This is a genomic window from Siphonobacter aquaeclarae, from assembly GCF_900103285.1.
In the GTDB taxonomy this organism is placed as follows: Bacteria; Bacteroidota; Bacteroidia; order Cytophagales; family Spirosomataceae; genus Siphonobacter; species Siphonobacter aquaeclarae.
On sequence record NZ_FNGS01000001.1, the window covers coordinates 230,687 to 346,029 of the forward strand.

Annotated in this window: 89 protein-coding genes (1 of these 89 cut by a window edge); 62 read left to right on the forward strand and 27 right to left on the reverse strand. The window is 55.0% G+C overall.

Translation table 11 applies throughout. The features are described from left to right. The 5 genes from BLR09_RS00885 to BLR09_RS00905 all read left to right on the forward strand — a co-directional run. Positions 1-417: the 3' portion of a tetratricopeptide repeat-containing sensor histidine kinase gene (locus tag BLR09_RS00885; RefSeq protein ID WP_093196579.1), read on the forward strand. 1,617 nt of this gene lie to the left of the window's left edge; only the last 417 of its 2,034 coding nucleotides appear in the window; the start codon falls outside the window, past its left edge; its stop codon occupies positions 415-417. Positions 418-594: 177 nt separating this feature from the next. After that, positions 595-1,245 (forward strand): LuxR C-terminal-related transcriptional regulator, encoded by a 651-nt coding sequence (locus BLR09_RS00890; protein WP_176785394.1) that lies wholly within the window; start codon positions 595-597, stop codon positions 1,243-1,245. 65 nt (positions 1,246-1,310) lie between these two features. Beyond that, positions 1,311-1,694, forward strand: a complete 384-nt coding sequence (locus tag BLR09_RS00895) for a hypothetical protein (RefSeq protein ID WP_093196583.1) — start codon at positions 1,311-1,313, stop codon at positions 1,692-1,694. A 91-nt stretch (positions 1,695-1,785) separates the two neighbouring features. Beyond that, positions 1,786-6,048 carry a CusA/CzcA family heavy metal efflux RND transporter gene (locus BLR09_RS00900; protein WP_093196584.1) on the forward strand — a complete coding sequence of 1,421 codons (4,263 nt, stop codon included), beginning with the start codon at positions 1,786-1,788 and terminating at the stop codon, positions 6,046-6,048. Positions 6,049-6,055: 7 nt separating this feature from the next. Continuing rightward, the gene (locus BLR09_RS00905) at positions 6,056-7,198 is read left to right on the forward strand and encodes an efflux RND transporter periplasmic adaptor subunit (RefSeq protein WP_093196585.1); all 1,143 of its coding nucleotides are present in this window, start codon (positions 6,056-6,058) and stop codon (positions 7,196-7,198) included. 33 nt (positions 7,199-7,231) lie between these two features. Here BLR09_RS00905 and BLR09_RS00910 read toward each other — a convergent pair whose 3' ends face one another. The 5 genes from BLR09_RS00910 to BLR09_RS00930 are packed head-to-tail and all read right to left on the reverse strand — an operon-like array spanning position 7,232 to position 11,681. Further along, the gene (locus BLR09_RS00910; RefSeq protein WP_093196586.1) at positions 7,232-8,905 is read right to left on the reverse strand and encodes a CocE/NonD family hydrolase; all 1,674 of its coding nucleotides are present in this window, start codon (positions 8,903-8,905) and stop codon (positions 7,232-7,234) included. A 58-nt stretch (positions 8,906-8,963) separates the two neighbouring features. Continuing rightward, positions 8,964-9,665: a LytR/AlgR family response regulator transcription factor gene (locus BLR09_RS00915; RefSeq protein ID WP_093196587.1), complete on the reverse strand. Its 702-nt coding sequence runs from the start codon at positions 9,663-9,665 to the stop codon at positions 8,964-8,966. Position 9,666: 1 nt separating this feature from the next. Next, positions 9,667-10,158: a copper resistance protein NlpE N-terminal domain-containing protein gene (locus BLR09_RS00920; RefSeq protein ID WP_093196588.1), complete on the reverse strand. Its 492-nt coding sequence runs from the start codon at positions 10,156-10,158 to the stop codon at positions 9,667-9,669. Then, on the reverse strand, positions 10,155-10,604 hold the full coding sequence (locus tag BLR09_RS00925; RefSeq protein WP_093196589.1) for a hypothetical protein: 450 nt from the start codon (positions 10,602-10,604) through the stop codon (positions 10,155-10,157). Before BLR09_RS00925 ends, BLR09_RS00920 begins: the two co-directional genes overlap by 4 nt. A 12-nt stretch (positions 10,605-10,616) precedes the next feature. Further along, the gene (locus BLR09_RS00930; protein WP_218126559.1) at positions 10,617-11,681 is read right to left on the reverse strand and encodes a sensor histidine kinase; all 1,065 of its coding nucleotides are present in this window, start codon (positions 11,679-11,681) and stop codon (positions 10,617-10,619) included. A 208-nt stretch (positions 11,682-11,889) separates the two neighbouring features. Between BLR09_RS00930 and BLR09_RS00935 the strand changes: the two genes are divergently transcribed. The 12 genes from BLR09_RS00935 (at position 11,890) to BLR09_RS00995 (ending at position 29,665) form a co-directional block, all read left to right on the forward strand. Then, positions 11,890-12,516, forward strand: coding sequence for a dioxygenase family protein (locus BLR09_RS00935; RefSeq protein ID WP_093196590.1), 627 nt, complete (start codon positions 11,890-11,892; stop codon positions 12,514-12,516). A 5-nt stretch (positions 12,517-12,521) separates the two neighbouring features. Continuing rightward, positions 12,522-12,839, forward strand: coding sequence for a hypothetical protein (locus BLR09_RS00940; protein WP_093196591.1), 318 nt, complete (start codon positions 12,522-12,524; stop codon positions 12,837-12,839). Then, positions 12,836-14,797, forward strand: a complete 1,962-nt coding sequence (locus tag BLR09_RS00945) for a TonB-dependent receptor domain-containing protein (protein WP_093196592.1) — start codon at positions 12,836-12,838, stop codon at positions 14,795-14,797. Before BLR09_RS00940 ends, BLR09_RS00945 begins: the two co-directional genes overlap by 4 nt. Before the next feature lie 210 nt (positions 14,798-15,007). After that, positions 15,008-15,628: a sigma-70 family RNA polymerase sigma factor gene (locus BLR09_RS00950; protein WP_093196593.1), complete on the forward strand. Its 621-nt coding sequence runs from the start codon at positions 15,008-15,010 to the stop codon at positions 15,626-15,628. Between the two features lie 37 nt (positions 15,629-15,665). Further along, positions 15,666-16,655 carry a FecR family protein gene (locus BLR09_RS00955; protein WP_093196594.1) on the forward strand — a complete coding sequence of 330 codons (990 nt, stop codon included), beginning with the start codon at positions 15,666-15,668 and terminating at the stop codon, positions 16,653-16,655. Positions 16,656-16,657: 2 nt separating this feature from the next. After that, positions 16,658-20,335, forward strand: a complete 3,678-nt coding sequence (locus BLR09_RS00960; protein ID WP_218126560.1) for a SusC/RagA family TonB-linked outer membrane protein — start codon at positions 16,658-16,660, stop codon at positions 20,333-20,335. A gap of 24 nt (positions 20,336-20,359) precedes the next feature. Then, positions 20,360-22,045 (forward strand): SusD/RagB family nutrient-binding outer membrane lipoprotein, encoded by a 1,686-nt coding sequence (locus BLR09_RS00965; RefSeq protein WP_093196595.1) that lies wholly within the window; start codon positions 20,360-20,362, stop codon positions 22,043-22,045. A gap of 52 nt (positions 22,046-22,097) precedes the next feature. Further along, on the forward strand, positions 22,098-22,631 hold the full coding sequence (locus BLR09_RS00970) for a redoxin domain-containing protein (RefSeq protein WP_218126561.1): 534 nt from the start codon (positions 22,098-22,100) through the stop codon (positions 22,629-22,631). Continuing rightward, positions 22,628-23,917: a c-type cytochrome gene (locus BLR09_RS00975; RefSeq protein ID WP_093196597.1), complete on the forward strand. Its 1,290-nt coding sequence runs from the start codon at positions 22,628-22,630 to the stop codon at positions 23,915-23,917. The genes BLR09_RS00970 and BLR09_RS00975 overlap by 4 nt, the downstream gene beginning before the upstream one ends. A 9-nt stretch (positions 23,918-23,926) precedes the next feature. Next, positions 23,927-26,380, forward strand: a complete 2,454-nt coding sequence (locus BLR09_RS00980) for a carboxylesterase family protein (RefSeq protein WP_093196598.1) — start codon at positions 23,927-23,929, stop codon at positions 26,378-26,380. Positions 26,381-26,564: 184 nt separating this feature from the next. After that, the gene (locus tag BLR09_RS00985; protein ID WP_093196599.1) at positions 26,565-27,209 is read left to right on the forward strand and encodes a LuxR C-terminal-related transcriptional regulator; all 645 of its coding nucleotides are present in this window, start codon (positions 26,565-26,567) and stop codon (positions 27,207-27,209) included. Positions 27,210-27,775: 566 nt separating this feature from the next. After that, positions 27,776-29,665 carry a T9SS type A sorting domain-containing protein gene (locus tag BLR09_RS00995; RefSeq protein WP_176785395.1) on the forward strand — a complete coding sequence of 630 codons (1,890 nt, stop codon included), beginning with the start codon at positions 27,776-27,778 and terminating at the stop codon, positions 29,663-29,665. A 72-nt stretch (positions 29,666-29,737) separates the two neighbouring features. Here the strand turns inward: BLR09_RS00995 and BLR09_RS01000 are convergent, their stop codons facing one another. After that, complete coding sequence (locus tag BLR09_RS01000; protein WP_093196605.1) at positions 29,738-30,628, reverse strand: glycerophosphodiester phosphodiesterase family protein; 891 nt, start codon at positions 30,626-30,628, stop codon at positions 29,738-29,740. A 183-nt stretch (positions 30,629-30,811) separates the two neighbouring features. On the opposite strand from BLR09_RS01000, the gene BLR09_RS01005 reads away from it, so the two are divergent. The 17 genes from BLR09_RS01005 (at position 30,812) to BLR09_RS01085 (ending at position 54,315) form a co-directional block, all read left to right on the forward strand. Next, the gene (locus tag BLR09_RS01005; RefSeq protein WP_176785396.1) at positions 30,812-31,828 is read left to right on the forward strand and encodes a sensor histidine kinase; all 1,017 of its coding nucleotides are present in this window, start codon (positions 30,812-30,814) and stop codon (positions 31,826-31,828) included. A 13-nt stretch (positions 31,829-31,841) separates the two neighbouring features. Next, a complete protein-coding gene (locus tag BLR09_RS01010) occupies positions 31,842-33,296 on the forward strand; it encodes a TlpA family protein disulfide reductase (RefSeq protein WP_093196609.1) in 1,455 nt (484 codons plus the stop codon). Next, positions 33,293-33,955 carry a LytR/AlgR family response regulator transcription factor gene (locus BLR09_RS01015; protein WP_093196611.1) on the forward strand — a complete coding sequence of 221 codons (663 nt, stop codon included), beginning with the start codon at positions 33,293-33,295 and terminating at the stop codon, positions 33,953-33,955. The genes BLR09_RS01010 and BLR09_RS01015 overlap by 4 nt, the downstream gene beginning before the upstream one ends. A 62-nt stretch (positions 33,956-34,017) precedes the next feature. Next, entirely contained in the window at positions 34,018-35,694 is a 1,677-nt protein-coding gene (locus BLR09_RS01020; protein ID WP_093196613.1) for a GH39 family glycosyl hydrolase, read from the forward strand. 91 nt (positions 35,695-35,785) lie between these two features. After that, positions 35,786-36,142, forward strand: a complete 357-nt coding sequence (locus BLR09_RS01025; RefSeq protein WP_093196615.1) for a hypothetical protein — start codon at positions 35,786-35,788, stop codon at positions 36,140-36,142. 74 nt (positions 36,143-36,216) lie between these two features. Continuing rightward, entirely contained in the window at positions 36,217-36,738 is a 522-nt protein-coding gene (locus BLR09_RS01030) for a sigma-70 family RNA polymerase sigma factor (protein ID WP_245689846.1), read from the forward strand. Between the two features lie 64 nt (positions 36,739-36,802). After that, on the forward strand, positions 36,803-37,417 hold the full coding sequence (locus BLR09_RS01035) for a hypothetical protein (protein WP_093196619.1): 615 nt from the start codon (positions 36,803-36,805) through the stop codon (positions 37,415-37,417). Further along, positions 37,407-38,576 carry a Kelch repeat-containing protein gene (locus BLR09_RS01040; protein ID WP_093196621.1) on the forward strand — a complete coding sequence of 390 codons (1,170 nt, stop codon included), beginning with the start codon at positions 37,407-37,409 and terminating at the stop codon, positions 38,574-38,576. The genes BLR09_RS01035 and BLR09_RS01040 overlap by 11 nt, the downstream gene beginning before the upstream one ends. Positions 38,577-38,760: 184 nt before the next feature. After that, the gene (locus tag BLR09_RS01045; RefSeq protein ID WP_093196623.1) at positions 38,761-41,136 is read left to right on the forward strand and encodes a TonB-dependent receptor; all 2,376 of its coding nucleotides are present in this window, start codon (positions 38,761-38,763) and stop codon (positions 41,134-41,136) included. Positions 41,137-41,160: 24 nt separating this feature from the next. Further along, complete coding sequence (locus tag BLR09_RS01050; protein WP_093196625.1) at positions 41,161-42,372, forward strand: DUF4374 domain-containing protein; 1,212 nt, start codon at positions 41,161-41,163, stop codon at positions 42,370-42,372. Between the two features lie 17 nt (positions 42,373-42,389). After that, positions 42,390-43,598 (forward strand): DUF4374 domain-containing protein, encoded by a 1,209-nt coding sequence (locus tag BLR09_RS01055; protein WP_093196627.1) that lies wholly within the window; start codon positions 42,390-42,392, stop codon positions 43,596-43,598. Positions 43,599-43,638: 40 nt separating this feature from the next. Next, positions 43,639-44,889 (forward strand): PepSY-associated TM helix domain-containing protein, encoded by a 1,251-nt coding sequence (locus tag BLR09_RS01060; RefSeq protein WP_245689847.1) that lies wholly within the window; start codon positions 43,639-43,641, stop codon positions 44,887-44,889. Between the two features lie 29 nt (positions 44,890-44,918). Next, the gene (locus tag BLR09_RS01065; protein ID WP_093196631.1) at positions 44,919-47,348 is read left to right on the forward strand and encodes a TonB-dependent receptor domain-containing protein; all 2,430 of its coding nucleotides are present in this window, start codon (positions 44,919-44,921) and stop codon (positions 47,346-47,348) included. 439 nt (positions 47,349-47,787) lie between these two features. Beyond that, positions 47,788-50,181 (forward strand): T9SS type A sorting domain-containing protein, encoded by a 2,394-nt coding sequence (locus BLR09_RS01070; RefSeq protein WP_176785397.1) that lies wholly within the window; start codon positions 47,788-47,790, stop codon positions 50,179-50,181. 201 nt (positions 50,182-50,382) lie between these two features. Beyond that, entirely contained in the window at positions 50,383-50,733 is a 351-nt protein-coding gene (locus BLR09_RS01075; protein WP_093196635.1) for a PadR family transcriptional regulator, read from the forward strand. Further along, positions 50,730-53,357: an ABC transporter permease gene (locus BLR09_RS01080; protein ID WP_245689848.1), complete on the forward strand. Its 2,628-nt coding sequence runs from the start codon at positions 50,730-50,732 to the stop codon at positions 53,355-53,357. Before BLR09_RS01075 ends, BLR09_RS01080 begins: the two co-directional genes overlap by 4 nt. Positions 53,358-53,415: 58 nt before the next feature. After that, entirely contained in the window at positions 53,416-54,315 is a 900-nt protein-coding gene (locus BLR09_RS01085) for an alpha/beta hydrolase (protein WP_093196637.1), read from the forward strand. 35 nt (positions 54,316-54,350) lie between these two features. On the opposite strand, the gene BLR09_RS01090 is transcribed toward BLR09_RS01085, so the two are convergent. The 5 genes from BLR09_RS01090 to BLR09_RS01110 form a co-directional block, all read right to left on the reverse strand. Beyond that, positions 54,351-56,417 (reverse strand): beta-N-acetylhexosaminidase, encoded by a 2,067-nt coding sequence (locus tag BLR09_RS01090; protein WP_093196639.1) that lies wholly within the window; start codon positions 56,415-56,417, stop codon positions 54,351-54,353. 6 nt (positions 56,418-56,423) lie between these two features. Further along, positions 56,424-57,032, reverse strand: coding sequence for a TetR/AcrR family transcriptional regulator (locus tag BLR09_RS01095; RefSeq protein WP_093196641.1), 609 nt, complete (start codon positions 57,030-57,032; stop codon positions 56,424-56,426). A 162-nt stretch (positions 57,033-57,194) separates the two neighbouring features. Further along, positions 57,195-60,164 (reverse strand): glycosyltransferase family 117 protein, encoded by a 2,970-nt coding sequence (locus tag BLR09_RS01100; protein ID WP_093196643.1) that lies wholly within the window; start codon positions 60,162-60,164, stop codon positions 57,195-57,197. Positions 60,165-60,356: 192 nt separating this feature from the next. Beyond that, positions 60,357-61,226, reverse strand: coding sequence for a hypothetical protein (locus BLR09_RS01105; protein WP_143010978.1), 870 nt, complete (start codon positions 61,224-61,226; stop codon positions 60,357-60,359). 6 nt (positions 61,227-61,232) lie between these two features. Continuing rightward, positions 61,233-62,060, reverse strand: a complete 828-nt coding sequence (locus BLR09_RS01110; RefSeq protein WP_093196647.1) for a HipA family kinase — start codon at positions 62,058-62,060, stop codon at positions 61,233-61,235. Positions 62,061-62,283: 223 nt separating this feature from the next. On the opposite strand from BLR09_RS01110, the gene BLR09_RS01115 reads away from it, so the two are divergent. The 6 genes from BLR09_RS01115 to BLR09_RS01140 all read left to right on the forward strand — a co-directional run bounded on the left by BLR09_RS01115 (position 62,284) and on the right by BLR09_RS01140 (position 72,967). After that, entirely contained in the window at positions 62,284-64,092 is a 1,809-nt protein-coding gene (locus BLR09_RS01115; protein ID WP_093196649.1) for a right-handed parallel beta-helix repeat-containing protein, read from the forward strand. A 39-nt stretch (positions 64,093-64,131) separates the two neighbouring features. Beyond that, positions 64,132-67,470: a DEAD/DEAH box helicase gene (locus BLR09_RS01120; RefSeq protein ID WP_093196651.1), complete on the forward strand. Its 3,339-nt coding sequence runs from the start codon at positions 64,132-64,134 to the stop codon at positions 67,468-67,470. 60 nt (positions 67,471-67,530) lie between these two features. Continuing rightward, positions 67,531-68,454 (forward strand): carbon-nitrogen hydrolase family protein, encoded by a 924-nt coding sequence (locus BLR09_RS01125; RefSeq protein ID WP_093196653.1) that lies wholly within the window; start codon positions 67,531-67,533, stop codon positions 68,452-68,454. Between the two features lie 72 nt (positions 68,455-68,526). Then, positions 68,527-68,907 (forward strand): hypothetical protein, encoded by a 381-nt coding sequence (locus BLR09_RS01130; protein ID WP_317039183.1) that lies wholly within the window; start codon positions 68,527-68,529, stop codon positions 68,905-68,907. Positions 68,908-69,050: 143 nt separating this feature from the next. Then, positions 69,051-71,390 carry a TonB-dependent receptor gene (locus tag BLR09_RS01135; RefSeq protein WP_093196655.1) on the forward strand — a complete coding sequence of 780 codons (2,340 nt, stop codon included), beginning with the start codon at positions 69,051-69,053 and terminating at the stop codon, positions 71,388-71,390. Continuing rightward, entirely contained in the window at positions 71,390-72,967 is a 1,578-nt protein-coding gene (locus tag BLR09_RS01140; protein ID WP_093196657.1) for a PepSY domain-containing protein, read from the forward strand. The genes BLR09_RS01135 and BLR09_RS01140 overlap by 1 nt, the downstream gene beginning before the upstream one ends. 38 nt (positions 72,968-73,005) lie before the next feature. Here the strand turns inward: BLR09_RS01140 and mgtA are convergent, their stop codons facing one another. The 4 genes from mgtA to BLR09_RS01160 all read right to left on the reverse strand — a co-directional run bounded on the left by mgtA (position 73,006) and on the right by BLR09_RS01160 (position 79,039). Next, positions 73,006-75,513 carry a magnesium-translocating P-type ATPase gene (gene mgtA / locus BLR09_RS01145; RefSeq protein WP_093196659.1) on the reverse strand — a complete coding sequence of 836 codons (2,508 nt, stop codon included), beginning with the start codon at positions 75,511-75,513 and terminating at the stop codon, positions 73,006-73,008. 155 nt (positions 75,514-75,668) lie between these two features. After that, positions 75,669-77,123, reverse strand: coding sequence for a choice-of-anchor E domain-containing protein (locus tag BLR09_RS01150; RefSeq protein ID WP_176785398.1), 1,455 nt, complete (start codon positions 77,121-77,123; stop codon positions 75,669-75,671). A gap of 159 nt (positions 77,124-77,282) precedes the next feature. Then, the gene (locus BLR09_RS01155) at positions 77,283-78,038 is read right to left on the reverse strand and encodes a LytR/AlgR family response regulator transcription factor (protein ID WP_093196663.1); all 756 of its coding nucleotides are present in this window, start codon (positions 78,036-78,038) and stop codon (positions 77,283-77,285) included. Further along, complete coding sequence (locus BLR09_RS01160; protein WP_093196665.1) at positions 78,035-79,039, reverse strand: sensor histidine kinase; 1,005 nt, start codon at positions 79,037-79,039, stop codon at positions 78,035-78,037. Before BLR09_RS01160 ends, BLR09_RS01155 begins: the two co-directional genes overlap by 4 nt. Before the next feature lie 376 nt (positions 79,040-79,415). Between BLR09_RS01160 and BLR09_RS01165 the strand changes: the two genes are divergently transcribed. Genes BLR09_RS01165 through BLR09_RS25835 form a run of 3 tightly spaced genes read left to right on the forward strand, consistent with a single transcriptional unit; the run spans position 79,416 to position 81,139 of the window. Then, positions 79,416-79,853, forward strand: a complete 438-nt coding sequence (locus BLR09_RS01165; RefSeq protein ID WP_093196667.1) for a VOC family protein — start codon at positions 79,416-79,418, stop codon at positions 79,851-79,853. Between the two features lie 6 nt (positions 79,854-79,859). Beyond that, a complete protein-coding gene (locus BLR09_RS25830; RefSeq protein ID WP_218126562.1) occupies positions 79,860-80,681 on the forward strand; it encodes a cation:proton antiporter in 822 nt (273 codons plus the stop codon). Further along, a complete protein-coding gene (locus BLR09_RS25835) occupies positions 80,657-81,139 on the forward strand; it encodes a cation:proton antiporter domain-containing protein (protein WP_218126563.1) in 483 nt (160 codons plus the stop codon). Before BLR09_RS25830 ends, BLR09_RS25835 begins: the two co-directional genes overlap by 25 nt. A 28-nt stretch (positions 81,140-81,167) precedes the next feature. Here BLR09_RS25835 and BLR09_RS01175 read toward each other — a convergent pair whose 3' ends face one another. Together BLR09_RS01175 and BLR09_RS01180 are read right to left on the reverse strand one after the other, a co-directional pair. After that, a complete protein-coding gene (locus tag BLR09_RS01175; protein WP_093196669.1) occupies positions 81,168-81,941 on the reverse strand; it encodes an MBL fold metallo-hydrolase in 774 nt (257 codons plus the stop codon). A gap of 78 nt (positions 81,942-82,019) precedes the next feature. Further along, positions 82,020-82,910 carry a helix-turn-helix domain-containing protein gene (locus tag BLR09_RS01180; RefSeq protein ID WP_093196671.1) on the reverse strand — a complete coding sequence of 297 codons (891 nt, stop codon included), beginning with the start codon at positions 82,908-82,910 and terminating at the stop codon, positions 82,020-82,022. A 29-nt stretch (positions 82,911-82,939) separates the two neighbouring features. Between BLR09_RS01180 and BLR09_RS01185 the strand changes: the two genes are divergently transcribed. The 4 genes from BLR09_RS01185 to BLR09_RS01200 all read left to right on the forward strand — a co-directional run bounded on the left by BLR09_RS01185 (position 82,940) and on the right by BLR09_RS01200 (position 88,384). Beyond that, positions 82,940-83,530: a GNAT family N-acetyltransferase gene (locus BLR09_RS01185; RefSeq protein ID WP_093196673.1), complete on the forward strand. Its 591-nt coding sequence runs from the start codon at positions 82,940-82,942 to the stop codon at positions 83,528-83,530. Positions 83,531-83,601: 71 nt separating this feature from the next. Beyond that, positions 83,602-83,991, forward strand: a complete 390-nt coding sequence (locus BLR09_RS01190; protein ID WP_093196675.1) for a hypothetical protein — start codon at positions 83,602-83,604, stop codon at positions 83,989-83,991. 113 nt (positions 83,992-84,104) lie between these two features. Beyond that, positions 84,105-87,230 (forward strand): efflux RND transporter permease subunit, encoded by a 3,126-nt coding sequence (locus BLR09_RS01195; protein ID WP_093196677.1) that lies wholly within the window; start codon positions 84,105-84,107, stop codon positions 87,228-87,230. Further along, positions 87,227-88,384: an efflux RND transporter periplasmic adaptor subunit gene (locus BLR09_RS01200; protein ID WP_093196679.1), complete on the forward strand. Its 1,158-nt coding sequence runs from the start codon at positions 87,227-87,229 to the stop codon at positions 88,382-88,384. Before BLR09_RS01195 ends, BLR09_RS01200 begins: the two co-directional genes overlap by 4 nt. Before the next feature lie 2 nt (positions 88,385-88,386). Here the strand turns inward: BLR09_RS01200 and BLR09_RS01205 are convergent, their stop codons facing one another. After that, the gene (locus tag BLR09_RS01205) at positions 88,387-89,367 is read right to left on the reverse strand and encodes a GlxA family transcriptional regulator (RefSeq protein ID WP_093196681.1); all 981 of its coding nucleotides are present in this window, start codon (positions 89,365-89,367) and stop codon (positions 88,387-88,389) included. A gap of 114 nt (positions 89,368-89,481) precedes the next feature. Between BLR09_RS01205 and BLR09_RS01210 the strand changes: the two genes are divergently transcribed. From BLR09_RS01210 to BLR09_RS01245, 6 genes are all read left to right on the forward strand, one after another. Next, on the forward strand, positions 89,482-89,880 hold the full coding sequence (locus tag BLR09_RS01210) for a VOC family protein (RefSeq protein WP_093196683.1): 399 nt from the start codon (positions 89,482-89,484) through the stop codon (positions 89,878-89,880). A gap of 5 nt (positions 89,881-89,885) precedes the next feature. Beyond that, positions 89,886-90,305, forward strand: a complete 420-nt coding sequence (locus tag BLR09_RS01215; RefSeq protein ID WP_093196685.1) for a VOC family protein — start codon at positions 89,886-89,888, stop codon at positions 90,303-90,305. A 711-nt stretch (positions 90,306-91,016) separates the two neighbouring features. Next, entirely contained in the window at positions 91,017-94,844 is a 3,828-nt protein-coding gene (locus tag BLR09_RS25240; protein ID WP_143010979.1) for a choice-of-anchor Q domain-containing protein, read from the forward strand. A 76-nt stretch (positions 94,845-94,920) separates the two neighbouring features. Continuing rightward, the gene (locus tag BLR09_RS01235; RefSeq protein WP_143010980.1) at positions 94,921-95,607 is read left to right on the forward strand and encodes a DUF4279 domain-containing protein; all 687 of its coding nucleotides are present in this window, start codon (positions 94,921-94,923) and stop codon (positions 95,605-95,607) included. A gap of 90 nt (positions 95,608-95,697) precedes the next feature. Beyond that, positions 95,698-96,249, forward strand: coding sequence for a hypothetical protein (locus BLR09_RS01240; RefSeq protein WP_093196696.1), 552 nt, complete (start codon positions 95,698-95,700; stop codon positions 96,247-96,249). 263 nt (positions 96,250-96,512) lie between these two features. Then, complete coding sequence (locus BLR09_RS01245; protein WP_143010981.1) at positions 96,513-97,019, forward strand: hypothetical protein; 507 nt, start codon at positions 96,513-96,515, stop codon at positions 97,017-97,019. Positions 97,020-97,068: 49 nt separating this feature from the next. On the opposite strand, the gene BLR09_RS01250 is transcribed toward BLR09_RS01245, so the two are convergent. Then, complete coding sequence (locus BLR09_RS01250) at positions 97,069-97,563, reverse strand: DinB family protein (protein WP_093196700.1); 495 nt, start codon at positions 97,561-97,563, stop codon at positions 97,069-97,071. Between the two features lie 171 nt (positions 97,564-97,734). Here BLR09_RS01250 and BLR09_RS01255 point away from each other — a divergent pair, with 171 nt between their 5' ends. Next, positions 97,735-98,772: an aldo/keto reductase gene (locus tag BLR09_RS01255; RefSeq protein WP_093196702.1), complete on the forward strand. Its 1,038-nt coding sequence runs from the start codon at positions 97,735-97,737 to the stop codon at positions 98,770-98,772. Positions 98,773-98,804: 32 nt separating this feature from the next. Here the strand turns inward: BLR09_RS01255 and BLR09_RS01260 are convergent, their stop codons facing one another. The 4 genes from BLR09_RS01260 to BLR09_RS01275 all read right to left on the reverse strand — a co-directional run bounded on the left by BLR09_RS01260 (position 98,805) and on the right by BLR09_RS01275 (position 103,257). Continuing rightward, positions 98,805-99,563, reverse strand: coding sequence for a hypothetical protein (locus BLR09_RS01260; RefSeq protein WP_093196704.1), 759 nt, complete (start codon positions 99,561-99,563; stop codon positions 98,805-98,807). After that, positions 99,560-100,510 carry a hypothetical protein gene (locus BLR09_RS01265; RefSeq protein WP_093196706.1) on the reverse strand — a complete coding sequence of 317 codons (951 nt, stop codon included), beginning with the start codon at positions 100,508-100,510 and terminating at the stop codon, positions 99,560-99,562. Before BLR09_RS01265 ends, BLR09_RS01260 begins: the two co-directional genes overlap by 4 nt. Positions 100,511-100,520: 10 nt before the next feature. Next, positions 100,521-102,173, reverse strand: a complete 1,653-nt coding sequence (locus BLR09_RS01270) for an amidohydrolase family protein (RefSeq protein WP_093196708.1) — start codon at positions 102,171-102,173, stop codon at positions 100,521-100,523. Between the two features lie 148 nt (positions 102,174-102,321). Further along, positions 102,322-103,257 (reverse strand): LysR family transcriptional regulator, encoded by a 936-nt coding sequence (locus BLR09_RS01275; protein WP_093196710.1) that lies wholly within the window; start codon positions 103,255-103,257, stop codon positions 102,322-102,324. 103 nt (positions 103,258-103,360) lie between these two features. Between BLR09_RS01275 and BLR09_RS01280 the strand changes: the two genes are divergently transcribed. Genes BLR09_RS01280 through BLR09_RS01290 form a run of 3 tightly spaced genes read left to right on the forward strand, consistent with a single transcriptional unit; the run spans position 103,361 to position 105,310 of the window. Continuing rightward, positions 103,361-104,356, forward strand: coding sequence for an aldo/keto reductase (locus BLR09_RS01280; RefSeq protein WP_093196712.1), 996 nt, complete (start codon positions 103,361-103,363; stop codon positions 104,354-104,356). A gap of 49 nt (positions 104,357-104,405) precedes the next feature. Then, positions 104,406-105,026, forward strand: a complete 621-nt coding sequence (locus BLR09_RS01285) for an NAD(P)H-dependent oxidoreductase (protein WP_093196714.1) — start codon at positions 104,406-104,408, stop codon at positions 105,024-105,026. Continuing rightward, positions 105,017-105,310 carry a putative quinol monooxygenase gene (locus BLR09_RS01290; RefSeq protein ID WP_093196715.1) on the forward strand — a complete coding sequence of 98 codons (294 nt, stop codon included), beginning with the start codon at positions 105,017-105,019 and terminating at the stop codon, positions 105,308-105,310. Before BLR09_RS01285 ends, BLR09_RS01290 begins: the two co-directional genes overlap by 10 nt. Before the next feature lie 34 nt (positions 105,311-105,344). On the opposite strand, the gene BLR09_RS01295 is transcribed toward BLR09_RS01290, so the two are convergent. Together BLR09_RS01295 and BLR09_RS01300 are read right to left on the reverse strand one after the other, a co-directional pair. Further along, complete coding sequence (locus BLR09_RS01295; protein WP_093197797.1) at positions 105,345-106,061, reverse strand: 3-ketoacyl-ACP reductase; 717 nt, start codon at positions 106,059-106,061, stop codon at positions 105,345-105,347. A gap of 79 nt (positions 106,062-106,140) precedes the next feature. Beyond that, complete coding sequence (locus tag BLR09_RS01300) at positions 106,141-107,010, reverse strand: AraC family transcriptional regulator (RefSeq protein ID WP_093196717.1); 870 nt, start codon at positions 107,008-107,010, stop codon at positions 106,141-106,143. A 184-nt stretch (positions 107,011-107,194) separates the two neighbouring features. On the opposite strand from BLR09_RS01300, the gene BLR09_RS01305 reads away from it, so the two are divergent. Together BLR09_RS01305 and BLR09_RS01310 are read left to right on the forward strand one after the other, a co-directional pair. Then, positions 107,195-109,630, forward strand: coding sequence for a glycoside hydrolase family 95 protein (locus BLR09_RS01305; protein WP_093196718.1), 2,436 nt, complete (start codon positions 107,195-107,197; stop codon positions 109,628-109,630). After that, positions 109,627-110,838 (forward strand): alpha/beta hydrolase family protein, encoded by a 1,212-nt coding sequence (locus BLR09_RS01310; RefSeq protein WP_093196720.1) that lies wholly within the window; start codon positions 109,627-109,629, stop codon positions 110,836-110,838. Before BLR09_RS01305 ends, BLR09_RS01310 begins: the two co-directional genes overlap by 4 nt. 54 nt (positions 110,839-110,892) lie before the next feature. Here BLR09_RS01310 and BLR09_RS01315 read toward each other — a convergent pair whose 3' ends face one another. Both BLR09_RS01315 and BLR09_RS01320 read right to left on the reverse strand, forming a co-directional pair. Then, positions 110,893-111,429: a YceI family protein gene (locus BLR09_RS01315; RefSeq protein WP_093196722.1), complete on the reverse strand. Its 537-nt coding sequence runs from the start codon at positions 111,427-111,429 to the stop codon at positions 110,893-110,895. A 62-nt stretch (positions 111,430-111,491) separates the two neighbouring features. Further along, positions 111,492-112,088 (reverse strand): TetR/AcrR family transcriptional regulator, encoded by a 597-nt coding sequence (locus BLR09_RS01320; RefSeq protein ID WP_093196724.1) that lies wholly within the window; start codon positions 112,086-112,088, stop codon positions 111,492-111,494. A 280-nt stretch (positions 112,089-112,368) separates the two neighbouring features. Between BLR09_RS01320 and BLR09_RS01325 the strand changes: the two genes are divergently transcribed. From BLR09_RS01325 to BLR09_RS01335, 3 genes are read left to right on the forward strand one after another with little or no spacing between them, the layout of a single operon-like run. Further along, positions 112,369-113,367 carry a sensor histidine kinase gene (locus BLR09_RS01325; protein ID WP_176785400.1) on the forward strand — a complete coding sequence of 333 codons (999 nt, stop codon included), beginning with the start codon at positions 112,369-112,371 and terminating at the stop codon, positions 113,365-113,367. Then, the gene (locus BLR09_RS01330) at positions 113,364-114,440 is read left to right on the forward strand and encodes a sensor histidine kinase (RefSeq protein ID WP_093196728.1); all 1,077 of its coding nucleotides are present in this window, start codon (positions 113,364-113,366) and stop codon (positions 114,438-114,440) included. Before BLR09_RS01325 ends, BLR09_RS01330 begins: the two co-directional genes overlap by 4 nt. Beyond that, positions 114,437-115,219 carry a LytR/AlgR family response regulator transcription factor gene (locus BLR09_RS01335; protein WP_093196730.1) on the forward strand — a complete coding sequence of 261 codons (783 nt, stop codon included), beginning with the start codon at positions 114,437-114,439 and terminating at the stop codon, positions 115,217-115,219. Before BLR09_RS01330 ends, BLR09_RS01335 begins: the two co-directional genes overlap by 4 nt. The last annotated feature ends 124 nt before the right edge of the window (positions 115,220-115,343 follow it).

The window sequence follows — 115,343 nt, forward strand, 5'->3', positions numbered from 1 at the left end:
GCAGAGGCGGAGAGGAAAAATCAGCGGATCGTTTTTTCGGGCGATCACCCGGCCTGGTGCTATGCCAACGCCGACAGCATCTGGCGCGTGATGCTGAACCTGCTCGGGAATGCCATCAAATTCAGCTATTCCGGTGCTGAAATCCGCGTGAGGCTTGCCAGCCAGCAGGATAGCATTCTTCTCAGCGTAGAGGACGATGGTATCGGAATTCCTCCCGACCGGCTTGACGAAGTATTCGATTTTCGCACCCGTATTGCCCGGGCGGGTACCGCGGGTGAAATGCCGACGGGAATGGGTCTTTCGATCTGCCAGCGGATTATTGCTTTTCACGAAGGAGATATCTGGGCGGAAAGTGAACCCGGTCAGGGAACAGTTTTCTTTTTTACGCTGCCCAAACCCGCCGGAAAACGGACCTGAAAAGAGTTTCCGGCCGGGCTGAAGATGAGTAGAAAGCCGGGCAGGGTCCTGATTGCAGGCCTATAAATACCGCCAGAAATATCGTACATGGAAAGGAGTCGAATTCCCCTGATCGGGCTATTTACCGAAGGGTCGTTTCGCCCCTACATTTGTTCTGACAAGCCAAGTCGACACCAGATGGATAAACAGTACCCGAAAGTTGACCTTCCTCCCGTAAAGATTCTGTTGGTAGATGACCACGTCCTGCTGAACCTTGGCATGTACGAATTGCTGAAAAAACTGCTGCCGGAGGCGAAAATAGCTTTCGAGACGACAACGGAGGCTGCCCGGAAACGCTTGCAGGAAACAGACTATACCTTTCTGTTAACCGATTACCATATTCCCGGTGAAAACGTCGACGAATTTATCCGCGATTGCCGGAAAACGTGGCCATCGCTCCTGATACTGGTCGTCAGCGGGCTGAGCGACCTGACCGTTGTCAAACGCTGCCTGCAACTGAAAGCCAACGGTTTCGTGAGCAAATCGGTCAACGACTACGAGCTGAAAATGGCCCTCGAACGCATCTACCGCGGGGAAGTATACATCAGCAGCGACCTGACAGGACGGCTCGCCGCGAGTTTTCTCAACAGCGAAACCTCTGAACTGACGCGGAAAGAAATGGATGTGCTGCTGCTCGTCGCCAAAGGAAAAAACGTAAAAGCCATCGCCGAGGAGTTGTTCATCAGTCCGTCGACGGTGATGAGCCACCGGTCGAGCATCATGCGGAAGCTGAATGTGCGGTCGGCCGCCGAACTGGTCCGGTATGCCTACGAGAATAACCTGATTTGAGCCAGCGCCGGAAGAATCCGGTGATTTCTTTCCGAAACAGGCCGGTAGCCGTATCTTTACGCCCGATGAAACGCTGTACGGCCTTCTTTCTGAGTTTCCTGATGTTTGCAGGAAGTCTGTTTCCCCAGACAGACATTGAAGAGGTGTACAAAATTCCGGGGCTTTTTACCCATTTTCAGGAACACCGGGCCAAGGCGGATCTTTCGTTCTGGCAGTTTCTGGAGATGCATTACAGTCCGCTTTCCAGGCACGCCCGGACGCCGCATCCGCACACCAAGATTCCGTTTTACAATCACATGTCGGCCGGTTTTCTGTTCGTTCTGACGGAACAGGGAACATCGCTGGACCCGCCTTCTGTTTCTTACTTTTCGTTTTCCCACCATTTCCAATACGCCGTATCGTACGTTTTTCAAACGTTCGGCTCCTTGTTGCGACCTCCGCAGGCATAAAGACAGCTCCGCCCGCTTAGCCGGGTGATGTGTTTTCCGGCGAACCGGCCTGACCGGTCCGCCGGCATCTGTCATTTTATCCTTTGCCGGCATGATACAGTCGCTGATCGGATTCAGTATCCGAAACAAACTCATCGTGGCCTCCGGCGTCGTGGCCCTGGTGGCCTGGGGAATCTATGCATTCTTCCGGCTGCCGATCGACGCCAACCCAGACATTACCAATAACCAGGTGCAGGTCATTACCCAGGCGCCTTCCCTCGCTGCCCAGGAAGTGGAGCAGTTCATAACCTTCCCGCTCGAAACGGGCCTGCGCAATGTTGCAGGAGTCACCGAAATACGCTCCGTTTCCCGCTTTGGTCTGTCAGTGATTACGGTGGTATTCGACGACGACGTCGACACCCACCTGGCCCGCCAGCTCGTCGGCGAAAAACTGCGGGAATCGGATTTCCTCGCCGGCGTCACCCCGCAGATGGCGCCGATTACGACCGGACTGGGTGAAATATACCAGTACGTACTTCGCCCGGCGCCCGGGTACGAAGACCGCTATACGCCTGCCGAACTCCGGACCATCCAGGACTGGATCGTGAAGCGGCAGCTTGCCGGTGTACCCGGCGTTGTCGACATCAGCAGTATCGGCGGCTACCTCCGGCAATACGAGGTCAGTATCGACCCCGACCGGCTCAAGGCGCTCAATACCACTGTTTCGGAAGTATTTGCCGCCCTGGCGACCAACAACGAAAACACCGGCGGCAGCTACATCGAAAAAGGCCCGGAAGTATTCTTTATCCGGGGCGAAGGGATGGTACGGACCGAAGCGGAAATCGGGCAGGTAGTCGTCAAAACAATCAACCAGACGCCGTTGCTGATCCGGGATGTAGCAGATGTACGTATAGGTCATGCCGTTCGATACGGTGCGATGACCCGGAACGGAGAAGGAGAGGTAGTCGGCGGTATTGTCCTGATGCTCAAAGGCGCCAGTTCGGAGAAAACCATCCAGGCCGTGAAAGAGCGCGTCGTGCAGATCCGGAAAACCCTGCCGAAGGGATTGGTACTGGAGCCGTTTCTCGACCGGACCGTCCTGATCGACAAGGCAATCCGGACTGTTGCCCAGAACCTCCTCGAAGGCGGGGTCATCGTAATCCTCGTGCTGCTGGTACTGCTGGGAAATATCCGGGCGGGTCTTATCGTCGCTTCCGTCATTCCGCTGTGCCTCCTGTTTGCGCTGGGGCTGATGCATACGTTCGGCGTTTCGGCCAACCTGATGAGCCTGGGGGCGATTGATTTCGGATTGCTCGTCGACGGCGCTGTGATCATCGTCGAAGGGACCATCTTCTACCTCGCGCACCGGACTACCGCTGCCCCGATGGACGAAGTAGCCGGGGAATCCGCCGGGCGGATGATGAAATCCGCACTTTTCGGTCAGCTGATTATCCTGATCGTGTATTTCCCGATTCTGTCGCTGACCGGTATTGAAGGAAAAATGTTCCGGCCGATGGCGCTGACAGTCGGCTTTGCCCTGATCGGCGCGATGCTGCTCTGCGTGACGTACGTACCGGCGGTGACAGCCGCCTTTCTCCGTCCCGATACCCGGGAGAGCGCTTTTGCCGAGCGGCTTATGCACGGGTTGCAGCGTGCCTACAGGCCGCTGATCCGCTTCGCGCTGCGCCGGCGGGCAGTAGTACTTGCCGTGTCAGTGATGTTATTGATTGTCAGTGGAATAGCATTTTCGAGAATGGGTGGTGAGTTCATTCCCAACCTCGACGAAGGGGATATGGCCATCAGCCTTACGCTCAAACCGGGTACCTCCCTCAGCCAGACGATTGAAACGACAGGCCAAATCGAGCGGATTCTGAAAACGTCTTTCCCCGAAGTAAAGGAAGTCGTCTCCAAAATCGGTACCGCCGAGATACCGACCGACCCGATGCCCATCGAAGCCGCCGATATCATCGTATTGCTCAAAGAGCCTTCGGAATGGGTCACCGCTCACGACAAACCCGCGCTTCTGGCGCGGATGAAACGGGCGCTGGAGACATTGCCGGGTGTCAATCTCGAATTTACCCAGCCTATTCAGTTGCGGTTTAATGAGTTGATGACAGGAGTTAAATCGGATATCGCCGTCAAAATCTACGGAGAAGAACTGGATACCCTCTACCGCCGGGCCAACGAAGTAGCCGGGCACCTGCGTGCTATCCCGGGCGCCGCGGATATCAAGGTGGAACAGATCGTCGGATTACCGCAGATGCTGGTCTCCTACAACCGTGCGCGCATTGCGGAATACGGTATGAACGTAGCTGCCCTGAACCGCATTCTGAAAACGGCTTTTGCCGGTGAGGTCGCAGGCAGCGTTTACGAGGGGGAAAAGCGGTTTGACCTGGTCGTCCGTCTCGACAGCGCCCGGCGCCGGGATATTACCGACATCCGGCAAATGTTTGTGGACCTGCCTTCCGGTAATCAGGTACCGCTCGAAGAACTCGCAACAATCCGGTACAGCAAGGCGCCTATGCAAATCTCGCGGGACAATGCCCGGCGGCGTATTACCATCGGTATAAACGCCCGGGGCCGGGACGTAGAAAGCCTCGTGCGGGAGATACAGGCGACGGTAGGGGCGAAGGTCCGCCTGCCGCCCAACTACTACATCACGTATGGCGGCCAGTTCGAAAACCTGGTCAAAGCCAAATCGCGGCTGATGGTAGCCGTGCCGGTTTCCCTGCTGTTGATTTTCGTGCTGCTGTTTTTTACGTTCCGGTCAGTCCGCCAGGCATTGATGGTTTTTTCAGCGATTCCGTTTTCCGCCATCGGCGGGATATGGGCGTTGTGGCTGCGGGGATTGCCGTTCAGCATTTCAGCGGGCGTCGGGTTCATTGCGCTGTTCGGGATTGCTGTGCTGAACGGAATCGTACTGGTCAGTTACTTCAACCAACTGAAAGAGGAAGGGTATACGCACCTGATCCGCCGCATTCTGACAGGTACTTCTGTTCGATTCCGGCCCGTGGTAATGACGGCCGCCGTGGCTTCGCTCGGGTTCCTGCCAATGGCGATTTCGTCCTCTGCCGGGGCGGAAGTACAACGCCCGCTGGCGACCGTCGTCATCGGCGGACTGGTCTCCGCGACGCTGCTGACGCTGGTCGTTTTGCCGGTGCTGTATAGTCTTTTCGGGGAAAGAAAGCTCCGGAGAGTACCGGTTGCAGTGATGCTATTGATCGGCGCGGGGCTTTCTCTGTCTGCCGAAGCGCAGGTAGTACCGCTGCCGGAGGCTATCCGTGAGGCGAAGGAGCGGAACGGGCATCTGCTGTCGGCCGGTATGACGCTTCGCGCGCAGGAGCAATTGAAAGGAGCGGCGGTGGATATTCCGAAGACGACGGTCGACTACCAACGCGGACAAATACAGGGCTCTCCGAACGACTATGCGCTGACGGTTGGCCAATCGGTATCCCTGCCGGGTGTATACCGGTCGCAACGCCGGTACCTGGAAGCGCAGACAGAGGCGGCCCGCGCCGGCCGCGCGCTGACCGAGGCCGAGCTGGTCCGTGATGTGAGGCTCGCCTACTACCACCTGCTGTACCTCCATGCAAAGCGGAAGCTGCTGACCGAGCAGGATACTCTTTTCGCCAACGTACTGCGGGCTGCCTCAGTACGGCTCCGGACCGGTGAAACCAATGCCCTCGAAGAAATCTCGGCCAGAGCCCGGCATGAAGGCGTCCGAAACCAGATACGGACCCTGGAAACCGCGCTGGAATCGGTGCGGCTGCGGCTGGGTATGCTCCTCCAGCGTCCGGAGGGCATAGAGGCGGATACCACAGTACCGCTGATTCTGCGGCCGGCAGGCGCAGGTACTTCGCGGCCGCTTTCTGATGTGCTGGCGGCGGAGACCGAAGCAGAGCGCCGGAAAATTGCCGTCGAAAAAAGCAGGATGCTTCCCGACTTGAGGTTCAGCTACCTCAATCAGTCTATCGAGCGGCAGCGGGGATTTCAGGCGGTACAGGGCGGCGTATCGATTCCGCTGGTTTCGGGGTGGTACCGCAGTCGCATCCGGGCGGCCGAATCGGCCGCGCAGGCCCGCGAGGCGGAAAATACCTATCAGACGCTGCAACTCGACCGGAACATAGCTATCCTGAGAAAACAGCAGACCCGGTATAACGCCTCTCTGAATTACTACCTGGAAAACGCCCTGCCGCAGGCGTCAGCAATCCTCGAAAATGCCCGAAAGAGCTACCTGAGCGGGGAAATAGACTACCTCGGCTTCGCGCAGGCGAGCTGGCAGGCCTGGCAGATACGCGAGCAGTACCTCGACGAAGTCGCTGCCGCCAATCAAAATACGATCGAACTGGAAGCGCTAAGCCTTCCTCAACCCTGATATACCCATGAACATACTTCTTAAGTCGGGCCTGATCGCAGGCGTATACCTGCTGGTTGGCTGCCGGCCGTCGGCCCCGGAATCCGCAACAGAAACAAAGGAAGCCTCTTCTGCCCTTACACTCGCGCCGGCGATGGTCTCCCAGGCCGGTATCCGGACCGGCCGTCCCGATTCGGTCGAAATCAGCGAGACAATCCAGGCGAACGGAACCGTCGAAGCACCCCCGCAATACATCGCAACGATCAGCGCCCCGCTCGGCGGGTTTGTTCGCCAGATGCCATTGCTGCAGGGAAGTTTTGTGGAAAAAGGGCAGGTCGTCGTCGAACTGGAACATCCCGACTACATCCGTCTGCAGCAGGAGTTTTTGCAGGCGCTGAGCCGGCAGACGTTTCTGCGGGAGGACTTCGACCGGCAGGCCCAACTCGAAAAAGAACAGGTTGGCTCCCGCCGCAAGCGCCAGGAATCGGAAGCGGAGTACCGGTCCACCCAGGCGCTGGTGTCATCGCTCGAAACGCAGCTGAAACTCCTCAACATCGACCCGAAAATTGTCCGGCAGGGAACAATCCAGAGCAGTATTCTGCTGCGGGCGCCGTTCAGCGGTTATGTGCGGTCGCTCAGCGTCAACCTCGGGAAACATGTCAACGCCAACGAAGCGATGATGGAGCTGGTCAATAAGCAACACCTGCACGTCGAACTTCAGGTATTCGAAAAGGACATTGCGGAAGTGCAGGAAGGGCAGACGATCCGTTTTTCTCTTCCTCAGGCGCGGTCCGGAGAACATACGGCCCGGGTAGAGCTTGTCGCGAAAACGTTTGACGGAACGACGAAGACGGTCAAGGTACACGGCCACCTCGCCTCCGGTTTCGAAGACCTCGTTCCAGGCTCATACGTAAGGGCTAGAATCATCACGCACCGGAAAAAGGTGACGGCCCTGCCCTCCGAGGCGCTGGTATTCGACGGAAGCAAGGCTTTTGTTTATGCCGTAACCTCCCGGAATGCGTCCGGATGGACGTTTTCCCGTATACCGGTCACAGCCGGAGCGTCGGAAAACGGGTACACAGAAATCCGCTTTGCGGGAGAGATTCCGCCTGAACTGGTCCGGAAAGGTGCTTATTTCCTGAGTGCCGAAGCGGCGAAAGCAGAGGAATAGGCAGCGTGGCGCGGGCGAAGCCCGCGCCACCTTTTAATCCAGGCAGGGCATCCGGATGTAACTGCCGCTTAGTAAAGTTACTTTTAAGACACCGGCGTCGGCCATGGATTCGTCAGCCACATCCTTTCCGCTGCCATAGTTCAGGATTTCGAACGGATGTTTGTTGAGATCGACGATAACAAGCAGGCGGCTCCCTTTCTCAAATCGTTTGCTCACAAACCGGATATTACGGAGGGATATCGGGGTGCGTTTGCCCGGCCTGAGTAACTGCCGGCGTGAAGGGTCGGCCGCATAGCTGGCCCGGCCGAGGTAACGGGTAAGGTAAAAGCATTTTCCGTCGGCCTGCTCTTCATAAAAAGCGACAGAAAGGTCTGCATCGCGCCGGTTCAGCGAAACGGACAGCTCTCCCGAAAAACTCCCGGCAAGGGTAGTCGCCCGCGCAAACGGAGCCGACCGGAAAATAAGACCATGGGTAGCGGGCACTTCTTCGCGGACGATGACAGGCGTAAAATAATTATGCTGGGCGCTGTCAGACCGATCGCGTAAATCAGTAGTGATCACGCCTGATACCGTATTGCTGGTTTTTGCGGGAGTCAATAGTCCGCCGGGAGTAACGAAAAAAGTCCGTGTTTCCGTCGCGGGGGCCAGCGACTCCGCGTGCTTCCAGGTATTCGTCCCCATGACCTGATAGGCAAGCCGCTTTTTCAGCAGGTCGGGTTTCGGAGTGCCTTTCAGGATATGGTCTAGCCAGTCGTAGGCGAGAAGAGCCATCGAGACGTTTGCGACACTGTCAATTTTGTAACCCATCAACTCGGGTGAAGGCCGGCGCTGCCCTCCCCAGTGATCGTACGGTCCGATAACCACGTGTACATCGGGATTGGCGTGAAGGGAAAGATAGCGGTGGAGGTAAGCCATTGCGCCGATCTGGGAGCCGTCGTAGTAGCCTGTCGTTACCAGGATGGGAATGCGAAAGGCTTTCAGTTCCGCATCGGTCGGAACCAGCTGCGACCAGTACCGGTCATATGCCGGATGTGCCAGCCAGTTTTGAAAAACAGGCTCCGAAATTCCGGCCAGCGAATCCAGTTGCCGGTAGGGAGCGCCGGATTCGTACCAGCGGAATACCAGATCCCGCGGAAGGGGTGGAGCCGACCGGATATTGTCGTTAGCCCAGGAAAGAATACCCGGAAGGGGAATGTTATTTTCCATCGGGAAATCCAGTCCCGGATAAACCGCCACCTGCGGAACGATCGTCTTAAGCGCCGGATGCGGCTGTTTAGCCATCGCCCACTGCACATACCCGGTATAACTTCCGCCGAACATACCGATACGGCCGTTGCACCACGGCTGCCTGCTGATCCAGTCGATTACGTCGTGGCAATCTGCTGCGTCGTGTTCAAACGGCCGGTACCGGCTGACGTCGGTACGGAGACCGCGGCAATAGGCGATGATGCCGGTATAACCCCTGTCTGCCAATGTTTTGAAGAGATTGGCATCCCGTTTTCCCTGGTAATAGGTGGTAAAAAACAACACGGCCGGTCCGGGCGCCGGGGTACCTTTCCGGGAGACGATCGTCGACACGATCGGGTACCCGTCACGCGCAGGGATCAGTACGCTGTCCTGTACAACGTAATCCGGATGGCCCGCAAGCGGCGCCTGCGCCATTGCCCGGCCGCAAAGAAGACAGAGGAATAACAGGAGAAAACGCATGCCGGATCAATTTCCCGAAAGATAAAACGCTTTCGCCGGACACCCGCGCTTCGGTGAGTCAGCGGTTCCGGCCGGCGAGCAGCTCGTCGATCTTTTCCCGGTAGCTGCGACCGATTGGTACGGCGTGCCCGGCGACGAGCAGCTGATTGCGCTCTATCCGGGTAATGCCGGCCGCGGCCACGACAAACGACTTGTGTACCCGGATGAAACGCTCCTCCGGAAAGATCGTGTGTATGGATTTGATGGAACCTTTGATGACGATTTTCCCGGTCGACGTATGAATGATGGCATAGTCTTTCAGACCCTGGATATGGGAGACGTCGTCGAGATTGAGGCGGATGCGCTGTATCCCGCTTTTCACGAAAACAAAACCCGCCGGTTCGTTTTCCAGGTGGGCGTTGGGATCGCGCAGCGCCAGAAAATCCTGCACTTTCTGAACCGCCTGGGCAAACCGGCTGAAGGAAATGGGTTTCAGCAGAAAATCAATGACGCCGAGCTCATACCCGTCGAACGCATAGTCGCGGTAAGCCGTCGTAAATACCGTCAGCGGTGGTTGTTCGAGGGCGCGTAGAAACTCCAGCCCGTTCATCCCCGGCATTTCAATGTCCAGGAAAAGAACGTCGGCCTCGTTGTAGGCGAGGTACGCCAGGGCCTCCCGCGCGGTACCGAAGCGCGTCACGGCATGATTCAGTCGCTCGAGGTAGCCGGTCAGGACTTCCCGGGCCAGGGATTCGTCATCGATGACGACGCAACGCAGCATATTAGTTTACAACGCGGTTCAGGGTGAAACTCAGGTAGTCGTCGCCAATCCGGAAGCGGTGCTTCTGGTCAAGTACAAACAGGACATTTTCGTCGCCGCGGCAGAGGTAAACCGACACGTCGGGCTGGTCCGCATCCAGCTGAAAAACAATGGCGTGCGGGTTTTCCGGAACACCGTGGACGACTGCCCAGGTACCTTCTCTCCTCCGGTCCTTGTTAAGCGAACCGAGCAGCAGGTACCGCGTCGGGCGACGGGTTTTCGGATCCTGAAAGAGCGTCAGGCGCCATTTTACTTTTTCGCATTCCGGTCCGACGGCTACTTTCCAGTCGGCGGCGATCTCGCGGCAGGGAAACCGTCCTTCGTATACGCCCAGTACGCCGGGGCCTTCTTCGACCGGCGTGCGGGCCGTTGTCTTTGACGGTCGGCTGACCGTCTGCGCCGTCGCCGAAAAGGTCACGGCCACTATTCCCAGCAGAAAAAAGAGTGTTTTCATGGCTTCTGCCGGTTAAAGGTATAGCTCCAGGCGCCGTTGCCGATCATCAGTTTTCCCTCGGAATCGAGCAGGTGTAACAGGCCGTCGCCGATACGGGCGAACGGAATCTGTTTGTCCCCGACAGCCAGGGAAATAACCGTTCGTTGCCCGGGCCGGACAGAAAAAGATCCGTTCCGGCTGACCGTCGTCCCGCCGTTCCGGAAGCCCCTCGTTCCCGGGACAGTCATGCCATATGTGTACCGCATTTCATACTGACGCGTGTCCGGGTGAAGGGTAATTTTCCAGGTCATAAACTCGCTCTCATCGTTTTCGGGAATGGTGAAATAAGCGCGGACCGGGCTGTCACACGGGGTACTTGCCACATAGATTTCCGCCGGTTTTAAGGGCGCGGCGGGCAGGGGGCGCATAGCCTCCGGCAAAAGCAGTAGGAAAAACAGGAAATTCATGGCTTTTCGGATTCAGGGCCAGGAGATGGCCAGTGTTGCGCGGTATTCTGTCGAGGTCTCTTTGGTTTCGAGGGAATAACGTCCCGGATAAAGCAGGTCAAGCCGGCGGCGCAGGTTTACCAGGCCGATGCCACCTTTTCCGGACCGGGAACCACCCGGAGGCAGGCTGTTTGAAACCGAAAAACGCAGCGTATCCCGGTCTACCTGCAGCGCGCCGTGCAGCCAGCTGGATTCTTCCTGACGGCTGACGCCGTGCTTGACAGCGTTTTCGACCAATGGCAACAGGAGCAGAGGCGCAATTTCACGCCCGCCGGGTTCGCCGTTGGTCGCCAGTGAAATATCCGAATGATCGCCGAAACGAAGCTTTTCCAGGTCGAGGTAACAATGAAGATACCCGATCTCCTTTTCCAGCGGAACGAAGGCTTCGTCGCTGTCATAGAGCATATACTCCATCATTTCAGATAGCCGGAGGACGACGTCCGGGGCGAGGTCCGATTTCCGCAGCGTCAGCGCATACAGGTTATTGAGCACATTGAAGAGAAAATGCGGATTGACCTGAGACCGCAGGAAATTGACTTCCGCCTGCAGCTTTTCAACGACAATCTGCTGAAACACACGCTGTTGTTCGTACCAGTCGATCGCAAGTTTCAGCGCCACCATCAGTCCTAGGTACCAGAGAGTGCTGAAGAAATTATAGGAGAGCGTTTCGACCCAGTCGCTGTTTCGTTGCGGCCCGATCACAAATCCATAGAGATAATAATCGTAGAAACCCTGGATGATCAGGTACCCGAGGATTGACGCCAGCACCGCCCCGAAATAGGCCCCGTACCGTCTCCGCAGCAGAAAACGGGGCAGGAAATAGTGCAGATTCAGGTAGGCAATCACAATCAGCAGCCCGATCCGCCCGATCACGCAGATCACGAAATACGGCATACTCGCCTTGTAGATCAGGTACCGTTTTTCATAGGTAAAAAAGCCGGTGATCAGGATCCAGTACGCGGCATGGACGAGGGCGTGTTTGACGGTGATCGTCCGGCCGGAGAACGGCATTTTCAGGGTACGGTCGAGGAAGTCCATAGCGCGGAAAGGAAAAGGGAATCTGTTGCAGAAATCCGATGTAAATGAATGAAAAAGACCGAGATACAAAAAATCGCGTCGACCAACGACACAAAAAGTAGAGGAACAGAAACGGCTTTTCCCGCGGTCGATTTTCCGGAACGTTGGTCGACTCCTTTTCTCCCGACGCCGGTTCGTACCCTTCCTTTGCCTCAAAACCGATACACCCATGAAAAAACTACTGCTGCTTTTGTTTTGTGCTCCGGCAATGGTCTGGGGGCAGCGCGCTGTCGGCGGCCCTTGTGAAGGCTGCGAAGCCATCCATGAAAGTCAGGTGCCGTTCGACCGGTTGCAGGCTTTTACCCGTCTGCCGGGCGTGACCGACTCTTCGCCAAACCGCCTCGGTATCAACGGCGTTGTGTTTCAGGCAGACGGGAAAACCCCTGCGCCGAACGTCATCCTTTATATTTATCATACCGATCCGGAAACAGGCATTTACCCCCGGAAGGGCGACGAAAAAGGCTGGGCGCGCCGCCACGGATACATCCGCGGTTGGATGAAAACAAACCACAAGGGAGAATATAAATTTGTAACCCGTCGGCCGGCGCCCTACCCCGACCGGACGGAGCCGGCCCATATTCACATCGTTGTTCTGGAACCGGGTCTGAAGGAGTACTATATCGATGAGTACCTTTTCGATGATGATCCGTTGCTGACGGATGCGGTTCGGAAACGGCAGCTAAACCGCGGCGGCAGCGGTATTCTGCACCTCAACGATGTCGGAGAGGGGATGTTCAAGGCTGAGCGGAATATTTACCTGGGCCGGAATATTCCCGGCTACCCGTCCTCCCGCTGAATGCCATGTGCCGGTATCTCCTTTTGTGCTTCCTGACGCTGGAGGCCGCCGCGCAGACCGGCCGGATTTCCGGTACTCTGCAGGATTCGCTGACCGGGAGCCCGCTCCGGCTCGCAACGGTTTCCCTGCATACGAGTACCGGCCGAACCGACGGTACCTTTGCCGATAGCCTCGGCTGTTTGTATTCGAAACGATACCGGCAGGGCCGTTTACCTTATCGGTTGCCGGGTATCGTCCGGAAATTAGGGGTATACTCGAGGGGGCGGACTGGTCGGCCGGAGTCGTACGCCTGTCGCCGGTTGCACAGACACTGGCAGTTGTGACTGTCCGCGGACAGCGACCGGCCATTGAGCAGCGGTCCGACGGCTTTGTCTTTCATCCCGGATCGTTGCCGGGAATAGCCGGAAGCGATGCCGCGGATATCCTGCGGAAGATACCGATGCTGTCGGTCGACGCCGACGGGAATCCTTCTCTCGCCGGCGGACGAAGCCTGCGGGTATGGATCGATGGAAAACCATCCGAAACCTATGCCGCCACTGTAGCCGACGCATTGCGGGCGATAGGCGGCGAAAATATCCTGCGGGTAGAAGTCATCACGGCGCCATCGGCCCGCTACGATGCGGAAGGTACAGACGCCGTTATTCATATCATCACCAAACGACCCGTACAATCGTCGGGGATTGTCCGGGCGATGCCGGGCAACCGCAGCGTTGCCGCCGGAGGCGAATGGACGCAGCGTCTTGGCAAGTGGGTGATTACCTCCGACCTGTTTTACCAGCGTTACCGAAACCGGAACGGGTTTGTACTCACGCGGGAAGCCAAAGCCACGATTCGCCAGGTACAGGAAACGTGGCAGACCGGTCAGTATGCCTCGGGCGGGACGACGGTACTCTTCAGCCCCGATACCAACCGGACGTTTCAGGTGGGTTACCGCCTGCGCCGGTCTCCGAACGAAACGGACGCCATATCAGCAAGTTACGGAGTGGATGCGACGCTGCCCGATTTTACCCGTTCCATCCATACCCCAAACGGCAACAAGGGTGATTCATGGACGGCAAGCTACAACTATCATTCGGCACGGCGGGAATGGTCGGATCTCGGTACGCGGTTCCGGTTTGACGGCACCGGAGGCTATTCGTTGCGCCAGCAAAAGCCCGGGAATCCGGATACGGAAGAAACGCTTCATACCGAAACCCGCAACCGGGACTGGCTTCTTCAAACCGACTATGCCGAACGGATATCGCGCCGGTTTCGCCTGGAAACGGGACTCAAGGCCATACACCGGCAAACCGAATCAGACAACCGTTACCTGCTTCCAATTCCTTCCACAACGGGATTTGCGTACCGGAGTACCGTTTTGGCCGCGTATGCGTCGGGATTGTGGTCGCTGGGAAAATGGCAGGCCGTGACAGGCTTCCGCCTGGAGCGGACGGTGTGGTCGGCGACGTTCGACGGAAAGGCGCTGACACTGAAACCTTTTCAGAATGGTATTCCTTCCGTTTCTTTTTCGCGGGATATTGGAAAAGGCGGGCAACTGAAAGCCGCCTGGACCGTGAAACTGCAGCGACCCTATTTCGCCTACCTCAATCCGATGGTGGTGAGCAGCGATTCCCTGACGCGTCAGGCCGGGAATCCTTCTCTCCGTCCGGAGCGGACGCAGGCTTTCCAGTTGTCCTGGTCCCGGACCCGGAACAGCCTGTTTACGGATTTCTCCGTATTCGTTCAAAATAACCGGAACAGCATCGAGCAGGTACGCCGCTTGCTGGCCGGTGGGCTGGTGGAAAGTACCTGGCAAAATGTTGGTTTAAACCGCCGGCTTGGCGTTACGCTGGCGTCGACCTGGAAGCCGGTGCACGCATTGAGCCTCGGCCTTACGCTAACGCTGCAGCGGGTAAGTCTTCAGACGCCGGATGTCCGGAACACAGGATGGATGCAGACGGCCGTTCTCAACGGCAGTTATACCTTTGGGAAAGGATACAGTGCGGATTTATATGGTTTTTTTGACGGAAACAGTATCCGTTTGCAGGGGTATCGCACCGGCTGGAAATATTACAGCCTGACGTTGACGAAAAAGTGGAAAGAAGGCCGGTATGCAGTCAGCCTGCGGGCAGACGCATTTCTGACGCCATATACGTACATGGAGGAGAAAACGCGGGCGGCCGGCTTTCGCCAGACTGTTTCCACCCGGTACCAGAATCAAAACCTTCGCTTGACTTTTTCCTGCCGCCTCGGAAAAAAGGAAATACAGACGCCCCGGATACGGGAAGGAGCGGTGGACTGATTTTTAAAAAAGAGACCTTTTTTCTGCGATTTCCCGAAGATTCTACGGAATCCGGTCGACTGAACGATCGGATTTTCTGCATTTTTTTTCTTACTAATAATTTTTTGTTAAATTTTTTTAAAGTCCGATAGGGGTGTTTGCAACGCTGGTTCGTCCTCAGGCGTCATTGGATGGTTACGTCGTATTTCGTTCATTAGTCCACCACACAAAATGTCATTACCTCTGCCTAACTCGTCGTCTTCCGGCCTGCAATTGCAGGTCGACGGAGAAGTATTGATCCAAAAGGCTTTCGCGCGGAGTACGGAAGAGGGGATGACGTTGCTGTTTCAGCGTTATTATCAGTCGCTGTGCAGCCATGCGGTGCGCTTTGTCAGTTCGCAGGCGGTGGCGGAAGACATCGTCTCCGATCTGTTTTACGAGTTTCAGGTCAAGGAGCTGCATACCTCCATTACGGTGTCCTACCGGGCCTTTTTCTATACGTCTATCCGCAACCGCTGCTACGACTACGTCCGGCGGGAGCTGCACCGCAGTACGTCCCTCGAAGCCGAAGGCGGGCTGCCGGTACAGCCGGATCTCCATCCCGACACCATTACCCAGTTTGAAGAACTTTACCAGGACGTCGAGAAGGCTATCCATGGCCTTCCGCTGCGGCGCCGGCAGATTTATCTCATGCACCGTTTCGAAGGAAAGTCTTACCGGGAAATTGCCGGCGAGCTGATGATTTCTCCGAAAACGGTGGAGATACAGATGTCCAAAGCGATCCAGCAGGTCAAGGAAGTTCTTCGCGACAAGTGGCTCCTCCTTGTAATGGCAGCCGCGTACTGGCTCTGATCCAACCCTTTTCATACACACTTATTACAGATTACGCATGTCAACGCCCTTAGCCGTCACGCAGGAATTGTTGTTCCGGTATTTCGCCGGAAATGCAACCACCTTTGAAAAGCAGCAGATCGATACCTGGATGCGGGAGGAAGCGAACCGGGAGTCGTTTTATGCCTGCCTTGATGTATACGAGCACCGCCATCACCAGTTTCAGGCGGATGCCGGTGAAGCCCTTGAGCGTCACCGCGAACGTATCCGGAACAACGGAGTAGTCCCGGCGCCGGTATTCCGGCGGCGATTTCCCTGGAAACTGACGTCGGTCGCCGCGGCAGTCGCGCTGGTCGCGACAGGTTTTCTTTTCCGGGAAAAGCTCCTCTTCCGGAAGTATACGACCGGTTTTGGGGAAACCCGGCGACTGACGCTGAGCGACGGCAGCCGTGTCATCCTCAACGCCAACTCTGAACTGAAGGAGCCGCGGTTTGCGCTTGGAGATACGGCCCGGCGCGTGTACCTCTCCGGCGAAGCCGATTTCTCGGTTGTGCACACGCCGGACGACCGGCGTCTGGTAGTCAAGACAGTAGACGGCATGGAGGTTGTCGTACTCGGCACCGAGTTTACCGTCTACGATCGTCACCATTCTTCCCGCGTGGTGCTGCGTCAGGGAAAAGTGGAACTGCGGTACCGGGAAGGTACGTCGTTCCGGAAGGTAATTCTCCGGCCGGGCGAACTGGTGCGCGTCAAGCCGAAACAGGAACTGGTCCGGGTGGAACGGACCCCTGCCCCGGAAAAGTACCGGGCCTGGTCGGAAGACCGCTTCGTCTTTGAAGAGACATCCCTCCGTGAAATCGTGGGACTGTTTGAAGACAATTACGGCGTCACGCTTGAAATCCGTGATCCCGAACTGGCCGACTGGACCATCTCCGGCTCCTTTACCGCCCACAACGGGCAGGAGTTGCTGGAGCTGCTCGTGGAAGCCTCCTCGCTGAAATTCACTCAAACCGGTAATCATATCCTCATCACTAAACCAACCAAATAACCATGACCCACCCTCTACCCAGGCTGTTCGCGCTGATGGGACTTGTTTCGGTGACCTCGCCGGGCAATGCCCAACTGATCGCACAGGTGTCTACCCAGCCCGTTCAGGAGCGGAAATCGCCCCGGATCGAGCTGAAACACGCGCTCAGAGAGCTGAAGGAATACTACAAGGTAGACCTGCTCTATTTCGATCGCATCGTGCAGGGCTATACGGTTTCCCGGCAGGCCATCCACTGGGAGGCCGGGCTGGAGCAGAACCTTGAGCAACTGCTGCATCCCCTCGGTCTTACCTTCAAAAAGACCCGCAACAAAGGCTATGTCATCACGCAGACCCTTCCCGTAAAGGAGTCAAAGGCCGGCGGAAACGCGTTTGACGGCTCCGGCATTCCGGAAGCGATGACCGACGTGACCGGTCTGGAATCGATCCAGGCGATCACGGTACGCGGTCGTGTGACCGACAGCCTTCGCCGCGAAGGTGTTCCCGGCGTCAGCGTCGTGATCAAAGGCACGAGCCGTGGCGTGACGACGGCAAGCGACGGACGGTATTCCCTTTCCGTCGACGGACCGGATGCGGTACTCGTCTTTACGTCAGTCGGTTATCAGAAAAAAGAAATCGCCGTAGGCGGCCGCAGCGTCATTGACGTAGTGCTGGTGGAAGACCAGAAGGCGCTGAGCGAAGTGGTTGTAACGGGTTTCGGCGACCGTTCAAAGCGCAACGTCGGGTATGCTACGACGGTAGTCGACGGAGACGCGATCCGCCGTCAGGGCGCCATCAACCCGATTTCCGCCCTGCAGGGGATGGTACCGGGCTTGCAGGTACAGCCGGGTATCGGCGGTCCGCAGGCAACGCCCCGCTTCCTCATCCGGGGCAGCGCGTCGCTTGATCCGTACCGCAACCAGCCGCTGATTGTCATCGACGGTATTGTGATGGAGCAGGATGTCGTGCTGCCGAACCGCGGCGGCGACCAGGATTTCGGTAACGTCCTGAAAGACATCAACCCGGATGATATTGAGTCGGTTAACGTCCTCAAAGGCGGCGCAGTAACCGCACTTTATGGCAGCCGGGCCAACAACGGGGTAATCCTCATCAAGACCAAGCGCGGATTCTCGCAAAAAGGTCTCGGTGTGACGGTGTCGCAATCCCTCATCTGGGATAAGCCGTACCGCACGGTGGACTTCCAGAACCGGTTTGGATCGGGTAATTACACAGGCGACTTTATCACCGGCCCCAATAACGAGCTGCAAATCAACCCGAACACGTACGGCTATAACTTCGGTCCGGAAATGACGGGTCAGGAAGTACGCGACGTGACGGGTAAGCTGATGAAGAACAACCCCCGTCCGGACGATATCCTGCGTATTTTTCAGACCGGTCTGACCTCCAATACGAACGTGGGCATTTCGGGAGGAAACGAGACCGGGACCTTCCGCCTTTCCTACTCCCGCCTTGGCGCGCAGGGTGTTGTTCCGCGCAATAATTTCGACCGGAACAGCTTCAACTTCCGCGGTACGCAGCGCCTCCTGGGCAAAGTACTGGTAGACGCCAACATCACGTATGTCCGGAGCAATACGGCCAACCCGGCTAACCAGGGCTCTTCCGGTATTTTCCGCAGCCTGGCATACGGCGGCGTCCGGAACTACGACCTGGATTTCTGGCGGAGCAACTACATTGCGCAAGCCGGAGGGATCAACCAGGACGATCCGAGCGGGCTCACTTCTGTCTGGTATGCCATTTACCAGAACAACAATACCCAGATTGACAACAACCTCCGGGGTAGTGTGGACCTGCGCGCTCCGCTCGGCGGCGGCTTTGAGTTCCAGGGAACGGCCAGTGTGAACTATGTCGGTTCCAACAACGAAAAGAAAACACGCGGGACCGAAATCAACTTTGCCAATCCCGGATATGAGTCGTTCGTACGGAACACTACGGTCAGCCGTTTCCGTGGAAGCATGAACTACAACAAGACGTTCGGTGAATTTGATGCCTTGCTGCAAGTGGGGGGTGAATTGAACGCTTCGACCTCGAAAGGCGTGCGCTACTGGACCAACGGCGGTATCCTTCCTGACATCTATCGTCTGAAGAACTCCAGAAACCCCGTAGGTGCCGAAGAAGACAAGCCGAATCAGACCCGAAGCAACTCGGTGTTCTACCAGGCCAGCCTTGCATTCCGCGATTACCTGACGATGAACGTCTACGGCCGGAACGACTGGAATTCGACGCTCGTCTATAACGATGGACACGGCAATTACTCATACTTCTATCCCGGCGTAGACCTGGCATGGGTATTCACCGACGCATTCAAGCACGCCCTCCCGTCTGCATTTACATTTGGGAAATTGCGTGCGTCCTACGTGATTTCAGGGAATGGTACGTCTGCCTACAACGCGAATACCGGCGCCTACGGAGCAAACTCTCCCTACATCAACGTCAACGGAACGACCGTTATCAACTACGCCTACCAGTCCAACACCCTGCCCAACCAGGCGCTGGTGCCGGAACGTACGAAGAAATTTGAAACGGGTATCGAACTCAAGATGTTCAACAACCGCTTCGGTATCGACGCGACGTTTTACACGCAGGATACGAAAAACCAGATCATTAACTTCGGCGTGCCTTCTTCGTCCGGCGTAGGTTCTGCGTTGATCAATGCAGGCGTAGTCCGGAACCGCGGGATCGAGCTGTTGATCTATGGTACGCCGGTCAAGACGCGTAACTTCTCCTGGGATACCTACTTCAACTACACCCGGAACCGGAATACGGTTGTATCGCTGCCCTTCGGCCTTCAGTACATCGGTATCGGCGGCGGCGACGGCTTCCAGGCCATCGCAAAAGCAGGCGGCGACTATGGAACGATCATCGCTCCATACGGTTATGCGCACTACCAGGCCCGCGCAGGCGATGGGACGCCGATCGACAGCCCGCTGAACGGCAAGCGTGTGATCCGTCCGTCGAGCGCTTCCACGTCGCTTTGGGTACGGGCCGGTAACTACGTAAACGGCGTCGACAAGGCCCCGGCACTGGGCTCCATCATTCCGGATTTCCTCGGCAACTGGCGAAACAGCTTCAACTACAAGAGCTTCCAGCTCAACGTAATCCTCGATGCGAAATTCGGCGGCAAGATCTACTCCACGACGTCAGACCTCGGTCAGTGGCTGGGTAACCTGAAGAGTACCCTGCCGGGCCGGACGACGGAACTGGGCGGTATCGCCTATAAAAATGCCAACGGCGCTGACCGGACGGACGGTATCATCTTCGACGGTGTTTACCAGCAGGGATCAACCGTGACGGGTATCGATGGCAAGAGCTACGATGTGTCGGGTATGACGCACCGGGAAGCGTATGAGAAAGGTATTGTCCGCCCGACGAGCGCCTTCAGCTACTACGCCAACGGTCACAGCTGGGCCAACGGGATCCGTGAGGACGCCATCTTCACGTCTTCCTGGGTATCTCTCCAGCAGGTCAACCTGAGCTATGATCTGCCGCAGAAGATGGTCAGCCGACTGAAACTGAACGGTTTGCGGGTAGCGGTAATGGCCAACAACCTGCTCTATCTCTATAACAGCGCCAAGGACAACGTCAACCCCAACAACCTGAACGACTCCGGTTCCGGAGCCATGGTGGAAAGTTCCGGTATGCCTTACATCCGGAGCATGGGCTTCTCGATCAACGGAAGCTTCTAATCACCCTTCAGATCCGACACTATTATGAAAAGAGCACTCTTATTGATCTCCCTGGTTGCCCTCGGTCTGACATCATGCGACCGGCAGAAATTTGCCGAGCTGAATACCGATCCGGACGCAATCCTCAATATTCCGCCTCAGTACGAGCTGACGACAGGCTTGCTTAACATCCATCAGAACAGCTTCGAGTACTACTACGACTACAACCGGGCCATTTACTACTGGGCGCAGTCATTCGTGACCCTGACCGGAAACAGCGCGAACGTTTACGAAGGGAGCGGTAACCTCAACCAGCGGTACGGCAACTTTTACTCTCAGGTAGGAAACCGTCTGGTCGACGTACAGCAGATCATCGACAAACTGCCCGAAGCTGAAAAGGCGAAGTATGTGTACCTGAAGGCCATTACCGGTATTCCGCTGGCATACTACGCCTGGTATACGTCGGATGTCAACGGCAGCATTCCGTATACCGAAGCCTTCAAGGCCCGCTATACGACGCCCGCCCTGCTGACGCCGAAGTACGACACGCAGGAAGCCCTGTATCAGACGCTTGACGATCAGCTCAAAGCAATTATCACCGTGCTGAAGACGCCGCAAACGGTGGAACAGGTATCGCTGAAAGACAATGACATCTATTTTGACGGAGACCCGGCGAAATGGATCAAGACGGCGAATGCCCTGCGTCTGAAAATTGCTTTCCGACTGATGAAACGGAATCCGGACAAACTGAAATCCCTCGCGACGGAAATACTGGCCGATGAAGCCAGCCTCATGAGCTCGACGGCGGACGACTGGAAGTTCATTGCCGGTACGCCGTTTTCGTCCGGAGGGAACTACAACCCGACCAGCAATAGCTCGGTTTCCGGTTCGAAAAACCTGATTGACTTCATGTGGACGACGGCAGATCCGCGTCTCCGGGTGTTCTTCCAGCCGTCGCCGTTTACCAAGGAACGATTCGACGCCGCGAAGGCGCAGGGAAAAATTCCGGCTTCTTTCGCCTGGGACGGACAGCTGTACCGGGGTCAGTATGCCGACCCTGATGCTTCTCTGGACGCCTCGAAAAACACATACTTCCAGGCGATCGAGTACACCGTCGGAACCGAGAAGCGGAGCGACCGCCTGCCTTCGTCCGTTCAAAGCCGCCTGTTTTACGGCGCTTTCAACAGTGGAACCGGCCAGACGACGTTCCCGCTGATTACCTATGCCGACCTCTGCTTCATGCGGGCGGAGCTCGCGGCCCGGAATATCCTCGGAACCGATGCGCAAGGCTGGTACTACAAGGGCATCGAAGCCTCTCTGCAGAACTACGACGACATGGCCCGGTACTCCAAACTGGATGATTACAAGGCGCTTACCGCTGCGGAAGTCACCGCCTACAAAGCCAGCCCCGGCGTTGTATGGGATGCCGCCAATGGCCTCGAGCAGATCCTGGTCCAGCAGTACCTGAACTACTTCAAGAACCAGAATGAAGCCTGGGCCGTGATCAAGCGGACGGGTTTCCCCTCCGTTTCCGGCAAAATCCTGAAACTGGAAACGGTTCACCAGGGTGGTACGGAGCAGAAAATGCCGCGGCGTTTTGCGATTGCTATTCCGACCGTTACAGACCTGAACTACAAGAACGCAACGGACGCGATTGCCGACCAGCAAAAGGACCCCAGTTTCGGTGGTCCGAGCGATATTACCGGCCGCGTTTGGTGGGATAAACCCTGATTTTCGGGCAACAGCATCCGGTTTCGGCCGGATGCTGTTTATCTTCCTGACCATGGCCCGTCTGATTGTCTTTCTGCTGCTCTCCCTGCCTGCCTTCGCGCAGGTGAACGAGATCCCGCTCCGGGACCTGAACGGCACCCGAACGACCCTGTCGGCTTTCTCCGGAAAGCTGGTGGCGGTCGTTTTTTTATCACCCGAATGCCCGCTCTGCCAGAATTATACCCGTACGCTCAATGCCCTTGAAGGAGCTGAGGTCGTCGGAATAGTCCCGGGGAGGGCATACGACCGGGAAGAACTGCTTCGCTTTCGGGACAAATACCGGGTCCGGTTTCCGCTGCTGACCGATGCCCCGAATGCCCTGGCGGCCCATTTCAAGGCGACAACGACGCCGGAAGTATGGCTGCTCGACGAAAACCGGACGGTCCTCTATCACGGCGCGATCGACAACTGGGCGATTGCCCTCGGAAAGACCCGGAACACGGTGACGGCGCATTATCTTTCCGACGCGATCCGCGCGTACCGGGAGGGCAGGCCCGTTTCCGTACCTGAAACCCGTCCCGTCGGTTGTTTTATCAATGATTTATGAAGATTCTCCCGCTTTTCCTGTTGCTGCCTTTTTGGGCAGGCGCGCAGACGTTTGACGACGTCGCGCCGATTTTCCGGAAGAAATGCGCGGTATGCCACCGCCCCGGCGACGCCGCGCCGTTTTCGCTCCGGACGTATGAGGAAGTAACACGTCGCGCTACGTTTATCAAAAAAGTCGTTTCCGAAGACTACATGCCGCCCTGGCGGGCGGATAATCATTACCGTTCCTTTGCGAACGACCGCTCCCTTTCCCCGGACGAAAAACAGTTGATTCTCAGCTGGATTGAAAAAAAAACACCACCGGGTAAGAAAACCCTGCCCGACGACGGCCTGCTCGCACAGACCGCCTACCACCGCGCACCGGACCTGACCCTTCGGATCGACTCGGCTTTTTCCCTCGCAGCGGATAACAAGGAACGCTTCATTGTATTCCGCATTCCATTCGAATCGGGACAGGAGCAAGCTGTGGAAGCCATCGAATTTCATACGAATAACAAGAAGATCGTCCACCACGTCAACTATGGTTTTTATGCGGTGGACGATGATACCGATATCCGGTCGGGGCCGTCTGTCGTCAACACCACCGACGACCTGCATGCCGCCGAACAGCTTCGTGCGCTTCAGCCGCTGAAGCAAAAAATGACATATTACACCGGCTGGATTCCCGGCGCGTCGGTGGAAACCTACCCGGCCGGCTTCGGCTGGACGCTGCCGAAACGTGGCGTCATGCTCGTAACGGCGCATTTTTCGGCCATCGCGGCGCCGGAGGAGTCTATCGTCGGCGTAAACCTGTTTTTCCGCAAAAGCCCGATCCAGCGTCAGGTACGGGTGATCAGCCTGGGTTCCGGCGGAATCGGGGAGAAGGACATTACGCCGCCGCTGATGCTGCTTCCCGGCGACAAATCCATCCACCGCCTGCGTGTGCAAACCCAGGAAGACCAGTCCCTTCTCTACCTGTGGCCGCATATGCACCTGCTCGGAAAGGAATTTACAGCGTATGCGGTAGCTCCTTCGGGCGATACCATTCGCCTTGTCCACATCCCGAAATGGGATTTCCGCTGGCAGGAGCTGTACCGCCTGCCTTCTCTCGTGAAGATTCCGCGCGGATCGGTCGTACACCTGGAATGTGCGTACGACAACTCCGTCGATAATCCCAATAACCCCAATAACCCTCCCCAGGCTGTTTTTTCGTTCGGAGACATGGATTCGAAGAATGAAATGATGACCCTGCTGATGATTTATACGGCCTATCGGCCGGAAGATGAAACCCTCCGGCTGGAACCCTAACCCTTTCTCATGCGTGTTTTTAGCACATTAGCTGCTCTTGCCCTCGGCTGTACCTGGTCGTGGGGGCAAACGGTTCACTATTTCGACAAAGGCCAGATCGCCACGATCCCGCAGCGCTATGGTCGCGAGGCCATCTATTCGGACCTGCTGGCCCACACCCTCTACACCGGCCAATCGCTTCGGGATACGAGTTTTCACTGGCAGCCGGTAGAGGCCGACAGTCTGCACCGCCTTCGCCGGCGGAATTTCCGCGGAGGCGGCGCGCCCGCCGGACCCGGTGTGACCGCAGGCGCGATGCGCGGCGGCATCGGCGGATCGGGCGGGTACATTTACCTGACCTATGATTCGCCGAAAGCGCAGACCGCCCTGCTGAATGTCAAAGGCAATTCCCAGGTTTTCGTCAACGGCGAGCTGCGCGGCGGCGATCCGTACAGCATGGGCTTCCTGCACCTGCCGGTGGCGCTGAAGAAAGGCCTGAATGAGTTTTATGTCCGGGGAATGGCAGCTGTGGCAAGCCTGGAATTTCCCGGAAAGCCCGTTGTGCTGAAAACCGATGATCCGACGCTGCCGTCGGTCGTGCTTGGCGAAGCGAACAACGGGCTATGGGGCGCATTGCTGGTGACCAACCTGTCTCCCAAAACTGCCAAAGGCCTGAAAATCATAGCTATTGTCGGCGGGAAAGAGGTAGTATCTTCTCTGCCGGACATCCCGGCAGTCAGCCTGCGGAAAGTACCCTTCCGGTTCGATGGCAGCGGCCTGACCGCAAAGGGTGCGGCAGAAGCTACTGTACGGCTGATCGACGAAAAAGGCAAGCCTGTGTCGGAAGGCAAAATCTCCCTCCATGTCGCCGATCCTGCGGAATCCTACAGCCGGACATTTTTCAGTGAAATCGACGGCAGTCTCCAATACTACGCCGTCACGCCCGGCAAGGTACAAAACGGACAATCGGCGTTGTTTTTATCCGTTCATGGAGCGGGCGTTGAGGCCATCGGTCAGGCGCGCGCATACCAGCCGAAGGAATGGGGAACGCTCGTCGCGCCGACCAACCGCCGCCCGCGCGGTTTCAACTGGGAAGACTGGGGGCGTCTCGATGCACTGGAAGTACTCAGCCTGGCCAAAGCCCGTTTTCCGCACGATCCGAAGAAGGTATACCTCACCGGCCACTCGATGGGCGGCCACGGTACCTGGTTTCTCGGCGTCACCTATCCCGATCTCTGGGCGGCGATTGCCCCGTGTGCCGGGTATCCGACGCTGAAAGACTACGGCTCCGCCGACGGAATCATTCCGGCTGCCAGCACCGATCCGATGGAGCAGATGCTGCTGCGGTCGGGCAACCAGAGCGATGTGCCGAAGCTGGCGAGCAATTACAAACCCCTCGGCGTTTACATTCATCACGGAGATGCCGATCGTACGGTACCCGTGACCTACGCCCGCCAGATGCGCGGTATTCTGGGCGGGTTTCACCCGGACTTCAATTACTACGAGTACCCCGGCGGTTCACACTGGTTTGGTAATGAGAGCGTTGACTGGAAACCGCTGTTTGATTACTTCCGCTGGCATGCGCGGCCGGATTCGGTTCGGTCGATCGATTTCATGACTGCCAACCCGGGAATAGCGGCTTCTTACCGCTGGGCCTCTATCGAGCAACAGGCTATCCCGCTGGAGTACAGCCGGATACAACTGTCGGCCTCCCGCTCCACTATCAGCGGCCAGACCGAAAACGTAGCCCGTCTGAAGCTGAAACTGGGCGAATTTGCTCCGGGAATGACGATCACGGTTTCCCTCGACAAGAGCAAGCCGGTTACCTATACCGTTCGTTCGGCGTCCGATAGTCTCGTGTTGGCGCTGGCCGGCGGGCAGTGGCAGCCGGCCGCTGATGCCGGTGTATTCGCCAAAAATCCCCGCCGGAACGGCACGTTCAAGGAAGCGTTTCATCACCGCATGGTCTACGTGTATGGTACGGCCGGAACGCCGGCCGAAAATGCCTGGGCTTTCGCGAAAGCACGGTACGATGCCGAGACCTGGTACTACCGCGGCAACGGAGCGATCGATATCATCGCCGATACCGAGTTTACGCCGGCGGCCTATGCTGGTCGCGGCGTAGTGCTGATTGGCAATGCGCAAACCAACCGGGCCTGGAAAAGCCTGCTGGCCGATTGCCCGATCCAGGTGGAACGAAACAAGGTACGGGTGGGTGAAAAGGAATGGAGCGGGGACGACCTCGGCGCGTATTTTCTGTGGCCGTCGAAGAGCGACGCAATTACGTCTGTCGCCGTAATCACCGGAACCGGATTGAAAGGCATGCAGGCGACGAATGCCAACCAGTACTTTGCAGGTGCGAGCGGCTTTCCGGATTTCATGGTTTTCGGACTGGAAATGCTCCGCAACGGAAGCAAAGGTGTAAAGCTGGCCGGGTTTTATGACAACGACTGGAAACCTGCTCATGTCGTGGTAAATCCCTGAATACCCTATAGCTAAAAAAGCCACTCCGGAATGCTCCGGGGTGGCTTTTTTAGTTGTGCACTAGTACTAAGCGGTTTAAGGAAATGATAAACGGTTAAATGGTGCGAAACAATTAGTGTTTTTCGTTGTTTATACTCAGGAACAGTAAATGCGTTAAATTAGCACCGCATTGAACGCTTTTAATATGAATGCTTCACCTGGTATCCCTGAAGGAAAACTAATTGTTCTCGACGATCATCAGCTGTTTGCCCATGGGCTTCGCCTGTTGATTTCCCGCCGGTTTCCCCGGTGCGATGTTGCTGTTTTTACAACAATAGAAGCGGCAAAAGAAGAGCTAAGTCGCTCGCGTGTAGAGTTTTTACTGGTAGATCCCGGTGTACATCGCCAGGAAATGGCTGCATTTGTCGCCGATTGCCTCAACGATTACCCCGCCTGCCGCGTGGTGGTACTGACGCTGCTGACGGATTTGAATGTTGTGAAAAAGTATCTCGAGATGGGAGTAGTCGGATATCTCTCCAAAACCATCGATGAGAATGAGCTGAGTATTGCCCTGCTGCAAATGCTTCAGGGAAATCGCTATGTCAGCTCGGATATCAACAGCCGCTTGATCAATACTGTCATTGGTCGTGAAGCTACGCTGCTGTCTGACAGGGAGATAGAGGTGCTTTCGCTGATGGTAGCCGGGAAGCCCGCTCAGAAAATCGCCGAGATGCTGTTCATCAGTCCCCATACAGTAGTAGCCCACCGTCGCAAGATTATGACGAAGCTGCAGAAGAAAACAACGGCTGAATTGATCCAGTACGCCGTGTCAAATAACCTTATTAACTGAAAAATTGCCGGACGTAAAATAGGTAGTATTGTTCAGTTGAAAAATGTATTTTATGCTTAACTGAATAGTCTTGAATGCTACCTGCTGATCCGGAATGGAGTAACGGAAAAATACTGAGTACGGGAGTTGCCGTCTTCAGTTTATTCTACGATTTTTGTAAAAGAAAAAGGAAGATTTTGCCGCAGTATCCTTCCGTCGCTTTTTCTTTTGTTTACCCGCCCGAATACACCGGTTTCATCCGGTATCCCGCCAATCAGTACCGCCATCAACAATTTACCTGAGGCTTGTTTTCCGGACTGACCAACCGTCCGGGAGAAAGTTGTTTTGCGTCTTTATTCTGCTTTCCGGAAGGTGGAATAAAGTCTCACGCCTCGCTAATACCGGCTGCTTGATGCGGCCTGATGGTTCCGTTTTATCTGTCGGATGCACGTGTTATTCCCTGCATTGAATTGCCCGGAATGGAAAGTTATTGTGTCCGGATTACACCTTTTATTCTTTCAACTATGCGAAAACTATGTACTTCAATCCGGGCCCTCACGGGGGTCAGGGGGGCGGTTTATCTTACCTTGTTTTTACTCTTTTTAGTCGCTCCCTTCCTTGTTCAGGGCCAGGTCTGCGCACCGGCAACCGGCGGCGTCCGGGATTTTACCTTCAGCAGTACCACGAGTCAACTGACTTTTTATCCGGGTGAAGCGAGCGGCACCAATACATACGACCGTTCAACAGTCGGGCGTATCCGGCTGTCTGACGGCGCGACGGACCGTACCCTCAGCGCTGTTAAACGCACCATCCGTCCGCGTGTCGGCGTCGTCACGGGAAAAGTAATCCTGACGTTCTTCAAACTGACTTTATCAACGGGTTCAAGCCTGTCCATTTACCGGAACACGACCGGCACAGGGACGCCGGAACTGGTGATTACACCCACCAACGCTTCCTCCCTGCTGAATACCGAACGGATTTTCTCCGGAGATGTCACGCTGGTATTTACCGGCAATACCGGTACTGTTCCCGAAAACGTCAATATCCGCTACAACACGGGAGACGAGACGTTTACAACCTGCCGGGACCGCACCAGCGCCGTCTGGAAGGCGTTCATTCTTCCGAACAGCTTCGTCAACGTCGACGACATGGAGTATTACCAGCAGAACGCCGTGCCGATCTGCGTCGGGGAGTTTGACAGCAACAAGCAGTTTGTCCGTTCGGAGATCGCGTTTTGCATCCGGCACGATCTTGCCGCCGCGACGCCGGAACCTGGCTACAGCAAACAGTTTTACTTCGGGCAGGTGTCGTTTTCGCCGACGGCTACCGGTAATTCGTTTGACATTGACGCCAGCGGATCCTTCAACAACCAGGATCAGCTGAAATCCGCCCGGATCATGTGGCTGCTTGTCAACAGCCCGACGGGTTCGCTGGCCGAGCGCCGTGCCGTCCAGGTGGCCATCTGGCAAACGCTGGAAAATGCCGTGACGGCTTCGCTGACTTCTTCACTCGCTCAACAGGCTCAGAAACAGGTACCAACCCTGCCCAACCCGCCGGAACCGGTCCTATCGCTGACGAACGTGACCGGCTCGACGGTCCCCGTGAGTGCCGAGGTAACGTTTGCCCTTCATAGTAACGCGCAGACGTTGTCGCTGGCGGTGAGCTCCGGCGCGAAGATCCTGTCCGTCACAAACGGCCGTCTCGCCACCGATGTCCTGACCCTCGCCGATACCACCAAAGACGCCCTGATTACCGTAAGCCGGTCTACCTCCGGAAAAGCGACGCTCACCGCTACCTATAACGTCAGCGGGTACTGGAACCTGAGCAACCTGGAGATTTACCAGCCCTGTGACACTTATCGGGCAGGAGTACAGCCGTTTCTGGGCCTCGGCCAGGGCGATAATGCCCGGCCGTTTCGAGCCGCGTCGGCAGAATGGACCTCGGCGCTGCCCGTTACCCTTGCCGGGTTCGGAGCAACTGCCGAAGGAACGGCCGTGTTGTTGAACTGGGCCACATCTTCCGAAGAAAATACCGACCGCTTTGAGGTTGAACACAGCCTGGACGGACGTCGCTGGCAGCGAATCGGTACGCGGGCGGCGGTTGGAGAAAGTAAACGCATTGTTCGCTATTCGTTCCGGCATGAAAATCCCGCCGACGGCCCCAATTACTACCGGCTGGCGATGATTGACCAAGACCTTACACAAGCATATAGTCCGGTGCGCAGCGTGGTAATCGATAACCCGCTGGAGGTTTCGCTGTTTCCGAATCCGGTGACCGGCGGAAAACTGTTTGTGAACGGCGCGGCCCGGGTTGCGTCCGTCGAGATCGTTACGGCTGCCGGGGCGGTTGTCCGCAGCTTTTCAGGTGGAATGGAAGGAGGTATGGATACGGGCGGACTGTCGCCCGGCGTCTATCTCGTGAAAATCAACGGCAAGGAAGGCTCGACCGTGTCCCGGCGGATCATGGTCGCCCGGTAGCGTAACTGCTGAAAGGAGTGTGAACAAAAGCCCTTCACTGAAGGGCTTTTGTTTTTTCCGGGAAGACAGAAGTTACTGGTATTTCCCGGCGAGCCGGATCAGTTTATCGGGTGCGTTGGTGATGATCCCGTCAACGCCGAGATCCATGAGCCGTTGCATCTCTGTTTCGTCGTCCACCGTCCACGGCAGTACCTGAACGCCGGCCTCGTGCGCGGTTTTGACGAGGTCCGCGTTGACGAGCGAATAGTACGGGCTGTAGATATCCGGCTTGAAACCCAGCTTTCCGACGTTATCAGAAAAGGAGTCCCTGTTCATAATCAACAGCGCTTTTTTGACCGGAACCGACTGTTTATGAAGCACCTGAAGGGTACGGATGTCGAACGACTGAATCGTCACCCGCGGCAGCAGGCCTTTTTTCTGTTTCAGAACGCCCATCAGGCGGGAGACAAATTCCTCCGGAGCGGGATGGTAGACGCCATCGCCGGCAGGCGAGCATTTCGTCTCGATATTGTAAAACACCGGCTTCAGTTGATGCTTGCGCACATAGGTCTCGACGCTGTCGATCAGAACGGACAACAGCGGCTTGGACACCTTCATTTTCACCTGCTCCGGGAAGCGGGGGTGCGGTTTGGTGCCGGCGTCGTACGTCCGGATGCTGTCGTATTTCATCCGGTAGAGGGCGTAGTTTTTTTCTTCGGACTTCGGAATATCCGTTCCGTCGGGTCGCCGCATGAATTCGGAAGACATATAGACGTCGTGGGAGACGACCACCTGCCCGTCGGCCGAAATCACGCAGTCAAGCTCCAGCGTACGCGCGCCGAGGCGCACAGCATTGAGCATCGCGGGGATGGTGTTTTCAGGCAGCAGCGCCATGCCGCCGCGGTGTGCCTGAACGTCTGTTTTTTGCTGGGCGAAGGCGCTGATCGAGAGCACGCTGAGTGCTGCTATAAGTGTATGCTTCATCTGGAAACGGGAAAAGTACCGGTCGGATAGTTCCGGTTTTCGGGGGCCAAAAGTAGCCGACGGCGGGCCGGAGCATGTTACGGGGATGTTAAATCGCCCCGTGTGTGCGGTCTGTGACCACAAATTCCGGCGGCGATACCCCTTTTTCTTCGCGCTTCCGGTATGGATACCTTATTTCGGAGCATGAAAAAACGCTATCAATGGCTGCTGCATGCGGGAATACTGACGGGAATCCTTCTGCTGGTGGATGTATTCGATCATTACCAGCTGGAGCGTTCGGGCGGGCATCTTTTTCACGAAGACGGAAGCGTGGTTTCGTTATGGGACCGCATCCGGGGCCACCTGGCTTCACAGGGAATTGCCTGGATGGTACTCGCGGCGACAGGCGTGATCGAATGGGTTTATCATCGCGGATTCCGGAAAGGAAACCTGCTGATACTCGGTATTTTAAGCCTGCTGACAGGGTTGGTGCTGACTGCCGGTCTGCTTGCGTACAATACCTGGAGATTCGGCGTAGAGCGGTCGTTCCCGTGGGAGTTTGCCGGGCTTGTTGCCGGTTATACCTTTTTGTATTTGGTTGTCCGTGATTACTTCCGTCGGCTCGTCGTCTCGGCGCAGGAAAAAGCCGAACGCACCCAGGCGGAACTGATGGCGCTCCGCTCGCAGGTAGATCCCCACTTTCTCTTCAATACCCTCAATATGATTTACGGTACGGCGCTGAAGGAAAAGGCTCCGGAAACGGCTGACCACATCGAGCAACTGGCAGGCATGCTCCGTTACGTACTGATACGCTCCGAATCCGTCCCGGTCGAAGCCGAGAAACGGTTCCTGGAAGAATACCTTGCGCTGCAGCGAAAACGCATACCGGCAGGCGTGCGCCTGGACGTGTCGCTGCCGGCTGTCGACCCCGAAGTACGGATCGCGCCGTTGCTGCTGATTCCATTCGTGGAAAATGCGTTCCGGTATGGGATCAGCGCAGAGGAGCCGTCGTTCATCCGGCTGGAGCTGTCGGTCCGGAAAGGACGTCTGGATTTTTTCCTGCTAAACAGTATCCATGAAAAAAGTAGGCAGGTAACGGGAGAAGGAACGGGTATCCGGAATACGCTCCGGCGCCTGGAATTACTGTATCCCGACCGGCATACGATCCACATCGGCGAAACCCCGGAAGGTTTCCGGGTTGCGCTTACTCTTCATCTCTAATTTTCTTTTCCCGATGCGAATACTGCTTGTTTCTCTGGCGCTTTTCGGCGCCACGCACTTCTCTTTTGCCGGATTTTTGGTCAGCGGCCGGATTTCGGGGTTGAAGCCCGGCGCAAAACTCGTGTTTAACGTTCCGTTTGATTGCTGGTACGAATCTTCCCGATCGGTTCCGGTGATACCCGATTCCCGCGGTTTTTTCTCGGTGAAACTGGCCATCGGAAGGCCGCAGGTCTTTTTTTTCGAGCTGGATGGCAGGCGTGTTCGCCTGTATGCGGAACCGGGTAAATCGGTCGTACTTTCCGCCGAAGCCCCTGATTTTCCCCGGTCCCTGAAGTTCTCCGGCGTTCTTGCGTCCGAAAATGAGTTTCGTTGCAGACACGGCCTGGCCTGGACGGACACATCCGGAAACGTTCATCCCGACTCGATCCGCCAAAGCCGGATGAGGGAAGCGCAGTATGGCAGGAGGATGCTGCAAAAGGGAACCTTCCCGCGTCATTTCAGGCAGATGACAGAAGCAGATCTGAGGTGGCTGGCCGTCGGAGACCTGTGGGAGCAATCCTGGCGGGCAGACGCCTGGACTGCGGGAGACCGCGCGGCGCCGGATCGGGAAAAATGGCGAAATGCCCTGATACAGGCCTATGAGGGGATGGACTTATCCGATTCCCTGGCGCAGGCAAGCTACTACTATCAGCTGGCAGTTACCTACCTTCCCCGTTTTGTTCAGTACCGCGCGGCTTCGAAAGAGGCGTTTGCTGCATGGGTCGTTCAGTTCTTCGGAAAACCCTTCCCGGAAATCCGGGAAGAACTGCGGGAAAAGGGAGAGACGTACTGGGAGTACCGCGTTTTGGACGGGTCACTGACGGGAATAGCCAGGGAACGGGCCATTGCCGGATTGCTCATCCATCAGTCAGCATCCGGCTCGCTGGGCTATCTGAAAGAACTATCCTCCGGGTTTCATGCGCGGTTTCCGCAAAGTATTTACCGGCCGGAAGTGGATCGTTTGCTGGAACGGTACCTCCGTACGCAAACGGCAAAGGATCAGGGTATCCGATGGGAAGAGCCGGCTGCAACGCTCGATTCCCTGCTCGCGCGCTTTCGTGGAAAGGTAGTGGTCGTTGACCTGTGGGGCAGCTGGTGCGGGCCCTGCCGGGAGGAATTTGCCAGCCATCCGGCAGTCAAGGAAGCTGCAAAAGGCAAACCGGTGGTATTTCTGTACATCGCCGTCGAGCATACGCCGGAGCGCGTCCGGCGGCAGCGCTGGCAGGAGACGGTCCGGTTTTATGAACTGACGGGGTACCACGTGCTGGCGGGGAAAGACCTGGAACAGGATCTGATGAAGCGGTATGAAAGCCGGATGGTGTTTCCGTCATACATCCTGGTCGATAAATCCGGCCGTATTGTCAACCTGCATGCGGCGCATCCTTCTGAAACAAGTACCTTGCTGGCTCAACTATCCGTGCTTTTATGACGCTTCGTTGCATCGCGGTGGACGATGAGCCGGTCGCGCTGGAAATCATCCGTTCCCACGCTGAAAAAATCCCTTATCTGAACGTTCTGGGTACGTTTACCAGCGGATCGGAAGCCCTTGCCTTTGCCCGGCGGGAGGCGGTAGACCTGATCTTTCTGGATGTCCGCATGCCGGATATCTCCGGGCTGGATCTGGCCGCCCTGTTTGGAGACCGCGCCCGGATCATTTTCACGACGGCATACGTCGAGTTTGCCGTTCAGGGTTTTGAGCTCGATGCGGAAGATTACCTGTTGAAACCAATCGGTTTTGCCCGTTTTCTGAAAGCCTGCGAACGGGCCTGTAAACCGGCCGCGCAGCAGTATCTTTTTCTGAAGGAAGGGTACGACTGGGTCCGGGTGGATACGTCCATGCTTTTGTATGCCGAATCAGCGGATAATTATGTCAGTTTTGTGTCTGTCTCGGGAAAAACGCTGGTACGGATGACGCTTTCGGAGGCGCTGGACCGCCTGCCTTCCGGAGAATTTATCCGGATACACAAATCCTTTGTCGTATCTCTCCGGCATGTCCAGAAAGTGGAGCGGCATCAGGTCATCGCCGGCGGGAAAGCGATTCCCCTGGCGGCGAGCTACCGGGAAGCATTGCTGAAACGGCTTGGCTGAGTTTTCCGGGGAAGAAGCACTTTTTTTCGTCTTCCGGAAGATACCCTCTAAACCTTGTTAACATGCATTTTCTTCGGAAAATCATCGCTTTCGTGTTTTTGACGACGCTGGCGGCGAAAGCCCAGATACCCGTTCGCCTGACCGTCGACGCCGGCGGCTATCAGGGCGAACTGAAGCCCATCTGGGCCTGGTTTGGCTACGACGAGCCAAATTACACTTACATGAAGGACGGCAGGAAGCTGCTTTCCGAGCTGTCCAGGCTCAGCAAAGTACCGGTAAATGTCCGGGTGCACAGCCTACTGGTAACGGGCGACGGCACCGCCGCACTCAAATGGGGTTCTACCAATGCCTATACCGAAGATGCCGCCGGGAAGCCGGTGTATGACTGGACGATCACCGACCGGATTTTCGACACGTTTATCGAGCGGGGAATGAAACCCATTGCCCAGATCGGGTTTATGCCGGAAGCGCTGTCTGTCAAGCCGGTACCCTACCGGCACCACTGGAAACCGGGGGATAATTACAATGACATCTACACCGGTTGGGCCTATCCGCCGAAAGACTATGGAAAATGGGCGGAGCTGGTGTATCAATGGGTACGCCACTGCGTAGACCGCTACGGCAAAAAGGAAGTAGAAAGCTGGTATTGGGAACTTTGGAACGAACCGGATATCGGCTACTGGAAAGGTACGCCGGAGGAATTTCTGAAGATATACGACTACACCGCCGACGCCGTCAAACGTGCGCTGCCGACTGCCCGGATAGGCGGTCCGGAAGTAACGGGCCCCAACGGCCGCTCCGGCGGGAAGCTGCTCAGGCAGTTTCTTGACCACGTTACGACCGGTACCAATTACGTCACCGGAAAAACCGGCTCTCCGGTGGATGTCCTGACTTTTCATGCCAAAGGAGCTCCCAAACTGGTCAACGGAAACGTACAGATGAACATGGGTACCCAGCTCCGGGATATTGACAGAGGCTTTGAAATCATCGCCGGATACCCGTCTCTGAAAAACCTGCCGATCATCATCGGCGAGTCGGACCCGGAAGGCTGCGCCGCCTGCTCCGAGGACCTGCATCCGCAGAACGCCTACCGGAACGGTACGATGTATTCGAGCTATACCGCGGCGTCATTCGCCCGGAAGTACGACCTGGCGGCCAGTCGGGGCGTGAACCTGGCGGGGGCGGTTACCTGGGCATTTGAGTTTGAAGATCAGGCCTGGTTTCGCGGATTCCGGGATCTGGCGACCAATGGCGTCGACAAACCTGTTCTCAACGTATTTCGGATGTTCGGGATGATGGGTCGGCGTAAACTGCCGGTTTCCGGGGGGACGTACGATTACCGTCGCCTGCGCGATGAAAGCGTCCGGGCAGAACCGGATATCAATGCCCTCGCTTCCCGGGAGGACAAATCCGTCACAATCCTGGTCTGGCATTACCACGATGATCATATTCCGGGGCCGGCGGCGTCCGTTGCCCTCGATGTACAGCACGTACCTGCCGGCACTTGCAAAGTCGAGGAGTTTCGGGTGGATGCCGCGCATTCCAATTCCTACGAGACCTGGAAAAAAATGGGTTCGCCGAAAGTGCCGACCGAGGCACAGGTCGCCGCGCTGGAAAAGGCCGGGCAATTGGAAAAAAACGGACCGGATCAGCGCCTCAGGGCAGTTGACGGTACGCTTTCTCTTCGGGTCGACCTTCCGAGGCAGGGTGTTTCCCTGCTGCGCGTCAGCTGGCGGTAATCCGCTCATCCGGTCTTCCTGCCGCAAGTACCAGTTTTGCTGGTGAATAGGGTATTGCATCCTACCTTGCAATGCAAACTACTAGCAAGCCATGCGAAACCTGCTTTTTGTACTCCTGCTGCTGACCGGCTGCGCGCACCGGGGCGACTACCTGTCATTCAAGGTAAATGACTCCGACGAAACCTTCCAACTGTCGGCGGAATACAATCCCGACAAAACCGAACAGGTACAGGAATACCTGGACGAAAAACTCACTACCGGGAACGATGCGTCGTTCGAAAACGCGGAAATCGACGCGACAATGACACTGAACGATAAAACGCATTTCTACATCCGGTCGAACCCCGGCGAGCTGCTCATCCGCTTCAACAAGTCCGAGAACTCGAAAGCATCCTATCTGAAAATGAAAGAGTTAAGTAAAGGACTCAAAGATGTTCTGACTGATTGACCGGAAAGAAGTCACTTTATTTTTATTTAGTCTAAATAATTGGCTAGGTTTGCAGGACAATAAGCCCTGTTTACTTGTCGACAACCAGCCCGCATACCGCCTTCTCCGATCCTCAGGCCTTCAAACAGGTGTATACCCGCCATTGGAAGCAGGTGTATGCCGTTTGCTACAGCCACCTGAAGGAGGTCGATACGGCGCAGGAAATGGTGCAGGATATTTTTCTGTCGTTGTGGGAACGGCGGCAAACACTCGTCATCACCACCTCTCTCGAACATTACCTGGTCCGGGCCGCGAAAATGAAGGTATTGGAGCATTTCCGAAACCAGACCATCCGCAGCAACTATGTTCCTGATGTGCCGGTGGCGACAGAAGCGACCGAACGGGAAATCGAATACAACAGCCTGCACGAAAACCTGGAGCGACTGCTCGGGCAGCAGCCAGATCAGTCCCGGCAGGTTTTCTCGCTTCGCCAGCAGGGGATGAGCAACCGCGAAATAGCCAGCAAACTCGGCTTTTCCGAGAAAGCGGTGGAATACCATGTAACGCGCGTCCTGCGGTTTCTGCGGGAGCGTCTTCACCTGGTGCTCGACCGCTGAATTTTTGGGGGAAGGTTAGGGTCAGGCCCCGGCTTGTGCAACTACCCTCAAAAGAGCAGAAACGATGCCGATTCCGATTACCCCGGCTTTATTGACCCGGTACCACGAAGGCCGCTGTACGCCTGAAGAGCAGGCAGCAGTAGCAGACTGGCTTTCCGATCCGACAACCGATGACACCCTTCCGCTTCCGGAGCTGAGTGAGGTACACGGCGCGCGGATCTGGAAGGGCGTGGCGCGGGGTATGCGCCCGCGCAGGTACCTCCGGGGACTGGCTGCAGTGGCGGTACTGGCGGTAGTCGGTTGCTTCTTTGTCTTTCGCCCGGCGCCTCCGGATGTTTGGACCGCGCGGAACGACGCTACAGGTACGTCGGCGGCCGATCTCGGCGGTTTGGGTATCGCCCTGTCGCCCCAAAGCACGGTACAGGTCCGCGAGACCGACGGCATACGCCAGGTCGATTTCAGCGGCGCCGTGGAAGTGACGAACCGGACCGGCCGGGATATCTGCCTCGTATTCGGCTCCGGAAACCGCGCGAGGCAAACGATACGGCTGGCGGCAGGCCGCTCCTGCGTGGCGGTACAATACCATTTCCGGTCGGATGAGATTGTCGTAGTCAAGCGGCTGCTGGATCTCCCGCCTGTACTTCTCACCCGGATCCGGAACGACTTCCGTGCGATTTAATGTCTTCTTTTGGCTCCTTTGCTACGGGTGGGTAGCAGGCTGCCGGCCCGACCCGGATGCGCGCCGCTTCGGTGTGATTTTCTTCTACAACGACAAGGAGTACTTCATCGAAACGCCTTCGTTTACGGAGGGTACGGTGACGGCGCCTCCGCAGCCGGACGACTTTTCCAGCGCCATAATTTTCGGGTACCGCAACGGGTATTACTATGGGATGGAAGCCGAAAAGGAAAAGCTCATCCGCTACCGGACCGTTGGCAATGAGCTTGTCGTCGAAAAGGAACTTTCCTATAAAGGTACTCCCTGGAGCTACTATTCGAGTTGGCATAACTGGCTGGATGACAATACCTTATTGATGGGGACGACAAACGGGGACGGAAAGGAGTTCGACTACGCCATCATCAACGTGACCGATATGCAGTTTCTCGCGAAAGGAAAACTCGACCTGCCTTCACCCGGTCCGAAAGAACACTACGGCGGTATTTTCGCACAGCACCGGGGCGACCGCCTTTATGTCGGCTATTCGCTTTACGAAGGCTTCCGCTCGCCGGTACCGGCACAGGATACTACCTACCTGGCAACGATCGCGTATCCGTCGATGAAAACGGTTGGTATTCAGAAAGATACGCGCTCTACGTGGCCAGGCGGCTACTACCTGCACGGTTCGTTTTCGTTTGTGAACGACGACGCGATCTACTTCATGACCGAGCCGGGCGGCCGCACCCATAACCATCCGACGGCGCGGTCGGGTATCTACCGCATTCCGGCCGGGCAGGACCTGCTCGATAGTACCTATTTCTTTCCCATTGCCGACAAGCAGACCGAGGAAGCCTACGAGCTATTCCCGCTCGGGCGCGGAAAGGCCCTGACGAAGGTAATTGCCAACAGGCGGGTCACCCAGTACATGGACTACCTGCACAAGCATGTCGTGGAATACTATGTCCTGGATCTCAAAACCCGGACCCGGAAGAAACTGCCCCTGCCGCTCGACGAGCTGGAATTTGTGCAGAATGTATTGGCAGACGGGGACGATGTATATATCGCTGTGAATACCGGCGACGAGGAGTCAACCATCTGGAAATACGACCTGAAAAAAGGCACGCTCACCAAAGGAATACACATTCCGGGCCGTGTATATCACCTGAACCGGCTTCCCGATTGAGAAAATCGAAAAAACACAGCAGCCGGTTTAGGGACAGCAGCCCCCTTGCGCTACTCCTTATTTAGAACGCCTCTACGGAGCGGCTCTTCCAGCCCGAAAAAACCTGAAAATAAAAAGAGCCGGTCAGTTGCAGCTGGCCGACTCATCCCTGACGGGAACTTTTAACGTCGTACCATTAAAAGTAATGCAAGTTAGGAATTTTCTTCTAACGGGTATCGTCTGTACCCTGTCCCTGATGGGCTTTGCCCAGTCGAAAGGGACCCTCTCCGGGCATGTTTTCTCGGACCAGTCCGAGGCCCTGACCGGCGCCTCCGTTCTGCTGAAAGGCACCGGTAAAGGTGTTTTCACGAACGACAAAGGCGCATGGCAACTCGAACGTCTGACGCCGGGCGCGTATGTGCTGGTTGTCTCGTTTGTCGGCTACCAACCGGTTGAAAAGCCGGTGACCATCCGGGGAGACGAGCACCACAAACTCAACATCGTTCTCCGCCCGGGCAGCCGGGACCTTGAGACGGTATCGGTCATCGGCCGGACGGAGGCGAAGGAAACCAGCCGCCTCGCCTACAACGTGACCGCGATTGATGCCCGGCAACTTCACAACACGACGCTCGATCTGGCCAATGTACTCGACCGAGTATCCGGCGTTCGGGTACGGGAATCGGGCGGTCTCGGGTCCAATTTTCAGTTTTCGCTGAATGGATTTACAGGTCGGCAAGTACGGTTTTTCATCGACGGCATCCCGATGGACAATTTCGGATCGTCGTTTCAACTCAATAACATACCGGTCAATATTGCCGACCGGATCGAGGTATACAAGGGCGTCGTCCCGATCTGGCTGGGCGCCGATGCGCTCGGCGGCGCGGTCAACATCGTCACCAATCCCAACCGGCGGAACTACCTCGATGTATCGTATTCCTACGGTTCGTTCAATACGCATCGCTCAACGGTCAACGTCGGCTACACGACGAAAAACGGCTTCACGATGCAGCTCAACGCCTTTCAGAATTATTCAGATAATGATTACTGGGTGAATGTGGACGTGGTACCCGACCTGACGACGGGCCTGTCCGTCCCGATGCGCGTCCGCCGTTTTCACGACAAATACCGGAACGAAACGCTCATCGCGCAGGTGGGTGTAGTAAACAAGTCCTGGGCCGACCGTTTTCTGATCGGCATGACGCTCGGGCAGAACCAGGCAGATATCCAGACCGGCAACCGCATGTACGACGTGTTCGGGGAGCGCCGTTCCCGCGGGAATATCCTCATGCCCTCCGTCCGTTATACCAAAAAAGACCTGCTGACAAAGGGCCTGAGCCTGACAGTCAACGGAAACTTTAACTTCGGTCAGGAACAGGCGATTGATACGGCTTTCAAGCAATACAACTGGCTGGGCGGGTTTATTTACAAGGGAAGCAATCCGGGGATACCCGGCGGCGAGCTGGCACGGACGCTCTACCAATTCCGGAACAACAACGGGCTCGTCAACGCGACGGCGAGCTACCAGGCGACCGACCGCCATTCCTTCGTCCTCAATTATACCTTCAATACGTTTGACCGGAAGGGCTCGGACGAGCTCAATCCCGCCGATGAGGCCATTCGCCAGCCGAAGAAAACCGGTAAGCATGTGCTGGGCGTTGCCTATCGGTATGACATCAGCTCCCGGTGGAATGCGACGGTTTTTGCGAAAGAATACCTGCTGAAAAGTAAGTCGCACAAAGTACTCAACGACGAATACTTCATCCAGGAAAATACGCTTTCCCAACAGGGGTATGGCATCGCGGGGACGTGGTTTGCGCGTCAGAACCTGCAACTGAAAGGTTCGTATGAAAAGAGCTACCGGTTGCCGGAAAACGACGAACTATTCGGGGATGTCATCGCCAACCTGGCTGCCAACGCCAACCTGCGGCCTGAAAGCAGCCATAACTTCAACGTGGGAGCCAACTTTACCCATGCGATCAACAAGGTACATCAGTTCTATTTCGATGCGAACCTGATTTACCGCTCCGCGAAAGACTTCATCCGTCCGAGCCTCTATAGTTCGTTCGGAAGGGCTGAACGCCAGATGGTTAACCTCCGCGATGTGAGCAACGGCGGGCTCGACGGCGAAATCCGGTATTCCTACAAGCGGCTCTTCACAGCGGGCGTGACCGTGACGTATCAGAACATCCGGAATACAACCAAATACGAAGGCTCCACGTCGGTCAGCCCGGTGTACAAAGACCGGATTCCGAATATGCCGTACTTCTTCGGAAACGGGAATGCTTCGCTGTTTCTGCGGAATGTTGGCGGGCCGGGCAATACCCTCACCATCGGCTATAACCTGCTCTACGTACACGAGTACTACCTCCGCTGGCCGAGCCAGGGTGCGGCAGGGAGCAAGCTGACCATTCCGGAGCAGCTCGCCCATGACGTCAACGCGGTATATGCCCTGCGGGATGGCCGGTACAATATTTCGCTGGAGTGCCGCAACCTGACTGACGCTACCCTGTACGACAACTTCAGTCTTCAGAAACCCAGCCGGTCGTTTGCCGTGAAACTCCGCTACTTCCTGCAGCAATAAACCCTTTCATCCCTTTCAGATACCATGAAAAAAGTCCTTTTACTGCCCGGTATGCTATGCCTGCTGGCACTGGCCTCCTGCGATAAAAAAGAAAAAGAAACACCGGAGCCGGCGGGTAAGTCGCGCTACGTATTCGTTGCCTATTCCGTTGGTTCCAGCGGAGAGTCCGCTCCGTACATCATCGCTGCGGATTCGGTGACGGGAGGTACCCTCACCACTACGGGCGAAGGCGTCGAAACCGATGCCTACTCCTTTCTGGCTCAGAACAATACCCTCTTCGCGATGGTATATGGCGGGCAGGGGCCGATCACGCCGTATAAACTTGACAGCAAGGGAAAAATCGCGCAGGTTGGCAACACCGTCAATGCCGTAACCGCCGGTATCTACGGCGCGGTGAATCAGGATGCGTTCGTCGGCGCACAGGTTTCCCGCGTGAAGTCGGACCCGACTGCCACGTTCTTCCGTTTCGACGCGCAGAAGTATATCCTCGCCGGAACGAGTACCGTCAACCTCCTTCAGGTAGCTGGAAACGGAGAAATGGCTACTTTCTCTGGTGTTACACAAGTAGAAAATCAGCTATTCCTGCCCTTCTACTGCACGCCGGGCGAGAGCGGTAAAACGACGCAGTTTCCCGACAGCACCTACATCGCCGTTTTCAGCTATCCGGAAATGCAGTTCAAAAAAGTAATCCGCGACGGCCGGACCGGTACCATCGGCAACTGGTTCGGCATGCAGGGCGTGGCGACGGTGGAAAGCGGCGACGTATATGCATGGTCGACCGCGAACGGGTCTAAAAATCCTTCGGCCATCGTCCGCATCAAAAAAGGGCAGGAGGTCTTTGATCAGAGCTACTTCTTCAACGTCGAAGAGAAAACAGGCGGCCTGAAACTCAGCCGGGGCGAGCACGTCGCCAACGGAAAGTTCCTCTTTTCGATTTACACAGCCGGAAATGTGTCTGCCAATGGCATCTCCGGCGGTCGGGTGAGGCTGGCGATCGCTGACGTGAATGCGCAGACGATTACCTGGGTCGACGGCGTACCTGAGCACGCGACCCTGCCGTACAAAAACAAAACATACAGGGAAAGCGACGGCAAAACCATCCACTACGTGCTGAAGGAAGACAGCGGCAGGTTTGCCGTCTACACCATTGACGTGACCACGGCGAAAGGCAAACGCGGTCTCCAGTTTGACAACGTAAGCGACGTCACGACCATCACCAAACTTTCCTACGAATAACAGGCAACACCACCACCATGCGTAAATCCATTCTTTTCGGGGCGCTGGCCCTCTGCGGGCTTTTCGTTGGTTGTTCGAAAGACGCTGACGACAACAACGGTCCGGCCGCCGGTACCGGGTCCAAATATGTATTCGTCGCCTATTCCGTCGGCTCGGAAGGCATTGAATCCGCACCTTATATCATCACCGCCGACTCGGTAACGGGCGGAAAAGTAGGTCTGTCGAAAGGCGTCGAAACCGACGCATATTCCTTCGTTCCGTTGGCAAACAAGCTGTTCGCCGCCGTCTGGGGCGGGCAGGGGCCGATCACGCCGTACCAACTGGATGCAACGGGCAAAATCGTGCAGGCCGGCAATACCGTCAACGCCGTCACCGCGCCGATCTATGGCCCGGTGAACGAGGAAGAGTGGGTAGGCGGAGGCTTCGTTGAAGGTGTCTCTGACCCGATGTCGACGCTGTTCCGGTTCAACGCCAAAAACCTGATACTGTCCGGACGGAATACCATTGATATGACGAAAGTGACCGGCAACGGTGAAATGCCTTCCTGGTATGGCGTGTTCCCGGTTGATGGCGACAAGCTGTACATTCCGTTTGAATGTTTCCCCGGAGTAGACGGGCAGACGACCAAATTCAAGGACAGTACCTGGGTGATGGAAGTGAGCTACCCGGACCTGAAGTATCAGAAGGTCATCCGCGACGGTCGTTCGGCCTTTATCGGTAGCTGGTTCGGCATGCAGGGGCTGCGGCAGATTGAGGATGGGGACGTCTACGCCTGGTCTACCGCGGCGGAATCAAAGAACCCGTCCGCGATTATGCGGATCAAAAAGGGACAGGATGTCTTTGACCAGAGTTACTTCTTCAATGTGGAAGCCAAAACCGGTATGAAAGTCGGCCGCGGCGACTACATCAGCGGCAGCCGGTTCCTGATGTCATTCTACACCACGAAAGAACAATCGCTGGAGTGGAACGGCCGGACGAAGCTCGCCATCGTCGACGTCAAGGCGCAGACCGTCACCTGGGTAACCGGTGTTCCGGAACATGCACAGATGTCGTACAAGCAGAAAACTTTTGTGGAAGAAGACGGAAATACCGTCCGGTATGTCCTGAAAGACGACGCCGGCAAAATCTTCGTCTACAACATCGACGCAAACAAAGCTACCGGCTTCAAAGGCCTGGAGTTCGACGGCATCGCCGACATAACGACCATTTCCCGACTGAAATACTGATCCGATGGCCGGCGGGGCACCCGCCGTATCCGCTACGCGCATGAGCACCTTTCGAAAAATAAACAACTGGCTGCACCTCTGGCTGGGCCTGATTTCCGGCATCATCGTTTTCATTGTCTGCGTGACGGGTTGTATCTGGGTCTTCAACGAGGAAATTACTGCCCTCCTGGAGCCGGAAACCCGCGTGGCGCGGCAGGAGAAGCCGGTACTGACGCCTTCGCAGATCCGGCATACGGTTTCGGCCCTGTATCCGGGCAAAAACGTATCCTATGCCCTGTATCACCAGGGGCAGGCGGTGGAGGTGCAGGTGGGAGAGTGGAAGGCCGAGCACTATGCTGTGAAGTTGAATCCGTATACGGGAGAGGTGCTTCGCCGGGATGTTTTGCAGAAAGACGACGTTGATTTTTTCCGCTTCATCCTCAACGGGCACCGCTTTTTGTGGCTGCCCTGGAAGATCGGCCGGCCGATTGTCAACTACGCTACGCTGACGTTTGTCGTACTGCTGGTTACCGGTCTGATCTGGTGGTACCCCAAAAAATGGACGAAAAGCACGGTTGAAAAGAGCTTTACCATCAAATGGAAAGCGTCGTTCAAGCGCGTCAACCTCGACCTGCACAACGTACTCGGCTTTTATTCTCTCTTGGTGCTGCTGGCGATTGCCCTGACGGGTATGGTATGGGGAATCCAGTGGTACAGCGACGGCCTGTACTGGGTGACTTCCGGGGGGAATTCCCTGCCGGAATGGCCGAAGCTTCAATCGGATACCCTGCAGGTCAACAAGCACTTCACCCTGGATCGGGCAATGGACAAAGCCTGGGAGACTGTTTTGAAAGAAAACCCAAAGGCCCAGGGGTTTTACTACAGCTATCCGGATGAAGCGAAGGAGGCGATTTCGATCATTATTTATCCGACTGCTGGTATGTTTTACGACAACCGTGGCTACGCCTTTGACCAGCATACGCTGAAGCGGCTACCGCGTAACGAAGTGTATGACGTACCATACGAAAAAGCGCCTTTCGGTGCGAAACTGCGCCGGATGAACTATGACATTCACGTCGGGGCGATTCTGGGTTTTCCGGGGAAAGTCCTGGCATTTCTGGCAAGTCTGATCGGCGCCAGCCTGCCCGTCACCGGATTTCTGATCTGGTGGGGTCGTAAGAAGAAAAAGCCGAAGAAAGATACCAGAGTGGCCCGCCCGCCGCGGGCGACTACCGAAAATACCGCACTGCGCCGTGCGCCGCGGCCCGTTCTGGCCCGGGGAGCCGGAAAGCCAGGCGGAGAGCAGGTTTGATTCCCGCACTTCCTTAACAAACCAACCCTATGCTTATCAAAACAGGCCTGGCGGCCGGGATGCTCCTGCTTCCGGCCAGCCTGATCGCTCAATGCCAGGTGAAAGGCAACGTCGCAGACCCGGCAGGGAAACCGCTGGAGTTTGCGACCGTGGCCCTGTACCGCACCGCTGATTCTACCCTCGTAAAAGGGACGGTTTCCGATGCTTCCGGGCACTATCTTTTCAAGTCCGTTCCGAACGGGACCTATTACACCGAAGCCAGTTTTGTAGGATACCGGCCGGTAAGAAGCGCCGGCTTTCAGGCGCACGGAGCAGAAATGGACATTGCCACGCTGGTGTTGCATCCGACGGAGCAGTCGCTGCAATCGGTGACGGTTACGGCGAAAAAGGCGCTGGTTGAGCAACATCCCGACCGGACCGTCATCAACGTCAGCAACAGCGTGCTGGCGGAAGGCAATACCGCGCTGGAGGTGCTGGAAAAAGTACCGGGTGTAACGGTCGACGACGAAGGCAATATCACCCTCAAAGGAAAGCAGGGGGTGACGGTCATGCTCAATGGAAAACTCACCTATCTGTCTCAGAAAGAGCTGACTACGCTGCTGCGCGGTACGCCGTCGGCCTCGATTTCCAAAGTAGAAATCCTGACGCAGCCCTCCGCCCGCTATGACGCCAAAGGAAATGGCGGTATTCTCAACATCGAACTGAAAAAGAACGAACTGACGGGCTTCAACGGCAATGCCTACGCCAACGCGGCGCACAGCCGGAAGCCCCGCTACGGCGCGGGCCTCAACCTCAATTACCGCAGCGGGAAGATCAATGCCTTTGGCAGCTATGACCATGCCTACCGGGGAGAAAAAGAGCTGCTGTCGTACACACGGCGCTTCCGCCAGAGCGGGCAGGCGGAGCCGGACCGGGTTTCCTTCCAGCATACCGTCACGGATGAGCCGCTGTATACCAATACTTTCAAAGCCGGTCTTGATTTCTTTGCCGACAGTCGCAATACCCTCGGGTTTGTCCTGAACGGGAACGTCGGGACGTATAGCAACTACGGGTCGACCTCCAACCGCCTCCAGAAAATGACCGGCGCGCTCATCGCCGACGCCCGCAGTGCCAATTCGGACGAAAGCCGCTGGTCCAGCCTGTCATACAACGCCAACTATACCCGCAAATTCCGGAAGGAAGGCCGCCAGTTTTCCGCCGATCTGGATTACTCGGGAAACCGGTTTCAGTCCAATCAATTGCTCGATACCCGGTACCTCGACGAAGGCGGCGCATATACCGACCGCCGCTCGATGCGCCGCGGCGATATTCCCTCCTATACCTGGGTATATGTCGGGAAGGCCGATTATGTTCATCCGTTGGGAAAAAACACGAAGCTGGAAACCGGCTGGAAGAGCAGCTACGTAGCCGTCAATAATGAAGTGAAATACGATACGCTGGCGGTGAACGCGTGGGTACCGGACCGGTCGGCATCGAACCGGTTTACCTACCGGGAAACGATCCACGCCGGCTATGTGCAGGTTGGCGGAGACTGGGGCGCGTACCAGTATCAGGTCGGACTCCGGGGCGAATATACCCGGACGAAGGGCCACCAGGTGACGACCGACTCGCTTGTCCGCCGGGAGTACTTCCAATTGTTTCCGAGTCTGTCTGTCGGGCGTAAATTCAACGACCGGCACCGCCTGCAATTTTCCTACAGCCGCCGCATTGAACGTCCTGATTACGAAGATCTAAACCCGTTCCGGTTTTTCCGGGATCCGTTTTTGTACTACGAAGGAAACCCGTTTCTCCAACCCGAGCTGACGCATTCGGCAGAGCTGGGGCATACCTTCCGGAATACGCTGACGACGACAATCGACTACAGCTATACCTCGAACGTCATCAACTGGATGATGGGGCAGATCGACTCCACCAATACGACATTTCAGGGGCCGCAGAACCTGAAGAGCTTTGTGCATTACGGCATCAGTTTTTCGGCATCTCAGCCGGTGGTTTCGGGGTGGACGACCAACAACTTCCTCTCCGTTTTCCGGAATGAGTACCGCGGCGATCAGCATGGTGGAAACCTTCGGAACGGGCTGACCGGCTTTACGTTCAATTCCCAGAATACGGTGCAGCTCGCGAAGCATACATCGGCGGAAATCAGCCTGTCCTACTATTCCAAATCGGTTTACGGTGTCTTCGTGACCAATCCGTATATGGTGGTTTCGGCGGGCGTTCAACGCCAGGTACTCAATAAACAGGGCACGCTCAAATTAGCCGCGAATGACCTGTTTCAGGGACGGAAACGGGTGCAGACCGCCCGCTATGAAAACCTCGATCTGAATACGAATATCCGCTTTGACAGCCGGGTGATTACCCTCTCGTTTTCCTACCGGTTCGGTAACCAGAACCTGAAAGCCGGCGGAAGCCGGAAGACCGGATCCGACGAGGTACAAAGCCGCGTAAAGGGAAATTAGGGATAGGTAACCAACGCGTCTTTTGGCATAGAAAACGGGTATACCGGAATCCTGAAAATGAGTAGTTCTTTATGTAAACTATTGGCTATTTCCGGTTGACGGTTTTCTGTTCAGTACTTAGTCGCAGTAGCAGGCGGATAGTATACGGGTTGCCTGTGCAGGAATACCTGTACTGTATTCATAAACAGAAAGTTACATATAAAATGGGTTATACTGGGCAAAAGAAAGTATGGATTATAGGGTTCAGAAAGCACTCGTTAAAGATAAAATTCGTCTAAAAAGGAATAAATAATACTCACTTGAGAGATGCCCGCCCGGCAGTGAATGGATAGTTATGTGTCCGGCACTGCCAGGCTTTTTGTTTGCCGTATTCCCGCCGTAAATTGAAGGATTACAAGTACCATTTATTCCTTTCAAATCCACCTGAATGAATACCTGTATGAAACAGATTTTCCGTATCCGGTACGGGAGTAAGTTCCTGTTTATCAGTTTGCTGTCCCTGCTCATTGGCGGGACGGTTCCATCAGCCCTCCTTGCGCAGACAGCGATTACGGGGGCGAATCTGGAAATTTCATCCGTCTCGACGGGTTCCAATTATTCCACGGGAAAAGCCAAAACGGCCTCTAGTAGTTTATCCCGCTCCGGAAATTATTCGTATACGTTTGGTAATCAGTCCGGATTTACCGACAACCGTAAGAAGCTATTGTCGTTCGGCGCCGGCGGCAGCGTGTATTCCTACAAACTCGGCGAAACGCCGGTGATCAAAATCCGCCGGGTGGAGAATGCCGCGTTCACGCAGTACTACAACACGACGGGCTATACCCGCACCGACAACCCGACCCTGCGCGACCTCGCTTACTACGAAGGGCTGGTCGACAATACCGCCGGTACCATCCAGATCAAATCGGCCTACATTCCCAAAATGGAGGATCTCTTTCTGACGAATGACATCACCATCGGGATCGACAACCTGTTTGCCAATACGTATACGACGAACTTCAACAACATCGAGCGGATCGACGTCATTACCCAGGGCGGCCGTACTATTGTTTCTCCCGGGCAGGAAGGCTTCGCGCTGTTTGAACGGGGCGGATACAACGTGCATGATCCTGTTGTTGTAGCGGTTATTACCGGCCTCGACGCGCAGAAAAATCCGTCGTCCTACGCCACCAAAGTTGTCCGGATCGGCTCGCCTGATTACTATGTGCCGGGGCAGACGACCAACACCGTTTACCAGCCGACGAACACGGCGGTAGGGAACTTCATCATTCTCCGTCGCGACAATGCGTCGTCAAACCTCCAGGCCTCTGACCTTATCGGCGCAAACCAGGGTATCGGCGGGGTACTGGTGAAATACGCGGACTTCAACCTGCCTGCCGGTACCAAGGTATACGGCTATTCGGTACTGGCAAACGACTTTCCGGTGACAGGCACCGGCGCCAACGTCGTGGACTATACCAATACGACCTACTTCCCGACCAACAGCTCTGACGCCACGCAGGCGGCAGGTAACGACATGGCGACCATCACCGGCGTTGTCCGGATTATCACCATCAAGGGGAACGTCTTCCGGGATGCGGACGGCCTGACGAACGGGCTCGTTGACGGCCCGGGTATCAACAATCCCGACGGCACGCCATTGTATATCAACCTCGTCAATGCTGATAATAAGGTTGTGGGTACTGCCGTGGTACAGCCCGATGGCAGCTATACCCTTTCTGAAATGGAACTGGGTACGCTATCGGCTCAGGTAAGCACAACCCGTGGTACCGTGGGCAGCACGCCTCCTGCCGCCAACCTCCCTGCAAATTGGGTCAATACCGGTGAGTACTTCGGTATCGGAAACGCGGCCGGTTCAGGAAATGAGGCTTCCGGAGACGGGAAAATCGCTGTCCTGGTTGGAGATACGGATATTTCAGAAGTGAACTTCGGAATTGAAACGATACCCTCGGCAGACGATAAAACGACGGACGTTCAGCGTAATCCCGGCGGAACGACGCAGGTATCCGTCCCGACACTCACCGGGAAGGATCCCGAAGAGGGTACCTACACCGGCGTGAGCAAAACCAATACCGTGAAGATCCTCACCCTGCCGAATGAAGGAACACTGTATTACGATGGCGTCGCGGTGAAAACCAACCAGGTGATCCCGAACTACGACCCGGCCAAGCTGACCGCAGACCCGCAGGATGGCGCCGTTACCGTGAGCTTCACGTATGCGTTTATCGATAAGGCGGAGCAAACGGGTACACCCGGTACGGTGACCATGCCCTTCACGCAGGAAAGTGGTCTGCCCGTTTCCCTGACCCGTTTTTCCGCTACCGCCACGGATAACAAAACGGTCGTACTGAACTGGGAAACGGCTAACGAGCGGAATAACCGCCGCTTTATCCTGGAGCGGAGCCTCGATCTGGTTACGTTCTCAACGCTCGGATCGGTAGAAGACGTAGCCGGCACCAGTACGTCGGTGCGGAAGTATAGCTTCACGGATCAGGCTGCTGTTCCGGGCACGAGCTATTACCGGCTTATTCAGGAAGATGTTGACGGCAAACGGACTGCGTACAAGCCGGTATCGGTTGTCATTCGCGGAGACGGCTACGTCATCGCTCCGAACCCGGTAACAAGCCGGCAGTTTACGGTACACGTCGACGAGCCGGAGACCGCGACACTCGAACTGCGCACGCTTTCCGGCGTATCAATTCCGCTGACGCGGGTATCTTCCGATTCCGGAAAAATCCTGCTGCAACTGCCCGGTCAGCAGGCCGGCGGCCTGTACCTGCTCGAAGTCAAGGAGCGGGGGCAAAGCAGGGTGCATAAAGTGATGATTTTGTAGCAGAGAAGGCCGTCCAGAGGGGCGGCCTTTTTTTTGTTTCAGGAAAGAAACGGATGTCCGGCTCCGAACGCCGGACTGTCCGTTTCTGGACGGAGTATATCCCTGGTATTTAAGTAATATATTGATAATCAGAAAAATAAAAGAACCGCATTTGGAATGGCATAGTATTTGATATACAGAAATAGAACATATCCTGTTAACATGCGACGAAGTGACTTGGGGGAATTCGAGGAGGTTGTCCTCCTGGCCGTGGCGGCCATGGATTCCCGGGCCTATTCGGTGGCCATCGCCGAAGAACTGGAGAAGGAAACCGGCCAGACCGTCAGTACCGGTGCGGTACATGCGGCCTTACAGCGCCTGGAACAAAAGGGGTTTGTCCGCTCTGCGCTCGGAGAGGCAACGGCCGAGCGGGGCGGACGGCGCAAGCGCCTCTTTACCGTGACCACCCTTGGTGGGAGAATGCTGGAGGAGGTTCGCGCCGTGCGGAACCGGCTTTGGGAACGTATCACACCGTCGGTCCGGCTGGACTGGCAAGACCCCTTCCCCGGATGATGCCTCCATCGCTGCTCACGCGCCTCATCGGCTGGCTATGCGCCCCGGATCTTCGGGAAGAAGTACTGGGAGATCTCCACGAACGCTTCGTCCTCCGCGCCCGGCGGGAAGGGGAGGCCCGGGCCCGCCGCCGGTACTGGCGGGATGTTATGTCGTTTATGAGGCCGTCGGTATTAGGTCGCCCGCGCCTGCGTATGCCCGATCCTGCTATGTTCCGGAACTATTTCCTGATCGCCAGGCGAAACCTGCTCAGGCAGAAAACCCTGGCGGCTATCAATATTTCAGGGCTGGCGGTTGGTTTGGCCAGTTGCCTCCTGATTGTCCTGTTTGTCTTGCACGAAGAGAGTTATGACCGGTACCACGCCAACGCCGACCGCCTCTTCCGGATGACAACCGAAGGTTCCATCGCCGGCAAGGAAATCCGTATTGCGACGGCCGGTACGCAGGCGGGGCCGGCGCTGGTCCGTGATTATGCAGGGGTAGAGGCTACCGTTCGCCTGTACCGGGAGGGGACGTTCCATGTCCGGAAAGACCATCAGGTATTCAAGGAGGAACGCGTGGTATTCCCCGATTCGAATTTCTTTCAGGTATTTTCCATCCCGCTGCTGAAGGGAGACCCGAAGACGGTACTGGTCCGTCCGAATACCCTGGTGCTGACTGAGACAATGGCCCGCAAGTACTTCGGGGAGCAGGACCCTGTCGGAAAGACGCTTACAATGGGCACACGCGGCTTATTTGAGGTAACGGGAGTCTGTGCAGACGTTCCGCTCAATACACATTTTCACTACGATATGTTCGGCTCGATTTCTTCGGTGAAAATGCGGGATAAATGGCTGGCGAGCGGCGCGTTTACCTATGTGCTGTTGCGGAAAGGCTATTCCGTCGACCGCCTGCGGGCCGAGATGCCCGGCCTCGTCCGGAAATACGTAGGTCCTGAAATTCAGGAGTTTCTGAGCATGAGCCTGCATGACTTCGAGAAGAAGGGAGACCGGATTACGTTTGGCTTTCAGCCGGTTACGGCGATCCATCTCCACGCTGATTTTGAAGAAGATACAGAAGCACAGGGAGATGCGAGGTATGTGTATCTCTTTTCCGGAATCGCCTTGTTCATTCTGGCGGTGGCCTGTATCAATTTCATGAACCTGTCGACGGCCGCCTCAACCGAGCGCGCCCGCGAAGTAGGTATCCGGAAAGTGCTGGGCTCCTTTCGCTCGCAGTTGATGGCGCAGTTTCTCAGCGAATCACTGGTAGTGACCTTTCTGGCGCTGTTTATCGCGGTCGACCTGGTGGTACTCGCCCTGCCTGCCTTCAACGAATTGACCGGAAAGCAGTTTACCGTCGGGGTACTCACCGAAGGCTGGATGCCTGCGGGAATACTGACCGGGACCCTGCTCATCGGCCTCGCTGCCGGCAGCTATCCGGCTTTTTTCCTGTCGTCCTTCCGGCCGGCCGGCGTACTCAAGGCGGCGGCAGCTACCGGCAAGGGGAACCGGGGCTTCCGGAACGTACTCGTGACCATTCAGTTCGTCGTATCGGTATCGATGATTGCGGGAACGATTGTCGTCTACCGGCAGCTCCAGTACATCCAAAACAAGAAAATCGGCTTTGATAAGGAACAGGTACTTGTCCTCCATGATACCTATGCCCTCGGCGACAAACGGGAATCCTTCCGGCAGGAGGTAAGCCGCCTTTCGGGGGTGGAGTACGTAACGGCGGGCGGATACATGCCGGCCGGGCTTTCGAACAACGGCACCGACGGCTTCCGCGCCGAGGACGAAGAGCAACGTCAGTCGGTACCGTACCGGATGAAAACCTATACCGTCGACGAAGACTACCTGCCAACCCTGGGTATTCAACTGCTTGCCGGTCAGAATTTTAAGACTCGTGGCAACCCCGACGGTATTCTGGTCAACGAAGCGGCAGTCCGGGAATTTGGCTGGAAAAACGCCGTTGGAAAGCGGATACGGACAGTGGGCGACGGTACGCCGGAAAGCCGGAGGCTGCTGACGGTGGTCGGTGTAATCCGGGATTTTCATTTCGAAGACATGCACCACAGCATACGCCCGCTGGTTTTGCTTTTCGGACAGGACAACTACCAGATGGCCGTCCGCGTGCGCAGTAATGATCTTACAGCTCTGCTCAAACAGATCGAAGCGGGCTGGAAACGGCGGACGGACAGTCCGTTCGGGTATTCGTTTCTGAATCAGCGGTTTAATGCCCTCTATGTTTCAGAGCAGCACGCGGGCCGGCTGATGGGAGTATTTGCCGTGCTCGCCGTGTGTATTTCCTGCCTGGGATTGTTCGGTCTGGCGATGTTTACCGTACAGCAGCGCCGGAAGGAAATCGGTATCCGGAAGGTACTGGGTGCGTCGGTAGCGGGAGTCGTTGCGCTATTGTCGAAAGAGTTTCTCAAGCTGGTCGGCATCGCCATTCTGATTGCTTCGCCGCTCGCCTGGTACGGTACCAACCGCTGGCTGGAAGCGTTCGCGTACCGGGTGAGCGTAGACTGGTGGGTATTGGCGCTGGCCGGTCTGCTGGCGGTAGTCATCGCCCTGATTACCATCAGCTTCCAAAGTGTGCGGGCGGCGCTGTCCAACCCGGTTCAATCGCTGCGTTCTGAATAAAAAAATAGTCCTTTCCGCCGGGAAAGGACTATTTTCGGCAGATTCATTCTGCTACCTCATGCTCAAACCTCTAGCCACCGCCTTATTGCTGGCTGCGCCGCTGTGTTCGGTCGCCCAGCAGATTCTTCCGCTTTACCCCGGACCGGTTCCGAATGCGACATCCTACCAGATGAAAGAAATTTCAGTGGTGAAGGACGGGCGGGTTCAGTACTACCAGAAAGTATCCCGCCCGACGCTCACCGTGTTTCTTCCCCCGAAAGAAAAAAACGCCCGTACCGGCGTAGTGATCTTTCCCGGAGGCGGATACGTCAGTGAGAGTTACGAGGGCGAAGGCGTTAAGATCGCTGAAACCTTCGTTCGCCAGGGTATTGCCGCTTTTGTCGTGAAATACCGCCTGCCGAGCGATTCGATTATGGTCGATAAAAGTATCGGACCTCTTCAGGACGCCCAGCAGGCGATCCGCACCGTTCGCGAAAATGCCGGCAAGTGGGGCCTCGATCGCATCGGCATCATGGGTTTCTCGGCTGGCGGGCACCTGGCCTCTACGCTCGCCACGCATTACCGGGAGTCGCTCATCGGGGATGTGGCGGGCATTAGTCTCCGCCCGGATTTTCAGATCCTGATTTACCCGGTGATTTCCATGAGCGAGACGCTCTCGCACAAGGGCTCGCGGACGGCGCTGCTGGGTCAGAAACCTGCTCCGGAGTTGATTGAGCGGTTTTCGAACGAATGGCACGTCAACCACGATACGCCTCCGGCTTATATCACGCATACCGGCGACGACCGCGTGGTGGATGTCGACAATACCCTTGCCTTTTACGAAGCGCTGCGTCACCATCATGTACCGGCAGAGGTTCACCTGTACCCCAAAGGAGACCACGGTTTTGTGCTGAAACTTCCGACCGACGAGTGGATGCAGCCCATTTTTCTCTGGATGCGGACGAATAAATGGTTGTAAAAAAAGCCGGGCAGTATTCGCTGCCCGGCTTTTTTTCAAAACATCGGATAGGACGTTGGTTCCGGCGCGAGCTCGCCGCTGATCAGGGCTTCTGTTTCTTTCACGATACTCAGTTCGAGGCTGCCATCCGCTTTGCCTGCCGCGGCGAAAAGTGGTCGCTGCTGTGCCACCCACTCCGGTGTGAGCGTGCCGGCTTTTCGCCGTTCGAGCGCTTCGAGCGCTACGCCGGCGATAGCTTCCAGGCGTTGGGCGTGCGCCTGTATGGCCGGTTCCAGTCCCGGAATCGGGCGGATATTCGCGGCGAGCGTCTTCCACCGGAGCAACTGAATACGAATGGCTTCTTCGTTCTTTTTGGTTGATAACCAGTTGGATACGAGCTGGCGGAAGTTTCTTTTTACTTCCGAATCAACAAAAACAATGTCTGAAACGGCCGTCAGCGGAGCGGACTGAACGGTATACCGCTCCGGCAGTGAAAGTCGCGCAAAGAGCTTCCGGTAACCCTTGACCGGCGTCAGAATATCGGTCAGATTGCGGAGCGTACCGGCGTCTGCTCCGGCCAGGCGGCGGAGCGAGCGCTCGTACTGGCCGATATGATCGATTCCCAGGTCATCCAGTTGCGTGCTGAGGCGGAAGAGCCGCCGGTAGAGGTCGTCTAAGTCGGTTTGGGTAGCGGGCGACCACAGTCGCTCGGCTATGGCTCCCGTCCGCGGCCATGTCCGTGTTTCCTGATTCCCGGCGTCGACGATTTCGGACCACAGCGCGGCCTCTCCGCCCATCACCAGCGGCGAGGCATCGAGGAGGTCGTTGCGGTAATGGGCATGCGCCGGATAGAATAAATCGAGGTAAAAACCTTTGGAAACGAGGATAGAGCTATTGTTCCGGACGGCTTTGTGGAAGTAGGCCGTATCGCTCCAGGCCTGAACGATGAGGTCTTTCGGCCCGCCGGCGAGTTCTTCCCAACCGACGGTTTTCCGGTTATGTTTCCTCAGAATGGCATGAACACGGCGGACGAAATAGGCTTGCAGCGCATGCGTATCGGCCAGTTTCTGCTGCTGCATGAAGCGAACTATAGCCGGGTTGTTTTTCCAAGAAACGCCGTTGTTTTCATCCGCGCCGATATGCATCCAGGGAGACGGAAACAGCCCGGCCATTTCCCCGAAAAAGGAATCCAGAAAGGCATAGGTTGCTTCGTGGCTCGGGTCGATAGCCGGCGTGGGCGTCGTCTGAATCATTTGCATGATGGCCGGCAGCGACAGGGGTTTGTCGCCGCGGCGGAAGCGCGGCCCCGGTTGGTACGGTCCCGGAGCGCTCGCCAGCGCCGGGTAGGCGGCGAGCATGGCCGTGGTATGGCCCGGCATATCAAACTCGGGAACGATGACAATACCCCGATCCGCCGCGTACCGCACCAGCTCCCGTATTTCGGTCTGGGTATAGAACTGGCCAAGCGATCCTTTGCGTTGCAGCTCCGGAAACCGCTTCGATTGAACCCGGAAACCTTCGTCGTCGGATAAATGGAGGTGCAGCACGTTTAGCTTGACAACCGCCATGGCGTCGATATTCCGGCGAAGCGCTTCGAGAGGAAGAAAATGCCGGGCGACGTCGAGCATGAGCCCCCGCCAGGCAAAACGCGGCGCGTCGTCGATTACAGCAGAAGGCAGGTAATAGCCCGCGGAATCCTGCTGTACCAGTTGCAACACGGTCTGAAGTCCCCGCAAAGCGCCCGTCGTAGTCGTTGCCTGAAGTTTCGCGCCGGACGGGCTGATCACCAGGTGATATCCTTCATCCGCTCCGGGCAGAGCCACTTGTTTCTGCGTGACGATAACCCGGAATAATCCGGCCGTATCTCCGGGTGCAATCGTTTCCTGTTCGAAGTACAGGCCCGTTCGCCGGTTGAGCGTCGCCCGGGTACGGTTGACGGCCCTGAAAAGCAGGCTATCGCCCGCCGGCGCCGAAACACCGATGCGGAAATCGGCCCGCAGACGAAGCTGCCCCTCCTGCAAACGGACGGTTTTGGGCACCGGCAGCAGGGAGTGTGTGGTCTGGGCAAAGGAAGGCCCGCTCCCGGCGGCTGCCGCCAGGAGAAAAAGGAGAAGTCGCTGCATGGAAAATCAGGTTTTGCTGAATCGGGTAAGGTTTTGATGAGAAAGGAGTGCGTCGAGGCCTTTTGGAGTACAGAGGCCGCGGAGGTAAATGCCGAGCGTCAGATCGGCCAGTTCCAGCGGCGTACGCTCCGACTTGGCGAAGGCATCTGACCGGGTGAGCGAACGGTACAATACACCGATGGTTTGCAGGACGACAACCGGATCAAGATCAGAATGAAACAGTCCCTGAGCGATGCCGTCGTCCAACAGTTTCCTGAAAACCGGTTGCGTCCGGTGGGCCTGCTCCCGCTGGGCTTTGTCCTGAAGATCAGGGTAGTAGTGATTCAGGTCGTGGTAGAAGACAGGGTTGATCCGGAAATCCAGTTCAATCCCGCTGATCAGCAGCCGGAACATTGCCAGTACCGGATCAGACAAATCGGCCTGCTCCAGCTGGCGGTACAGGGTGTCGTAATGGACGGCCAGGCAGGCTTCCAGTAGTTCCTCTTTTCCGGGAAAGTACTTGTAAACAGTCTTCGTCGACAACCCCAGCGGCGCGATCAGCTGCTGGATCGTCATTTTACGAATGCCGTGTTCGAGAAACTGCTGTAGCGAGGTTTCAATAATCCGGTCTTTCATAGGCAAAGGAAAATATTCTTCCTCAATTATTTTCCTTCTCAAAAGTATTGGAAAATATTTCACATGAAAAATTTTCCATGAAAGATTTTTGGCGTGTTATACTATTGGTTATCAAGAAAAAAGGCGCCCGGGGTAGGAGCGCCTTCGCTATCGTGGGTTGGATCAGGACGTCACTCGCCTGTAATGACGGTCAAACAGTACTTCATAGGCTTTTGCTTTTTCTTCGAGGTGGTTTTCCCGCAGTTGTCGGATGACCTGGTCCATAACATAGAGATTGAGCCGGATTTCCTGCTGGTCGCCGTTGGTTTCGATGTAATAACGCAGGTTGTCGTCTGACCGGCGGATGAGCGTATCCGCCACATGGAGCGCCTTTGCTGTTTCGCCCGCGCGCAGGAGCGGCGAGACATACAGGGCCGAGATCTGATCATAGGGAATGGACCGGTCCGGAATGGAATCGAGGCTTTTGTTGAGGACGGTACGGGCCCGGTCGGTTTGCTGCTCAGCGAGCAACTGGTTAGCGAGCCGCAGGAAGGCGATCCTGGCCGAGATAATGGGCACGCCGCGGTAGGTTTCGTCGTAGTATACATCCGGATTATCAAGCCCGCGCCAGTTCATTTTGCCCATCATATTCTTATACATGATATCGGAATGAACGAAACCGTCTTCCGCGCCTTCCACCCGGAAGGGCATAAGCCGGTAGGCATATCCTTCCAGTTGCATGAACTCCTTCAGTCCCAGGTAGTTGCCGCTGCCGATGGTCGTAGCGAAATAGATCGGTCGTTTGAAGCGGTTCTGCGCGACGATATCCAGCTGAATCAGTTCATCTTTCCGGATGGACCGTTTGCCGAACGTCCAGGTCATGCGGTCTTTCAGCAGGGGATCAAACCGGGGCTCTACCTGCCCGGATTTCCGGATCTGAGCGGGGTCCAGTCGGAGTGAGAAAACGGACGAGGGCAGGATATTCACCGTGCCGATCGGCGTAAGTGTTTGAATAGCCGGATTGCTTTCTCGGACAAGCTGGAGGTAGTCCTGCAGGTCGATACCGTCTTTGACATTCGGATTCTCCTGAAAATCAATGTAATCGTTGATGCCCCGCCGGTACTGGTCGGTTTGGAGAGACAACAGCAGCGGCTCCGAATCGTTGACCTTGCGCTTCATCTGATCGATGTACCAGTCGAGCCCGAGCAGCGACAGGCAGCATACCCGGACGTCTTTCCGGAAGCCTTCTACCTCCTGCACGTACCAGAGCGGGAAGGAATCGTTGTCGGCGCCGGTAAACAAAATCGCATTCGGCGCACAGGAACTCAGCATGTTCCGGGCGAAATCGACGGTATGGTACCGGTTGGAGCGGTCGTGATTGTCCCAGCTTTTGTACCCCATAATGCCGGGAGCCGCCGCGGCGAGTCCACACGCCATGACACCGGCGGCGATCTCTTTCTTCGTTGCCCGCAGCAGCCATTGCTGCAACGCCAGTACACCGAGACCGGCCCACAGGGCGAAGAAGTAAAACGAGCCTACGTAGATGTAATCCCGCTCACGCGGTTCGGTAGGGGGTGAGTTGAGGAAGACGATCAGCGCGATACCCGTCATCACAAAGCTGACAGCGAGTACCAGCCAGTCGCCGTCCTTTTTTCTCAGCTGATACAAAAAGCCGAACAGGCCCAGAATCAGCGGTAAAAAGTAAAAGTTATCGTGGCCCTTGTTGGTCCGGATACTCTCGGGCAGCGGCACGTTGTTGCTCAGATCAGGAAGCCAGCCGGCCCACAGGTTGTCGCTTTCCCGTCCTGCAAAATTCCAGAGAAAGTACCGCGCGTACATAAAGCCGAGCTGATGCCGGAAGAAGTACCGGATATTTTGTGCGAAGGTCGGGACCTGGTAGCGGGATTCGTCGACCGGATCGCGGGCGATCTTTGTCTCTTCGGCATACATTTCAGGATGCCCGTCCTGCTGCGACCACATCCGCGGGAAGACAACCTCCTTGCCGCGTTCCCAGATGTATTCCGGTTTGTAGTCGTAGATGACGTAGCGGCCGTTTTCCCGCTTGTACATGGGGTCGCCGCGCTTGATGTCGACCAGTCGCGTCGAAAATTGCGGCCCATAGAGCAGCGGCCGGGAGCCGTACTGCTCCCGCGTGAGGTAGTTGACAAAATTGATCGTATTGGACGGGTCGTTTTCGTTGATCGGAGGATTGAAACCCGACCGGACCAGGGCCTGCGTGTAGGAAAAATACCCGATCAGCACAAAGGCAAGAGACAGAATGGCCGTGCTGAGCAGGGGTTTCTGCCGTTTCTGGGCGATGAAGATACCGGCAACAACGGCGCTCAGAAAGACGGTCGCGAACGCCAGGACACCGGTATTATAAGGCAGTCCGAATGAATTGACAAAGAGCCTTTCCACGGAAAAAGCCGCGACCGGCAGGCCGGGAATAATGCCGACGTTCAGTATGCCGATGAGCCCGAAACCGGCCGCCAGGGCCAGGCCCGTGCCCCACCACGTCGTCTGTCGTGCCTTCCGGTGGTAATAAATCAGCGTGAGAGCCGGCAGGGTTACCAGGTTGAGCAGGTGGATGCCGATGGAAAGGCCCGTCAGGTAGGCGATGAAAATCAGCCAGCGATTGGCCGTAGCCTCGTCCTCAATGCGTTCCCAGCGGAACATGGCCCAGAAGATCAAGGCAGCAAAGAAAGAAGAAAGGGCATATACCTCGGTCTCAACCGCTGAAAACCAGAAGGTATCGCTGAAAGTATAGATCATCGCGCCGATGACGCCGGCGCCGTAGACGCCCGCGGCTTCGCCGGGAGACATCGCGGCGCGGTACTTCCCGAGCAGCTTTTCGCCCAGCAGCACAACGGTTTTATAGAGAAACAGGATGGTGAACGCGCTGGCCGTGACCGACAGCATATTGACCCAGAACGCCACGCGGGTAGTATCGCCGAAGGAAAGCAGGGAAAACAATCGGCCGAGAAGAAGAAACAACGGCGCCCCGGGTGGGTGCGGTACCTGCAGTTTGTACGCGCAGGAGATAAACTCACCGGGATCCCAGAAGCTGGCAGTCGGTTCGACGGTGGAGGCATACGTCGCAAAAGCCGCGACAAATACCCCCCACCCGAGCAGAGAGTGGATGTAGGATTTCATGTAAAGTTAGCTGTATAACAGGCTGATTAAGAGAGGAATTACAACTGCAATAGTAGGGAGAAGCGGGGAGGGGAGTGGCAGGGGGAGCGTTAAGGAGTGTTAACGGAGGTGTTAAAAAATGTTAGGGGCGAAAGAGTAGAAAAATGCCGCTTACGAAAAAGGACCTAACAATAGCTAGGCCCTTTTTATATGTTAAATATCAAGGATAGCTGTCAATTTGCTAAACCTGTCTGATCGCGAGATGGAAATAACATGTTTCTCGAATTCTTTTAAATCTAAAATACCAAATTTGTCTTTTTTAACCGTTAAAAATTCTCTGTAAATCTCCATCTGAACGCTCCCAGGTTCAGGTAGGCGAGAAACGATATTATAGACGCCGGAAACATTAAGCCGACTCATAGAAAGCTCATTCAAATTACTAGCAAATGCCTCATACTCGTAAATATTTTTTGCAATTGTGTCTTCACTTGTTCCGAAATCTATTACTTGATAAGACTTGATTACTCCATTCTTAGTCAATAAACTAGCTGTAAAATCTTTAACCATACCACTGAGCTTACCTCTGGGTATTTTCAAATCAATGTCAGCTTTTGTATCGAGATAAGGAGTACTAAAAATATCGGCCAATTCAGATTTTAAAGAACGATGATGTGGATGCTTTAATGTTTTCCACTCTCCAACAAATTTAGAGAAAAATCCAATAAACTCTTGATACTCAAAATGAGCCTCTAGAATTATTGCGTCACCAAAAAGAATAGTGTTATTACTGTAATCAACTAGATATTTAAAGTACTCAAATAAGGACGCAACTTCTGTAGAATAGAGCTTATCACTTAAATTTATTTTCTTATTATTAGATTCGACAATATTTTTCTTTAATATGGCAAGGTTCTCTTTGAGAAAAGAAGATAAACTACCGGAAATCAATCCTTTAATTAGCTCGACTTTCTTATAGGAAATTTCAACAAATATTTCATCAGAAACTCCTATAAGACCGACAACCATCTTTTCAAGTGAATAGTTGTTAGTTTGAACTAAAATAGGAATGAGAAAAGGTTTCATAATCCATCAGATTTTAAGACTAGCCCGAACCATTTCATCGACTCGCTCGAATCTTTCCGAATCGAGTAAGAAAACGGATACTCTTTCTAGAAGATCAGGTGGAATATTCCACGTCGGCGAAAAGTCATCGAATACATCTGATAGTACAGGTTTAACGGATGTTAAACACAAAGATAGGAAATCGTCGACTATTTTCAAAAGCTCCGAATAAGAAAAAAGATCAGTGCAATTTATGATTAATTCACTGGATATCAAGGTATTGGATGCGCTAAAAGGAAGTCTAGGATGAAAGAATCTAAGATGGTCAGGACCTCCGAAGGCAAATGCGTGAATCAGCCGGCCATTACCACTGTCCGATAATAACAAATTGTAATTTCTACCAATGCTTAACTGACGACCGCGGTCTACATTGTTTACCCAAATGTCAAAAATAGCAATGCGAATCAGATCCTGTAAGTTATAAATTTTCTTATACCAGGAACGAGAAGGATCTATAAATAGATCAGTAATCAAAACACTGTCAGGTATATCTTTCGACCCGAAGCACACTATTCCTGGCTTTAAATATTTCTTATTTTTAGATAATCTATTCCCAAACCAAGTACCAGCGGCCACTTCAACTAGTGCTATGTCTGGAGTTGAAATATTCAAATATTTCAGAAATCTATTGCAGATGACTTCATAAGCTAACAAGTCAATCTCGAATTTATTTAACGTAATCCTATTCTTACAATAATATAAATTTCCGTCTTCACAAAGAAACTTTACAGGAGCGTGACCATCGGTATTTATTTCTTCAATAAAAGCATTCGTAAGAACTCGAGATATTGCCATAAAAATACTTAAGTAGAGAACACAGCCAACATTTAAGTAACTCTGATGGTATGGAATGTCTTAAAAATAGTAATCATTTTCGGAATTTCAATGCCTTGGGACCTATTTGTTCGGAGTAGAAGCACAAATACGGGAGTTTCTTTTGTTGAATTATCCCACAGCTTGCGATAATAGGGTATTAACATCCACTTCTCCTCTTTACTTTTTTATAAACTTCTATCTCTTGACCTCAAAAATTCTTTACCTCGCCTTCTGCAGCGTATTCCTTGCCGGATGGGCGCAGGCCCAGACGGTTTCCGTTGCCGACGCGGGCATCCGCCCTGATACCTATGAAAATGTCACGCCGCTGGTGCAGCGGGTACTGTCGGGCGCGGCGGCAGGGACCACAGTTGTTTTCCCGAAAGGCCGGTACGACTTCTGGCCCGATGGCGCCGTGAAGGCGAAGTACTTCATCTCCAATACCTCTACCGAAGAAGAAGACCCGTCCAAACTCCGGAATATCGGCCTGTACCTCAAAAAGGCGCGGAATATCACGATCGATGGCAGCGGATCTCTCTTCGTGTTTCATGGAAAGATGACGACGTTCGTCGTAGACAGCTCCGAAAACATCACACTTCGCAATTTCCGTGTGGATTTTGAACGACCCACTATGTCCGAAATGCGCATAGTTGGCCCGCAGGACGGTGGTACGCTCGTAGACATACACCCGGATGCCCGGTACCAAATCCGTGACGGTCGCCTGACTTTTTACGGAGAAGGGTGGAAAACGAGCCACTTTCACGCCGTTGCTTTTGATTCCACCCAGGGAACCATGCGGTACAGCAGCTGGAAGCCTTTTCAAACGGCGACTGCTACCGACCTCGGCCGGGGCCGCGTACTTTTCCGCCCGGCGGTTGACATAAAATCGGGTACAATACTGACTGTCAGGGATATCATCCGCGACCAGGTTGGGATGTTTCTTTACGCCAGTAAAAACCTGACACTGGAAAACGTGCAGATGCACTACATGCATGGACTCGGAATCGTTAATCAGTTCAACGAAAACATTACCATGCGGAATGTCCTCGTGGAGCCGCGTGCAGAATCGGGCCGGGTTATTTCTTCGTCCGCCGACTGCATGCACTTTTCCGGTTGCCGTGGCCTCGTCAGGATTGAAAACTGCCGGTTTTCGGGTGCGCACGACGACCCCGTCAACGTTCACGGAACCAACCTGCGTTTTCTGAAAAAAGAAGCGCCCGACCGGCTGCGCCTTCGTTTCATGCACGGCCAAACCTATGGTTTTCAGCCTTTTTTTGCGGGAGACGAAGTCGCCTATGTACACGCCGCGTCCATGATCCGGTTTGCGCCTGGAAAAGTGAAGTCGGTCGAACGCGCCAGCGACCGCGAATGGCTCGTCACGTTTGAAAAGCCCGTTCCCGCAGAACTGGAAGTAAACGACTGCGTCGAAAACATGACCTGGACACCCGAAGTCCATATCTCCGGCTGCGTCTTTACCCGCACCAATACCCGCGGCCTGCTCCTGACAACACCCCGCAAAGCCGTCATCGAAAACAACGTATTCGACCGCACCGGCATGAGCGCCATCCTCATCGAAGCCGACGCGGAGGGCTGGTACGAGTCAGGGCCGGTGAAAGACGTTCTCATCCGGAACAACCGCTTCCTCAACTGCGGCTACCAGGGCGGGCCGGAGCATGCTGTGATCGCCATTCATCCGTCCAACCGCGTCATCGACAGTCGCCGGCCGGTTCATACCAACATCCGGATCGAAAACAACACCTTCGAAGTGTTCGATACGCCGGTGGTATACGCGAAGAGCACCGGCGGACTGACTTTCACCGGAAATACCCTCGTCCGCACACAGGCCATTCCCCGCTCTCCGGACGCCGGAAAGTATGCCTTTCATTTCGTCGGTTGCTCGGATGTACAGCTCGGAGATTTGCGCGGCGACCTGCCCGATACCGGCGTCTGGCTTGAAAAAATGCCGGCTTCTGCCTTCCGGCAGTCGGGCAAACTGCCCGTCCGGGTGGATTAGGCTGGGGATTCCCGTATTATTGCAGTGCCCGGAAGGAGTATGGCTCCGGGCGCTGTTGCGTTGGATCATTTTTTTCGCCTGAAAGACTTTCTCTTTACGCCGGGTCAGGAGGCTGCCATTGCGCGGCTGACAGAAGGCGGTTGGTATCCCGAAGGATATCAGCGGATTATACCTGTTTTGCTGGAAGTAGACCGGGGTGTTTTTACCGCGGAGGAAGATCCGTTTCCCGAGGTTGTCGTCACCCGGGAAGACCGGATTCTGACCCTGACCTGCCCCTGCGAAACGATGCAGCCTTCCCGCCTGTGCCGGCATCAGAGCCTGGTGCTCAACGCCCTGGCCAACCGGCGGGAATTTCATGTCTTTTTTGATCAGGAAAAACGGTACCTGACCCTGCGGGACGTCGCCGCCGACTATGGTCTGGAAGACGAGCCGGACCTCGACCGTTTCTTCGGGCTGGAATACAACCAGCGGTCACTTCGGGCGTTTCCCCTTAACCGGGCCCTCATACCCGTCACCCGGGAGAGCCTCCAGCGGCTGGGAGGTATTCCCGAAAAACCAGCTGTGCCCGTGACCGGAGAGGAGCAACTGCTGGTTGTACTCCGTCCGCATAAATACTACGGATACCTCTGCGTGGAGCTGTACCGTGCGCCGATGGCCCGGAACGGCAAGCCCCGCAATCCGCTGACGGCTGTATCGCCGCTTGACCAACTCTGGACGACAGAAGAACCGGCGGCTATCAAGTTTTTCAGCGGCATACAGATCTTCCAGCAGAAAAAAGAAAATACCGAAGCCAACGAAAGCGAGCTCTCGGCCCTGCGGGCGATTATCCGCAACCCCGACCACTATCCTTTTTTCCTCTGCGGCTCAACCGACAAGGTAACCGCCACGGCGCTGAAACCGGTATTCCTCCGGGCGTTGCCCCAGGATATTCACCTGCACGTGGAGCAGCAGGGTACTTTTTTCGGGCTTTCCGGAGACCTGAAAATGGGGCATGAGCGGTACCCGTTGCAGGATATGGTCCTGCGCCTCACGTACTTCCTCGAAAAGGACGAAACCCTCTACCTCGTTGATAACCTGCGGGTACTGGGTATTCTGGACCTGTTCCGGAAGCGGGGCGAAGAGCTGCTGATACACCATACCCGCTACGAAACCTTCCGGAAAGAGTGGCTCGACAAGCTCGCCGACCACATCCGGGTAGACTACCGATACCTGCCTGAAGCTACCGCCGAGCAATTGCAGGCGATGCAGCAGCAGAAGATTATCTATTTGTCGGATGAAGGGAAGTACGTCAATCTGACGCCGGTGATGCGGTACGGTACCGTTGAAATACCGATCCGAAGCAAGCGGCCGATTTATTCGGTCGACGAGCTGGGTCGTGAATTCAGCGTACACCGCGACGAAGAAGCAGAGGTAGCGTTCATGGCATTGCTGACCCGTCAGCACCCGGATTTTGACGAACAGCAATACAACGACTGGCTGTTTTTTTACCTCGTCCGCCATGAATTTCTGGACGATAACTGGTTTCTGGAAACCTTCGCCGACTGGCGGGCGAATGGCGTAACCATACTCGGATTCAATCAGTTACGGGATAATCGGAAGAACGGCGAGAAAGTCAGTATTTCCCTGAAAGTACACAGCGGCATCAACTGGTTTAATATCCTCTTTAATGTCCGCTTCGGGAAGGCGAGAGCGTCGCTCAAACAGCTATACAAAGCCGTCCGGAACAAAAACAAATACGTCGAACTCGACGACGGTACACAGGGATTACTCCCCGCGGAATGGCTCGATAAATTTGCCGCCTATTTTAATTCCGGTGAGATTGTTGACGAGCAGACGCTCCAGACTTCCCGCATCAACTTCTCGGCAATCGATCAATTGTATGACCCGGAGATGCTTGACGAGCAGGCCCGCGCCGACATGGCCGTCTACCGCGAAAAACTCAGCGGGTTTGAGTATGTGAAGGAAACCGAAGTGCCGGCTGAATTGCAGGCGACGCTTCGTCCGTATCAGAAATTTGGTCTTGACTGGCTGAATTTTCTCGATGAATTTGGCTTCGGCGGATGCCTCGCCGATGATATGGGCCTTGGAAAATCGATCCAGATACTGGCCTTTCTGCTGGCGCAACGGCGGAAAAACCGTCTGAATACCAACCTGCTTGTCGTCCCGACGTCCCTGCTCAAAAACTGGGAAAACGAAGCAGCCAAATTCGCGCCGGATCTGAAAATACACGTGCTGTATGGCGCGGATCGGGAGCGGAATACCCGGTCATTTGAGTCGTACGAAATCATCCTGACAACCTATGGTACCCTTGTCACGGATGTATCCTACCTGAAGAATTTCACCTTTAATTACATCGTTCTCGACGAGTCCCAGAACATCAAAAACCCGGAATCCCAGCGCCACAAAGCCGCCCGGCTGCTCAAAGCCAGGAACCGGATTGTGGTGACGGGTACGCCGATCGAGAACAATACCTTTGATTTGTTCGGGCAACTGTCTTTTGCCTGCCCCGGACTGCTCGGCAGCAAGCAGTATTTCAAGGATATCTATGCCGCGCCGATCGACCGGTTCAAGGACCGTCGCCGTGCCGCCGAGCTGCAAAACAAAGTACGCCCGTTTATCCTGCGACGGACGAAGAATCAGGTGGCCGGAGAGCTTCCCGAAAAAACCGAAATGGTTCTTTTCTGTGAAATGGGCACGGAACAGAAGAAGATTTACGACGCCTATGAAAAGGAATTCCGGGATTTTGTAGCCGCAACCACTGGCGACGATCTCAAGAAAACCCCGATGAACGTCCTCAAAGGGTTGCTTCGTCTCCGCCAAATCTGCAATTCGCCCTTGTTGCCCTCGACCACGGACAAACTCGCCGGCGATGCGTCCGCCAAGATCGACATCCTGCTGGAACAGATTCTCGAAAAATCGCCCCGGCATAAGATTCTGGTATTTTCCCAGTTTGTCACGATGCTCGAACTGATCCGGAAAGAACTGGATGCCCGGGAAATCGGCTATTCCTGGCTGACGGGCGCTTCCCGGAACCGCGGCGCGATTGTGCAGGAATTTCAGGAAGATCCCGACAAACGGGTATTCCTCCTCAGCCTCAAAGCCGGAGGCACCGGCCTGAACCTGACCGAGGCGGACTATGTCTACCTGGTAGATCCGTGGTGGAATCCGGCGGTTGAAAATCAGGCCATTGACCGGGTACACCGCATCGGGCAGGACAAGCACGTCATCGCCGTCCGCCTCATTACACCCGGAACTGTCGAAGAAAAAATGATGAAATTGCAGGCGACGAAGAAAGACCTGGCAACCGACTTGATCCAGAGCGGCTCGTCGTTTTTTGATAAACTATCGAAGGCAGATCTGCTTTCACTGTTGAGCTGAAATGTATGCTGCCGGGTATTTTTGACAGCGACAGATCCTTTGTATTTAAAAGACAGAAACATGGCTCTTCCCATACTCCGGGCGGGCGTCGTACAGGCCACGCCCGCCTTGTTTGACCTGGAAAAAAGCGTTGACCGGGTAATCGACTGGATCGGCAAAGCCGCCGCCGAAGGGTGTACTATCCTGCTGTTTCCGGAGTCGTTTATTCCCTGCTATCCGCGGGGACTGAGCTTTGACGCCGTCGTAGGCCGGCGGACGGATCGCGGCCGTGAACACTGGCTCGACTACTGGACCAACAGCCTGGAAATCAACTCCCCGCATACCCGGCGCATCAGCGAGGCCATACGAGAGGCCGGTATGTTTGTCGGCCTGGGTGTTACGGAGCGGCTGGGGCACTCCCTCTACTGTTCGCTGTTTTATTTCGGGGAAGACGGGACGTTTCTCGGCGCTCACCGCAAGATCAAGCCAACCGGGCTGGAGCGGTACATCTGGGCGGAGAGCGACGGCAGTACCTTACTGACCTTCGACAACGGGCATACCACTATTGGCGGCCTCATTTGCTGGGAAAACTACATGCCGCTCGCGCGGGCGGCGCTGTATCAGAAAGGCGTAGAAGTATACTTCGCACCGACGGCCGATGCCCGGCCCAGTTGGCAGTCGACCATGCAGCATATTTCCCTTGAAGGCAGGTGTTTTGTACTGGCAGCAAATCAGTTTGTCCGGAAATCAGACTACCCCGAACGTTACCAGGCCGATCTGGCAGCAGAGCCGGAAATCATGAGTGCCGGCGGGAGCGTCATCCTGGATCCTGCCGGAAACGTACTTGCGGGTCCGCTTTGGGGAGAAGAAGGTTTGCTGGTTGCCGATCTCGATTTTTCTCTACTCGTCCGCCATAAGCTGGATTTTGATCCTGTCGGCCACTATTCCCGCAACGATATTTTTCGACTGGAAGTGAACGGGCAGCCGGACGTCCGGAAATACTGATAAAACAGCGAATTCGCCCCTTTTCTGCCTGCGGCTTGGCCGGAAAGGGAATTCCGTGCCTATCTTCGCGCCGTGATACGTCAACTGCTAGTCTTCGTTTTGCTGCTTGCCGTGCTGTTGCCCAGCTTCAGCCCGTTGGGGACGATCGCGTATTACCAGCTCAACCGGGATTACATCGCGAAGGTCCTTTGCGAAAACCGGGACAAGCCCCAACTGCACTGCGACGGCAAGTGCTACCTCGCCAAAAAACTCAAGGCCCAGCAGGATCGCCAGGACAAGGAGACGACGCAGCTTGTGAAAAGCATGCCGACGATCACCCTGTTTTGCGATGCCCTGGCGGCATTTGAGTTTGCGCCGGAGGTGACGACGCCCGCCGAAACCGGCACGCCGGCGTACGTCCTTCCTTCTTACACCTCCTTCCTGGCTGTTCAGCACCAGCCTCCCCGAGCCTGAGTTCGCGTTGTTTGCGGTAATCGTGCGCCTTTTCGGAATGAAACGGGCGGACGCTGACGCTGCATGGTCTGTTCCCGACGTATGTGGGGAACCGGCCGACCCTTACCCAATCGTGAACCTAGTTTTCTTCCGACATGCCCACCATGTCCTACTGCTACCGCATTCTCCTATGCCTGGGATGCGTCCTGTGCGGGCTGACCGCCCGTACCCAGACCCTCTCCGGTCTTGTTTTTGATAACCAGACGAAAGAGCCCCTCGCCGGGATTTCCGTCACCGTGCCCGCCACCGGGAAGGGTACGTCTACCGGATCCGACGGACGGTTTACGCTTGATCCGCCGGTCAAATCTCTGAAAATCAGTGCCATCGGGTACGCTGAAAAGGAAGTGCCCGTTTCCGGAACGACGATACGCATAGCGCTCGATCCCTCGGTCGAAAACCTCCAGACGCTCGTCGTAACGGCCAACCGGGAAGCGACCCTGCGTACCCAGACACCGATAGCGATATCAAAGCTGTCTCCGAAACTGATCGACGAAACAAAGCCCACCGCGATCTACGAAGTGATCAACAAAACGCCCGGCGCGCTGATGGTCAACCTCGGCAACGAACAGCACATGATGGCGATCCGCCAGCCCATGACCACCAATGCTTATTTTCTGTACCTGGAAGACGGCGTTCCGATCCGGCCGATGGGCGTGTTTAACCACAATGCCCTCCTGGAAATGAACCAGTTTACGGTGAGTTCGATGGAGGTTGTGAAAGGACCGGTATCCTCGATTTACGGACCGGAGGCCGTCGGCGGAGCCGTCAACTTCATCACCCAGCGACCTACCGCTGTCCCTACCGCCCGGATTGGTATTCAGGCGGATCAGTGGGGATACCAGCGCGTTCAGTTCGGCGCCGGCGCGCGGCAGGGAAAATTCGGTATATATCTCGGCGGATTACTTTCGCGTCAGCGGAATTCGTGGATGACGAGCTCGGATTACGACAAGTCTTCCTACTACGTGCGGCTCGAGTATGCATTCAACCCGCGTACGCGATTGACCGGTACGCTGTCGTATAATGACTACGACTCCCAAACCAGCGGAAGCGTAGACAGTTCCGCGTTTTTTTCGAAACAATACGTCAGTACCACTGATTTTACGTATCGGAAGACGATGTCGCTCCGGAGCAGGCTGACGCTGGAACACGACTGGGCCGACGGCTCTCAAACCTTTCTGACGGCCTTTGTCCGGAATAATACCGTCGGGCAGAATCCCACGTACTCCATCCGCTGGACCTCCGGCGCTTCGACTGCTACCGGTCAGATCAACAGCAACGATTTCAGCAGTACCGGCTTCATCGCCCAGCATACCCAGCAGTTGGGTTTCTGGCAGAGTAAGCTGATTGCGGGCGCGACGCTCGATCTGTCCCCGAATGCGTATTATGCCTACCAGACAGAGCTGGCCGCGACCCTTCGTCCCGACAAAAAATCAGTCCTGAAATACACCCTGCTGCGTGAGCGGCCGGATATCCGGCTGTCGGACTACTCCGCTGATATTCATAATGCTGCAGCGTATGTGCAGTATGATTTTGAACCGGTATCGAAGTTGCGGATTTCAGCCGGTCTCCGGTATGACCGGATGGCGTTTGACTATACCAACGCCCTCGACAAATCGTCCGGAAGCAAATCCTACAGCCAGGCCACTCCGAAAATCGGCGCGACGTACGACCTCGGCAGTGGTAAGGGACTGTACGCCAACTATGCCAAAGGTTTTTCTCCGCCCGCTCTTACCTCGATCTTCCTGAAGCGTACGACACCCACTGCCTCCGGCGACCAGTTTTACTACAACCTCGAACCGGCCCGCTTCGAGAACATGGAAATAGGTGGCTGGGCGTCCTTGCTCGGTGGTAAAATCTATGTAGACGGTGCTGTGTATCAGATGAATGGCCGGAATGAACTGCTGAATATCAGGCAACCGGACAACTCGTATGATTACCAGTCGGCCGGCAAAACCCTCCACCGGGGTGTCGAGCTGGGGCTAACCTACCGGCCGTCGAAGCAGGTATTTTTCCGCTTCGGTGGTACCCACGCCGTGCACCGCTTCGTCGAGTTTACCCTGAGCCAGCGCGCCACTGACGCCGTTCAGAACGTCAACGGAAAAGACATGCCCTCGGCGCCACGATGGCTGTGGAATACCGAAATCAACTACTATCCGATCTGGCTGAAAAACTTCCGGGCGGCGCTTGAATGGCAGCGCGTCGGCGGATGGTACCAGAATCAGGTAAATACCGTTCGTTACGACGGCTACCACCTGTTGAATTTCCGGACCGGCTACCAATGGAAAGGTATTGAGCTGTACGTCAATGTACTGAATTTCGCCGATGCCCTGTACGCCACCAACGCGACACGCGGCAACAATGCGACCGACCGTACCACGTTTACGGCGGCCGCTCCGCGGACGTTTGTCATGGGTATTCAGTACACGTTTACCGGAAAACGCTGATGGAAGCCACGATGACTGCGCCGGCTACGGGCTGGCGCGCCTACATACGGAAACGGATCTATCGCTGGCACCGCGTCCTGGGTATTATCACGGTTATACCGGTGATTTTCTGGTGCCTGAGCGGTATTGCGCACCCGTTTATGTCGCACTGGTTCAAGCCGCAGATCGCGCATGAATTTGTGAAACCGGAGCCGGTCAACCCGGAGGCGCTGAAGGTACCGCTCGCGGAAATACTGAACCGCGCAGGTATTCCGGTACTCCGTACGTTCCGGGTGATTTCGTTCGACGGTCGAACGGTTTATCAGGTCATGCTGTCCGACCACAAACTGGTGTATTTCGATACGAAAACCGGGGAGCAACTGGAAAAAGGAGACATCGCCTATGCCGGGTACCTCGCGCAGTACTTTGCCGGAGATCGTCAGAGTCGGGTCAGGGTGACGCCGGTGACTTCTTTTACGTCCGAATACCGTTCTGTCAACCGCCTGCTGCCTGTCTGGAAAGTCAGTTTTGACCGGCCTGACGGGATGGATGTTTACGTCGACACGGAGCAGAGCCGCCTGGCTAACTACAACGAAAGAAGCCGCAAGGTCTTTCTCGCCGTCTTCAATACCTTTCATACCTGGGAATGGCTGACGTCGATCAGCCACAATACTGTCCGGGTACTGGTGATGATGGCTTGCCTGACGGTCATTATCCTGTCGATGCTCAGCGGTGTGATTGTGTACGGCGTGCTGTGGAAGAAAGCAAAAAAGGTGCGGAAAGACGGCAGCATCCGTCGGTACCACCGGCAGATCGGTATTGCGGTGTCACTTGTGACGCTGACGTTTGCCTTCAGCGGGGCGTACCACGTCAGCCGGAAGCTGACTCCGGACAACCGGCATGCTTTTGTCCGGCAACCGCTTATCCGGACGAATGGGCTGCGGGTACCGATGGAGAAATTGCCGCTCGACTGGCCCCGCGTGACAGGCCTGTCGCTCGCCCAGGTAGACGGCCGGAGCTACTACCGGGTATCTTACAAAAAGGAAAGTAACTGGGATAAAAAGCAGGTCGACCAGGCCGAAACCGCCAAACCGGTCGCTTCGGCGGATCCCGCTGGCGTGGCCTACTACGATACCCAAACCGCCTCCCTGCTTCCGGACGGCATGATCGCCCATGCCAAAGACCTGGTTCGCAGCTTCTGGGCAGCCGAAGAATCCGGCAAAGGGCCGGCCTGCTGCGAAGCCATGGACGCGGGCCAGCAACAGGCCGCCGGTGAACTTCCGGAACTGGAAAAAACCGATATCCTGACCCGGTTTGACCGCGAGTACGGCTTCATCAACAAGCGCCTGCCGGTTGTGAAGCTGTCGCTCCGGACCGACGATCACCTGAGCTACTACGTGGAGCCGGCTACCGGCCACCTGGCGGCGCGTATCACCGACGGCGATCGCCTGGAAGGACTATCCTTCGCCTTTCTGCACAAGTACAGCGGCGTAGACGGGTTCGGGAAGAATTTTCGGGACGGTATTACGCTGTTTTCCTCGCTTGGCGTGCTGGTAGTGAGCGTATTGGGATTGATTTTATTCTGGAAAGGGAAGTGATGGGATCCGGCGCGCGCGAAGCGCGCGCCGGATCCTTCTCATCGATACCTCCGGTAAAACCAGCGCTTCACCATTTCCGCGCCGGCAATGTAAGCAACGACAATTCCCAGCAGCGCCGGGTAGAATCGTACCGGCAGCGGCGCAAATCCCAGTTCCGCCGCCAGCGGTGTCAGCGGGAGTACCAAGACGACGAGTACCACGGCGAGCGTCGCCAGTAGCAAATACCGTCCCGGTTTGCTCCGGTAAAAAGGTCCGCGGGTCCGGACGACGAGGACGATCAGCGTCGCCGAAATGACCGATTCCACAAACCAGCCGGTCTGAAACTCGGTCTCCCCGGCATGAAAGAGCTTCAGCAATACGCCGAACGTCATATAATCAAAGACGGAACTCAGCAGGCCGAATACAATCATGAACCGGCGGATGAACGCAATATCCCATTTCCGCGGGCGCCGAATCCAGTTTTCATCTACCCAGTCGGACGACAGGCTCATTCCCGGAAAATCCGTCAGCAGGTTCGTCAGCAGAATCTGCTTCGGCATCAACGGAAGAAAAGTCAGAAACAGCGACGCCCCGGCCATGCTGAACATATTGCCGAAATTGGCGCTGGTGGCCAGAAAAACGTATTTCTGCGTATTGGCAAACGTGCGCCGGCCTTCCTTCACACCGCGCAGCAGTACGTTAAGATCCTGATTCATGAGGACAATATCGGCGGCGTCTTTGGCGACGTCCACCGCCGATTCCACCGAAATACCAACATCCGCCGCATGCAGCGCAGCGGCATCGTTAATCCCATCGCCCATATACCCGACAGTCTTGCCGCTCTTTTTGAGGGCGAGGATGATCCGCTCTTTTTCATTCGGTTCAACCTCTGCAAACACGTCCGTTCGCAAAGCCCGCTGCCGCAGGGCCGCATCGCTGAGCTGCTTAATCTCCGGACCGGAGAGGAGTACGGCGTCAGTCATCCCGATCTGGGTACTCAGGCTCTTGGCGATGAGGAGGTTATCCCCCGTAATGACTTTCAGGTGTACACCAAGGTCTTTCAGCTCCGCGAGGGTGTCGGCGATACCGGCCTTGGGAGGATCGAATAAGGTAACGAACCCGGCAAAAGTGAAGTCCTTTTCGTCTTCCCGGGCGATGGGCCCGTCTTCCGTCCACGTTCTGTAGGCGACACCCAGCGTCCGGAATCCCCTGGCACTCAGGTCCTGATACGCTTCGTGAATCGCACCGGATACCTCGCCGATGGGTTTGCTGTTACCGGCGGTGTCTTCGGCCTGGCTGCATACTTCGAGTATGTTATTGACGGCACCTTTGCTGACGAGCAGCCGGCCTTCCGGCGTCTGAACAAGCAGCGTAAGCCGCTTCCGGATAAAATCATATGGAATTTCGTCCTGCTTTTCGACGCCGGTGAGGTCGGGTGCAACATGCGCGATGGCTTCGTCGATCGGATTCCGGAAGCCCTGCTGCAGGCACGCATTGATCGCAGCAAGGCGCAGCACCCGATCCGACTTCCGCCCGGCGCAGTCAGTTGCCTCGTGCACCTGCACCTTTCCCTCTGTCAGTGTACCGGTTTTGTCGGAACAAAGTACCTCCATACTTCCGAAGTTCTCGATGGAAGTCAACCGCTTGACAATCACCTGTTGCTTCGCCATGTGCCGGGCGCCGGTGGCGAGGTTGACGGTTATGACTGCGGGAAGCAGCTGCGGCGTAAGCCCGACGGCGATCGCCAGCGTAAACAGGAACGAATCCAGTACCGGTTTATGCAGGAAAACATTGATCCCGAAAATCACCACAACCAATACCAGCGTAATCTGCAGCAGCAGGTACCCAAAACGACGGATACCCGTTTCAAATTCAGTAGGTGGCGTCTGGTTTCGCAGCGACGCGCTCAGGCGGCCGAACTCCGTGGCGGCGCCTGTTTGCATGACCAGGGCCGTTGCGCTTCCGCTCACGACGTGCGAGCCCATGAAAACCGCGTTCCGGCGCTGGCTGAGCATCGTTTCGGCTGGAAATATGCCGGGTAGCTTGTCGACCGGAAAGGTTTCCCCCGTAAAAGCCGCCTCGTCTACAAACAACTCTTTCGAGTTGAGCAGCAGGCAGTCGGCCGGGATGAGATCCCCTGCACGAAGGGATACGACATCGCCGGGTACCAGCGCTTCGAGCGGCAGCTCCTGCTCCTTTCCGTCCCGGAGTACGGTCGCCGTTACCCGTACCATCGCCAGCAACTGCGCAACCGCCGTATCCGCCCGGTACTCCTGCCAAAACCCCAATAAGCTGCTGACCAGTACGATACCGATGATGATGATAGCATCCGCCGAATCTCTCAGGAAAAAGGACAGGATCGCGGCTCCGAGTAACAACAAGGTTACCGGATTTCGGAACTGGTTGAGCAATACCTGCACCGGTTGCTTTCTGCCGCCGGTTTGCAGGGTATTCGGCCCGTGGGCGGCGAGGGCGGAGCGGGCCGCGTCAGTCGTCAGTCCACCCGGGCCCGAGCCGGTTGCCCGGCAGGCGTCGTCGGCAGTGAGTGACCAAAAAGCTGTATCCATGGTCGTTAAGACAATTCCCTGCTATGTTACGGTCATTGCCGGTAAATCCCAATGACAATCATCAGAAACAGGAAAAGAACCGGCCCATCCAAAGGACAGGGCCGGTTCCGGCGACCTTTCAACTGGTAATGCGCAGGCTTTCCGCCAAGTTGAACCTAGCGCAGTACGGCTTTGACAGATTTAATAGTGACGAGGGCGGGGTTACGAAGGGAAAGGAGATACATGCCTTTGGGCAGTTCACCGGTATTGAAACGTACTTCGTTGATACCCTTTTTCAGCTCGACCCGCTGCTCGCCCACCAGCTTTCCGTTCAGGTTGTAGAGTTGCAGAGTAGTGCCTGGCTCGAGCGAAGTGTCGTCATACTCAACCAGCGCGCGGAGTTCCGCTCCCGTGACCGGGTTAGACGCCACCCGCAGGACGACTCCCTTGTACCCGTTTGGTTCAACCGAACGTGTATTGCTATACGTATAAGTTCCGTCGTTGTCTACCTGCTTGAGCCGGTAATAATGGATGGTGGAAGGATCTGGATTTTTGTGCGTGAACGAGTACTGCTGGGTGGCGTTGGTCGTTCCCCGGCCCTGTATGGTTCCGAGCGCTTCAAACTGCCGGGTATCGGTGGAGTGCTGTACTTCGAAATAGGCATTGTTCAGCTCCGACGCGGTAGACCAGGCCAGCTGCACATTGTTGTCCGCCGGTTTTGCCGTGAAAGAAACGAGCCGTACCGGAAGTGGATTGGTAAAGGTATAGACCACACACAGGCCGGCCGCTACGTCCGTCAGTACCTGATAGCCCAGGTTCCCGCCGCCGACTACACTCGTGGTACTTTGGGAAGTCGTCGGAACTGAAAATGTTCCCGTTCCGGTAAATGCAGCTTTCTGCGTCGTTGTAGAGTAGGTCCGGTTGTTGGTCGACGAAGCATACTGATTAAAATAGGAAACACCTGAAAGGCCGGCGTAGTCTTCGACGCCGTCATAGGCGTCCAGCGTACCTTCTACCGATACTTCCGTCTGGGTGGTGAAGGGCGTGCCGGTCACCGGCATGGTCATTTGTACCCGTCCGCCGACGATCACGTTATACGCGTCCGCCGAGCCTTTGTTCTCGATACCGATGCGCTGGTGATAGACCGATTCCGTTGAAAACACGCGTACCGTTCCGAGCGTACCCAGCGCCGGATCAAAACGGGGCAGTGTAAACGTCTCGTTCCAGGTGGTAACCGTCGGTACTTTTCCGGTACAATAGGTCAGCGTTTGCGGAACGGGAATGAGGCCGAGCCCGGCGATTTCCTTGTTTTCTTCCGCTGCTACGGTAACGTTCGCAGGTTCAAGCTGATCGGTGTAACCATCCGTCGGATACGTATACCGGACTGCATAGGTGCCCGGGTTGGTGTGGAGGACATATTTTCCGGTAGCATCGGTGAGCGTCGAGGAGACAAGCTCTTCCGTAACCGGGTCGATCAGTTCAACGAGAATACCCTGAATGACTTTTTCACCGCTGTCTTTGGTACCGTTGGGAGTACCGGCTTCCTGCCAGACATAGCCCGAAACGCTGGATGTGAGAGAAGGTATCTGAGCATATGCGCCGGATCCGGCCAATGCTAGAATGAGAAACATAGAAAACTTCTTCATACGATAAGGTGGAAAGGATCGGAGTACTGTAGTTCGGAGGAAGGAGTTGCCTCCCTCGGAAAAACGATTCGAAAGTAGAAGGCGAAGGCAGGCCGACTGAGAAAAAATTGGCCGAGACGGGCAAATTCAGCGGTCAGGCGGGCATCAGTCCTCCATCCATTTCAAAAATGCCGATGCTTTCGCCTTGCTGATGACAACCGCGACGGGCGTCGGAATGTGCAGCGTTACCGTCAGTTTACGGGCAAAGCCCCGGTGTACTTCGGCGATGGCATCCCTTGCAATAAGAAACTGCCGGTTGGCCCGGAAGAACTGATGCGGATCGAGATCGGCTTCGAGGTTTTCCATGGACGAATCCGCTTCATACCGCCTGTCCCTCGTATGCAGATATACGATGTCATTTTCGGTATACGCGAATCGGATTTCTTCGACATTCAACGGAATAAGCCGGCCGCGGCGGTGTACCACGAGCGTCCGGCGATAGGGAGACGTCAGTTGCCGGATCACCCGGCTGATCTTTTCCTCGAACTCCTCCCGTGCGAAAATGGCGTGCAGCAACCCGATTTTGCCGAAACTGCGGGTCAGCTTTTCGGGGTCGACGGGCTTGAGCAGGTAATCAACGCCCGCGCTCTCAAATGCTTCGAGTGCATACCGGTCGTACGCCGTACAGAAAATGATCGGGACAGGCGGAAGCTGTTCCCGGAAAAAAGTGAGGCTCAACCCGTCGGAAAGCTCAATATCGGCGAAAATAAGGTCCGGAAGCGGGTGGGTGGCAAACCAGCGGGCGGTGGCTTCAAGGGAGGCCAGCGGGCCTTCGATCCGGACATCCGGTTTCCATTCCCGGATCAGGCGGGCGAGGTCGTCGGCCGCCTTCCGGTTGTCTTCAAGCAATAAAATCGTCATGGTCGGATAAGTGGTAGTTTAACAGAAAAATGGGTTTCGTCCCGGTGAACCGTAATCGACTTCCCCGCCAGCAGGCGGTATCGCTCGGCCAGGTTCCGGAGACCGATACGCGAAGACGGCAGCGCATGCTGCTTCAACCGAAGGGTATTGGAGACGACGAGAGACGAAGCCTCCCGGTAAATCGAAATCTGGAGCGGCTGTTCGGCCGAAACAACGTTATGCTTGACGGCATTCTCAATCAGCGTTTGCAGCGCCATCGGCGGCACACGAAAGCGCTGATCTTCTTCCGAAACGCGGACATGCAACTGAATTCCGGCCTCGTGCCGGGCCTCCAGCAGGTAAAAATAGGAGCGGACAAACTCCAGTTCCTGCTCCAGCGTCGCCAGGGCCGACGAGCCGTTGTAATGCAACAGGTAGCGGTACAGATTTGAAAGCTGGACGACGAAATGCCGCGTTGATTCCTCTTCCGTAGATGCTTTCAATACACTGAGGGAGTTCAGGAGGAAATGCGGCTCCATCTGCTGCCGGAGGAATTCGAGGTGAATAAGCAACTCCTCCCGCCGCAATTCCTCCAATTCTGTCCGTTCCAGCTGGATTTTCCGCTGTTCTTCCAGGTAGTAGGCAATGGGATACATCAGAAAAATAACCAGCGTGCCGCGATAGCAAAGCCGGGCCAGGCCGAGGTACCAGGGCAGTTCACGGATGGGCTGAAGCGGATAATCTTCAAAAAATAAGTTTCCTCCAAAATAGAATACGACAGAAATCACCATCGCCGCGGGCAGGGCGACGCAGAATTTCTGCCAGTTGCGTGGGACGCGCGGCTCCCGGAGGATGTACATGGAAGACAACCAGACGGCGAAGCACATGATGGCAATCACAATCTCGGAACCCACAAGATTCACTACGTCCTTTCCCTGTCCCTGAGCCAGCCGTGTGGAAAGGACTGCCAGCGACAGGTTGAGCGACAGAATCGCGCCCGGTTTGAGGTGATAATGAGTCATGGCGACTGAACGACATACAGGTTTCAGGCGAATACAACATGTATCCGTCGGGATAGATCGACAAAACCTGGCGGGGCGGGCGAAACGTGCGTCGGCGGTGGAGGTGGGCGAGTGATCTTTTCGCCGTAGCAAAAAGTCCTGATAGGGGTATCCCCTTTTTTAGCGACTGCAAAACTAGGGCTATCTGCGAATAATCGAATAGAAAGCCGGGGAAACAACTGGTATTTTTTCGGGAGAAGGATAGAAATAGCGAAGGAATTCCGGCATTTTTCGGGAAAAGCAGGATTTGCTGTCCGGAAACAGGCATTTCTTTTCCCCGGCAAATGACTAAATTCCGCCTTCCGGCAGGTGCCGGTTTTCCTGAAACGCCCGTAGTATGCCGCTGGGAATCAAACAAACTGTTCCTTTTCTGACTGTGGCCGACACCGACGCGTCGCTGCGGTTTTACCTCGATGGCCTCGGTTTTTCGATCGTTCACGAGTGGCGGCCGCGGGGGCGCATCGAATGGTGTATGATCCGGCGCGACGAAGGCTTTCTCATGATGCAGGAACCAGCGCCCGACTATACCGGCACGTTGCCGGAGCCACGTGGTCAGGGTGTCGTGGTTATCTTTTTGTGTGAAGACGCGCTCGTATTATACCACGAGGCGCGGGAAAGGAACATACCCGTCAGCGAACCCTTTGTGGGCAACAACCTGTGGGTCGTGTCTTTTACCGATCCGGACGGCTACCGGATCGATTTTGAAAGTGAAACGGATGTTCCGGAAGAAACAACCTACACCGAATGGCTGGCTTCGCGGAACAGCACGCTGTAACAACTAATGGAGAAATACAGTATTGTCCTCTTTATTCTGACAATCATGATCGGGCTTTCGGCGGTGGCGGAGAAGATCCGGCTGCCATATCCCGTCCTGCTGATCACCGCCGGTATTGCCATCGGCTTTGTTCCGGAATTGCCTCATATTGAGCTTGATCCGGAGATTATCTTCCTCCTGTTTCTGCCGCCGCTGCTCTACGACGCGGCGTTTACCATCTCGTTTAAAGAGCTGAAAACCCACCTGCATACCGTCAGCACGCTGGCGATAGGGCTGGTGTTTTTGTCGGCGGCGGGTATTGCCGTACTCGCTCACTACCTGATTCCGGGGATGACCTGGCCGCTTTCGTTTGTATTGGGCGCAATTCTGTCGGCGACCGACGCAGTCTCCGCCATGAGCGTGACGAAAGGGCTCGGCCTTTCCCACAAAACAAGTACCATTCTGGAAGGGGAAAGCCTGGTCAACGACGCGTCGGCGCTGGTAGCCTACCGGTTTGCGGTTGCTGCGGTGACGGGCAGTGCTTTTGTCTGGTGGGAAGCCGGATTGTCCTTTGTCATCCTTCTCGGCGGCGGGTTTGCCGTAGGGCTGGTGATGGGCAAGCTGCTGGGTTTCGTGCTGGCCCGGGTCCGGAAAAACAACCAGGTATGCATCAGTTTCATGCTGCTGATGCCGTTTGTAACGTACCTGCTGGCAGAGGAAATACACGTGTCAGGTGTGATCGCCGTTGTAGTACTGGGCCTGTCTATCTCGCGCTTCAGCCGGAAAGTATTCCCCGAAGCCCTGAAAAATCAATCGCGGGGATTATGGGATATCCGATTTTCCTGCTGAACGGGCTTATTTTCATCCTGATAGGCCTGCAATTGCCCTATGCCATGGCGGAAATGGAAATAGCAGACTGCATTCCGCTGACATTTTATGCCTTTCTGATCACAGTACTGGCGCTTGTGCTCCGCGCGTTCCGGGTGTTTTCCCAACAGCGCAACCTGAAGCAGGCGTTTTTGCAGAACAAAGGCCGGATTACCGAAGAAGCACTCCTTGATGCCAAAACCAGTCTGATTATCAGCTGGTCGGGTATGCGGGGTATTGTTTCTTTGGCGACGGCTCTGGCACTTCCGGCTACGCTTCAGGACGGAACGCCGTTTCCAAACCGCAATGTTATTCTCTTTCTTTCCGTCGCCGTCGTACTATTTACAATTGTCGGGCAAGGCACAACGCTGCCGTGGCTGGTACGCCGCCTGAGCGACGACAAACCCGTTTCTGCTGAAGGTATTGCCGAAAAATCGTGAGAGGCAGCCCGTTCAGGCTGCCTCCCGTTTAGTACAGGGAGATCGTCTCCCCGTCAGCCGGAATAAGCAAACGGCTATCCGGAATACCGTGCTGCCGGGCCGCCAGCCGGAGGGACGCCCGGGTGGTCAGGCAATGATCAAGCGCTTCGAGGTGTACGGCTATGACCGTCGCATTGCCGCTTTCGGCCAGTACCGCGACGGTATCCGCTTCGTTCATCAGGATAGGAGTAGCTTCGTAGCCGGGTTTTACGGCGCCGCCGGCGTTCAGGACGAGGATATCCGGTTCAAACCGACGGATGTTTTCACGGATTTCTTCGGTCCAGATGCCATCGCCGACAAGGTAGATTGTCGGCTGTCCTTCTGACCGGAGCACAAAACCCGAAGCATATCCCATCAGGTCAAGTACCTCTCCGCTGCCGTGCTGGGCGTAGGTACGGTCGATCCGTATGTTTTTCCAGGTAACGGAAGACTCCACTACGCGGGCATTTTCAAACTTTTCACGCGGGAAAAGGGCCTCGTCTGCCGGCTGATACAACAACTCCACCGCAGGGTCGAGGGCGTTGGCCGCCGCCTGGTCGTAGTGGTCGGGGTGCGTATGCGTAACGAGCACGAGATCCGTATTCCGGACAATTTCCTCCACGGGGATCGGAAGGTCCACCAGCGGATTACGGGCTTTTCCGCCAAAAGGCGGGAAGGTATCTTTTGGAGAAAGCATCGGGTCGATCAGAATACGGTGACCGGCATACTTCAGTATGATTGTCGCGTTGCGGACGAGCGTCAGCGAAAGGGGAAAAGCAGTCATGAAGGAATTCGTTTGATGGCGCTGTCATCAGCACCGGCAGCAAAAGTAGAGCGGCCCTGCCGCCGGCGCCCTACCAAATCACTCCGAAGAACTACCATTTTGATAATCACGCAGGAATTCCGAAATCGTTTGCCCGGTCTGGGTTTTGAAGAACCGCATGAGGTGGTTCGTTTCAGAGAAGTGCAGGGTGGCAGCCGCTTCGCCGACAGAGAGGCGGTCGTGGAGGAGCAGGTTTTTAATCTCAACTACCATCCGTTGTTTCAGCAGATGCGCCGCGGTGACGAAAAACTGTTGCTGAACGGCCTTATTCAGGGAAATCCGGCTGACCTGAAGCAGGGAAGCATACTCATTGACCCGCTGTTTTTCCCGGATATGCGTTTCCATCAGCTTTTTGAACTCGAATGCATAATGATTCTCAGGCTTATCCAGGGAAAGACCATATTGCAGGGCATAGTTCCGGTTCAGGCGGAGAAGGAGGTAATACAGCAGCGATCGGATGAGGTGGCCGCTGTCGCCCCGCGAATGCGTCAGCTCGGCTTTGATTTCCGTAAGCGCCTGGCAGAACCGGTCGAGCTCTTCGGCCGAAACGGATAACGTCAGCGGGTGATCGTGCTGGTAGAAATACAGCAACCGGTAGGAAAAGAGCTTGTCAGCGAAGAATTCATTCAGAAAGTCTTCCCTGAAAAGCAGTACCGTAAAATCAGCGGAAGTTGTTTTCCACTGCCGGCGCTGATAAGGGGATAAAAAGACAATGGTTTGGTCCCGGACGGGTAAACGGGTCTGATCGACAAGCAGGTATCCTTCCGCTTTCCGGAAAAACAGTATTTCAAAACAGTCTGACTGATAGACATCCCGTTGCCGGTAATGCGTGGCTACTTCGGCGCCGGGAAGCACATTCAGCAGAAAGTCGACGCCGCATTCGGTTTTATTGAAGACAATGGTTTCCACGGTAGGCAACGGTTTGGGCATTGTAACCGGCAATTTTCAAAAAAGTTCACATGAAAAAACGCTTTTCAACCTGGATTCGCGCTATCCGGAACCTGAGGCGGCCTTCTGCTTCCGCTAACCGGAGGCGGCTGGCAGCGCTTGGCATCGATCCTGCGCGTATCTCCGTTCGCAGGGCCCTTCCTGCCGATGCCGGGGCAATCGCCCGCGTCCATGTACAAGCGTTTGCTGAGACGCACGGAGGGCTTAACCCGCCGACGTTTGCCCTCCGCCACCGGCAGTGGACAGAGCTCCTACATCAGACGGACCGATTTTGTTACCTGGCTGAAAATGAGCGCGGTGAAGTAGCGGGCTTCGCGTCCGGAAACGGGTATTTCGATCCGGCGCTGCCAGAGTATGACGGGCAGCTCAACAAAATTTACCTGTTGCAGACCTACCAACGCCTGGGGATCGGTCGGCAGCTGCTACTGGCAGTGGCGCGTCGCCTGTATGACGACGGCGCCCGGGCGATGCTGCTGTTCGGCGAGGCGGAAAATCCATCGTGCTTTTTTTATGAAAAAATGGGCGGCGTAAGGCTGCTGTCACCCGACGGATCTTTTCACGGTGGCTATGGCTGGCCGTCGCTTGCCTCCCTGCTGCGTTAGAAAGCTTCCAAATTATCTCTTCCGGCAGGAACCATTCCCTATACGTTTTACCTTTGCCGGGTATCACGCCGATGAAAGCACTCGTAGCCATCTTCCTGACCTGCTGGACCCTTGCCGGAAGTTTTCTTCCGGGTATGGGTGTGGATCAGTCTGCCTGCCTCGGCGAGCTGACCCGGCATTTTCAGGAGCACCGGCATACAGATGCTTCACTGAGTTTTCTGGATTTTCTGCGGATGCATTACGGTGCCGATTCCGAGCACCACAAACATCCCAACCACAGTCACCAGAACCTGCCTTCGTCGAGCCATTCGATACCGGTTTTTCCTCCGGTTGCGCAGAGCTGGAATCTTCCGCCGGCGACGGCCTCCGTCCTTATCTCGCGGGCTGATTTCTTCCGAAAGGCTGATTTGTATTCTTTCCTTTCCGTTTTCGCGTTGATAAACCCTCCCCGAGGAAACTAGGTCCGCCTGCAGGCCGAGGTATGCCCTTTCGGGTCGTTTTCTTTCTTTCCGGAGGAAAAGGACCGGGCTGCTGACGGGTTTTCTCTTTTTTCATTTCTTCCGAAAAGAAGATTATGCTCAACGCGATCATACAGTTTTCCATCCGGAACAAACTGGTGATCGGCCTGATGATCCTGGCCCTGGTGGTCTGGGGAGGCTGGTCGGTTACCCGTCTGCCTATTGACGCCGTTCCGGATATCACCAACAACCAGGTGCAGGTGATTACCAGCAGCCCGTCCCTGGCGGCCGAAGACATCGAACGTCTGGTCACCTTTCCCATTGAAGTAAGCCTGTCGAATATTTCCGGATTGACGGAGCTGCGGTCGTTTTCGCGGTTTGGCCTATCCATTGTCACCGTCGTTTTTGCCGACGAAACCGACGTCTACTGGGCCCGCCAGCAGATCGCCGAGCGGCTCCAGCAGGTTGCCGGGCAAATCCCGCCGGGGGTAGGTACGCCGACGATGGCGCCTGTAACCACCGGATTGGGGGAAATTTTCCAGTACACCGTCGTCCCCAAAAAAGGGTACGAGAAAAAGTTTACGCTTTCCGATCTGCGGACGATTCAGGATTGGATCATCCGCCGGGGGCTGCTCGGAACGCCGGGCGTAGCAGATGTCAGCAGTTTCGGCGGGCTGGTCAAACAGTTTGAAATTGCGATCGACCCCGACCGCCTCCGCAGCGCCGGCATCACGATTACAGACCTGTTCACGGCCCTTCAGCAAAACAATCAGAATACCGGGGGCGCGTATATCGACAAAAAACCGAATGCCTGGTTTATCCGGTCGGACGGTCTGATCGGGTCGACAGACGACATTGCCGATATCGTCATCCGGCTGAATCAGAGTAAGTTACCCGTCCGTGTGCGGGATGTCGCCGAAGTCCGGATCGGATCGGCGGTACGCTACGGCGCCGTCACCCGGAACGGGGAGGGCGAGACCGTCGGCGCGCTGGTCATGATGATCAAAGGAGAAAACTCGTCAGCCGTGATTCGCCGTGTCAAAACGAAAATCGCGGAAATCGAAAAAACCCTGCCGGAGGGCGTACAGATCATTCCGTTTCTGGACCGCACCAAAATGGTCAACAGCGCCATTGGTACCGTGGAGCGAAACCTCCTGGAAGGCGCGGCTATCGTCATTTTCGTGCTGGTATTGCTGTTGGGAAATTTCCGGGCGGGGGCCATTGTCGCCTCCGTCATTCCCCTGGCGCTGCTTTTTGCAATCGCGATGATGAATCTCTTCGGCGTATCGGGTAACCTGATGAGTCTCGGAGCGATTGATTTCGGATTGATCGTCGACGGCGCGGTCATCATCGTCGAGGCGACGCTCCACCACATGCTCCTGCGAAACCGGGACAAAGTACTGACACAGCAGGAAATGGACGACGAGGTATTTCACTCCGCTTCGCGCATACGTTCGTCTGCCGCCTTCGGAGAAATCATCATCCTCATTGTGTACCTGCCGATTCTGGCGCTGTCAGGAATCGAGGGGAAAATGTTCCGGCCGATGGCGCTGACGGTTGCCTTCGCGATTCTGGGTGCATTCATTCTGTCATTGACCTATGTACCGATGATCTCGGCGCTTTTTCTCAGCCGCAGGATCGTCCATAAGGAGACCTTCTCGGATCGCCTCATGAAAAGGCTGCACCGCTGGTATGAGCCGTTTTTGCTGCATGCGCTTCGTTTCCGGATTCCGGTACTTGCCGGAGCGGTTGCATTGCTGGCAGGGTCGCTGTGGCTGTTTTCACGCATGGGCGGGGAGTTTATCCCGCAGCTGGACGAAGGCGATTTTGCCGTCGATACCCGCACGCTTACCGGCAGTTCCCTGTCCGAAACTACCGATGCGACACTAAAGGCTGAAAAGATTCTGCTCAAACAATTTCCGGAAGTGGAGCAGGTGGTGGCGAAAATCGGTTCCGGCGAAATTCCGACCGACCCTATGCCGATTGAAGCCTCTGACCTGATGGTCATACTGAAGCCGAAGAACGAGTGGACCTCCGCCCGTACCCGCGATGAGCTTGCCGGAAAAATGGCGGAGGCATTGTCGGTTATTCCCGGTGTTACGTTCGGGTTCCAGCAGCCGGTACAGATGCGTTTCAATGAACTGATGACCGGCGCCCGGCAGGACGTCGGACTCAAAATTTACGGCGAAGATCTCGCTCAACTGGAAGCCCTCGCCAAGCAGGTCGGCAAGCTGATCCGGACCATCGATGGGGCCAAAGACGTGTACATCGAGCAGGTAGCAGGGTTGTCGCAGATTCTGATCCGGCTCGACCGCGCCCGTATTGCCCGTTTTGGCCTGAATGTCGCAGATGTCAACCGGGTCATTAACACGGCGTTTGCCGGGCAGTCGGCAGGGCTGGTATTCGAAGGCGAAAAGCGTTTCGACCTCGTAGTACGTCTCTCCGAAAACAAACGGCAAAGCATGGAAGACATTGGTAACGTATTTATCGGTACGCCGGATGGTCGCCAGATACCCCTGAGCGAAGTAGCGACGATTTCGATGGAGCAAGCGCCGAATCAGATTCAGCGGGACGCGGCGCACCGCCGTATTACCCTGGGATTCAACGTACGCGGCCGGGATGTGGAGAGTATTGTCACCGAACTGCAACAGAAGGTAGGGGCTTCGGTCCGCTTTCCGCCGGGGTATTCGATTACGTATGGCGGGCAGTTTCAGAATTTGGTGGACGCCCGTAACCGCCTGGCAATAGCCGTGCCGGTTGCCTTAGGCCTCATCTTCCTGTTGCTGTTTTTTACGTTTGGGTCGGTACGCCAGAGCCTGCTGATTTTCATGGCGATTCCGCTGGCGGCTATCGGCGGGGTTGTCGCTTTGTGGCTGCGGGGTATGCCGTTCAGTATTTCGGCGGGCGTCGGGTTTATCGCGCTTTTCGGCGTAGCCGTACTCAACGGTATCGTGCTGATTGCGGAGTTCAACCGCCTGCGGCACGAGGAGGGGCTGAAGGATATCACCGAGATCATTCGGGTGGGGACCGAAATCCGCCTCCGCCCGGTGGTAATGACGGCACTTGTGGCCTCCTTCGGTTTTATTCCGATGGCGCTGTCCAACTCGGCAGGAGCCGAGGTACAGAAGCCGCTGGCGACGGTCGTCATCGGCGGGTTGCTGACAGCGACACTGCTCACGCTCCTCGTTCTGCCGATTCTGTATTCTCTTTTCGAAGCAAAATCTTCCGATCATAAATCATGAAAGCCATTCTGACAGGATTGCTGCTGGCCGGCCTGTTTTTAGCCGGATGCGGCGGGCAGAAAACACCGGAGACGGCAGATACCGCTCCCGCCGATACCGCGGAGGTACGCGTTACACTTTCTCCGGCACAGTACGAAGTAGCGGGCATTGTTATCGGCAATGCGACCCTTCGTCCGCTCAATACTTCTTTGAAAATCAATGGAATACTGGATCTTCCGGCCGAAAACCGGGTTTCCGTTTCCGTACCGCTGGGTGGATACATCCGTCAGATACGCCTTGAACCGGGTATGCCGGTGAAGAAAGGACAGACGCTCGTAGTCCTCGAGAATCCCGAATACATTCAGTTGCAGCAGGACTACCTGGATACCAAAGCCAAAACCGACTACATCGAGCTGGAGTATGCGCGCCAGCTCGATCTCAGCAAAGCGAATGTCAGCGCGCTGCGCGATTTGCAACAAGTACGTTCCAACCGGCAGAGCCTGCTGGCACAACTGGCGGGACTACGCCAGCGCCTGGCACTGATCGGAATCGATGCCGATCAGCTCGACGCTACGCGGCTGACGCGCACGATTACCGTATCCGCGCCGGTATCCGGTTTCATCACCAGTGTGCCGGCAAACAACGGCCGCTTCGTCAATCCAACCGATATCATCGCCGAAATCGCCGAAATGAGCCGTGTATACCTAAAACTGACGGTTTTTGAAAAGGATATTCCGGCGATCCGCACGGGACAATCCGTGCAGTTCGGCGTCGGTGCGGAATCGTCCGCGACGCATTCCGGTACCGTTTTTCTGATCGGAAAATCGCTGGAAGCGGACCGGACGGTTTCGGTACTGGTGCGCCCGGCGGCTGTTTCGGCAGACTTTATCCCGGGAAGCTATGTAACCGCTCAGGTGCGCGTCGGGATACGGAATACCCTGGCCGTACCCGAGACCGCGGTGGCGGCATTCGGCGGTAAATCATATGTGTATACAGCAGAAGGTAAGTCGGGCGCAGCGTACCGTTTCCGTCAGGTAGAGGTGACGCCCGGCGTGAGAGACGGCGGATATGTCGCCATTCAGCTGCCGGACGGTCTGGACCCTGCCGGTACGCCGCTGGTGCTGAAAGGCGCCTATGCGTTGCTGTCCGCGCTTAATAACGCGAGCGAAGAGTAGCTTTACACGGAAATTTCCCGGTTGTATTTGTTCCGGTATTGCAGCGGAGACAGACCGGTAATCCGCTTGAAAATAACCCGAAAGGCCTTCGGGTCGGTATAACCGACTTTATACATCACTTCATTGACATTCTCGCGGGAGGATTCGAGGCTGATTTTGGCGGCCTCGATCTTCACCCGCTGGATGTATTCGGCAACAGTATTGGCAGTAGCTTTCTTGAACCGTCGTTCGAGGTTTCGGCGACCGATCGCGAAGGTCGACGCAAGCTGATCTACCGTAATCCGCTCCTGAAAATTCTGCTCGATAAACTCCTGCGCGCGCTTGATGGGCTCGTCTTCGTGGTCTTTCTGGCCTTTGAAAATGATAAAGGGAGACTGGCTGTTCCGATCAATGTCGATTTCAAAAACCTTCGAAGTCAGCAGGGCCATATCCCGGCCGGCAAATTTTTCGACCAGGTACACAATCAGGTTCAGGGCGGAATAGGCGCCGCCGCTGGTGTAGATGCCGCCTTCGTCGGTGATGATTTTGTAGGCCGTCAGTTCAACGTTGGGAAACATACGCCGGAATTCATCTGCCGACAGCCAGTGCGTCGTGCAGCTCCGGCCATCCAGCAGGCCGGTCGACGCCAGAATAAACGCCCCGATACACAGCGAAACCACCTCCGCGCCCTGCCGGTACTGTCGGACAATCCACGGCGCAAAGGCACTGTTGGCGGCGATTACCTGCTGCATATCGCCATGCACTGCCGGAATAATGATGAGATCGGTGCGGTCGATTTCGTCGAAAGAAACGTCGGGCTGAACGGAGAAAACGCCGTTGCTCAGCCGCGCCTCGCGGGTAAGTCCGACGAGCTGTACCTGAAACAGGGGTGGTTTACCGGCGCGGACGACCGCGTCGTTACTCCGGGTAAACATCTTGTAGGTCGCTTCGAGGTTGCTCAGGCTGGTATCACCCGCCGGAATCAGCAGAGAGATGTGTTTCATGGTCAACAAAGCTATCGGTTTCAGTTGTCGGAATCAACCCCCAAAGTTGCCGGATTTGCACCGCGCGGGGAATATTCCGACAGCGTAAGTTTGCCCTGTACTTCTGCAAACACCATGTCACAACTACACGCATACCTCAATCTGGGCGGCCGCTGCCGGGAGGCGATGCTTTTCTACCAGGGGTGCCTGGGAGGCGAGCTGAGCCTGCTCACCGTCGAAGACTCGCCCATGGCCGATCAATGGCCTCCGCACCTCGGCAAGCATATTCTGCATGCGAGTCTTGTTCAGGATGAGTTGGTCTTGCTTGGCAGTGACGTGGGCGGACCGGTAACGCCGGCGCCAGAACCGATGATTTCGCTCGCGCTTACCTGCGGGTCGGAAGAGGAACTCCGGCGGCAATTTGAGGTATTGTCTGCCGGCGGAAAGATACAGCAACCGGTACATGCGTTTTTTGACGGGTGGATCGGCAGCGTCACCGACCGTTTTGGTATTCACTGGATTCTTAAATACTGACTATCATGGCTATTTTCAATTCCTATCTCAATTTTAACGGCACTACAGAAGAAGCATTCCGCTTCTATCAATCGGTTCTTGGCGGTGAATTCCTGACGCTCGAACGCTTCTCTGATACCCCGGAAGCGGATCGCCTCCGTCCCGAAGACCGGGATAAAATCATGCATATTTCCCTCCCGCTGGGCAATGGAAACATCCTGATGGGGACCGATGCGCTCGAGTCAATGGGGCACCCGCTGACCGTCGGAAACAACTTCTACCTGTCTGTTCAGGCGGAAAGCAAAGAAGAAGCGCATCGGCTGTTTGACGGACTTTCAGCAGGCGGAATCGTCAAAGTACCGCTTGGCCGGGCGTCCTGGGGCGCTTATTTCGGAATGTTTGACGATAAGTTCGGGATTCAGTGGATGGTGCATCACGACGAGTAGGAATGAAAAAGGAGGCGGGAGCCTCCTTTCTGCTTTTGATCGACCTATTTCCCAATTACCGAAAAGTTGCTTTTACCTATCATTGGAATGACCCGAATAACCGATGGCAAAGCGGTCTGCTGACGCGTCCATGACCAGTCTCGATCATTCAAGATAGAAATCGAAACCCTGAGGGCATCCAATGCGAGGGTGGATAGAACCGAACTATGACTATCAATGGGACATGGCCGCTTTTAAACCCGGAATAAGAAGAGGATATAATGGATTCTTTCTTTTAAAGACGAAAAAATGCTAAAGGAATAGAGACCTTACGGGGCCATTTTTACCTATTCAAAACCGACGGGCAATCTCGTCTGTGTGTTATTAAAGAAAAAGCTTCCCTGGGAAATATTAACGGGAAAGGAAAGAACACTGACTACACCTCGGTGCGAGGATTGCATCTCCCTGAATGCGAGCGAAAGTTGTATCACGTAATGGATAGAAATATTCTGAACGCTAGGGAAGCAGATCTGCTACTGTTCGGATGATGTATAAAGTGAAGAAAAGGTTCGGATTCCCTGTCTTATTTTAATCTTTCTTTGCTTTTAGGTATTTTTGGTCAATAAACTTGCTGTTTGTTTAGGTGGCGCCTATTTTAGCAACTTCACAGCCTGCGTTGGCAACCTTCGATCCGATCTTGAAGAGCGTTTCCAACCCTAACGTTCACTATTCATGCTTAAACCTTTATCTGCTTTGGCCGTCTGGGCCGGGCTGGCGATGACCCTTATCGGGCCGTCGGCGCTTGTTTACACCCATTTCCAGCCTTTAAGAGGGCTAACGGAGAAGCTGATCCGGCAAACGATGACCTCCGGGATCGTTTACGTCAATGCTTCAGCAATCGGCGCCAACACTGGAGATTCCTGGGCCAATGCCTACACGACCCTTTCAGCAGCCATCGCAGCTGCGCATGCGGATGCCTCCATTAATACGATCCTCGTCGCCAAGGGAACATACTATCCGACAGGGAATCAGAGCGGTACTAACCGGGAGACGGCCTTTACCTTACTTCGCGCCGGGCTCACTATTTCCGGCGGGTATGACGCTGCCACTGGAACCCGCAATATTGCTGCCAATACCTCGACGTTGAGCGGCGATATCGGCGCAGCGGGTACGAATGCAGATAACAGCTACCATGTCCTGGTTGTCGCTGGCATACCAGCCGGAGGGGATAGTTTGATTGTGGACGGTTTTACGATAGAAAAGGGTAATGCAAATAGTTCGGGTGATGTCACCTACGGAACTCGAACGATCGCACGAAGTGAAGGAGGCGGTATTGCGATTGATGGAAATAGTATCGGAAACAAACTGGTCCTGAGGAATTTGCTCGTGACAGGAAACGGTGCTTCGGATGGAGCCGGATTCTCTTTGAGGGATGTTTCGGATATGGCTATTCGTTCAAGTGTCTTCGCAGGAAATAACTCAACGATGGTTGGGGGAGCGGGCGAAATCAGTGATTCCTCTCCCGTTATATATTCCTGCTCGTTTTTATCCAACAAGGCAGTTTTTGGAGCAGGTATTGCAAATGTTTCGGCTTCTCCGGCAATCCGCGTCTGCCGTTTTCAGGGAAATAGCTCTGATCAGGAAGGCGGCGCCATTCAAAGCTATGCTGATTCCAATCCCGTTATTGAAAGCAGCCTTTTCTCCGGAAACAGCGCGCTATATGGTGCTGCAACCGGTGCTTATCAAGGGCTGACAACGATAATCAATTGCACGATTTCCGGAAACAAGTCAACCAACAGCGGCGGTGGCAGCAAAGGAGTACTTTATTCTGCTACGACAATTGATATTCGTAACTCTATCGTATTTGGCAATACAGAGGGTATAAGCGGATCGGCGACAGTCTCTAATAGTCTCGTCCAGGGCTATACTGGAGGAGTTAATAATCTTCCCGGTTGGACAGATCCGCAATTTACCCAACCGATCCAGGCAGGCGGCGCCCCGACAATTTCCGGAAGTTACCGTCTGCGGACCTCGAGTCCGGTAATCAACAAAGGAGATAACAGCGCAGTATCCGCTTCGATAGCCGTCGACTTGGACGGAAATCCTCGGATTCAACTCTCAACCGTTGACTTGGGCGCCTATGAATCAGCTACCTTCATACCTCTGATTGAACCGGATACGCTATATGTCGACTATGCCGCGACAGGATTGAATACGGGAGTTTCCTGGACGGATGCGTTTAAGACCCTCGGTTCTGCGCTTGCGTGGGCTGCTGATCATTCCAGTACAGAAGCTATCCTTGTTGCAAAAGGTACCTATTATCCGACAGGCGCTCAAAACAGCACGAATCGAAGTACCGCTTTTTGCATACCAAGGGCAGGCCTCCACATTTACGGAGGATATGATGCTACCACTGATTCCAGAGATATTTCGTTAAACACAACTATCCTGAGCGGGGATATTGGAACGTTTGGGGACAACTCCGATAATAGTCGTCACGTACTCGTCGTTGCCGACCTATCGAAAGATGGGGACAGCCTGATTGTGGATGGGTTTACTATTGAAAAAGGTTATGCGAACAGCACTACCGACACTACCTATGGAACCCAACCTCTCAGCGGGAGTGCCGGAGCGGGGATTGCCGTCCTCGGAAATAGTATCGGCAATAAGTTCATACTGCGGAATCTTACTGTTACAAGGAACTATGCAGATGATGGAAGCCGTGGAAACGGTGCTGGTGCTTATCTTTCGAATGCGTCAAACATGGTCATTCAATCGTGCGTGTTCAAAGAAAACACAAGTGGTCTTACGGGAGGAGGATTAGAAATCAACGATTCTTCGCCATTAATTCAAAATTGTTCTTTTTTGTCAAATAACACAGAGTTTGGAGGTGGAGGCATCGCTAATTTAACCGGCGCTCCAATTATTCGCTTCTGTCGTTTTCAGGGAAACAGCTCTGAAGTACAGGGAGGAGCTGTGTTAAGTGGGTACAACACCCCTTCTTCTTTCTTTAACTGCCTTTTTACTGGTAATCTGTCAGGGTACGGGGTGGCAATATGTGGCTTTGGAACCGGATTAGCCACCATTGTTAGCTGTACTATTTCTGGAAACAGATCTACCCGGGAAGATTCTTTCCGTTCCTCAATAACATTGGGGGGCGAAATAGATATTCGAAACTCTATAGTGGCTGGCAATTCCGGGGGTATAGAGGCCGCTGTTGCTTATTCCGTTCCCCTGAAGAATAATCTGGTTCAGTACGACAATTATATCGGCACTGTTCCCGGTGATGCTGACCCCAGGTTTATTAGTCCGGCTACGCTTTCCAGCGCACCTACCGCAGCGGGGGATTATCGCCTCGGTAGCTGCAGCCCTGCTATCAATGGCGGAGATAACTCCCTGGTATCCGCCGATATGGCAGTAGATCTAGACGGAAACCCGCGTATTCAACTTGGGAAGGTAGATATGGGCGCTTATGAAACGTCTTATCTTGCTGACGGGGCAACTATGCCCCTGGCGTCTTCCAGTATTTTAGTCGCAACGGTTCAGTCCCACGCGGCCAAAACGGACTATTTTGGTAACGCCTGTCAGGAACTCATCGCCTCAATCACAGGAAGTGGAACGCCCTCTGGTATTTCTGGCTGGACCAGCGTCAAAGTCTGGGTTGACGCCACTCCGGTTCCCCACCATGTCGGCCGGCATTACGAAATCACGCCGGCTGTCAATGGTAGTACCGCTACTGCCCGGGTTACTCTCTATTTCAACCAGGCTGAGTTTGATGCCTTTAATACCGCGAACCCGACAAAGCCGCTGCCGACCGGATCGTCGGATAATGCCGGCAAAGCTAATCTGCTGATCGTCAAGCGTCCAGGCACCTCCGGTGATGGAACAGGATCTTTTTCCTCCTATGCGGCACCGGCGGTTGTCATCGATCCTGCCGACAGTGACATTGTCTGGTCGGGTTCCCGCTGGGAAGTAACGTTTGACGTAACAGGGTTCAGCGGATTTTTCGTTTCCACGCAGGCGGCTCTTCCGCTGCGGCTGCTGTCGTTTACAGCTAAGCGAAGCGGTGGCATTTCTCACCTGGAATGGAAAACGGCGTCTGAGAAAAATGTCAGTCATTTCCAGGTCGAACGGGGCACGGATGCACAGGAGTTTTCAGCGCTTCAGACTATTTCGGCGCGGAACGGTGAAAGCCAATCCTATTCGTTTGACGATGCGGTGGCGTTTGACGGGGTGATGTACTACCGCCTGAAAATGGTGGATCAGGATGGCAGCACGACTTACAGCCGGACGCTCTCGCTGACCGATCAGGGGGCCACTTCCATGACCGACCCGACCATCAAACTCGGACCGGTGCCTGCCAGACAGGATATCACACTCTACCTTACCCGACCGGAAGTACTCGGACAGGAGGTTCAGCTCACCGATCAGCGCGGCGTCGTTCTTGACCGGCTCACGATCACCCAACTCAAACAGACCTATCGCGTCAGCAGATTGGTACCGGGCGTATATTTCTTCCGGTTGAATAGCGGAGAATCGGCCCGGTTTGTCAAGGAATAACGCGATGCCATAGTCGTGTTCTTCGAGACGTCCTGCGGAACACCTTGAAGAGCGGTAGATCAACTATTGCCCCCTGTTGCAAAAAGCCGGAGCAGGAATGCTTCGGCTTTTTTCTAAGCTCTATCTTGTGCTCTTCGAGATGTTCCGCAGGACATCTCGAAGTTTAATCCAGCAGATGTATGTACCCATTTCCATGCTTAAAAGCTACATGCCATGCGCGTTGAAGCATCCCAGGAAAATTCAAAAGATAAATATATTTGATATCTATACTTCGAGATGTCCTGCGGAACATCCCGAAGAGCCGAAGTCATTTTTACTGATGTTTTTTATGATGAACAAACAATATCCGAGATTGAAACTTATCCTTTCTTTGACTGGGGATAACTTAGATGCGCAATTATTTAACTCTCTGATTGATATTCCGCTCGCTAAGTACTGGAGTAGAGGAGACATAAATATCGATTTAAAATCAGTGAATTCATCTATGCTTAGAAAGGAAAATACTTGGTCTTATTCGACGGGCTATTTGTCAACGTTTGACCTGGATGATCTGACAAGGAAATTTGAAATTGATTTTCAAGACAAGATAGAATTTTTAAGAAGTTTTATACGAAAATTTAATATAGATGTAGTTGTGAATATTGTAGTAATTACAGGACAAAATACGCCGGCGTTATGTCTATCAAATGATTTTCTAAATATCTTGGTATCTTTAAAATCAGACCTAAATTTTGATCTTTATTTTGAACAAGAATCTGTTTAAAACCGAAGCGGGAGCTTCGGTTTTTATCACCCCTTATCCCAAAACGCCGGCTGCTCTATCCCCAGCGTTCATAAATACACATACGTGAGTATGAAAGTTCTTAGCAAAGTGGTTGAGCCATGTCTTCCTTTTAGATGGTTTGATTCTGACGGCTATCGAAATAGTGATGCCTTTAGGAAGGAGATATATCTAAAGGAAGAAATAGATCTACAGGAGCATCTGGTAATTTTGTTCTATAATCTTTTTGGGAAGAATAAAAGTGACCTAATAATTTCGAATAAATATTGGGGAGCTTTTTGTCTTGATACATGGGATTTAAATTCTGAGGATCTTAATGTTGAATTGAAAGAAAAATCAGAAACGTCAAGATCTTATTTAAAGATGCTTGTAGATTCTGGCATAGGATATGAGTATAAAGGGTTATGTGTTTGCAACGATTGGGGTCGATTTTTGTCGGTAATTCTTTCCTGCGTTTTGAATCACGAAGCACCTTACAGTCCCTTGTTCTATAATTTAAATGAACAATTCTTGTTCTATTTTCATCATACAGGCAGTATTGGGTTGTATTACAGGAAGGAAAACGACGTGATAAAGGATATATTTCATTGTGCGAAGGGAAATGATTACCTTATGATAGATTAGGTTTGATTTGAGCTCTTCGAGATGCCCTGCGGAACATCTCGAAGACAGACAAATTAGATTTTAATCCAATGGATGTACTTATTCTATACTTGAACGTTATATATTGTGCTCGTCGAAATCTTTTTAGAAAAGATAAATATATTTGATATCTATACTTCGAGATGTCCTACGGAACATCTCGAAGAGCCGTGCCCTGTATAACATCCTGACGAGTGGAATCTATATTATGCAGTTATTTTTAGCTACCTGATCCGTTAATTGTGATGTTTAACGCTCTTCGAAAGTATAGTTTAAAGAGATTGACGATCGGAAGTGTCTTCCTTCTCATATTTTTACGTTCCAGCGTCAATGAAAAAATTGAGCAAAAGCCTGACTTTAATTTCTATTTCTGGACGTTTGCGGATTCTTTCGACCTTAAATCGGGTACCTATATCAGAAACTGTGAAACAAAGACTGATACGGCTTGCATTGAATTTAGTCCGGCAGAAGTAGATCGTATTTTTGCTATTCTGAAAGACCATTCGCTCTTTGAATTGGAAGATCATTTTGTGCCACCTGCGTTGTCTTCGGTGCTGCCGGTTACTTTCATAACCACCTCTATCCGGAACGGAGGAAAAGAGAAGTACACATGTGTTCATCCTTCCTGTAACGCTATCTATGCTAATACTGAAGTAAAAAAAGTACGGGAAAGTGTCGAACTGGTTTCCAGGATTATTGAGTCGAAACCGGAGGTCAAAAAAATGCCTCCTGCATTTGTCGTTCTGGAATAGAACAGGATGAAAATACAAAAAGCCGAAGCGTCCACGCTTCGGCTTTTTATTATGCTCTATCCCAAAACGCCGGCGGCTCAATCCCCAGCGTCCGTAAATATACATATCCCTGCCCCCGGTGGTGAACTTCGTTGTCGCTCCAGTAAAACAGCAACCACCAGATTTTACCCTGCCACGTGCCGAAAGACAGATCGCTTTCCTGAAAGCGTTCTGCCGGAATCGTCGGCCAGGTTTCGTTGATCAGGTCTGTAGTCTGGTCCCAAAGGGCAAGGAGGGCGGCTTTGGTAGCCGGTTTGGCCGGATCGCCGGGGGCAAAAAGCTCGACGCTCGTCGGCCATTGACCCGTCGCGATTCCGCCGATGCCATGCGAGAGTCCGACTAATTCAAAAACCATATCGGAAAAAGGCCGCATGCCGCCGAGACTGTAGCTGAAAAGCGCTTCTTCCGGGAAGGCTTCGATGACTCTGCGGGTAAGGCGGCGGTTGCCCTGCCAGGCGGAGAGCAGGTTTTCCGGGGTTATGACGAGTGCTTGTAGTGTTTCCATGACCTGGTTTGTTTTTTGTTTGATACAAACCAACTACCGCCGAATGACAGCGTTATGTCAGCAGGGTTTCACTTTTTCAATTTCTTTGAGAAAAAGCATTGGACAACGTCGGCCGATGGCCTAGCTTTCCGCCGTTAAAAGCCACTTTCTACCCGAAAAACAGCCAATACTATGGAGTTCAGACAATTAGGTGCTTCCGGGCTGCATGTACCGGTCCTCAGTTTCGGTACGGCGACCTTTGGCGGCGGAACCGAATTTTTCAAGGCCTGGGGAAGTACCCAGGTAGAGGAAGCCAGGGAACTGGTGCACCTGTGCCTCGACGCCGGCGTCAACCTCTTTGATACCGCCGACGTTTATTCGAATGGCCTATCTGAAGAAATCCTCGGGCAGACCCTCACCGGTCTCCGTGATCGGGTACTGATTTCGACCAAAGCGACTTTTCCCTTCGGTCAGGGGCCAAATAATCAGGGCTCTTCCCGCCACCATCTTCTAAAGCAGTGTGAAGGGAGCCTGCGCCGCCTGAAAACCGACTACATCGATATTTACCATATGCATGGGTTCGACGGCAATACGCCCGTGGAAGAAACCCTCCGAACGCTCGACGACCTCGTGCAGAGCGGAAAGGTCCGGTACATTGCGGCGTCCAATTTTTCCGGCTGGCACCTGATGAAGTCGCTGGGCATTTCAGAAAAATACGGCTGGAATCGATATGCAGCGCATCAGGTCTATTACTCGCTTGCCAACCGGGAATACGAATGGGAGCTCATGCCCCTGGGCCTCGACCAGAACGTCGGTGCGCTGGTGTGGAGCCCGCTTGCCGGCGGGCGTCTTGGCGGGAAGTACTCCCGCTCCAAACCGAAGCCTACCGAAGGTCGCGTAGTAGAGGGAGGAAGTCCTGTTCCTCAGGCTGTTATCTCGGATGAAACCTTTTATGCCATTACCGATACCCTGGAAGCGGTCGCCGCCGAAACGGAAAAATCGGTGGCTCAGGTGGCCTTGAATTGGGTACTCCGGCGTCCGACGGTCTCGAGCATCATCATTGGCGCCCGCAATGCGGAGCAACTCAGGCAGAATCTTGCTGCGGTGGGCTGGAACCTGACGACGGAACAAATCCAGCGCCTCGACAAAGCCAGCGATATTCCGACGATTTATCCGTACTGGCACCAGCGTCAGAACCTGACACTGAATCCGATACCAAAGTATTGGTAATGAAAGGGGAGGCAATGGGTTGCCTCCCCTTTTTATTCCTTGATCCTGAGTGACTTGGTCTGCGGCACGGCGGGAGAGTTTTTCAGGTAGTCGCCCCGGATATTCCGGGAATTATCACTGGAGGAGACCGGTTTGGCCGTTAGTACGAGCTGTATTTTCTTCGGGTCGTCCAGGCGCTCGTTCCAGTTCAGCACGCTATCGACTACTACTTCAGTATAGGGAGCTCCCTGCGTTTGTATCGATTTGTGGAAATGAATACGATCTACTGTAATCGAATCCTGCTTTAGGGTATAGAATAGCTTCCAATAGCGTGGATGTTTGCGCCAGACGGGGGTAAGGGATAGGGTAAAGGTACTCTCTTTGTGTCCGGAAATATAGCCGACATACCGGACCGATTTTTTCAGATCGGGCACGGTAAACCAGTTTGTCCAATCCAGCCCATCCAGGTTTCGCGACGGCGCTCCTTTTCGGGAAAGTGTATAGCTGGAGAGTAACACACCACCGTTCCTGAAAAAGAAAAATTCCATCTGATACCTCGGCTGATCCGTACTTCCGGGTTCGGGTTTGATGGTCGTCATAGCCCGGAAGGAAAAGTCCTCCTTGTCGACACGAACATTTGTCTCGTAAAAAGTGGCCTGGTAATACTGTCCGCCCGTACGATCATCGGCGCGCACAATTCCCGATTCGTTCAAGTATCCGTCTGACAGCAGAAAATAGCTGGGATCGATGGGAACAACCGTCCCGCGGTGACAACCCGTAAGGATCAAAAGAAGTAACCAGCTCTTTTTCATAGGTCCCAGTATTTCTTATTGTAGTATAAACCAATCGCGAAATGAGCCTGGTGAGTAGTCAGGTGTCTCGGCGCTTTTATCAGCGCGTGGATGACGTTTTGGACATCCAGCTTGTCGTTATCCAGAAACTGCGCATAGACCGCCGCTCCGGGGTGATGAGCCAGCTCTATTCCTGCAAAAAGCCGTCCTTTGTTAAAAAATGCCTGCCTGACGTCTTTGTACGGCACAAAGCCAAGGCCCAGTTGGTCCGCCACTTCAAACGCATCGGGTGTAAAGCCGGTAAACCGGTCAAACCCGATTATGACATTCCTTACCGGATTTCCGACGGCGTTGTCGTGATAATTCGGTAGGTGAAAGCTGACAAACCCACCGCCGGTCCAGTACCGGTCTTTCCCATCGCCCAGGCCCATCCAGTGAAAAGGCGTACCGTCGTTGTAGTAATTGATATCGAAGCCTGCTCCCCCGACGGTTACACTTCCGATCTTTTGGCTATACCGGTACTTCCCGAGCGCATTGGGCGTGCCGAACTTCGACAGCCGGAATACCTGTGTGGTTGCCAGCGTACCGTAACCGTTGAAGGGATTATACAGCGGTGTCGGCACGAACTTTCCGAAGGTATAGAGCGGGCGGCGGAATCCGTCAACGGCCCGCTTGCCGCCACCGGTAAAACCTACAGTCAGGTTCGTTTCCAGGACCAGTTTGTTGCGTTCCGCCATACTCAATGAGCTGCCTAAGCCACCCTGAAATGCCACCAGCGCGAGCTGTGCATGCGGCATCAGGTTATTATTGAGCATCACGCCGACTCCGCCGCCTATGGCAAGCCGGAAACTGGACTGATACCCGCTCAACACACAAATATCCCATTTGAAATCAGCGGATACCCCGTATTGTAGGGTTTGTCCTTTCGCCGCCTGAACAAAAAGGAGAAGAAGGAGAAGTGGTTTCATAACCAGCTGATTAAGGTCTGGAGAGGACAAAGTCACGACCATTTTCATAGAAGATCCGGTCAGCCACTTTTTCGATAGAGAGCCCGTCGGGAAGTGCCAGCGGTATTTCCTTCAGAAACTTGGGAAACTCAACGATAAACCGCTGTCGAAGCGATGCCGTATCGGTTACGTTCCGGCAGCAATCGATGCCGTCAATCAGCCCGTCGAAGTCAGAGCCGATGCAGAGCGTCTGCGTCAGCATTTTCCGGACAGCGTCCTGACCGCCCAGAAAGCCGGCTATCACCATCGCATGCATGATATGCAGGTAAAAATGACGTGGATGGTAGAAATCGCGGATGTTATCGGCGTTAACGATATCCCGTGAATCAGGCGTAATACCCCGGATAATCCTGGCGCCATCCGGCTGAGCGGTCCGGAAGACCGGCTCCTCCGCCAGTTCGGATGCGGAGATATAGTCCGAATCTGTGAGGACGGGCATCGGTCCGCCCGGCATCGGAAAAGGGAAGACATTGGTAGGCATTCCGTTGGCATCGTGCACGTCGGAGTAGCCGAGAATCCGTTGGTCCATTGACAAGCCGATCAAACCGCCCGACAGAAAAATCTCCGCAATATCTTCGTTGAAGAGGTTGATCGAGCTGGCGTTGAACCCGATCTGATGATCGTCAAAATACGGATTGGGTTTTCCCAGAATCAACCGGCTCTGCGGGCCCTCCGGAACAATAGCGAGGATATAGTCGCTCAGGCTTTCCCCGTTGGAATCGAACCAGCAGCCGGCAAATCCGGCATGGGAACAAATGACAGGCTGGTCAAATCCGGCGGCTTTCCGGAACGCATACAGTTCCCGGCGTGCTTTCCAGCTCATGTGCTTGACGTCAGGCAGCAGGTTTTTTTCGTACAACAGGCTGACCGCGTCTTTCCCAACCTGGGTGAGGCCGTTTCCGGCGGGGCGCAGCGCTCGTTCGTCGAATGCGCCTTCCCGGAAGCCGTCTACCGCATAGGCCTGGTTCGCGAAAAGTTCGTTGCTGTTATCGATATGCGCGATGTTGACGGAGATCAGCTTGATCGGCTGGGCGAGGAGCGTATCCAGGTTCTCCCGGATATTCTGTAAAACGCGGGCAGGATCGGTGTTATCAAAATCGCTTCGCAGGCAGTGAAGGCCCTCTACCGAGAAAACAAGCGCCGGGACCGCGCCGGGCTGGAATGGCCCGCCGTTGTAAAACCGGACCGTCCGTTGCCCGTCGCTCATGGACAGCAAATGGAGGTCTTCCAGAACGGTGTCAAACGCGCCCGCTGCGTTCAGAAAACCCAGTAGCCGGTCTTCCGTAATGATGCTTCCGAAAAGGCTCTTTTTGACAATGGATTCAAACAGTTTGTTGCTGAGAATCAGCCTTAAAAGCTCCTTGTCGGGGAAGTACAGCACGGCAATCGCCAGCGCATATTGTCCAGCCGCCAATTGTGTCAGAGACGCCTGGGACACCAGTGTACTTTCCACAAAAGGCTTGATAAAACACTTCTTAGGACTGATCTCGGCGAATGCCTGAAGGAAGTCCTGCCGCAGGGCCGTTCGCCACGGATTCAGCATGGGAAGGGCAGCGGTTTCGCCGGGATCGGCAAACTGCTTTTTCAGCGAGGGGTGAAGGTGAGCGTCGAAGAGAGGCGTCATGGTATTCCGGTGAGTTAAGGAGGAGGGGTTGGACGAAAGTAACGAAACCGGCGACTGCCGGCAACGGGAAAAATCCCCTCTTTTGACCGCGTAAACCCCCTTTTTTACCGAAATGTCGGAACGCTGACCTTCCTCTTCAATCCCTCTTTTATGGGATACCGGCCGGGACGCTGTCAACGGCCAGCATCAACTCGCCCTCTTCAAAAATCCGCTGTATCTGCTGAATCTCCTCGGCATAGATCGTCTTCTTCCGCATACCGAAATGGAGCGTGTTTTCGATGACCTGCGTTCCCTCCCAGATCAATTTTACCTTCCCGGCAGCCATTTCTTCCCGGCAGAGAAAATCCGGTACAATGGAAAAGCCCTCGCCATCGCTCAGGCACCGGATGATCGAACAGATATTCGGCACGATGTAGTTAGGCTTGAAGTCCGGATGCCGGCCGAATTGCAATTGCCAGAACCGCTTCAGGTGTTCCATATCCGCCGCGGTGCTGTACCATACCTGCTGGTGGAGGAGATGTTCGGCCTCGGCGAGTTTGCCGGTATGAAGCAGCGCGTCTATTTCCGCGGAATCCGTTTTCGAACCGGCGATCATCACGATCCGCTCCTTCGAAAACGGCTTGTATTCCAGGTTCTTCTGCGTGCCTTTTTGAGGTGTAATGATCAGATCGAGCAGGCCCTTGTCCAGATCGGCCAGCATTTGCGGATATTCCCCGAACTGGATGATGACGTTGAAAGGAAGGGTGGAAATATGCTTTTCCAGTGTAAACTGAAAGGTTTCAAAACACATCCCGATGCTGATCGTCGGGCGCTCCAGCCGCGAACTTTTGTGAAAGAGCTGCTCGGCGGCTTCCAGTTTGGCAATCGGCTCGACGATGAAATTATACAGCACCTTTCCGCGCTCGGTCGGTACCATCTGCCGCGCTGAACGGTCGAACAGCTTGTACCCCGTATAAGATTCCAGCGAATTAAGATGAAGGCTTACCCCCGGCTGGGAGATGAAAAGTGCCTGTGCGGCGCCCGTGAGCGTTCCGGTTTCGTAGATGGCCTTGAACGACCGCAGCCATTCCAGATTCAATACCATTGTATCTATTAGTTTTATGATACAAAGGTATAAATTAAGTTATTTTTATGATGACAAAAGGCGATCTAGTTTTGCAGTGTCAATCAACAGAACATAGATCCCAATGGAATACCGTCAAATAGGAACCTCTGATATTCAGCTTTCTGCCATTGCCTACGGCGCTTTCGCCATCGGTGGCACGATGTGGGGAGGAAACGATAAGAAAGACTCCATCGCCGCGGTGCATGCTTCCCTCGACAATGGCGTTACGACACTTGATACAGCTCCATTCTATGGCTTTGGATTGAGCGAGGACATGATCGGGGAAGCGCTGGCTGGTCGCGACCGGTCTGCCGTACAGCTGCTCACCAAATTCGGCCTTGTCTGGGATGGAGACGGTCGCGGCGAATATTTCTTCGATGCAGAAAAAGACGGACAAACCGTCCCCGTTTACCGCCTTGCCTCCGCCGACAGCCTCGTCCGCGAGCTGGAAAACAGCCTCCGTCGCCTGCGTACCGATTACATCGACCTGCTTCAGCTCCACTGGCCCGACGGGACGACACCCATTGAAGAGACCATGACGGCGCTGGACCGCCTCCTCCGCGATGGTAAAATCCGCGCTGCCGGTGTTTCCAACTACAACGTCGACCAGCTTTCAGAAGCACGGCAGACGCTCGCGATAGCCTCCGATCAGGTGTCCTACAGCATGCTGAACCGCTCGATTGAAGACGAGCTGGTACCGTATGCCCTTGAAAACAAGGTCGGAATCATCGCCTACAGCCCGATGGAGCGGGGATTGCTGACCGGCAGCTATTTCCGGAACGCCCGCCTCAAAGCCGATGATCACCGGAACGGTTACTTCGCGCAGTTCGATCTCGCGTTTGTGAAAAACCTGCTCGACGCCCTGCAACCCATTGCCGACCGGAAGGGCGCGACGCTGGCGCAACTCGTCCTCCGCTGGACATCCCTGCAACCCGGCATTACATCGGTCCTGGCCGGCGCGCGCAACGCCGAACAGGCTGCTTCCAACGCCCGGGCTGCCGAAATTACCCTTTCGCCGGAAGAACTGACTTACATCGGGGCGTTGCTCGACTCCGAAACTGCTTCGGTAAGGTATTGATAATCAAATAGATTAATTATTCATTCGGTTTATTGCTCTTAAAAATCTTATGAAAAAGGTATTTGTCATTAACGGCGGGCAGCACTTTGCCCACTCTGGCGGAAAGTTCAACCACTCCCTCACGGAATGGACGGCTGACTACCTCCGCCAGCTTCCTGATGTGGAAGTAAAAGTTACCGATATCAACCATCCGTACGATTTGGCCGCGGAAGTAGAAAAATTCGTCTGGGCGGATGTCATCATCTACCATACGCCGGTCTGGTGGTTCCAGGTACCGAACGCGTTCAAGAAATACATCGACGAAGTATTCACGGAAGGCCATAACAAGGGTATCTACCACAGCGACGGTCGATCGCGCCAGAATCCGGCGATCAACTATGGCACGGGAGGTCAGCTCCACGGCCGGAAGTACATGCTGACGACCAGCTGGAACGCCCCTGAAACGGCATTCACGTTACCCGGCGAATTTTTCCAGGAAAAAAGCGTGGATGACGGCGTCATGTTCGGATTCCACCGCATGAACGCATTCACCGGGATGGAACGGCTCCCGGGCTTTCACTTTCATGATCTCGAAAAAAACGGGACCGAAGAACGCATCAACGGCTACCGCGACGCGTATCTTCACCACCTTGCCTCTTTGTTCCAAACTGAAGAACTTGTATGTCACTGAGTATCACCGCTTTGTTTAAAGCCAAGCCCGGCGCGCTGCCGGAGCTCCGCAGCCACGTCGAAGAACTGGTCCGCCTGAGTCGTCAGGAAGCCGCCTGCCTCCGGTATGACCTTCACGAAAGCCGCACCGAAGAGCCTTTCCTGATTCTGTGGGAAGAATGGGCCGATCAGCCCGGTCTCGATTTTCACAATCATCAGCCCTATCTCGATACCTTTCGGGAAAAGGCCGGCGGATTGCTGGCCGAGCCGGTGGTACTTTTCCACTCGTTTCCGACAGAAGGATAAGAAAAAAGCAGGCTTTCGGGCCTGCTTTTTGTTTTCAGGGATTGGTGGACCAGAGCCCCGCTTCTTTCACGAATACCCGCCGGTTGAGCTTTAGCTGGGAGACAATCAGTTCGGCAAGATCTTCGGGTTGCATGACTTTTTCCGGATTGCCGTCGGTTAGTTTCAGTTCAATCGCCAGATCAGTCGCTACCGTGCTGGGCGCCAGTGCGGTAACGCGGATATTGTGTTTCCGTACTTCCTGCATGAGTGACTCGCTCAGGCCCATAACCGCAAATTTCGAGGCACTGTAAGCGCTCGTAACGGCAGCGCCGCGTTGCCCGGCAGACGAGGAAATATTGATGATATCGCCGTACTGCTGCTCAATCATTCCCGGAAGAACGGCGCGGGTGGCGTAATACACGCCCAGCAGGTTGACACGGATGATTCGTTCCCATACTTCCGGAGAAAGCTCCAGGAACTTTCCGAACGACGCGATACCTGCGTTGTTGATGAGAATATCAATCGGTCCGAGCTGATTTTTAGCTTCTTCGACGGCCTTTTCGACAGAGAGGCGGTCGGCAATATCTGCTGTGACAACAGCCGCTTTGACACCAAGGGCGGTGATTTCGGCGGCGACTTCCAGCAAGTCTTTCTCCGTCCGTGCGAGAAGTGCGACAGATACCCCTTCTGCAGCGAGAGCGAGGGAAATCGCCCGGCCGATGCCTTTGCCCGCGCCCGTAACGAGGGCGGTTTTTCCTGCTAATGATTCCATGTGATGCTGTGTTTGATCCGGCAGCGGGTCGGCTGTCTGCTGATGCGTGCGGATTCCCTCAAAGGTAAGAAAACGGCCTTTAATCACACTGGCGGGCATATTCCCGCTGGTAAATGAGCGGACTACGCCCGGTCACGAGACGGAAGTACTTGTGAAAACAACTGAAGTTGTGAAAACCGCTTTCATAGCCTACTTCCTTGATGCTCAGGTTTTTCTCGATCAGTAGTTTGCAGGCATATCCGACGCGGACTTCGATCAGAAAGCGTGTATAGGTTTTTCCGGTTCGCGACCGGAAATAGCGGCAGAAGGAATTAGGCACCATTCCGGCGACGGATGCAATTTCTTCCAGCGGTATTTTATCCTGGAAATGCCGGAAAATATGTGCGTAAATCAGGTTCATCCGTACCTCTTCAACAGGAGATACGGTGGCCGTGAAGCCCGGCGATGCCAGCTCGGCCCGTTCCTGCTCCGGAGCAGCAATGATGGCCGTGAGGCATTGCAGTAATCCGATCAGACGGGCGGGGCCTTCCGCTTGATGCGTCGCTTCCATCCACTGCGCGACGCGCTCGCCGGTATCCCGGGTCAGAAGAAGACCGCGTCCGGCTGTTTCCATGAGTTGCCGGAGCCGGATATTCTCGGGAAGAGAAAGAAAAGCGTCGCCCCAGAAATCGGCCCGGAAATGGATAACCGTCGAGTAGGGCATGCCCGCGGGCAACTCTTCGTCGAAATGCCAGTAATGCGGGAGATTCGCGCCGACGAGGATGACGTCCCCGGCGCTGAACCGCTGAATGCTGTCGCCGATAAACTGCATACCCCTTCCCCGGTGAAAATGAATCAGCTCAAATTCCGGGTGATAATGCCAGCGGTTGTTGATATTCGGCCTGTCCGTGCGATGTACCGTAAAGGAATGTGCCGGACCGGTCGGAATTTTAAGCAGTTCTGGTTTCATTCAAATGCATCCTTATTTCCGAAAAAGAAAGAACCGGGAACGTAAATACCTGTATCAAAGCTAAAAAAGAACAAATTTTAACGCGGAATCTTTCTATCTGAAAGAGTATCTTGCAAAAATAAGTGTCTTTTTAACACGAAAAGAAAACCCAGCATTCCGAACCTCCTCATACCTGTTTTCGCTGATGAAAAAATTACTGCTTCTTTTTTGGGTGTGTACGCTCAGCGCTCACGCCCGTCAACCCCTGAAAGTATGGTTTCCGCGACCGGCAGGAGCGACCTGGACCGATGCGCTTCCTGTCGGAAACGGCCGCCTCGGAGCGATGGTTTACGGCAACCCCGGCCGCGAAATCATCAAACTCAACGAAGCGACGGTCTGGTCGGGCGGCCCGCACCGGAACGATAACCCGGAGGCATTGGCCGCGCTGCCCGAAGTCCGCCGGCTGATCTTCGCAGGCAAGCAGAAAGAAGCGCAGGAACTGGCCGGGAAGAAAATCCAGCACCCGCGGGATCATGGCATGATGTACCAGCCCGTCGGCAACCTCTACCTCTCCTTTCCCGGACACGAAGACTATACAGACTACCGCCGGGAGCTGGACCTGGAAACCGCGCTGGCAACGACCACCTACCTGCACAACGGCGTCCGCTATACCCGGCAAACCCTTGCTTCGGTTCCGGATCAGGTAGTCGCCATCCGGCTGACGGCCTCGAAGCCCGGAGCGCTGTCGTTCGCGGCGTCGATGAACAGCCCGCAACGCGCGCAGGCCGGTTCGCAGGGAAAAGACCGCATCGTTCTTTCGGGTACTACCTCTGACCACGAAGGCGTAAAAGGGCAGATTCGCTTTCAGGCGATCTCCCGTGTGCTGGCTCAGGGTGGCTCGGTTACGACGACGGATACTTCTGTCGTCGTCAGCAATGCTACTTCTGCCACGATCCTCGTATCAATTGCTACGAATTTTGTGGATTATAAAACACTCACCGCCGATGCCGCCAAGCGGGCGGAAGCATACCTGGCGGCTGCGGCCGGTCGGTCGTATGACCAGATCCGTGCCCGGCATATGGCCGCCTATCAGCAGTATTTCAACCGGGTAACGCTCGATTTAGGGACTACTCCGGCGGCGGCGTTGCCGACCGACGAGCGGGTCCGGCAGTTTGCAGCAGGCGATGATCCGGGACTGGTAGCGTTGTATTTTCAATTTGGTCGCTACCTGCTGATTTCCAGTTCACAACCCGGTGGGCAGCCCGGTACCCTGCAAGGGTTGTGGAACGACCGGATGATGCCGCCGTGGGACAGCAAGTATACGATCAACATCAACACGGAAATGAACTACTGGCCAGCGGAAATGACCAATCTGACTGAACTGCATGAACCCCTTGTCCGGATGGTGCAGGAGCTTTCGCAAACAGGAAAGGAAACCGCCCGGGTAATGTATGGCGCCAAAGGGTGGGTCGCCCACCACAACACAGACCTGTTCCGGATTACCGGACCTGTGGACCCGATTTACTGGGCGATGTGGCCGATGGGCGGCGCCTGGCTGAGCCAGCATTTGTGGGAAAAATACCTGTATTCGGGAGACAAAAAGTACCTCAAAACTGTGTATCCTGCCCTGAAAAGTGCCGCGGAGTTTTATACTGATTTTCTGGTGGAAGACCCGCGGAATCACTGGCTGGTGGTCTGCCCGGGTACTTCTCCTGAAAACGCTCCGAAAACCCGGCCGGGCGTTTCTTTTGATGCCGGCGTGACAATGGATAACCAGATCGTTTTCGACCTGCTTTCCAATGCGATCGACGCGGCGAATACCCTCGGTACCGACACGGAATTTGCTGCGAAACTCTCGGGTATCCGCGCCAAACTACCACCGATGCACATTGGAAAGCACCGCCAGCTGCAGGAATGGATCGAGGACCTCGACGATCCCGAAGACAAGCACCGGCACGTTTCCCACCTGTTCGGGCTGTATCCAGGCCGCCAGATTTCCCCGTATCATACGCCGGAGCTGTTTCAGGCGGCCCGTACTTCGCTGGAATACCGGGGAGACGTCTCCACCGGCTGGTCGATGGGCTGGAAAGTAAACTTCTGGGCGCGGTTTCTGGATGGCAACCGGGCATATAAGCTGATTACTGACCAGCTTTCTCCCGTTGGAAAAGGAAGTGGCGGGGGTACTTACAACAACCTGTTTGACGCGCATCCTCCCTTTCAGATTGACGGAAATTTCGGCTGTACGGCCGGTATCGCCGAAATGCTGATGCAGAGCCATGACGGCGCGGTGGCACTCCTGCCGGCATTGCCCGATCGCTGGCAGAGCGGCTCCGTTAACGGCCTCCGGGCGCGGGGCGGCTTTGAAGTGGTAGCGCTGGAATGGAAGAACGGAAAGATAGTGAAGGTGACGGTGCGGTCGACAGCCGGCGGGAACCTCCGCCTCCGTGTGCCGAATGAATTGAAAGGAACCGGACTGCAAACGGCCAAAGGGGAGAATACCAATGACTTGTACCGGATTCAACCGGTTGCGAGGCCCGTTATCTCGCCGGACGCCCGCCTGGAAGCAAAGCAACCGCGGGCTACCTTTCTGTACGACGTACCAACCCGACCGGGTCAGACCATTACCCTGACTGCCGCATGAAACGGGTAGTCTTGATGTTGCTTTTTGCCTGCGCTTCCACCGTGAATGCGCAGCAGAAGCTTCTTGTAGCCGGCGACGGAAGCCCGATCCGAACCAAAGCCCAATGGCGCACGCACCGGCAGGAGCTTATCGAACAGTTTTCGGCAAACATGTACGGCCATTCACCCGCGAAGCCGGCGGGCCTGTCGTTTCGCGTGGTTGAATCCGACCCGAAAGCCCTGAACGGCCTGGCCACGCGCAAGCAGGTGAGGATTTCCCTGTCGGCAGAGGGGCCGTCGTTCGAAGCGCTCCTCTACATTCCCAATGCCCGGCGCAAACCGGCGCCGGCGATTCTCGGTCTCAACTTTTCCGGAAATCACGCGATTCATACAGATCCCGGTATTCACTTGACAACCAGCTATGTAGAATCGTCGCGCAGTAATCCGTGTACGGTGGATCACCGGGCGACGGACGCGTGTCGGGGTACGAATGCCAGCCAATGGCCGGTAGAGCAACTGTTGCAACGGGGATATGCGTTGGTCACGGCTTATCGGGAGGATATTGCGTCGGATGTTCGGACTACGGGGTTTCAGACGGGCATTCACCCCTTTTTCCCGGACTACCAAAACAGACCGGATAATTTCGGGACGATAGCCGCCTGGGCCTGGGCACTCAGCCGGATTCAGGATTACCTCGAAACAGATAAAGACATAGACAGCCGGCGCGTAGCTGTTTTCGGCTTTTCGCGATTGGGAAAGGCTGCGTTGTGGGCGGGCGCAACAGATGAGCGGTTTGCCGCTGTCATCAGCAACGAGTCGGGAGCCGGCGGGGCCAAGCTTTTTCACCGGGGAAGGGGCGAAAATATCCGTCGCCTGTGTACTGTTTTTCCGCACTGGTTTTGCCGGAATTTCCACCAGTACATGGACCAGGATACGGTGCTTCCATTTGATCAGCATCAGGTAATTGCCCTGATTGCACCGCGACCGGTTTACGTAGCGAGTGCCGTGGAGGATACCAATTCAGATCCCGAAGGAGAGTTTCAATCGGCACTGCTGGCGGGAGAAGCCTATGCCTTTTTGGGGAAGAAAGGACTGCCGGTCAGCGAGCGACCGCCGCTGGATCAGTCGGTACAGGCGCAGATTGGGTACCATATCCGGTCCGGCGGGCATAACGTCACCGCGTTCGACTGGGAGCAGTATCTCCGGTTTCTGGACCGGCATTTTAAATAGCATGGGGCATGGGGCAGAGGGCATGGGGCGAACTACCACCCCATGCCCTTTGCATTACGCAACCTCCGCCAACTGAATGTTAGCGATGAGCTTGATGTCTTCGCCGAGGGCGAGGCCGCCCGTTTCGGTGACGGCGTTGTAGGTCAGGCCGAATTCCTTCCGGTTGATTTTACCGGTTACTTCAAAACCGATTTTCGTGTTACCCCAGGCATCTTTCGCCGTTCCGCCGTACTCAGCGTCTACTTCTACCGACTTCGTTACGCCCTTGATGGTCAGATCGCCAACAAGTTTGTAGAGGTCGCCTTTGACTTTCGTAAAGGAAGTAGACTTGAAAGTAATCTGCGGGTGGTTGGTCGTGTCGAAGAAATCACCGGCGCGGAGGTGCTCGTCGCGCTGGGATTGATTTGTATCGATGCTGTTGACATCAATCGTGAAATGAACTTCCGCGCCTTCGAGGCTACCGTCTTTGGAAACGGCGCCGCCGGAGAAGGAATTGAAAGCGCCGGTAACGGTGGAAATCACCAGGTGCTTAACCTTGAACTGAACTTCTGAGTGAAGGGGATCTACGCCCCATTGCGTTACGGTAGACATACAATGAATCGGTTTTCAATCAGTGATACAAAAAATAACACTGTTAGGATATTGGTAAAAAATTAATCGAAATTGCGGATAAAGCCTCCGATAGCGTCCTGGAGAACCAGACTGGAGGAAACATGCCCTTCTGTCGGACTCATCATTTTGATCGAAACGAGTCCGTGCAGAATGGACCAGTAGGAATGAAACTTCAGAAACACATCCTGACCCGGTTGTGAACTGCCCGCGATGGCTTTTTCCAGCACAGACAGAAGAACATTGCTGAACAACTTGATTTCTTCGACACGGTTCACCAGGTCGCAGGCCGGCATTCCAAGCCCAAACATCACCTGGTAGTGTTCACGGTGGCTGAAGGCGAAGGCCCAGTAGGCTTCTGCCATATCCTGCAGCTGGCGGCGGGAATCATCGCTTAGCGTTTTTGCCGCCTTCATCTGCTGGCTCAATTGCAGGTATCCTTCCCGGGTAAACTCCAATAAAATCGCTTCCTTGTTTTCGAAGTGCGTGTAAATCACCGGAATACTGTATTCGATGGCCTCCGCAATCCGCCGGATCGACAACGCCTGCCAGCCTTCTTTCTCCACGACATCCCAGGAGGCTTTCAGGATGCTGGTCCTGACCTCTTCCCGTTGTCGTAGTTTTCGTTCGGCGACGCCCATATTCCGGAGTTCTGTTCGATTTTCTAACGGTGTTAACTTTTTGCGTTTCCGGAAAGTTCACGCGTGTTGTTTTTTTGTAAAAAGAAGGACGGGCCTTCCGAAATGCGCGGTTGATACGCCTTTCCGGACCGTTAATGCAGCGATAGCAGCAATTCGTACCGGACTGTTTCCGGCAGCCGGACTTCCCTTGTACCTTTAATCAAATCGGGTGAACCACGGAATGAAAGATTACGGGCATCTATTCAGGCAGCGGCAGGGCTTTTTCACCTGGGCCTTTTTCATGCTGGTACCTTGGCTCATTCCGTTGACAGGCTGGCTGTTTTGGGGGAAATCCTATTTTGCTACCGGAGAAAATTTCACGCAGGGAACGCTGATTATTGCTGTACTGGTGCTGGTTGGATGTCTGATTCCCAGAGTACTGGCGCAGCGGGTGATCCGGCTGTATCCGGAGCCGAGGCAGTCGATGCGCCGGGTAGGGCTGATGGCTGCCGGATTTGTCGCCTCGGGCGTGACATTCGCCTGGCTGGTGCTTCGGGTGTTTCATACCTTTCACCTGCTGGGTTTTAGCTACCAGCCGCGGACGGCACTGTGGGTACTCGTCACCATGACGGGTGTCAATATCGTGGCAGCGGGGTTGATTGAAATCGCGTACGCGTTCTGGCAATGGAAAACGACAGAGATGGAACGGCAGCAGCTCGATCAGCAGCGGCTGATGTCGCAGCTCGACCACGTCAAACAACAGGTGAACCCCCATTTTCTCTTCAATAGCCTTAATTCACTCTCCGTGCTGATCGGAGAAGATACGACCCGGGCCGAGCAGTTTGTGGACGAAATGGCTACGGTTTACCGGTACCTGCTCCAGTCCGGCCCAAGGCAGGGATGGACAACCCTCGAAGCCGAGCTACAATTCACCAAAGCCTATTTCTACCTCATCCATACACGATACGGGAAGGGAGTGGAACTTAGTATTACCGTACCGGCCGACCGGCACCTGCTGTTTCTGCCGCATCTCACCCTGCAAATACTCATCGACAACGCCTTGAAACACAATGTAGTATCAGTAGCGCGACCCCTGCGGATCGAAATCGGTATGGCAGACGAAGTCACCCTGCGCATCCGAAATAACCTGCAGCGGAAATCCAGCGCACTCGATCCGGATGGCAACCGCCTCGACTCCCTGTGCGACCGGTACTTTCTCATGGGAAAAGGAATCGTCCGCATCAGCGTCGATCTCGACCATTACTCCGTAGAAATCCCCCTGCTAAGAGAAATATCATGAAGTTTTTAGACATCACCCGACGAAAGCTGCACATGACCGTACGGGGCGGGTGGTCCTACCTCCTCCTTATTCCCTGGTTTGTGCCCATGGTCAGCTACCTGCTCATCGGGGAAAAGTATGTAACCGACGGGGTGGTTTTTGTGACGGGTACGCTGTTCGTCTGGTTTTTGTCGACCGTAGCTTTTGTCACGCACGACTGGGTAGCGGACGCGATAGCACGGCGGTTTCCGGGCCTCGGGCAAACATTCGTCCGGGCGGGCCTTACCGCTATTGCGTTCATAGCGCTGTCAGGGGTATTTCTGCTTTTCGATACCTGGCTGTTCATCCGTTTTCACCTCTTCGGCTCCCACCTGACGTATGACAACGTGATCTCGGTATACGGCTTTGATCTGATTGCTATTTTTCTGCTTGTGGGTATTTACGAAACGGCGTATTCCCTCGGCCAGTGGCAGCAGCATCAGGTGAATAAGGAACGCCTGAAACGGGAAAACCTCCAGGGGCAGCTCCAGGGACTGAAAAGCCAGGTAAACCCGCATTTTTTGTTCAACAGCCTGAATTCGCTGTCGTCGCTCATTGCCGACGAGCCGGAGCGCGCCGAGCAATTTGTCGAAGAAATGGCCCGGGTATACCGGTACATGCTGCAGGCCAACCGGGTATCGCCGGATCAGGATGACGAACTGACGACGCTCGAACTCGAGCTGCTTTTTATGGATTCCTATTTTCATTTGCTTAAAACGCGGTACGGCGCCGGCATTTACCTGGATACGAACGTCCCCGAACCCCTCCGCCAGCACCGGCTGCCTCCCTTAACACTTCAGCTCCTGGTCGAAAATGCCGTCAAGCACAACGTCATTCTGCCGACGCGCCCGCTGCAGATCGAGATTTTCGCGACCGGAGAAGGCAACCTCGTCGTCCGGAATAACCTCCAGCGCAAAGCCACCCGCCCCGGAGATTCTACCCGCGTAGGCCTCGCCAATATTCAGGCCAAGTACCAGCTCATTCATACTCGGGAACCGGTGATCGAAACCGGCCCCGATTATTTCACCGTCATTTTACCCTTACTTAGCCGATGAACGCCCTGATTGTTGAAGACGAGGAGCTTGCCGTTCGCAAACTGAAGAAATTGCTGAACGAAGTAGCGCCGGATATGGAAATTGTCGGAAATACCGGCAGTATCGAAGACACGATTACCTGGCTGGAACAGCGCCGGGTAGGCGGACTGCCGGATCCCGACCTGCTTTTTCTGGATATTGAATTGGCCGACGGGCAGAGCTTCGAGATTTTTGAACGCACGCCTGTGCGGAGTACCGTCATTTTTACGACTTCTTATGACGAATACGCCCTTCAGGCGTTTCGGGTCAACAGCATCGATTACCTCCTGAAACCTGTTCAGCGGGACGAATTGAAGCGAAGCCTGCAGAAGTACGAAGACCTGCGGGGAAAGGGCGGTACCCCCGGCGCCGCAGCTATCGAACTACTGTTGCAACAACTGCACGGCCATTTTCCGAAAAGCTACCGGCAGCGTTTTCTGGTGCGGCAGGGAATGAAGATGCTATCCCTGGAAATCAAGGAAGTAGCCTATTTTTATACCGAAGAACGCTATAGTTTTCTGACGGCGGTTTCAGGGCACCGCTACCTGGTCGACTATACGCTCGACGAGCTCGAAGCTATGCTCAACCCTTCCGATTTTTTTCGCATCAACCGGGGCGCGATTGTCACTCACCAGGCAGTGGAACAAATCCAGCCCTATTTTGGCAATCGCTTGATTCTGAACCTGAAACCTGTGTTCGACAAGGAAGCACTTGTCAGTCGGGAAAAGGTGACGGATTTTAAGTTGTGGATGGGAAAGTGAGAAATCAGTTTTCGGTTTTTTGTTTTCAGTTGGGGAATGGTAATTGGGGAGGTTTCTGCGGTAGTTGGGGGAGAAAGAAAAGTGGCTTGAAATGCCGGTTGGGAATGCAGGGCAAAAAAGAAGG

Excerpts from the sequence above, each read along its gene's own strand:
- BLR09_RS00975 (WP_093196597.1), top strand. The coding sequence starts at position 22,628 with ATGAAGATTCTCCCGCTTTTCCTGTTGCTGCCTTTTTGGGCAGGCGCG.
- BLR09_RS01295 (WP_093197797.1), bottom strand. The coding sequence starts at position 106,061 with ATGGAATCATTAGCAGGAAAAACCGCCCTCGTTACGGGCGCGGGCAAA.
- BLR09_RS01215 (WP_093196685.1), top strand. The coding sequence starts at position 89,886 with ATGGCTATTTTCAATTCCTATCTCAATTTTAACGGCACTACAGAAGAA.
- BLR09_RS00895 (WP_093196583.1), top strand. The coding sequence starts at position 1,311 with ATGAAACGCTGTACGGCCTTCTTTCTGAGTTTCCTGATGTTTGCAGGA.
- BLR09_RS00965 (WP_093196595.1), top strand. The coding sequence starts at position 20,360 with ATGAAAAGAGCACTCTTATTGATCTCCCTGGTTGCCCTCGGTCTGACA.
- BLR09_RS01135 (WP_093196655.1), top strand. The coding sequence starts at position 69,051 with ATGTCCTACTGCTACCGCATTCTCCTATGCCTGGGATGCGTCCTGTGC.
- BLR09_RS01335 (WP_093196730.1), top strand. The coding sequence starts at position 114,437 with ATGAACGCCCTGATTGTTGAAGACGAGGAGCTTGCCGTTCGCAAACTG.
- BLR09_RS01205 (WP_093196681.1), bottom strand. The coding sequence starts at position 89,367 with ATGAAACACATCTCTCTGCTGATTCCGGCGGGTGATACCAGCCTGAGC.
- BLR09_RS00970 (WP_218126561.1), top strand. The coding sequence starts at position 22,098 with ATGGCCCGTCTGATTGTCTTTCTGCTGCTCTCCCTGCCTGCCTTCGCG.
- BLR09_RS01125 (WP_093196653.1), top strand. The coding sequence starts at position 67,531 with ATGGCTCTTCCCATACTCCGGGCGGGCGTCGTACAGGCCACGCCCGCC.
- BLR09_RS01080 (WP_245689848.1), top strand. The coding sequence starts at position 50,730 with ATGATGCCTCCATCGCTGCTCACGCGCCTCATCGGCTGGCTATGCGCC.
- BLR09_RS01100 (WP_093196643.1), bottom strand. The coding sequence starts at position 60,164 with ATGAAATCCTACATCCACTCTCTGCTCGGGTGGGGGGTATTTGTCGCG.
- BLR09_RS01090 (WP_093196639.1), bottom strand. The coding sequence starts at position 56,417 with ATGCAGCGACTTCTCCTTTTTCTCCTGGCGGCAGCCGCCGGGAGCGGG.
- BLR09_RS01270 (WP_093196708.1), bottom strand. The coding sequence starts at position 102,173 with ATGACGCCTCTCTTCGACGCTCACCTTCACCCCTCGCTGAAAAAGCAG.
- BLR09_RS01095 (WP_093196641.1), bottom strand. The coding sequence starts at position 57,032 with ATGAAAGACCGGATTATTGAAACCTCGCTACAGCAGTTTCTCGAACAC.
- BLR09_RS00915 (WP_093196587.1), bottom strand. The coding sequence starts at position 9,665 with ATGCTGCGTTGCGTCGTCATCGATGACGAATCCCTGGCCCGGGAAGTC.
- BLR09_RS01190 (WP_093196675.1), top strand. The coding sequence starts at position 83,602 with ATGAAAGCACTCGTAGCCATCTTCCTGACCTGCTGGACCCTTGCCGGA.
- BLR09_RS01245 (WP_143010981.1), top strand. The coding sequence starts at position 96,513 with ATGTTTAACGCTCTTCGAAAGTATAGTTTAAAGAGATTGACGATCGGA.
- BLR09_RS01275 (WP_093196710.1), bottom strand. The coding sequence starts at position 103,257 with ATGGTATTGAATCTGGAATGGCTGCGGTCGTTCAAGGCCATCTACGAA.
- BLR09_RS00890 (WP_176785394.1), top strand. The coding sequence starts at position 595 with ATGGATAAACAGTACCCGAAAGTTGACCTTCCTCCCGTAAAGATTCTG.
- BLR09_RS00935 (WP_093196590.1), top strand. The coding sequence starts at position 11,890 with ATGAAAAAACTACTGCTGCTTTTGTTTTGTGCTCCGGCAATGGTCTGG.
- BLR09_RS01160 (WP_093196665.1), bottom strand. The coding sequence starts at position 79,039 with ATGACTCATTATCACCTCAAACCGGGCGCGATTCTGTCGCTCAACCTG.
- BLR09_RS00985 (WP_093196599.1), top strand. The coding sequence starts at position 26,565 with ATGAATGCTTCACCTGGTATCCCTGAAGGAAAACTAATTGTTCTCGAC.
- BLR09_RS00980 (WP_093196598.1), top strand. The coding sequence starts at position 23,927 with ATGCGTGTTTTTAGCACATTAGCTGCTCTTGCCCTCGGCTGTACCTGG.
- BLR09_RS01105 (WP_143010978.1), bottom strand. The coding sequence starts at position 61,226 with ATGAAACCTTTTCTCATTCCTATTTTAGTTCAAACTAACAACTATTCA.
- BLR09_RS00940 (WP_093196591.1), top strand. The coding sequence starts at position 12,522 with ATGTGCCGGTATCTCCTTTTGTGCTTCCTGACGCTGGAGGCCGCCGCG.
- BLR09_RS01000 (WP_093196605.1), bottom strand. The coding sequence starts at position 30,628 with ATGAAGCATACACTTATAGCAGCACTCAGCGTGCTCTCGATCAGCGCC.
- BLR09_RS25830 (WP_218126562.1), top strand. The coding sequence starts at position 79,860 with ATGGAGAAATACAGTATTGTCCTCTTTATTCTGACAATCATGATCGGG.
- mgtA (WP_093196659.1), bottom strand. The coding sequence starts at position 75,513 with ATGGATACAGCTTTTTGGTCACTCACTGCCGACGACGCCTGCCGGGCA.
- BLR09_RS01290 (WP_093196715.1), top strand. The coding sequence starts at position 105,017 with ATGTCACTGAGTATCACCGCTTTGTTTAAAGCCAAGCCCGGCGCGCTG.
- BLR09_RS00905 (WP_093196585.1), top strand. The coding sequence starts at position 6,056 with ATGAACATACTTCTTAAGTCGGGCCTGATCGCAGGCGTATACCTGCTG.
- BLR09_RS25240 (WP_143010979.1), top strand. The coding sequence starts at position 91,017 with ATGCTTAAACCTTTATCTGCTTTGGCCGTCTGGGCCGGGCTGGCGATG.
- BLR09_RS01250 (WP_093196700.1), bottom strand. The coding sequence starts at position 97,563 with ATGGAAACACTACAAGCACTCGTCATAACCCCGGAAAACCTGCTCTCC.
- BLR09_RS01085 (WP_093196637.1), top strand. The coding sequence starts at position 53,416 with ATGCTCAAACCTCTAGCCACCGCCTTATTGCTGGCTGCGCCGCTGTGT.
- BLR09_RS01070 (WP_176785397.1), top strand. The coding sequence starts at position 47,788 with ATGAAACAGATTTTCCGTATCCGGTACGGGAGTAAGTTCCTGTTTATC.
- BLR09_RS01185 (WP_093196673.1), top strand. The coding sequence starts at position 82,940 with ATGAAAAAACGCTTTTCAACCTGGATTCGCGCTATCCGGAACCTGAGG.
- BLR09_RS01285 (WP_093196714.1), top strand. The coding sequence starts at position 104,406 with ATGAAAAAGGTATTTGTCATTAACGGCGGGCAGCACTTTGCCCACTCT.
- BLR09_RS25835 (WP_218126563.1), top strand. The coding sequence starts at position 80,657 with ATGGGATATCCGATTTTCCTGCTGAACGGGCTTATTTTCATCCTGATA.
- BLR09_RS01325 (WP_176785400.1), top strand. The coding sequence starts at position 112,369 with ATGCTGGTACCTTGGCTCATTCCGTTGACAGGCTGGCTGTTTTGGGGG.
- BLR09_RS01210 (WP_093196683.1), top strand. The coding sequence starts at position 89,482 with ATGTCACAACTACACGCATACCTCAATCTGGGCGGCCGCTGCCGGGAG.
- BLR09_RS01320 (WP_093196724.1), bottom strand. The coding sequence starts at position 112,088 with ATGGGCGTCGCCGAACGAAAACTACGACAACGGGAAGAGGTCAGGACC.
- BLR09_RS01175 (WP_093196669.1), bottom strand. The coding sequence starts at position 81,941 with ATGACTGCTTTTCCCCTTTCGCTGACGCTCGTCCGCAACGCGACAATC.
- BLR09_RS01025 (WP_093196615.1), top strand. The coding sequence starts at position 35,786 with ATGCGAAACCTGCTTTTTGTACTCCTGCTGCTGACCGGCTGCGCGCAC.
- BLR09_RS01110 (WP_093196647.1), bottom strand. The coding sequence starts at position 62,060 with ATGGCAATATCTCGAGTTCTTACGAATGCTTTTATTGAAGAAATAAAT.
- BLR09_RS00900 (WP_093196584.1), top strand. The coding sequence starts at position 1,786 with ATGATACAGTCGCTGATCGGATTCAGTATCCGAAACAAACTCATCGTG.
- BLR09_RS01035 (WP_093196619.1), top strand. The coding sequence starts at position 36,803 with ATGCCGATTCCGATTACCCCGGCTTTATTGACCCGGTACCACGAAGGC.
- BLR09_RS01120 (WP_093196651.1), top strand. The coding sequence starts at position 64,132 with ATGGCTCCGGGCGCTGTTGCGTTGGATCATTTTTTTCGCCTGAAAGAC.
- BLR09_RS00920 (WP_093196588.1), bottom strand. The coding sequence starts at position 10,158 with ATGAAAACACTCTTTTTTCTGCTGGGAATAGTGGCCGTGACCTTTTCG.
- BLR09_RS01180 (WP_093196671.1), bottom strand. The coding sequence starts at position 82,910 with ATGCCCAAACCGTTGCCTACCGTGGAAACCATTGTCTTCAATAAAACC.
- BLR09_RS00950 (WP_093196593.1), top strand. The coding sequence starts at position 15,008 with ATGTCATTACCTCTGCCTAACTCGTCGTCTTCCGGCCTGCAATTGCAG.
- BLR09_RS01150 (WP_176785398.1), bottom strand. The coding sequence starts at position 77,123 with ATGTTTCTCATTCTAGCATTGGCCGGATCCGGCGCATATGCTCAGATA.
- BLR09_RS01265 (WP_093196706.1), bottom strand. The coding sequence starts at position 100,510 with ATGAAACCACTTCTCCTTCTTCTCCTTTTTGTTCAGGCGGCGAAAGGA.
- BLR09_RS01240 (WP_093196696.1), top strand. The coding sequence starts at position 95,698 with ATGAAAGTTCTTAGCAAAGTGGTTGAGCCATGTCTTCCTTTTAGATGG.
- BLR09_RS01050 (WP_093196625.1), top strand. The coding sequence starts at position 41,161 with ATGAAAAAAGTCCTTTTACTGCCCGGTATGCTATGCCTGCTGGCACTG.
- BLR09_RS00960 (WP_218126560.1), top strand. The coding sequence starts at position 16,658 with ATGACCCACCCTCTACCCAGGCTGTTCGCGCTGATGGGACTTGTTTCG.
- BLR09_RS01065 (WP_093196631.1), top strand. The coding sequence starts at position 44,919 with ATGCTTATCAAAACAGGCCTGGCGGCCGGGATGCTCCTGCTTCCGGCC.
- BLR09_RS01195 (WP_093196677.1), top strand. The coding sequence starts at position 84,105 with ATGCTCAACGCGATCATACAGTTTTCCATCCGGAACAAACTGGTGATC.
- BLR09_RS01255 (WP_093196702.1), top strand. The coding sequence starts at position 97,735 with ATGGAGTTCAGACAATTAGGTGCTTCCGGGCTGCATGTACCGGTCCTC.
- BLR09_RS01305 (WP_093196718.1), top strand. The coding sequence starts at position 107,195 with ATGAAAAAATTACTGCTTCTTTTTTGGGTGTGTACGCTCAGCGCTCAC.
- BLR09_RS01045 (WP_093196623.1), top strand. The coding sequence starts at position 38,761 with ATGCAAGTTAGGAATTTTCTTCTAACGGGTATCGTCTGTACCCTGTCC.
- BLR09_RS01015 (WP_093196611.1), top strand. The coding sequence starts at position 33,293 with ATGACGCTTCGTTGCATCGCGGTGGACGATGAGCCGGTCGCGCTGGAA.
- BLR09_RS01310 (WP_093196720.1), top strand. The coding sequence starts at position 109,627 with ATGAAACGGGTAGTCTTGATGTTGCTTTTTGCCTGCGCTTCCACCGTG.
- BLR09_RS01020 (WP_093196613.1), top strand. The coding sequence starts at position 34,018 with ATGCATTTTCTTCGGAAAATCATCGCTTTCGTGTTTTTGACGACGCTG.
- BLR09_RS01010 (WP_093196609.1), top strand. The coding sequence starts at position 31,842 with ATGCGAATACTGCTTGTTTCTCTGGCGCTTTTCGGCGCCACGCACTTC.
- BLR09_RS01315 (WP_093196722.1), bottom strand. The coding sequence starts at position 111,429 with ATGTCTACCGTAACGCAATGGGGCGTAGATCCCCTTCACTCAGAAGTT.
- BLR09_RS01140 (WP_093196657.1), top strand. The coding sequence starts at position 71,390 with ATGGAAGCCACGATGACTGCGCCGGCTACGGGCTGGCGCGCCTACATA.
- BLR09_RS00910 (WP_093196586.1), bottom strand. The coding sequence starts at position 8,905 with ATGCGTTTTCTCCTGTTATTCCTCTGTCTTCTTTGCGGCCGGGCAATG.
- BLR09_RS01165 (WP_093196667.1), top strand. The coding sequence starts at position 79,416 with ATGCCGCTGGGAATCAAACAAACTGTTCCTTTTCTGACTGTGGCCGAC.
- BLR09_RS01075 (WP_093196635.1), top strand. The coding sequence starts at position 50,383 with ATGCGACGAAGTGACTTGGGGGAATTCGAGGAGGTTGTCCTCCTGGCC.
- BLR09_RS01260 (WP_093196704.1), bottom strand. The coding sequence starts at position 99,563 with ATGAAAAAGAGCTGGTTACTTCTTTTGATCCTTACGGGTTGTCACCGC.
- BLR09_RS01060 (WP_245689847.1), top strand. The coding sequence starts at position 43,639 with ATGAGCACCTTTCGAAAAATAAACAACTGGCTGCACCTCTGGCTGGGC.
- BLR09_RS01300 (WP_093196717.1), bottom strand. The coding sequence starts at position 107,010 with ATGAAACCAGAACTGCTTAAAATTCCGACCGGTCCGGCACATTCCTTT.
- BLR09_RS01005 (WP_176785396.1), top strand. The coding sequence starts at position 30,812 with ATGAAAAAACGCTATCAATGGCTGCTGCATGCGGGAATACTGACGGGA.
- BLR09_RS01330 (WP_093196728.1), top strand. The coding sequence starts at position 113,364 with ATGAAGTTTTTAGACATCACCCGACGAAAGCTGCACATGACCGTACGG.
- BLR09_RS01200 (WP_093196679.1), top strand. The coding sequence starts at position 87,227 with ATGAAAGCCATTCTGACAGGATTGCTGCTGGCCGGCCTGTTTTTAGCC.
- BLR09_RS00955 (WP_093196594.1), top strand. The coding sequence starts at position 15,666 with ATGTCAACGCCCTTAGCCGTCACGCAGGAATTGTTGTTCCGGTATTTC.
- BLR09_RS00930 (WP_218126559.1), bottom strand. The coding sequence starts at position 11,681 with ATGGACTTCCTCGACCGTACCCTGAAAATGCCGTTCTCCGGCCGGACG.
- BLR09_RS01055 (WP_093196627.1), top strand. The coding sequence starts at position 42,390 with ATGCGTAAATCCATTCTTTTCGGGGCGCTGGCCCTCTGCGGGCTTTTC.
- BLR09_RS01155 (WP_093196663.1), bottom strand. The coding sequence starts at position 78,038 with ATGACGATTTTATTGCTTGAAGACAACCGGAAGGCGGCCGACGACCTC.
- BLR09_RS01280 (WP_093196712.1), top strand. The coding sequence starts at position 103,361 with ATGGAATACCGTCAAATAGGAACCTCTGATATTCAGCTTTCTGCCATT.
- BLR09_RS00925 (WP_093196589.1), bottom strand. The coding sequence starts at position 10,604 with ATGAATTTCCTGTTTTTCCTACTGCTTTTGCCGGAGGCTATGCGCCCC.